The organism is Bradyrhizobium roseum, from assembly GCF_030413175.1.
Classification (GTDB): domain Bacteria; phylum Pseudomonadota; class Alphaproteobacteria; order Rhizobiales; family Xanthobacteraceae; genus Bradyrhizobium; species Bradyrhizobium roseum.
In genome coordinates, this window is record NZ_CP129212.1 from 6,878,611 (window position 1) to 6,993,431 (window position 114,821).

Genomic DNA, 114,821 nt, shown 5'->3' on the forward strand with positions numbered 1-114,821 from the left:
GGCAGCCAGCGCGGTATCGGACAGATCGGGCCAGCTGTCGCCTTCCGCCTTGCGCAGGAACATCACGCGGTCGCGCCATTGCTTCAGGGCTTTCGACCACGGCAGCCTGTCGAGCCCGGCGGCGACCAGTCCCGCCGCAAAAATCCGCGCGGTCTCCGCCGAGGGCGACAGTGAGACCGGCGCCTCCGACAGCGTGATGGCGTGCAGCGTCCGCTTGCGGCGCCCGCGCAACGCCATCGCGCCGCGATCGAACGAGATTTCTTCCCTGTCCTCGATCTGGTCGGCGAAGCGCGTTTCGATGTCCTCCTGCGCGATCGGCGCGGCCAGCAGGATGCGCCCCTGCGCCGCGGTGCCGGTCAGTTCGGCGACCGCGATATAGGGCGCGCGCGCCAGCGACGAGGTCTGCTCGACGGCCGCGCCGCGGCCATTGGCGAGCACGAAGCTGCCATTGCCGCGGTTGCGCGCAACGCGGTCGGGGAAGGCCAGCGCCAGCATGATGCCGGTGGTAGGCGAGATATCCGCGGCAGGCGGGCCTTCCGTCGTCGCGACCTGCTGCGCCCAGCGTTGCGCCAGGCTGCGGGCACTGGAAGCGCGTGGCGAGCGGTCGCGGCGGAACCGGTCGAGCCTGACGTCGAGATCGACGCTGTCGCCGCCGAGGCCGCGCTCGGTCAGGACCGCGGCGATGTCGGCGGCCTCTTCGCCGGCCCCGAGCCGGTGTGAATCCACGATCATCCGCGCCAGCCGTGGCGGCAGCGCCAGCGCGCGCAGACTTTTTCCTTCCGCGGTGATCCGGCCGTCGCCATCGAGCGCGCCGAGCTCATCGAGCAGCGCCTTCGCCTCCTTCAGCGCCGGTGCCGGCGGCGGATCCAGAAAAGCCAGTGTAGCGGGATCGCGCACGCCCCATTGCGCGAGATCGAGCACCAGCGAGGAAAGATCGGCGGAGAGAATTTCAGGCTGGGTGTAGGCGGCGAGCGAGGCGGTCTGCGGCTCGTCCCACAGCCGGTAGCACACACCGGGCTCGGTGCGGCCGGCGCGGCCACGGCGCTGATCGACCGCGGCGCGCGAGGCCCGCACGGTCTCCAGCCGGGTCAGGCCGATGTCAGGCTCATAACGCGGCACCCGCGCCAGGCCGGAATCGACGACGATGCGCACCCCCTCGATGGTCAGCGAGGTCTCGGCAATTGAGGTCGCCAGCACGACCTTGCGCTGGCCCTTCGGCGCCGGTGCGATGGCGCGGTCCTGCACGGCGGCGTCGAGTGCGCCGAACAGCGGCACGATCTCGACGCTGGCATCGTGAACGCGCTCGGAAAGAAAATTCTGCGTGCGGCGGATTTCGGCGGCGCCCGGCAGGAATGCTAGCACCGAGCCGGGATCGGCGCGCAACGCGGTGGCGATCGCATCCGCCATCTGCCGCTCGATCGGCGCATCGGCCTTGCGGCCGAGATAGCGCGTCTCCACCGGAAAAGCCCGGCCTTCGCTGGCGACGACAGGCGCGTCGCCCAGCAGTTGACCGACCCGCGCGCCGTCAAGCGTCGCCGACATCACCAGGATGCGGAGATCCTCGCGAAGGCCGGTTTGCGCGTCGCGCGCCAGCGCCAGGCCCAGGTCGGCATCGAGCGAGCGTTCGTGAAACTCGTCGAACAGCACGGCGGCGACGCCGGACAATTCGGGATCGTCAAGAATCTGCCGCGCGAAAATGCCCTCGGTGACGACCTCGATCCGGGTCGCGCGCGAAATCTTCGAGCCGAAGCGGACGCGATAGCCGACCGTATCCCCTGTCCGCTCGCCGAGCGTCCGCGCCATCCGTTCGGCGCTGGCGCGGGCCGCGATCCGCCGCGGCTCCAGCATGATGATCTTCTTGCCGTTCAGCCAGGGCGCGTCGAGCAGCGCCAGCGGCACCCGCGTGGTCTTACCGGCGCCGGGCGGCGCTACCAGGACGGCAGTGTTATTGGTCGCGAGCGTGCGCCCGAGTTCATCGAGCACCGCGTCGATCGGAAGTGGAGTGTCGAAAGTAAGAGGCAATGGCGGCTCGCATGCTTCCCCTCTCCCCTTGTGGGAGAGGGTGGCTTCGCGAAGCGAAGACGGGTGAGGGGTTCTCTCCGCGAATTCCGCTCATTGAGGAACCCCTCATCCGGCGCTTCGCGCCACCTTCTCCCACAAGGGGAGAAGGGAAGGAAGTGTTTACCGCGCCGCCCGTCCTACGCTGTCGTACGTAAAGCCATGCGCGGCCATGTCGTCGGCGCGATAGATGTTGCGCAGATCGACCACGACGGGTTTTGCCATCGCGTCCTTGATCCTGTCGAGGTCGAGCGCGCGGAACTGCACCCATTCGGTGACGATCACCATGGCGTCCGCGCCCTTCACGCACTCGTAGGGGTCATCGCAATATTCGATGTCGGGCAATTCCTTGCGCGCCTGCTCCATGCCGACCGGATCGTGCGCGCGCACTTTTGCGCCGAGGTCGAGCAGACCCGTCACCAGCGGGATCGACGGCGCCTCGCGCATGTCGTCGGTATCCGGCTTGAAGGTGAGGCCGAGCACGGCGACCGTCTTGCCGCGCAGGCTGCCGCCCGCCGCGTTGGAAACCTTTCTCGCCATCGCGCGCTTGCGGTTGTCGTTGACGCCGAGCACCGCCTCGATGATGCGCAACTGCACGTCATGGTCCTGCGCGACCTTGACCAGGGCGCGGATGTCCTTGGGGAAACAGGAGCCGCCAAAGCCCGGGCCGGCGTGCAGGAATTTCGTGCCGATGCGGTTGTCGAGCCCGATGCCGCGCGCGACTTCCTGGACGTCGGCGCCGACTTTTTCCGCGAGATCCGCCATCTCGTTGATGAAGGTGATCTTGGTGGCGAGGAAGGCGTTGGCGGCGTATTTGATCAGCTCGGCGGTGCGCCGCGCTGTGAACATCAGCGGCGCCTGGTTGAGCGACAGCGGCCGGTAGACGTCGCCGAGCACCTTGCGGCCGCGTTCATCATCGGTACCGACCACGATGCGGTCAGGGAATTTGAAGTCGCGGATCGCGGCGCCCTCGCGCAGAAACTCCGGGTTGGAAGCGACCACCACGTCGGCCGACGGATTGGCTTCGCGGATCAGCCGCTCGACCTCGTCGCCGGTGCCGACCGGCACGGTCGATTTGGTGATGACGACCGTGAAGCCCGACAGCGCAGCGGCGATCTCGCGCGCGGCGGCATAGACGTAAGTCAGGTCGGCATGGCCGTCGCCGCGCCGCGATGGGGTGCCGACCGCGATGAACACGGCGTCGGCTTCCGCCACCGGTTTGGTCAGGTCGGTGGTGAAATCCAGCCGCTTGGCCTTGACGTTGGACGCGACCAGCGCATCAAGCCCGGGTTCGAAGATCGGGATTTCACCGCGATGCAGGGCTTCGATCTTGCCCGCGTCCTTGTCCACGCAGGTGACCTGGTGACCGAAATCCGCAAAGCAGGCGCCAGATACCAGCCCCACATAGCCCGTGCCGATCATCGCGATTCGCATAAAAACAGTCCGTATCTGATGGTTAACGCCAGTCCCGATTTTGCCGGCGTCTTAGAGCATTTTTCATCAAAGGGGAAACCGGAAAAGCGGAAGTAACCCGGCATACCGTTTGTATGGATAAAGGTGAAAGCAACGGATCGGGCCGAAGATACGGCCGCACCGCGCCGAAAAGGGACACCGATGACCATAAAAGGCACAGCCGTCGCCGAACGTTCCACCCGCATCGACTGGGTGGATTACGCCAAGGGCATCTGCATCGTCATGGTGGTGATGATGCATTCGGTGCTCGGCGTCGAAAAGGCGGCCGGCGACACCGGCTTCATGCATGCGTTCGTGATTTTCGCGCAGCCGTTCCGGATGCCGGATTTCTTCCTGATTTCGGGCCTTTTTCTCGCTGTCGTGATCGACCGCGACTGGCGCACGTTTCTCGACCGCAAGGTCGTGCATTTCGCCTATTTCTACGTGCTGTGGATGACGATCCAGTTCGGCCTCAAGGCACCTAGCTTCGCCGCCGAGGGCGGCTGGAGCCATGTCGGCGCACTGTACCTGGAATCCTTCATCGAGCCGTTCGGCACGCTGTGGTTCATTTATCTGTTGCCGGTGTTCTTCGTCGTCACAAAACTGTTAAGGTCGACGCCGCCGCTGGCCATCTGGGTCGTCGCCGCAGCGCTGGAAATGGCGCATGTCGCGACCGGCTGGACCGTGATCGACGAATTCTGCGCACGCTTCGTCTATTTCTATTCCGGCTATCTGTTCGCTTCCCATGTGTTCGCGCTGTCGGACCGTTCGCGGGAGAAGCCGGTGCTGGCGATCATTGGGTTGGCGCTGTGGGCGCTCGTCAATGGCGGCCTCGTGATCGCGGATGTGAGCCATTGGCCGCTGGTCTCGCTGGCGCTGGGCTTCGCGGGCGCCGGCGCCATCATCGTGATGGGCACGCTGCTGGCGCGGATGCAATGGCTGAATTTCCTGCGCACCTGCGGCGAACATTCCATCGTCATCTATCTCGCCTTCTTCCTGCCGATGGCGGTGACCCGAACGGTGCTGTTGAAGACCGGCGTGATGACTGACATCGGGATGATCTCGCTGATCGTGACGGTCGCGGGTATTGCCGGCGCGATTGCGATCTGGCGGCTGGCGTTGCTGCTGCGGGCCGACTTCCTGTTCGAGCGCCCCACAGCCTTCTGGATCGCGCCGAAAAAGGCCGCGCCGGTACTGCAGCCGGCGGAATAGGCTGAGATCAGCCCGCGCCGTCGAGCTTCACACCGTCCTCCAACTGCCGGACTCTGGCACGAAAGCCTTCGGCGTCGCCGAAATCGGCAAAACCCTGATAATGCGGGTGCGGTCCCAACACCCGGCGGGCATGCTTGATCGGGCACCAGTAGACTTCCGTGCGCGACGCCACCTCGCGAATGAAAGCGATGGCACCATTGGCATAGGAGCAATAGGCGCAATTGAACTTCTCGATCGCGTTCAGGTAGGCCAGATGATGGCGATCGAACACCAGATAGTCCCGCCGGCGCACTTTCGGAATCCGGTACACCGGGAAACAGATCGCCTGATACGCCATGACGCTCAGATCGAGCAGCGCGATCGGGACGATCAATGAGTAGATGACCGGAGCGGTCAGCACCGTCAGCGGATTGGCCTCGATGATGTAACGCGACAGTCGCGTCTTCAGCGCCTTGTGCAGCCGGGCCACCTCCTGCTCGAACACGATCCTTCGCTTTTCGAAGTGAAAGCGCAGCTCCTCTCTCCGCTTCACCAGTTCGACCTCGATCTCGGCCTCCACGCTCCGCAGTTTTTCCATGAGCGTGTCGAGTTGCGTGGTCATTGCGCTTCCTTTTTTCCGGGCTGGACCGCAAGGGGACATGGAACGCGCGCGGATGCAACTCATTCCAAGATGAGGGGAAAACAGAAAAATCCAGGCCGAAGCCGATCCGGAAGGCTGTCATTCCGCGCAAAAATCCCTAAATTTCGACCATGCCGAAATCAGCCCCCAAGACAGCCGCCAAGCCCGCTCCCGCCAAAACCCCGGCCAAGGCCGACGCGAAGGCGCCCGCCAAACAACCGGGCAAGGGCGACCATGTGTTCCTGGTCGACGGCTCCTCCTACATTTTCCGCGCCTACCACGCGCTGCCGCCGCTGAACCGCAAATCCGACGGGCTGCAGGTCAATGCGGTGCTCGGCTTCTGCAACATGCTGTGGAAACTGCTACGCGACATGCCGGAGGATGACCGGCCGACGCATCTGGCGATCATCTTCGACAAGTCCGAGATCACGTTCCGCAACAAGCTCTATCCCGATTACAAGGCGCACCGGCCGCCGGCCCCGGATGACCTGATCCCGCAATTCGCGCTGATCCGCGAAGCGGTGCGCGCGTTCGACCTGCCCTGCCTCGAGCAGGCCGGCTTCGAGGCCGACGATTTGATCGCGACCTATGCGCGGCTGGCCTGCGAACGAGGCGCGACCACCACCATCGTTTCGTCGGACAAGGATCTGATGCAGCTCGTGACCGACAAGGTCACGATGTACGACACCATGAAGGACCGCCGGATCGGCATTCCCGAAGTGATCGAGAAATTCGGCGTGCCGCCGGAGAAAGTGGTCGAGGTGCAGGCATTGGCTGGTGATTCCACCGACAACGTGCCCGGCGTGCCCGGCATCGGGATCAAGACCGCCGCGCAACTGATCGTGGAATATGGCGACCTCGAACAGCTGTTGTTCCGCGCCGGCGAGATCAAGCAGCCGAAGCGGCGCGAGTCGCTGATCGAGAACGCCGAGAAGGCGCGGATCTCGCGGCAGCTCGTGCTGCTCGACGACAAGGTCGATCTCGACGTGCCGCTCGACGATCTCGCGGTGCACGAGCCGGACGCCCGCAAGCTGATCGCGTTCCTGAAGGCGATGGAGTTCTCCACCCTCACCCGCCGCGTCGCCGAATATTCGCACGTGGACCCGGCCGACGTGGAGGCCGACGCGGGCAACAAAAGCGGCGCCAGCGTTTTCGCATCGCCCCCTTCCGGCGAGAAACCGGAAGGCTATGTCGAGGGCGCGACGCTGTTCGATGCGCCCGCAACCCCCTCGGCCAAGGGCGGGACCGGACCGGGGAAGGACGCCGACAAGCAGGACAAGGCTGCGAGCCCCAAGGGAACGCCGATCTCGCTCGCCGCGGCACGCGAGGCCGCCGCGCGAAAACTCCCGGTCGATCGCAGCAAGTACCAGACCATCCGCAACGACGCCGAACTCAGGACCTGGATTGCGCGCGCCTGGGACGCCGGCAGTTTCGCGATCGACGTCAAGTCGAACTCGAACGATCCGATGCAGGCCGATATCTGCGGCATCGCGCTGGCATTGGCCCCGAACGACGCCTGCTACGTGCCGCTCGCCCATCGGCAGTCCGGCGACGGCGCTGGCCTGTTCGACGCCGGCCTCGCACCCGACCAGATCAAGGCGGGCGACGCGCTGGAAGCGCTGAAGCCGCTGCTGGAATCCGCCGGCATTCTCAAGATCGGGTTCAATATCAAGTTCAACGCGGTGATGCTGGCGCAGCACGGTGTCACGCTGCGCAATGTCGACGACGCGCAGCTGATGTCGTACGCGCTCGACGCCGGGCGCAACTCGCATGCGCTGGAGTCGCTGGCCGAGCGCTGGTTCGGCCATGCCATGATCGCCGAAAGCGAGCTGATCGGCAGCGGCAAGAACAAGCTGACCTTCGACCAGGTCGCGATCGACAAGGCGACCGCCCACTCGGCCGAAAGCGCCGACGTGATATTGCGGCTGCAGCGCGTGCTGAAGCCGAGGCTGCCCGCCGAACACATGATGACGGTCTATGAAACCCTGGAGCGGCCGCTGGTCAGCGTGCTGGCGCGGATGGAACGGCGCGGCATCTCGATCGACCGTCAGGTACTGTCGCGGCTGTCGGGCGATTTCGCGCAGACCGCGGCGCGCGTCGAGGCCGAGCTGCAGGAAATCGCGGGCGAGCCGATCAATGTCGGCAGCCCCAAGCAGATCGGCGACATCATCTTCGGCAAGATGGGCATCACCGGCGGTACCAAGACCAAGACCGGCGCGTGGTCGACCTCGGCGCAGATCCTCGACGAACTCGCCGAGCAGGGCCATGAATTCCCGAAGAAGATCCTGGAATGGCGGCAGGTGTCGAAACTGAAATCGACTTACACCGACGCGCTCCCGAACTATGTCCATCCGCAGACCCACCGCGTCCACACGACGTATGCGCTGGCCGCGACCACGACGGGGCGGCTGTCGTCGAACGAGCCGAACCTGCAGAACATTCCTGTTCGGACCGAGGACGGCCGCAAGATCCGCCGCGCTTTCATCGCCACACCCGGCCACAAGCTGGTGTCGGCGGATTATTCGCAGATCGAGCTGCGGCTGCTCGCCGAGATCGCCGACATTCCCGTGCTGAAGCAGGCATTCCGCGACGGGCTCGACATTCACGCCATGACGGCCTCCGAAATGTTCGGCGTGCCGATCAAGGACATGCCGGGCGAGGTGCGCCGCCGGGCGAAGGCGATCAACTTCGGCATCATCTACGGCATTTCGGCGTTCGGGTTGGCCAACCAGCTCGGCATCGCCCGCGAGGAAGCCTCCGCCTACATCAAGAAATATTTCGAGCGCTTCCCCGGCATCCGCGCCTACATGGACGAGACCCGGGAAGCATGCCGCCGGAACGGCTATGTCACCACGCTGTTCGGCCGCAAGATGTACTATCCTGATATCAAGGCCTCCAACGCCTCGGTGCGCGCCTTCAACGAGCGCGCCTCGATCAACGCGCGCCTGCAAGGCACCGCCGCCGACATCATCCGCCGCGCCATGATCCGGATGGAAGACGCGCTGGCGGCGAAAAAACTCTCGGCGCAGATGCTGCTGCAGGTGCACGACGAACTGATCTTCGAGGTGCCCGACGACGAGGTGGCGGCGACGCTGCCGGTGGTGCAGCATGTGATGCAGGATGCACCGTTCCCGGCCGTGCTGCTCTCGGTGCCGCTGCAGGTGGATGCAAGGGCCGCGAATAACTGGGACGAGGCGCATTGAGCGCTGGCTTTTTTCCTTCTCCCCTTGTGGGAGAAGGTGGCGCGAAGCGCCGGATTAGGGGTTCTTTCGACAAGCGAGACTCGCGGAGACAAACCCCTCATCCGGCTCGCCGTCGCGTCGCGCCGTCGATCCACCTTCTCCCACAAGGGGAGAAGGAAAGATGACGGACGCGGATGCTGATACGACGCGCTCTAACATCGACAGAATGTCCTCAGAGCAATTTGCAGAATGACATCGCGGCTTGACGCGCGTTAGAAACGCGCATTCCTCCCGCGAGTCTCCCATGCCCCACACATCCACGCTGCTTGGTTTCGCCCTGGTTTCGCTCGGCATGGTGCTGACGCCGGGGCCGAACATGATCTACCTGATTTCGCGCTCGCTGACGCAGGGGCCGGCGGCCGGGATCGTGTCGCTCGGCGGCGTCGCGTTGGGTTTTGTGTTCTACATGCTGTGCGCGGCGTTCGGCATCACGGCGCTGTTGTTCGCGGTGCCTTATGCCTATGACGCGCTGCGGTTCGCCGGCGCCGCCTATCTGTTGTGGCTGGCATGGCAGGCGCTGAAGCCGAACGGGCGTTCGCCGTTTCAGGTGAGGAAGCTGCAGGTCGATGGCCCGCGCAAATTATTTGCGATGGGGTTCGTCACCAATCTGCTCAATCCCAAAATCGCGATGCTGTATCTGGCGCTGCTGCCGCAGTTCATCGATCCCGATGCCGGCAGCGTACTGACGCAATCGCTGGTGCTGGGTACGATCCAGACGGTGATCAGTGTCAGCGTCAACGCGATGATCGCGCTGACGGCCGGCTCGATCGCGCGCTTTCTCGGCACGCGGCCGACATGGCTATTGCTGCAGCGCTGGCTGATGGGGACCGTGCTGGCCGGGCTTGCGGTGAGAATGGCGTTCGAGGCGAAGCGGGGGTGAGGCCGAGGTCGTCATGCCCCGCGAAAGCGGGGCATCCAGTACGCCGCGGCCTTTCGGTTTGATTACGAATTCCCGGAGTACTGGATCACCCGCTTTCGCGGGTGATGACAGCAACTCTCTCAATCCAGCTTGGCTTCCATGCCGCGCTTGGTTGCGGGGCGGGCCATCAGGGCGTTGTACCAGCGCTCGACGTTCGGAAAATCCTTCAGCTCGACCTTGTGGCGCGGGTGGCGCCAGGCCCAGCCGAGGATGGCGAAGTCGGCGACCGACAACGCGCCGGCGACGAATTCATGGTCGGCCAGCCGCGTGTCCAGCACGCCGTAGAGCCGCCGCGTTTCGGCCATGTAGCGCTTCAGGCCATAGGCGCGGTCGGCTTCGTTTTCCAGCGCGATGAAATGGTGCACCTGGCCCGGCATCGGCCCAAAGCCGCCCATCTGCCACATCAGCCATTCATAGACCGGGATACGCTCGGCCAGCGATTTCGGCAGGAACTTGCCGGTCTTCTCGCCGAGATAGAGCAGGATCGCGCCCGATTCGAAAATGCTGACCGGCTTGCCGCCGGGGCCGTCGGGATCGACGATCGCAGGGATCTTGTTGTTCGGGCTGATCTTGAGGAAGGCGGGCGCCATCTGTTCCCCCTTGCTGATGTTCACCGGGATCACCTTGTAAGGCAGCCCCATTTCCTCCAGCGCGACCGAGATCTTGCGGCCGTTCGGCGTGTTCCAGGTGTGCAGTTCGATGGTCATTTGGACGGTTTCCCCCACGACGGCTTGGTGTCTCGTACCCCGGAACCTCCCGGCCTTACAACCCGCGCTTTCGACGGGACGCCCCTGCGAAAGCTGGACGCATGCGCTGCTATTGACGGCATGCGATCAACGCTGGCATGTGCCTGCCGGCGCCGATAGATTGCGCCCGACTGAAACCCCTTGGGAAACGCACCTTGTCCAAATCCGCCGCCCGCGCCCGCCTCGCCGAGATCATCCGCAAGCGTTCGTTCGGCCGCGGTGAGATCACGCTGGCCTCGGGCCGCAAGAGCGACTTCTACTTCAACCTCAAGCCGACCATGCTCGACCCCGAGGGCGCGGCGCTGCTGGCGGAACTGACCTACGAGGCGCTGAGGGACGACAAGCTCGATTACGTCGGCGGGCTGGAGATGGGCGCGGTCCCACTGGCGGGCGCGATCGCGCAGCTGTCCTGGCTCAAGGGCCATCCGATCGCCGCGTTCTTCGTGCGCAAGAAGCCGAAGGAACATGGCGCCCGCCTCGCGGTGGAGGGCCTCGCCAAGGGCGAGAGCCTGCAGGGCAAGCGCATCGTCATCGTCGAGGACGTGACCACGACCGGCGGCTCGGCGCTGAAGGCGGCCGAAGCGGTGCGCGAGGCCGGCGGCGAGATCGTACTGGTGCTGACCATGGTCGACCGCGAGGAAGGGGCGACCGAAGCATTTGCAGCGGCCGGGCTGGAGTTTCGTTCCCTCTACAAGGCGGGTGAATTCCTGAAGGCGTGATGCCGTTGGATCGCCGCATTTCCTTCCGCCCTGCCCCGCCTGAACACCACTCATTTACCATCCGCCATTAAGGTTACCCTGACCTGAAGCCATCTCGCTTCAGCGCTTCGTGGGGTGGAGTGGGTGCGTACCAGGCTGGCTTTTTCTCGCATGCGGCGACGGGCTGCCTTGGTGGCCGCCGCGGCCCTTGCAGGCGCGCTGGTGCTCGCGCCCGGCAGCGTTTCGGCCGAAGGCCTGTTCGACTTCCTGTTCGGCGGTATCCAGAACCAGAAGCCGGCACGGCCGACGCAGGCGAACTCCTTCTCCGATCAGGTCGGCGTCAATCAGCCGGCCTATTCCGCGCCGGCGCCGCGCGTCGCGGGCTCCGGACCCGCCTTCTGCGTGCGAAGCTGCGACGGTAAATATTTTCCGCTGACCATGCGCGGCAACGCTTCGCCGGCTCAGACCTGCCAGGCGTTCTGCCCGGCGAGCGTCACCAAGGTGTTTTACGGCAGCAACATCGACGGCGCGACCGCGGGCAATGGCGAGCGCTATGCCGACAGCGAAAACGCCTACGCCTACCGCAAGGCGCTGCGCGCCGACTGCACCTGCAACGGCCGAAGCCCCTCCGGGCTGGCGCCGGTCGACCTCACGCTCGATACTTCGCTGCGCTCCGGCGACGTCGTCGCCACCACCGATGGACTGGTGGCCTATACCGGCGTGCGCTTAGGGACCGAGCAGACCGCGGAGTTCACCCCCGTCGCTTCCTATCCTGGCCTCACCGCCGATGTCCGCGCCCGGCTCGGCGAAATGAAGGTGGCCCCGGTCAGCGCCGAGATGATCGCGACCAATGCACAATCTCCCGAGACGAAGCGCGACGGCGAACTGACGACCGGCTCGATTTCGAAAAGCGGCGCGGCGAAGCCGTTGAAGCGGGTGGAAGTGAACTAGCGACGCAAAACATCGAAAACAACCCCATGCAAAGTAGGATGGGAGCCGGGTCGCGCGAATGCTGCCCCTATGCTTTCACCGTCCGACGATGACGCCGATGACGTTGGGCGCCGTCAGGTATTTTTCCTCGATCGCGGCGCGCGCGGCGGCGCGGTTGTCCGGGGTCAGCAGGCCGCGCTTCTCGGCCAAAATCATCCAGCAATAGCCCCACCAGTCGGTCAGCATGCCCTGGTCGTCGACGAGGTCGTAGCCCTGCTCGGCAGCGAAGATCCGCGCCTGCGCTTCATCCAGCGCGTCGAGAAAGGCGTGGTCCTCCCCCGAAAACAGATCGTCGCTGAAATCGTCCGTGGTGTAGCCCCACACCGACATGCAGACCGCGTTGAATTCGCGGTCGATGGCGTCGTCGTCGACGAACTGGCGGCGCGAGGCCTGGTGCAGGCGTGACAGCGACCGCGCGAAGTCGGCGATGCGGGTGAGAGCGAACTGATCGAAGGCGATGGTGGACATGTAGTCCTCGCAAACTCGGATAGACCATAAATGTTGTGTCGGCGCAGCCGCCGAATCACAATGATATATCAAACACTTGCTAAATTGTTCTTAATTTGTTCCGTGCTTCGCACAAGAGAAGCTCGAGACTCTCCCCATCTGGTAGAGGCCAATTTTGGGAGTACTGAGGAATGAGACAACGAGACATGATCCGAATAGCGCTAGAGCTTGGCCGTCCGACGGGCATCATCACCTTCGATCGGCTTAACGAGCTGTTGCCATCGGCTACAACTGAGCCCGAAGACATCGATGCAATTATGCAAGCGCTCAGCGACGAAGGAATAAATCTGGTCGAGCGCGAACAATCGAAGCCCCAATGAAACCGGAGCGCCCGTCCCACCTGCTCACAGGCTTTCACGCCTTGATTAGATCACCAAAACCCCCTCATGAGCGCCGCGAAATCGGCCCGGTCCTTGCATAAATTCGAGTCAGCGCAGTGCACAAACTAGTCAGGCATTTGGATTGCACGGCAAGGCGCGTATCTTCGCCGTGAGTCTCAACCGCAGGAATCGACGTTTTGCAGGAACAATTTTCGGGAAATCATCCGGCAAACTATCCGGCCCCGGGCCAGCCGATCGACGAGCTGGCGCTGACCGAGATCAAGGGCGCGATCCTCGCCAAGCTTCGCCTTGCGATCGGCAAGGACGCCGGCATGGCAACGCGGCGGGACTGGTACAAGGCGGCGGCGCTGGCGCTGCGCGACCGCATCGTGCACCGCTGGCTTACGGCCGAAAAGGAGAGCTACGACGCCGGCAGCAAGCGGGTCTATTATCTTTCGCTCGAATTCCTGATCGGCCGACTGTTCACCGACGGGCTGAACAATATGGGCCTGCTGCCCCTGTTCGAGGCGGCGCTCGGCGATCTCGGCGTCGGCCTTTCCGACCTGCGCAAGTGCGAACCGGATGCGGCGCTCGGCAATGGCGGCCTCGGGCGGCTTGCCGCGTGCTTCATGGAGAGCATGGCGACGCTCACCATTCCCGCCATCGGCTATGGCATCCGCTACGATTTCGGCCTGTTCCGACAGATCATTTCGCAGGGCTGGCAGCACGAATATCCCGACGAATGGCTGAGTTTCGGCAACCCCTGGGAATTCCAGCGCGCCGAGGTGGTCTATCAAATTCACTTCGGCGGCCATGTCGAGCATGTCGACGACCGCGGCCGCGACCGTGCGACGTGGCGGCCGGGGGAGACCGTGCAGGCGGTGGCCTACGACACGCCGATCGTCGGCTGGCGCGGCCAACACGTCAACGCGCTGCGGCTGTGGTCGGCGCGCTCGCCCGATCCGTTGCGGCTCGACGTCTTCAACACCGGCGACTATCTCGGCGCGGTCGCCGAGGAAGCGCGTGCAGAATCGATCTGCAAATTCCTTTATCCGAACGACGAGAGCCCGGCCGGGCGCGAGCTGCGGCTGCGGCAGGAATATTTCTTCGTTTCGGCTTCGCTGCAGGACCTGATCAAGCGGCATCTTGCTTCCGACGGGCAGTTGCGCAACCTCCCCTCCAAGGTCGCGGTGCAGCTCAACGACACCCATCCGAGCCTCGCCGTCACCGAGCTGATGCGCATCCTGGTCGACCTGCACAATTTCCGCTGGGACGAGGCATGGAAGCTGACGGTGGAGACGCTGTCCTACACCAATCACACGCTGCTGCCGGAAGCGCTGGAAACCTGGCCGGTCGAACTGTTCGAGCGGCTGCTGCCGCGCCATCTCGAAATCATCTACCGCATCAATGCGGCGCATCTGACGCTGGCGGACCTGCGCTGCCCGGGCGATGTGGATTTCCGCGCCTCGGTGTCGCTGATCGACGAAAAGAGCGGCCGGCGGGTGCGGATGGGGCAACTCGCCTTCGTCGGCTCGCACCGCATCAACGGCGTCTCGGCGATGCACTCCGACCTGATGAAGGAGACCGTGTTCCACGATCTCAACCATCTCTATCCTGGCCGTATCACCAACAAGACCAACGGCATCACCTTCCGCCGCTGGCTGATGCTCGCCAACCCGAAACTGACCGCGCTGATGCGCGAGGTCTGCGGCGAGGCCGTGCTCGACGATTTCTCGCTGTTCGAGCGGCTCGAGGCCCGCGCCAGCGACAATGCGTTCCAGCAGCGCTTTCGCGAGGTCAAGCTTCACAACAAGCTGGCGCTGGCGCGGCTGATCGGCGAGCGGCTGAGCATCAAGATCGACCCGTCGGCGCTGTTCGACGTGCAGATCAAGCGCATCCACGAGTACAAGCGGCAATTGCTCAACATTATTGAGACCATCGCGCTGTACCACGCCATCAAGGACGAGCCGCAGCGCGACTGGGTGCCGCGGGTAAAAATCTTCGCCGGCAAGGCGGCGGCGAGTTATCGCTACGCCAAGCTGATCATCAAGCTGATCAACGACGTCGCCGAAGTCGTCAACAACGACCCCGACGTCGCCGGAAGGCTGAAGGTCGTCTTCCTCGCCGACTACAATGTCAGCCTTGCGGAAGTGATCATTCCGGCCGCCGATCTCTCCGAGCAGATCTCGACCGCGGGCATGGAAGCCTCCGGCACCGGCAACATGAAGCTGGCGCTCAACGGCGCGCTGACCATCGGCACGCTCGACGGCGCCAATATCGAGATCCGTGACCATGTCGGCGCGGAGAACATCGCGATCTTCGGCCTGGAGGCCGGCGACGTCATGATCCGCCGCAAACAGGGACTGGATGCGACCGACATCATCAATCGCTCGCCGCGGCTGGCGCGCGCCATCGTCGCGGTCGAAAGCGGCGCGTTCTCGCCCGACGATCCCGCCCGCTTCGCCTCGATCGGCCACGCGCTGCGCAATCTCGACCACTACATGGTCGCGGCCGACTTCGACTCTTATTACGAGGCGCAGCGCGGCATCGACGCGCGCTGGCAGGTGATGCCGGCATGGACCCGCGCCTCGATTCTCAACGTGGCGCGAATGCCGTGGTTCTCCTCCGACCGCACCATCCGCGAATATGCCGAGGAGATCTGGAACGTGCCGGTGCGCGTGGCCGCGCCGGAGGCCGGTGCCCAGCGCGGGGCGAAGGGGTAATTTTCAGGACGCGGGAAACCATTACCTCCGGCGTTATTGAATTCGGCAGGATAGTCGCGATACTGCCTCCGCGTCATTGCGAGCGCCGCGAAGCAATCCATCGTGCTGCAAGCCGAGAAGTGGATTGCTTTGCGCCGCTCGCAATGATGGCATTTGCGGCAACGACGTCGCCCCATTCGAGACTGAACATACTTATGCTCACCAAAGCCCCTCACCTCTTCGACGACGCAACAAAAGTCACCGCCGGCGATAGCTGCTGGCAGGGCAAGACCAGCCCGGATTACTGGGCCTTTGTCGGCCCGTTCGGCGGCTTCACGGCCGCCACCATGCTGCGGGCGCTGATCGAGCATCCGCAGCGGGCGGGCGATCCGCTGTCGATGACGGTGAACTTCTGCGCGCCGGTGGCGGAAGGGCCTTTCGATCTCGACGTGCGGCTGGTCAAGGCCAACCGCTCGAGCCAGCACTGGTGCGTGGAGATGAAGCAAGGCAATGGCGACGTCGCGACGCTGGCGACCGCCGTGTTCGCCGAGCGCCGGCCGTCCTGGTCGCACCAGCAGACGGCGTTCCCGCAGGCGGTACCGTTCGAACAGGCGCGGCGATTTCCGAACACGAAGATGACCTGGACGCACCAGTATGATTTCCGCTTCGTCGAGGGCGAGCCGAGCTTCTATGGCTCGCCCGCCGCCTCGCCGCTCACAGCGTTCTCGAAGCAGTGGATCGGCGACCACATGCCGCGACAGGTCGACATGCTGTCTTTGATGTCGATGTCGGACGCGTTCTTCGGCCGGGTGTTTCTGGCGCGGCGGGAACTGATCCCGTTCGGCACGGTGTCGATCACGACGTATTTCCATGCGGCGGCGGAGGAACTCGCGGCCGAGGACATCACGCACGTGCTGGCGGTGGCCGACGCGCGGATTTTCCACAGGAGTTACGGCGACCAGCACGGCGAATTGTGGTCACCGTCGGGACGGTTGCTGGCGACGACGACGCAGATTGCTTATTTCAAGGCGTAGCGAAAACATCGCGGAGGCGACGGTCTTGTAGGGTGGGCAAAGCGTAGCGTGCCCACCACCGCGCACACGGCAAGAAATGGTGGGCACGCTTCGCTCTACCCACCCTACGAAATCGAGAGGCCGCGCTCATGCCTGACGCCAACGTACCGCGCATCGCCCTGCTCGGCGTGCCCATCGAGATCGGCGCTTCGCAGCTTGGCACCCTGATGGGGCCGGATGCGCTGCGCACCGCCGGCATCGGCCGCATTCTCGATCAGCTCGGCTTTGCCGTCGAGGACCACGGCAACATGGCCAAACCTGTTGCCAGCGCGGACGAAGGTCCGCCGCCGGCCAACGCCAAATATTACGACACCATCAAGGGCTGGATCCGCGCGCTGAGCGAGCGTTCGTACGCGCTGGCAAGCTCCGGCGCCCTGCCGATCTTCATGGGCGGCGACCATTCGCTGTCGATGGGATCGGTGAACGGCGTGGCGCGCTACTGGCAGGAGCAGGGCCGGCCGCTGTTCGTGCTCTGGGTCGACGCCCATGCCGACTACAACACGCCGCTGACCACCGAGACCGGCAACATGCACGGCATGTCGGCGGCCTTCCTGTGCGGCGAAGGCGGCCTCGATAATCTGCTCGGCGGCGCGCCACGGGCCTCGATCGGCCCCGACCAGCTCGATCTGTTCGGCATCCGCTCGATCGATCCGGAGGAGAAGAGACTGGTGTTCGAGCGCCGCGTCGCGATCGCGGACATGCGCGCGATCGACGAGTTCGGCGTCGGCGTGCTGATCCGCAAGGTGATCGAGCGCGTACGGGCGAAGAACGGCGTGCTGCATGTTGCCTTCGACGTCGATTTCCTCGATCCGAGCGTGGCGCCCGGCGTCGGAACGACCGTGCCGGGCGGCGCAACCTATCGCGAGGCGCACTTGATCATGGAGCTGCTGCACGATTCGGATCTGGTGCGGTCGGTCGACATCGTCGAGCTCAACCCGTTCCTCGACGAACGCGGCCGTACCGCGCGCGTCGCCGTCGAACTGATCGGCAGCCTGTTCGGCCTGCAGATTACCGACCGCCGCACGCCGAGCAACGCGGTGCTCCCCGGCAATGGAAGCTAGTGCTGATCGAGGCTCATGACGACGTGGACGAGGCAGCCGTTCACCGTGCGGCCCGGCGGATGCGAGGATGACAGCGTCGCGGCATGGAAGTCGCCGGCTTTCAGGTCGAGCCCGCCGAACGACAGGTCGCCTTCGATCACCAGCGTCTGCTCGTCGGCATGATGCGCGTGCGGCTGGTAGGTTGCGCCGGCCGCCATCCGGATCAGGAGATGCTGCTGGTTCAGCGTCCGGTCGACATGGAGCAGGCGGCCCGTGATGCCCGGGGCGATCTCGAACCAGGTGGCCTTCCCTGCGCGCGTGGTCAGGGTGCCCGGCAGACCGGCGCCCTCGCCCTCGATCCGGTCAAGAATTTTTTCGAACGTGCCGGAGGGCGGCGCTTCTGCCCCCCCAACGGGCAGATCGGAAAGCATGCCTTCCCAGTATTCGACCTGCGCCCGCAGCGCCTCGTCCGATTTCAGGCGCTGCGCGAAGGCGCGCCTGTCGTCCTCGCCGAGCAGCCCAAGGGCATACTCAACCGCGTCGTTGGCCCCCGGTGTCACTGGCTCAGACATCGCTGCAACTTCTCAACGGCACGGTGAATCCACGTCTTGATCGTCCCAATCGGAACGGCCGAATGCGCGGCAAGTTCCTCGTAGCTCAGTCCGTGATAGTAGGCCAAAAGGATGGATTGCCGGTAGTTCCGTTCCAGCAGACCAAGACATCTGCGCAGGTCCGGCGCAAGACCGGGATCGCCCGGGGCCTGATGCGGCAGAGCCTCGACCAGGGCCGCGACGCTCGCGTCGGTCAGCGACCGCTGCCCGCTCCGGCGCGCCGGCATCCGGTCCAGCGCGATGCGGCGCGCGACCGTCACCATCCAGTTCATCGCACCGCCTTTGGCGGGATCGAACTGATAGGATTTTTGCCAGATTCGCAGCATCGCCTCCTGGAAGGCGTCTTCGGCCGCATCGCGGTCGCGCAGAATCCGGCTGCAAATCCCGAACAGGACCGGCCCCGCCTGTTCGTAAAGCACGCGGAATGCAGTCCGGTCGCCTTCGGCGACAGACCTGAGCACGTGACCCAAATCGTTCTCGGGATTCTGCCGCATTTTGAACGGGATGGGCCAGGTGCACAATCAAGGGCGGTTATTCCTCGCGAACTATAAAGCTCAGGAAGCTACGGTTCAACGGACCGGAGTTTCAAAACCAAGCTGCCCGCCAGAAATCTGCGCCGTGTTGCCCGCCGCCGAAACTTTTCGGATCGCTGCCCCGTATTGGCAACATGCGGCCCCGTTCCAGGACGTCCGGGGCCCGGATGCAACGGAAATCGAGCTGGGGTAACCATGGTGAACGCAACACCGCAGGCCAAGACCGTCGAACAGGATGGCAGAACGGTGCTTCTGCAACTCATTGCAGAAGTCGCCGGCGGCAACAAATCCGCTTTCGCGAGGCTCTACGCGCTGACGCACGCCAAGCTGCTGGGCGTCGCCCTGCGCATCCTGAGAGACCGGGCGCTGGCCGAGGATATCCTGCAGGAAAGCTACGTGAAGGTGTGGCGCCATGCCGCGAGCTACAATCCGGCGATCGCTTCGCCGATGACCTGGATGGCGACCATCGTCCGGCACGGCGCCATCGATGCGCTGCGCAAGCGGCAGCTCGAGGCGGTCGGCAGCGAGGACGAGATGGCGACGGTCGCCTCCGCCGATCCCGATCCGGTTGAGGAGATGCACCTGGCGCGGCTGCGCCCGAAGGCGCTGGCGGCGTTTGCGAAGCTGCCCGAGGACAAGCGGCGCCTGATCATGCTGGCCTATCTCAGGGACCTCAGCCGGCAGGAGCTGTCGGCGCGGTTCGGCGTTCCAGCCAACACCGTCAAGACGCATCTGCGACGGGCGCTGCTGGAACTGCGCGCCACGATGTTTGCGTCCGTCGAAGCGAGGTCGAACGGGATGGCCTGAACGTGCCTAGACGACGATGGCCGCTTCGGCGCCTTTCCGGGCACGAACGGGCAATAGCAGATAATGCACGCCATTGCTTTCCGCCTTGGGGAAGCGGCCGGCGCGGATATTCACCTGAATGGACGGCAGCAGCAGCGTCGGCGCCGCCAATGTCGCGTCGCGGGCCTGCCGCATGGCCACGAACGCATCTTCGGTGACGCCGTCGCGAAGATGGACGTTGTTCTCGCGCTGTTCGCGCACCGTGGTTTCCCAGGCATAGTCGTCGCGGCCCGGCGCCTTGTAGTCGTGGCACATGAACAGGCGCGTTTCGTCGGGAAGCTTCAGCAGCCGCTGAATCGAGCGATAGAGCTGATGCGCGTCGCCGCCGGGAAAGTCAGCGCGCGCGGTGCCATAGTCGGGCATGAACAGCGTGTCTCCGACGAACACGGCATCGCCGATCTTGTACGACAGGTCCGCCGGCGTATGGCCCGGCGTGTGCAGCACCTCAACGACCAGTTCGCCGATGCCGAACGTCTCGCCGTCCGCGAACAGACGGTCAAAATCGCTGCCGTCGGTCCGTAGGTCTTCGGCGTTGAACACCGGCCGGAAGATTCGTTGCACGTCCTTGATGTGCTCGCCGATGCCGATCCGCGCGCCGGTTTTGGATTTGATGTAGGGCGCGCCCGACAGATGATCCGCGTGCGCATGGGTCTCCAGCACCCACTCGACCGTCAGCTTCTCTTCCTTTGCCGCCGCGAGAATGGCTTCCACCGAACGGATATCGACGGCGCCGTCGCGCTGGTCGAAATCGAGCACGGGATCGATGACCACGGCGCAGCGCGTCACGGGGTCGGCCACCAGATAGCTGATGGTGTTGGTCGCGTCGTCGAAGAACGCCCTGATCTGCGGGGCTGGACCCGATGTCGTCATGTCGCATCCCTATCCATCTGCCTGTTGTTGCGTAGGTGGCAGGTCATCCCGGAGCGCGATGTAAATCGCCGGAATGACCAGCACGGTGAGCAAGGTCGATGAGGCGAGCCCGAACAGCAGGGAGATGGCGAGGCCCTGAAAGATCGGGTCGGGCAGGATCGTGGCCGCCCCGATCATCGCGGCGAGCGCCGTCAAAATGATGGGCTTGAAGCGCACTGCGCCCGCCTGCAGCAGCCGTTCGCGCAGGCTGTCGCCGACGGCGGCATGGCGGATGAAGTCCACCAGGAGGATCGAGTTGCGCACGATGATGCCCGCGAGCGCGATGAAACCGATCATGGAGGTCGCGGTGAACGGCGCGGCAAACAACCAGTGGCCGACCAGGATGCCGATCAAGGTCAGGGGAATCGGCGTCAGGATGACCAGCGGCAGCTTGAAGCTGCCGAACTGCGCAACAACCAGGATGTAGATTCCGACGATCGCGATCGCGAATGCCGCCCCCATGTCGCGGAACGTGACATAGGTGATCTCCCATTCGCCGTCCCACAGCAGCGTTGGCCTGGTTTCGTCCGTGGGCTGGCCGTGGAGGCTGACGGCGGGCTTTGGCAGATCGCCCCATGGGTGCGCGTCGATACGACGGGCGACCTCCAGCATGCCGTAGATCGGCGCTTCGTAACTCCCCGCCAGTTCGGCCATGACCATATCGGCGAAACGGCCGTCGCGGCGAAAGATGACCGGAGAACCCGCCTCGGTCGACGCCCGCACCACTTCGCCAAGCTCGACCACGGTCTTGCCGCCCGGCACCGTGTTGGCAGGAACCGGGGTCGATTTGAGCGCTTCCGTCCAGGCAAGGTCGGTCTTCGGCAGCCGGACCGTGATCGCGATCGGATTACGGTCCTCGCCGCGGTGGGAATAACCGACGGTCAAGCCGCCAAACAGCATCTCGATCGTGTCGTAGACGTCCTTCTGCTCGACGCCGAAGAATTCAAGGCGATCCTGGTCGATCGACAGCCGCAACCGCGGCCGCGGCTGTCCGACCGAATCGTCGACATCGACGATAAAGGGCACCGAAGCGAATATCTTCCTGGTTTCGTTCATGACGGCGCGGCGGGTCGCCGAATCAGGGCCGTAGATCTCGGCAAGCAGGGTCGCCATGACGGGCGGACCAGGCGGCACCTCCACCACCTTGATGGAGGTCCCGTCGGGCACGGCGAGCCCCTTCAACTTCTCCCGCAGTTCGAGCGCAATGATGTGGCTGGCGCGCGCCCGGTCGCCACGGGCGGCGAGGTTGACCTGCAGTTCGCCCAGTTCCGGCGCCGCGCGCAGATAATAGTGCCGCACCAGGCCGTTGAAATTGAACGGCGCCGCGGTGCCGGCATAAACCTGCACCGAGGTGACCTCGGGCAATTGCCGGGTGATCTCGCTGGCCGCCAGCAGCACCCGCTCGGTATCCTCCAGCGTGGCGCCTTCCGGCAGATCGGCGACGACCGCGATCTCGGATTTGTTGTCGAACGGCAGCAGCTTCACCGTCACGCTTCTGGTGTAGAACAGGCCCATCACCAGCAGCGTCGCGACGCCGACGGATATCAGGAATGTCCAGGACGAGCGGCGGGTACGAATGACGGGTACGGCGACCTTGCGGTAGAGCCGGCCGAGCCAGCCTTCGTCATGCGCCGCGCCATGCGGCTGCGAAGCGACGTCGCCGCGGTGCAGCTTCAGCATCAGCCACGGGGCGATCACCATCGCGACAAAGAACGAGAACAGCATGGCAGCGGAGGCGTTGGCCGGGATCGGCGCCATGTAGGGGCCCATCAGGCCCGACACGAACAGCATCGGCAGCAGCGCCGCAATCACGGTCAGCGTCGCCAGGATCGTCGGATTGCCAACCTCCGCGACAGCCTCGATGGCGGCCTGCAACCGCGAACGGCCGTCCCGCATCGCCCAATGCCGCGCGATGTTCTCCACCACCACGATCGCATCGTCGACCAGGATGCCGATCGAGAAAATCAGCGCGAACAAGCTGACGCGGTTGATGGTGTAGCCCATCAGGTTCGCTGCGAACAGCGTCAGCAGGATCGTCGTGGGTATCACCACGAGCGTCACCACGGCCTCACGCCAGCCGATCGCGATCGCGATCAGGACCACGATAGAGACGGTGGCGAGGCCCAGATGAAACAGCAGTTCGTTGGCCTTCTCGTTGGCGGTCTCGCCATAGTCGCGCGTGATGATCGCGGCGACATCCGCCGGAATCAGCCGGCCTTCGAGCGCTGCGATCCGCGCGCGCAGATCTTCCGCCACGACGACTGCGTTGGCGCCGGCACGTTTGGCGAACGCCACGCTGATCGCGGGTGCCGTTTTCCAGGAGCCTTTGTCGTGCTCGGATACGTTCCAGACACGGTGCTCGATCGGCGAAGGGCCGAGCACGACCCTGGCGAGGTCGCGCACATAGACCGGTCGATTGTCGCGTGTCGTCACCAGCAGCAGCCCGATGTCGGGTATGCCTGACAGTGTCTGCCCCGCGGCGACCGTGCGCGCCTGGCCCGCGTCGCGGATCCGGCCCGCCTGGAACGAGCGGTTGGCGTCGCGTACCTTGGCCAGCAATTGCTGCAGCGTGACCCCGTAGAGCGCGAGCTTTTCCGGATCGGGCTCGACGCGGATCTGCTGCGCATCGCCGCCGACGACGTAGGTCAGGCCGACATTATCGACCTTGCTCAGCTCGGAACGAAGTTTTTCGGCGAGGTCGAACAGATCCTTGTCGGAATAGCGCTGGGCAGCCGCCGGCTTCGGCGACAGCGTCACCACCATGATCGCGACATCGTTGATTCCGCGGCCGACGATCATGGGCTCCGGGATGCCGACGGGAATACGGTCGATGTTGGCACGGATTTTCTCATGAACCCGCAGGATGGCTTCGTCGGCCTTGGTGCCGACGAGAAAGCGCGCGGTGACCATGACGCGGTCATCCACGGTCTGGCTGTAGGTGTGCTCGACGCCGTCGATCGCCCTGACGATCGTCTCGAGCGGCTTGGTCACCAGTTCGACGGCATCGGGGGCCTTCAGGCCGTCTGCGCGCACCGTGATATCGACCATCGGCACGCTGATCTGCGGCTCCTCCTCGCGCGGGATGGTGATCAGCGCGACGAGGCCCGCCGCGAGCGCCGCCATCAGGAACAGCGGCGTCAGCGGCGACTGGATGGTCGCCTTGGTCAACCAGCCGGATAATCCGAGCTTCACGACCGCACCAGTCGGTCCGAGTTCTGCAGGCCGGACAGGATTTCGATCCCGTCAGGCATGTCCGGCCGCGGCGCGGGCCGGCCGCGCTGCACCGGAACATCGACATCGGCGTTGCCGGCCGTGCGGATGCGGACATAGTCAAGGCCGAACCGGGTGGTGATAAACCGCGCCGGTATCACGTAGGCTGGACGCGAGCCGGCTGCAATCCACACCCGCACGCGCTCGTTGACGAAATAATCGTCGAGCCCCTCGACGACGGCATCGGCGACGACGCGCCCATCCTCAATCTGTGGATAGACCAGGCTGATCTTGCCAAAGCGTGGCGCGCCCGTCCCGAGATCGTCTGCGTCGATGCGGATCGGATCGCCCGCCCTCATTGACCTGGCGTGCCGCTCCGGCACCCTGAGCCGGACCACGAAATTCTGCTCGGCGATCAAGGCCACGGGATCACCAGGCATCACGACGGTCCCGGCGGTGAGCGGGACCTTGAGCACGCGCCCGGCTGCCGGCGCCAAGACATTACCCTCAGTGAGCTGCTGCTGGATCACAGAGCGCTCGGCGGTGCGCGCCCGCATCGCATTGGTGGCGACGTTGAACGCCGTTCGCGCCTCGTCCAACCGCGTCTTCGGCGCGATGGCCTTCTGGAACAGATCTTCCGCGCGCGTCAGATCGGCCTGCGCCTGCGCAACCTGGGCTTCGAGCCCGGCGATCTGCGCATCGAGCGACTTCATCTGCAGCGCGAGCTTGTCGTCGCCAACGGTAGCGATGACCTGGCCGAGTTCGACGTGATCGCCTTCCTTGACCGCGATCACGGCGACGGTGCCGCCGATCCGGCTGCGGCCCGGGACCACGCGGCGGCTTTCGATGGTCGCAAACACCGCCTTCTGATCGGGCACCGCGGACGAGGTCACGACGAAGATCTCTTCGGCGGCGCGCGACGGTGCCGCACCGAAAAGGCTGACGGCGCACAGAAGTGCGCCGAATGCCGGCAACGATGTCATGTGACGCTGGAAGGACATGGAACTGCTGCTCCGACTATCTTCTATGATTAGGGCCGTAAGGGTCCGCCGCTGTTGATTTCGCTCAATCCCTGCGGCGGCGGACTGCGGCAGACTTCTTCGGCCGGCAGACGACGCTCGGCGCGCAGAACGAGCGATAGAGCACTTCGACCAGATCGCGTGCCGGCGCACTGCTGATCGAATACCAGATGGTTTGGCCGTCGCGGCGCGAATCGACCAGATCGTCGCGGCGAAGGATTGCGAGATGCTGCGACACGGTGGAATCCCGAATTCCGAGGAACGCGGCGAGTTCGCCGACGGAACGCTCGCCATCGATCAGCTGGCACAGGATCAGCAGCCGGTGCCGGTTGGCCAGCGCCTTGAGCAGATCGCTGGCGGCGTCGGCGGCAGACTGCATTTGCTCGCTATTTATTTTCATACTTGCGTATATACGCAATATCGAATATATAGTCAACCACGAAGCGGCCCGCCGGCCGCCGGATCCACAACAACAGGGCGCTGATCGCAGTCACAACAAGCAATCCAACGGAGGAAGTGTCATGGCGGAGCTCGTCGTACTCGGTGCAGGCCTCAGCGGAACGTTGATGGCGTATGAACTCGTGCCGAAGCTGAGGAAGGGCCAGGACCGCATCACCGTGATCGGCCAGGGATCGCGATATCACTTCGTGCCGTCCAATCCGTGGGTGGCGATCGGCTGGCGCGAAAAGCAGGACATCGAAGTCGATCTTGAAGACGTGATGCGGCGCAAGGGCATCCGGTACTTCGCTGAAGGCGCGCGCCGCGTCTACCCGAACGAGAACCGGGTCGAACTCGAAGACGGCAGCTCGGTCGCCTACGACTATCTCGTCGTCGCGACCGGACCTGACCTCGCCTTCGATGAAATCGAAGGCCTTGGCCCGGACGGACAAACCCAGTCGATCTGCCATGTCGATCACGCGATCAAGGCAAGGCAGGCCTTCGAACAATTTGCACAGTCGCCCGGGCCGATCGTGGTCGGCGCGGTCCAGGGCGCTTCATGCTTCGGCCCGGCCTACGAATTCGCCTTTATCCTGGATACCGAACTGCGAAAGCGCGGGCTGCGCGACCGCGTGCCGATGACCTTCGTCACCTCCGAACCCTATGTCGGTCATCTCGGCCTCGACGGCGTCGGCGATACCAAGGGTCTGCTCGAGAGCGAAATGCGTGACCGCCACATCAAGTGGATCACCAACGCGCGCGTCACCTCGGTCGCCCCCGGCAAGATGTCGGTCGAGGAAGTCCCGGAGGGCGGCGGTGCGGCCAAGAGCCACGAACTTGCCTTCGGCTATTCGATGATGCTGCCGGCGTTCCGCGGCGTGGCCGCCGTGCGCGGCATCGAGGGCCTGACCAACCCGCGCGGTTTCATCATCATCGACAAGCAGCAGCGCAATCCGGCATTCCCGAACATCTTCGGCGTCGGCGTCGGCGTGGCGATCGCGCCGGTTGCGGCCACGCCGGTCCCGACCGGCGTGCCAAAGACCGGATTCATGATCGAGTCGATGGTGACGGCGACCGCGATCAACATCGCCGACCTGCTGCAGGGCGCCGAGCCGAAGGCCGAGGCAACCTGGAACGCGGTCTGCCTCGCCGACTTCGGCGATGGCGGCGTCGCCTTCATTGCGCAGCCGGAAATGCCGCCGCGAAACGTCAACTGGTCCTCGAAGGGCCGCTGGGTCCACTACGCGAAGGTGGCGTTCGAGAAGTTTTTCCTGCGCAAGATCAGGCTCGGGAACAGCGAGCCATTCTACGAGCGGTTCGTGCTCGAACAGCTCGGAATCCGGAAGATCAAGGCGGGCTAGAGCCGGCAAGGACAAGATGTCATGGGTTCAACACGCAACATCGTCTGTCCGCACTGCAGTGCGGTCAATCGCGTTCCGGTGAACAAGCCGGCGACCGAAGCCCGCTGCGGCGGCTGTCACAAGGCGCTGTTCGAAGGCCATCCGGTGGCCGTCGACGGATCACGCTTGGACAAGCATCGCCGCGCCAATGACATTGCGGTCCTGGTCGACGTCTGGGCGCCATGGTGCGGTCCCTGCCGCGCCATGGCGCCGATGTTCGAGCGCGCCGCAGCCGAACTCGAGCCCGAGGTGCGGCTGCTCAAGCTCAACGCCGACGAGGAACAGCGCACCAGCGCAGAACTGGGCGTGTCGGGCATTCCGGCGCTGCTGCTGTTTCGTGGCGGCAGACTGGTGGCGAAGACGGCCGGCGCGATGGATACCGGGAAGATCGTCGCATGGACCCGCGGCCAGCTCGCCAGCGCGCACTGAGGTTACCACCGAACCAAGCCAGCCAACCCTAATACAATGGAGAAGTGACATGAATGTCGATCGTGCCGTGATGGCTTTCGCCGGAATCATGATCATGGTGAGCGTGCTGCTCGCCATTTACGTCAGCCCGTACTGGCTGGCGCTGACAGGCTTCGTCGGCCTGAACCTGTTGCAGGCATCGATCACCGGATTTTGCCCGGCGGCGATGATCTTCAACAAGCTCGGATTGAAATCCGGCAGCGCGTTTTCCTGATGGCGGCGGTCCCCCGTTTCGCCGGGGCGCCCGAACAACCAACCCCAGCACAAAGGGCGGCTCGTTGAGCCGCCCTTTCGATGGTCCAATCCCGATTTTTTCTATTCCGCCGCGAGCTTCAGGTCCGGCGCGGCCGCGAGAACGTCGGCATCGACCTGGGCTTCGAACTTGGCAAAGTTCTTCTGGAACATGCCGACCAGGCTGCGCGCGGTCTTGTCGAACTCGGCCTTGTCCTTCCAGGTGTTGACGGGATCGAGGATCTCGCTCGGCACGCCCGGCAGCGCGGTCGGCACCGCGAAGCCGAAATACTTGTCGGTGCGGAATTCGACATTGCGCAAGGACCCGTCGAGCGCGGCGGTGAGCAGTGCGCGCGTCACCTTGATCGGCATCCGGCTGCCGGTGCCGTATTTGCCGCCGGTCCAGCCGGTGTTGACCAGCCAGCAATCGACATTGTGCCTGGCGATCAGCTCGCGCAGCATGTTGCCGTAGACGGACGGATCGAGCGGCAGGAACGGCGAGCCGAAGCAGGTGGAGAATTCCGGCTGCGGCTCGTTGCCGAGACCGCGCTCGGTACCGGCCACCTTGGCGGTGTAGCCGGACAAAAAGTGATACATCGCCTGCGCTGGCGACAGCTTTGCGATCGGCGGCAAAACACCGAAGGCGTCGGCGGCCAGCATCACGACGTTCTTCGGCTGGCCGGCGCGGCCGGTGCGCGAAGCGTTCGGGATGAAGTCGAGCGGATAGGCCGAGCGGGTGTTCTCGGTCTTCGAGCCGTCGTCGAAATCGGGAACGCGGGTGTCCTCGTCGAGCACGACGTTTTCCAGCACGGCGCCGAAACGGTTACTGGCGGCAAAGATCTGCGGCTCGGCTTCCTTCGACAGCTTGATGCACTTGGCGTAGCAGCCGCCTTCGAAGTTGAAGACGCCGTCGTCGCCCCAGCCATGCTCATCGTCGCCGATCAACGTGCGGTTCGGATCGGCCGACAGCGTGGTCTTGCCGGTGCCGGACAGTCCGAAGAAGATCGCGGTGTCGCCCTTCGGCCCGACATTCGCCGAGCAGTGCATCGGCATGACGCCCTTGGCGGGCAGATAGTAGTTCAGCGTGGTGAACACCGACTTCTTCATCTCGCCTGCATAATAAGACCCGCCGATCAGGACGATCTTGCGGGCGAAATCGATCGCGACGACGTTCTCGGACTTGCAGCCGTGACGTTTCGGATCGGCGCGGAAGCTCGGCAGGTCGATGATGGTGAGTTCCGGCACGAAGTCGCGCAATGCCGACGCCACGGGGCGGATCAAGAGCGTGCGGATGAACAGCGAGTGCCAGGCGAGCTCGGTGAAGACGCGGGTCTTGATCTGGAAGCTCGGATCGGCGCCGCCGTACAGATCCTGCGCGTACAGCGTCATGCCTTCGGCATGCTTGAGGAAATCGGCATAAAGCGCGGAGAACTGATCCGACGTGATCGACTGGTTGCCGGCCCACCACATCTTTTCGGTAGAGGCGTCGCGAACCGTGAACTTGTCCTTCGGGCTGCGGCCGGTGAACTCGCCGGTGTCCGCGCACAGCGCGCCATCGGCCGACAACACCGCCTCGCCCGCGGAGAGCGAGTATTGATACAGCTGGGGCGCGCCGAGGTTCCAGTGCACCGTCTTGAGATTTTTTAAGCCGAACTTGTCGGCACCGAAGGCACCGTTGCGTAGACCCGTCTCTTGCACGAAGAAATCCTCCTCGAACCCGCGTTACTCGATACGCGCGCATGTCGCTTCACGCGCTCTGTCGCGGTAGCCCCTGAAAACAGCCTTCCGGCTTCGGTGCGGCGACCTAATACTGGTGAACGCGCTGCTTGCCAAGCCGATCCCCGCGATTTGGTTTATGCGTGCGCGGACGGTTGATCTGCATCAACCGGATGCTGCGGTGCTTTTTGTCGGTTTGCCCTCGTGGTTGCGCGATCATCCGCTGACGCCGGGATGCAAGAGAAAATGCTGCGCCGCACAATTGGAAAATTTCAACGCGCGGCGCGGGATCGGTTTCCAGCCAGCGCGCTCACGCGCAATGGCGATGACGCAGCTTTCGAATTCGGTGACCGTTAACAGCACCATCGCCTCGTCGGCCAATAGCGCGGCTGAATCTCCGTCAGCGGCAGCGGATTCGGCAGTGCGGCATCATCGGGAAATTCGAGGGTGCCGGGATTTCATGCGGGCTTTCGGCAGGTCACCTTCGCGCATCGGCCGATAGGTCGCGCCAAGTTCCGCGCCCGCTCAAATCCGTCCCGTTACCCTCAGCCTTTGGCTCGCGCCTCGCCCGCCAGCCGCACCAGCATCTTGCGCAAGCCCACGGCGCTCGTCACTCGCTCGGGGAAATCGAGCCGCAGCGTGGCGCCGGCGGCTTGCATATCCATTCCGTCGGGGTCGCAGCCGGTGCAGCGCCAATCGGCGGATTCGGCGCCCAGCAGCCTTGTCGCAATGAGATTCATCGCGTCGCGATGATCCTCGTTCATGTGCTCGACCGCGCCCTGCTCGGCTTCGAGCAATTCGGCGGCGTCGCCGATTTCGGTCAGAAACTGCGCCGGCTCGAGGTCGATGATGCGGCCAAAGCCGGCCACCAGGTGCAGGCCCGACGGCGCGATGCGAAAGAACGAAAAGTCCTTGAAATCGACAAAGGCCTCCGCGGACGGATGCGCGTTGAGGTAGCGCCGGCGCAGGGTTTTTGCGACCTCGCCGACAGCCTCTTCGGCGCGCCCCGCCAGCATGATTCGCGCGCCTTCCAGCGGATCGCCGGCGACGCGTTCGTCCAGCATCAGCGACACGCGGCCGTCGCCGAGAATATTTTTCGTATGCAGCGCGAGCCGCGAAATCAGCAGGACCGGGGACGCGTCGGGATGGCTGGCGACGTTGACCAGCGAGCAATAGGGGGCACCGCTTTCGGGCAGAAGGGTGGCAAGCGCGCCCTGCCGGCTGCGGCGGAGCAGCGAGCGCGCGAGTTTGGAAGCATCAAAATCAGGGATCGGCTGCATGGTTAGTTTCCGGGCCAACTTATTGCAAAAAAGGCCTTTTCTCGGCCAGAGGGGGTGCTATACGGGGTACGGCGTATCGCCGCAGGAGCGTTTTGCGGAACTCGGTCACACTTCAGCCTAGCTTGCATTGCTCGTTGACCGCGTACGAAGCCAATTTATGCGGCGTCTGGCTGGACTGACCGCCGTTTAAGCCACTCTCTTATTCGAAAGCAGGCTCATGCCCACAATCGCCCTGGTCGATGATGACCGCAACATTCTGACTTCCGTGTCGATCGCGCTCGAAGCCGAAGGCTATCGAATCATGACCTACACGGACGGAGCGTCGGCGCTCGACGGCTTCCGCACTTCGCCGCCGGATCTCGCGATCCTCGATATCAAGATGCCGCGGATGGACGGCATGGAAACCCTGCGCCGGCTGCGCCAGAAATCCGATCTGCCGGTGATCTTCCTGACCTCCAAGGATGAAGAGATCGACGAATTGTTCGGCCTCAAGATGGGCGCCGACGATTTCATCCGCAAGCCGTTCTCGCAACGTCTTCTGGTCGAGCGCGTCAAGGCCGTGCTTCGCCGCGGCCAGCCGAAAGACCCGACCGCCGTGCCGAAGGAGCCGGATGCGCGCGCGCTCGACCGCGGCCTGCTGCGGATGGATCCGGAGCGGCACACCTGCACCTGGAAGAACGAGCCGGTGACGCTGACGGTGACGGAATTTTTGATCCTGCAGGCGCTGGCGACCCGGCCCGGCGTGGTGAAGAGCCGCAACGCGCTGATGGATGCGGCCTATGACGACCAGGTCTATGTCGATGACCGCACTATCGACAGCCACATCAAGCGGCTGCGCAAGAAGTTCAAGGTGGTCGACGACGACTTCGAAATGATCGAGACGCTGTACGGCGTCGGCTATCGTTTCAAGGAAGCCTGATCTGCGTCTTGTGGGCGGAAGTGCCGGCTGACACATCCGCCCGTTCGGCGTAGAAAGCGTAGAGTTACACAGCGGCGTATCACAACCGGTAGCTCGACCATTGCTAGATCGAACGCAGCCCGATTCAACGCTGAACCACGAGGATGCTTCGGAGCTCCGCGATCGGGATCGCGCAGCCGAGGATAATGCGGGTGAACGGGGCTGGCGACGACCGCTCGGCTGGTTCCGCCGGGCCGGGCAGTTCTTCTTCGCGCTTTCGTTCTCCAGCCTCACGCGCCGCATCGTCTCACTCAACCTCGCAGGCCTCGTCGCGTTGGTGGCGAGCATTCTCTACCTGTCGCAGTTCCGCGCCGGCCTGATCGACGCCCGCGCGCAGAGCCTGCTGGTGCAGGCGGAAATCATCGCCGGCGCGATCGCCGCCTCCGCCACCGTCGAAACCAACACGATCACCATCGATCCGGACCGCCTGCTCGATCTCAAGCCCGGCGAGAGCTACGGCGCGCCGGATGAATCCTCGGGCCTCGATTTCCCGATCAACCCGGAGCGCGTGGCGCCGGTGCTGCGGCGGCTGATCTCGCCGACCAAGACGCGGGCCCGCATCTATGGCGGCGACGGCGGCATGATCCTCGACAGCCGCAGTCTCTATGGTCGCGGCGATGTGCTGCGGTTCGAACTGCCGCCGCCTTCGACCGAGAAGCCGGGCTTCGTCGAACGCGCCACGATCTCGATCCGCACCTGGCTCAATCGCGGCGACCTGCCGCTCTATCGCGAGCTTGGCCCGGAGAACGGCAAAGGCTACCAGGAAATCGTGCAGGCGCTCGATGGCGTCAAGAGCAGCATGGTGCGCGTCAACGACCGCGGCGAGGTGATCGTCTCGGTCGCGGTGCCGGTGCAGCGCTTCCGTGCCGTGCATGGCGGGCTGATGCTCTCGACCCAGGGCGACGATATCGATCAGATGGTGACCGCCGAACGGCTCGCGATCCTGAAAGTCGGCGGCGTCGCCTCCGCCGTCATGATCGTATTGTCGCTGCTGCTGGCGAGCACGATCGCAGGTCCGGTGCGACGGCTCGCCGACGGCGCCGAGCGCGTCCGCCGCCGCATTCAGACCCGCGTCGAGATTCCGGACTTCACCCGCCGCCGCGACGAGATCGGCCATCTCTCCGGCGCGCTGCGCGACATGACCAACGCGCTGTACAGCCGCATCGAGGCGATCGAGATGTTCGCCGCGGACGTCGCCCATGAACTGAAGAACCCGCTGACCTCGCTGCGGTCGGCGGTGGAGACGCTGCCGCTGGCGCGCAACGACACCAGCCGCGCCCGCCTGCTCGAGGTGATTGAACACGACGTCAAGCGGCTCGACCGCCTGATCTCGGACATCTCCGACGCCAGCCGCCTCGATGCCGAACTGCAGCGCCAGGACATGGCGCCGGTCGATCTGCGGCGGCTGCTGACGACGCTGACCTCGGTCGCCAACGAGACCAGGCTGGGCCACGATGTCGCGGTCGAGGCGCGTTTCGAGGGCCGCGGCGCCACCGACACGTTCTCGGTGCCGGGCCATGATTCCCGGCTCGGGCAGGTGATCTCCAACCTGCTGTCCAACGCGCAATCGTTCTCCGCGCCGGGCGGCAAGGTACGCGTCGCCTGCCGCCGCGTGCGCTCGGAAATCGAGATCGTCGTCGACGATGACGGGCCTGGGATCGGCGAGGACGCGCTGGAACGCATCTTCGAGCGCTTCTACACCGACCGGCCGCACCAGGGCTTTGGCCAGAACTCGGGACTCGGGCTGTCGATCTCCAAGCAGATCATCGAGGCGCATAACGGGCGGATCTGGGCGGAGAACCGCCACGGCCCGGCCGATGCCGACGGCAAGCCGACCGTGGTCGGCGCGCGCTTTGTGGTACGGCTTCCCGCGCCATGATGACGCAGGGCGCGAGCGTCCACGCTTCCGCCGTGCGGGTGGGAGACCGCGCCGTGCTGATCCGCGGCCCCTCAGGCGCCGGCAAATCGCGGCTGGCCCTCGACCTGATTCTCGCCGGACGCGCCGGACAGCTTCCGCAGGCCGTTTTGGTCGGCGATGACCGTGTCCATCTCGACACAGTCGCCGGACAATTGCGCGTCCGCCCGGCGCCAAAACTGGCCGGTCTGATCGAGGTCCGAGGCCTCGGCGTTAGGCATTGCGACTTTGTTGAGGAGGCCGTCGTCGGACTGGTCGCCGATCTTGGGGCCCCCGATGCGGAGCGGCTGCCGCCGCCGGAAGCGCTCTTTATTCGCTTAAACGGTGTCTTGATACCGAGAATCCCTATAGGGAATGGTTATGCGCCCCTCCCCCTGATTGCAGCGGCATTGATAACAACTGCGAGTTCGGACGCCGTCAGACCTTCGGATGATTGTCCGAAGGGATTTGGTAACCATATAAGCCCCAATATCGCCACTGATTAAACCGGCACAGGCCTCACTGTTTACCGCCAAGTACTGGAACAATAGCCGAGATGCCCTCTTGCGCGGGGCCTCTGGATGGTCAAAGTGGCGCGTTCGTGCGGTGCACCAAAAAGCACCCGCGAGGAGTTTCCGATGATTGGTCTAGTGCTTGTGACCCATGGGCGCCTTGCTGACGAGTTCAAGGCAGCGCTCGAACACGTAATGGGTCCGCAAAAACAAATCGAAGCCATCACGATTGGAGCCGAAGACGACTCCGATCTCTGTCGCAGCGATATCATCGAAGCGGTGAATCGCGTTGACAGCGGCGATGGTGTCGCCATTCTCACCGACATGTTCGGCGGCACACCCTCAAACCTGGCGATTTCCTGCATGAGCCGTCCCAAAGTGGAAGTGCTCGCAGGCATCAATCTTCCGATGCTGGTCAAACTTGCCAAGGTGCGCGAGGAGCGTTCGCTTCCCGACGCCATCGCGATGGCGCAGGAAGCCGGTCGCAAATATGTGACCATCGCCAGTCGCGTCCTCGCCGGCAAATGAGCGACGACGCCGAGCCCGAAAAGGAAGTCGGGCCGAGCGTGCCGGCAGGCGCCGTTTCACGGGACCTTCTGATCATCAACAAGCGCGGCCTGCATGCGCGGGCCTCGGCGAAATTCGTCCAGCTGGTCGAGAAGTTCAGCGCCGAGGTCTGGGTGACGCGCGGCGGCGAGACCGTCGGCGGCGCTTCCATCATGGGCCTGATGATGCTGGCGGCCGGACCGGGAACCACGGTGACGGTTTCGGCGATCGGCCCGGAGGCACAGCAGGTGGTCGACGCCATCGCCGCGCTGATCGCCGACAAATTTAACGAAGAAGGCGTGTGAGGCGCGACGGCTTGTTCTTACCTCGTCCCCGCTTGCGGGGAGAGGTCGGATCGCTATTGCGATCCGGGTGAGGGGGCACCGGACTATCCACTCGCACCAGAGTTCGCGGTGAGACCCCTCACCCCGACCCTCTAAGAGCAAGCTTCGCTTGTCTCGACCCGCAAGAGCGAGGCGACGGAGAAAAAATCAAAACGGGTTGGTGACGATGCCGCCGTCGACGCGGAGCGCGGCGCCGTTGGTGGCGCTGGAGGCCTTTGAGCAGACGTAGCAGATCAGATTGGCGACCTCTTCCGGCTGGGCGTAGCGCTGCAGCAGCGAGGCCGGGCGGCGTTCGGTGAAGGTACGCTGGACGAGATCATCGACGGTGGTGCCGGCCGCCTCGGCGCGCGCAGCCAACCGCACCGGCGCCATCTCGACCCAGGTCGGACCAGGCATTACCGAATTCACCGTCACGTTGGTGCCTTTGGTCGTCTCCGCCGCGCCGCGCGCGATGACGAGCTGCGCCGACTTCGAAAAGCCGTAATGCACCATCTCCTTCGGGATGAAGACGCCGGACTCGCTGGAGACGAACACGACGCGGCCCCAATCCTTGCTGTCCAGCATCCGCTTCAGGTAATGCCGCGTCAGCCGCACCCCGCTCATCACGTTGACCTCGAACATTTTGGTCCAGTCGGCGTCCTCGATGTCGAAAAAGCCCTTCGGCTCGTAGATGCCGAGATTGTTGACGAGGATGTCGGCATCGGGAAACTGCTCGACCAGTGCGGCACAGCCGGCGGCATTGCCGAGATCGACCACCGCGCCATGCACCTTGGCCAACGGCGCCGCCTTCTGGACTTTTGTCACGGCTTCGCCGACCGCCGCCTTGTCGCGCCCGTTGACGATCACCTCCGCGCCCATTTGCGCCAACCCGATCGCGGTCGCCAGCCCGATGCCGCGCGTCGAGCCGGTGACGAGCGCCGTCTTGCCTGTCAGGTCCATATCCATCTGCTTCCCCCTTCGATTTTCCGGTTGGCTGCTCTTACTTGGCCGGCGGCACGATGAAGATGTTCCAGGCCGTCGCGGGGCCTGACATCCCGAGAAAGTACCGCCGTGTGGTCATCACCATGTGCTCGGCATTGGCCGCATGGGCCTTCATCCACGCCTCGCACTGTTGCATCTTCCAGTGGCCGACTTCGCAGATGCCGATGAAGCCCGATCGCCTGGCGTCGTCCAGCGAGGTCAGGCCGGACGACCACGGCTCGTTCGGGGTCAGCGGCGCCGGATGATCGGGGCTGTAGAAGGTGACGGCCGGGCCGGTATCGGTATAGGCGGCAACCACCGGCCAATGCGAATTGAACCGTATGCGCCAGATTTCCGTCAGTTGGCGGGCGAGTTCGGATCGCGCGCGGTAGGTGGCGCCGGCCGTGCGCTTTTCGCTGAGTTCATAGGCGACGATCCTGGGCGACACAGCGAGCACGACCAGCGAAGTCGCCAGCCACGTCGCGGTCAGGCCCGACAGCGCGAATTTCCGGACCCGCACGGAGGGTATCGCGATCAGCGCAAGCGGCATCAGGAAAAACAGCGGGATGCCCCAGTCGGTCTTGATGTAGACGTGGAACAGCACGGCGCCGAGCGGCGGCCCGATCGCCACCACCGCCTGGATGATCCAGACGTTGAGCGCCTGAGACGAATTCACGCCGGTATTGGCGCCGCGCGACAAGAACGAAAACGGCGGCCATCGGAACGGCCGCGAGGCCAGCGCGATAGCGCCGAGTATCACCGGCAACGCCAGCAGCGCGAGATTATGTTTGACATAGCCGAGCGCGAGATCGTCGATCATGGTTTGATCGGTGAGCGAATAGGTGTCGCCGGCATAGGTGAGCGGGACGAAGTCCACCTGCTTCAACCACATCAGATGCGGCAGCATCGCCACCACCAGCACGGCAATTGCCACCCACGGCGCCGGCGAGCGGAGAAATTGCAGGCGCGCAGGATGGATCAGTGCGGCCAGACCGACGGCGCCGATCATGGTCAGCGCCCAGTATTTGGTCATCAGCGCGAGCGTCCCGGCCAGCCCCAGCCAGATGCCGGACCGGACGCTGCGCTTCTCGAACGCATCGAGATAGGCCAGCACGACCAGCGGCAGCGTAACGAGCTGCAGCAGGTCCGGATTGTACTTGAATCCCTTGAAGTTGAAGATCGGATAGAGCGCCAGCATCACCACGACGAAGAACGCGCGGCGGCGATCGACCACGCGTAGCGCTACCAGCCAGCAGGCCACGAGCGCGCAACCGAGCGTCGCCATCGCCAGCGCATAGGTCGCCCAGTCGGTGACCGGAAACAGCCTGAACCAGACGCCGGCGACCCAGCCGGACAATGGCGGGTGCTTGCCGTAGCCGAGCAGGAACTTCTGGCCCCAGGCATACGCTTCGGCGACGTCCATGTGGACGTCCTGCCCGGTCTTCAGGTTGATCAGAATGAGCGTCCACAAGACGGCGTGAACGACTGCAAAGCCCGTAACCAGCCGCAGGCTGGCTGTGGGATCGCTGGCGAGTGCGGCCAGCCACGCCGCCAGCCGCCGGACGGAGGGGATGGTGCGTCTCGGGCGTGCGGCTGCGGGTGAAACGGAAATACGCGACATGGCCCCGTGCGTAGCGCGTTTCGGACCGCAGTGGAATCGGTTTGGCGGGAAGAATCCCCCTTAGAATCCAGCAATATGGTTGCCGCACGGGGGTGCCAATGCTATCCCGCGCCCCATGACCACAGTCCCCATTTCCAACATCCGAAACTTCTCCATCGTCGCCCATATCGACCATGGCAAATCGACGCTGGCCGACCGCCTCATCCAGATGACGGGGGGCCTGACGGACCGTGAAATGGCGGGCAAGGAGCAGGTGCTCGATTCGATGGATATCGAGCGCGAGCGCGGCATCACCATCAAGGCGCAGACGGTGCGGCTGAACTACCGCGCCAAGGACGGCAAGGACTACATCTTCAACCTGATGGACACGCCCGGCCATGTCGACTTCGCCTACGAAGTCTCGCGGTCGCTGGCAGCCTGCGAGGGATCACTGCTGGTGGTCGACGCCAGCCAGGGCGTCGAGGCGCAGACGCTCGCCAACGTCTACCAGGCGCTCGACAACAACCATGAGATCGTGCCGGTCCTCAATAAGGTCGACCTGCCCGCGGCCGAGCCCGACAAGGTCAAGCAGCAGATCGAGGACGTGATCGGCATCGATGCCTCGGACGCCGTGATGATCTCGGCCAAGACCGGCCTCGGCGTGCCCGACGTGCTGGAAGCGATCGTCACCCGCCTGCCGCCGCCGAAGGGCGACCGCGATGCGACGCTGAAGGCGCTGCTGGTGGACAGCTGGTACGACGTCTATCTCGGCGTCGTCGTGCTGATTCGCGTGGTCGACGGCATCATGAAGAAGGGCAGCCGCATCCGCATGATGGGCACCAACGCTTCCTATGATGTCGAACGCGTCGGCTTCTTCACGCCGAAGATGGAGCAGGTCGACGAGCTTGGCCCCGGCGAGATCGGCTTCATCACCGCGGCGATCAAGGAAGTGGCCGACACGCGCGTCGGCGACACCATCACCGACGATCGCAAGCCGATCAGCGAGATGCTGCCGGGCTTCAAGCCGGCGATCCCGGTGGTTTTCTGCGGCCTGTTCCCGGCCGACGCCAATGATTTCGAGACGCTGCGCGGGGCGATGGGCAAGCTGCGCCTCAACGACGCGAGCTTTTCCTACGAGATGGAAACCTCGGCCGCGCTCGGCTTCGGCTTCCGCTGCGGCTTCCTCGGGCTGTTGCACCTGGAAATCATCCAGGAGCGGCTGTCGCGCGAGTTCGACCTCAATCTGATCGCGACCGCACCGAGCGTGATCTACAAGATGCACCTGACCGACGGCCAGGAGATCTCGATCCACAATCCGGTTGACATGCCCGACGTGGTGAAGATCGCCGACATCGAGGAGCCGTGGATCGAAGCCACGATCCTCACCCCCGATGAATATCTCGGCAGCGTCTTGAAGCTGTGCCAGGACCGCCGCGGCGCGCAGAAGGAGCTCACTTACGTCGGCTCGCGCGCGATGGTGAAATACGACCTGCCGCTCAACGAGGTCGTGTTCGATTTCTACGACCGCCTGAAATCGGTCTCGAAGGGCTACGCCTCGTTCGATTATCACCTGACCGATTACAAGGTGGCCGATCTCGTCAAGATGCAGATCCTCGTCAACAACGAGCCGGTGGACGCGCTGTCGATGCTGGTGCATCGGACCCGCGCCGAGGGCCGCGGCCGCGCCATGGTCGAGAAGATGAAGGAACTGATCCCGCCGCACATGTTCCAGATCCCCATTCAAGCCGCGATCGGCGGCAAGGTGATCGCCCGCGAAACCGTCCGCGCGCTGCGCAAGGACGTCACCGCAAAGTGCTACGGCGGCGATATCACGCGCAAACGCAAACTTCTGGAGAAGCAGAAGGAAGGCAAGAAGAAGATGCGGCAGTTCGGCAAGGTCGACATCCCGCAGGAAGCGTTCATCGCGGCGTTGAAGGTGGATAGCTGATTCAACACCGTCATTCCGGGACACGCCAAAGGCGTGGACCCAGAATCCATGGCGCTGCGTGAATGCTGGGAGAGATGGATTCCGGGTTCGCGCTTCGCGCGCCCCGGAATGACGACGGAGAGGTCCGGCCAGCCTCATGAGGGGGATCGATTCAAGGCGCTCGATCGTCTTGCCCTCGCTGGATGAATAAGCCACCATCCCCCTGCTCGATCATAAACACAAAAACAGCGAGGAAATGCATGCGGGAGTCCTCCGGACCATCCTACGGCTGGGTCGTCGTCGCCGTCGGCGCACTGATGACCTGCGTGGTGTTCGGCTCGATGCTGTCGCTCGCCGTGTTCCTGCAGCCGATCTCGGAAGACATGGGCTGGTCGCGCAGCGGCGTGTCGGCGGCGGCGACGATCGACTTTCTCGCGATGGGGCTCGCGGCATTTTTCTGGGGCACGCTGTCCGACCGCTACGGCACCCGCATCGTGGTGTTGTCAGGCACGCTGCTGCTCGGCGCCGGCTTGATCGGCGCAAGCCAGGCCACCAGCCTGTGGCAGTTCCAGTTTTTCTTCGGCGTCCTGATCGGCGTTGCCGCCGGCAGCTTCTATGCGCCGATGGTGGCGGCGGCGAGCGCCTGGATCGAGCACCGCCGCAGCCTCGCGGTCGCGCTGGTCTCGGCCGGCATGGGCGTTTCGCCGCTCACGGTGGCCCCGTTCGCGAGCTGGCTGATCACGAACTATGACTGGCGCACGGCGATGCTGACGATCGGCATCGTCGCGCTGGCGCTGCTGATCCCGGCCTCGCTGCTGGTGCGGCCCGCGCCGGCGCCCTCGAACCCGGCGGCCGCCAATGGAACCGGCGCGCCCGAGCGGGAATGGACCGTCGCGCAGGCGCTCAAGACGCCGCAGTTCATCACGCTGGCGCTGGCGCATTTCGCCTGCTGCGCGGCGCATTCCGGGCCGATCTTCCACATGGTGAGCTACGCCATGATCTGCGGCATCGCCCCCCTCACCGCCGTCACCGTCTACAGCCTGGCGGGATTCTCCGGCCTCGGCGGCCGGCTGCTGCTCGGCGTGCTGGCCGATCGCTTCGGCGCCAGGCACGTGCTGGTCGGCGGACTGTTCGTCCAGGCCCTGTCGATTGCCACCTACCTCGCGGTCGGCCATCTCGGCGAATTCTACGCGCTGTCGGTCGTGTTCGGCCTCGCCTATGGCGGCGTGATGCCGCTGTACGCCGTGCTGGTCCGCGAATATTTCGGCGTGCGTATCATGGGCAGCATGTTCGGCGCGGTCTCCGCCTTCGCCAGTCTCGGCATGGCGCTGGGCCCGCTCGCCGGCGGATGGGTGTTCGACACCTTCCACGCCTACAACTGGCTCTATGTCGGCTCGTTCGCCATCGGCATCACCGCTGTCGCCGTGGCGCTGAGTTTTCCGTCAGGCAAACGGCCGTCGCAACCGTCGCTCGACCTGGGGCGGGCGACGGCGTGAGTTGACCGCCGCCTTGATCGAGGGCGGCGGATGGGTCACCATCGCGTCCAAGAAGACCCAAGAACACGAGAATGCGAGGAAGCGCATGACCAAGCATCCCGGCCTCGACCTCGTCGAACGTGCCCGCGCGCTGGCGCCCCTGATCGCGCGCGAGGCCGACGCGATCGAGCGGACGCGGCGGCTGACGCCTGACGTGACGCAGGCGCTGATCGAGAACGGGCTGTATCGTTCGCTGCTGCCGAAGAGTTTTGGCGGCACCGAGGCGCCGCTGGAAGTCTTCATGCAGATGCAGGAGGAGGTCGCCAAGGCCGACGCCTCGACCGCGTGGTGCCTCGGCCAGTGCAGCGTCTGCGCGATGACCGCGGCCTATCTCGATCCTGACGCGGCCAACGAGATCTTCAACACGGCACCGGGCATTCTGGCCTGGGGCGCGATCAATCATGAAGTGCAGGCGGTGCCCGGCGGCTACAAGGCCAGCGCGCGCTGGGATTTCGCCTCCGGCTCGCGGCAGGCAAGCTGGCTCGGCGCGCATGTCCGCGTCGTCGAGGCCGACGGCACACCGCGCCGCAAGGCGGATGGGTCGCCGGAGATCCGCACCATCCTGTTTCCGGTGACCAGCGCCACCATGTACGACGTCTGGGACGTGATCGGGCTGCGCGGCACCGGCACCGATTCCTATTCGGTGGAAAACCTCTTCATCCCGGAAAAATTCGCAGCGCTGCGCGACGAGGCGGAAGCCCGCCGCGAGAACGGGCCACTGTACAAGCTCTCCACCAACATGGTGTTCAGCATGGGTTTTGCGGCGACATCGGTCGGCGTCGCGCGGGCCACGCTCGATGCCGCGATCGATCTCGCGCGCGGCAAGACCCCGCAGGCGCAAAAGGCGATGCGGGAGAACAACGCCGTGCAGGGCGTCGTCGGCCGCATGGAGGCGCAGTGGCGCGCCACCCGCGCCTATCTCTATTCCACCGCAGCGGAAGTCTGGCGCGATCTCGTGCGCGACGGAACGCTCACCGAAGCGCACCGCATCGCGCTGCGCATCGCCGCGACCTGGAGCATCCACCAATCGGCTGCCGTGGTCGACGCGGCCTATCACATGGCCGGCGCTACTGCCGTGTTCAACGCCAACCGCTTCGAACGCCGCTTTCGCGACATGCATGCGATTGCGCAGCAGATCCAGGGCCGCGACTCGCATTACGAGGACGTCGGCAAGGTGATCCTGTCAGGCCATCTGGAGGGAACTCCGACCGCGCGGTGAGGCTCCGTAGTACTACGGACCGATTTTTCCCCGTGTTGTTAAACAATACGTGAAATCTATAGGGAGCTTGGCCCTTGGAGCTCCCGTACGCATCATGTTCAAGATTCGCTCGATCGCCGTTCGCCTGATCCTCGCCATTTCGGTGACGGTGGCTGTCGCCTGCGGCATCCTCGGCACGTTCTCGATCGCCCAGCAGCGTTCGCTGACGCAGTTGGCGCTCGATCAGCAGCTCAAGCTGCAATATGAAAGCGTGATCGCCGCCATCGATTATGAAGGGCGCGCCGCGCTTGCGGTCTCTTCCCTGATCGCAGGCCTGCCGCCGGTCGCCGAGGCTGTTGCAAAGAACGATCGCGACGGATTGGGTAAGCTGCTCGGCGAAGGCCTGGAGTCGCTGAAGGCGCAGGGCATTCCGCTGATCTCGTTCTGGCGGGCGCCGGCGACGGCAATCTACCGCGTGCATGCGCCAAAAGTGTTCGACGACGATGCTTCGGCGCGACGCACCACCGTGGTGGAAGCCATCAAGACCGGCAAGACCATCGTCGGCGTCGAGCCCGGCCGCGAGGCGCTCTCGATCTTCGGCATGACGCCGATCGTGCGCGACGGCAAGACGCTGGCCAATGTCGACGTCGGCGCGGCCTTCGGCAAGGAATTCGTCGATCGCGCCAAGAAGCGTTTCGGCATCGACCTCGCGGTCTATTCCTATGATGGCAAGGATTTCAAGCGGCTCTCCTCGACCTTTGGCGACGGCGTGGTCACCACCGCCGACGAACTCAAGGGCGTATACAGCGGCCAGCCCCTGCGCCGCGACGCGACGCTCGCAGGCCGCCCCGCTGCGCTCTATATCGGGCAGATCAAGAACTATGCCGGACAGCCGGTCGGCATTTTGGAGATCATCAAGGATACGACCGAGTACGAGGCAGCCGCGGCGAGTTCGCAACGCAGCCTGATCCTCGGCACGGTCGTCATCCTGATCGGCGCGATCCTGCTGGCATTGCTGCTCGGTCGCGGACTGTCGCGGCCGCTGGCTGCCATCACCGCGGTGATGAACCGCCTCTCCGGCGGCGAGATCGACGTCACGATCCCCGGCAGCGAGCGCCGCGACGAACTCGGCACCATGGCGAGCGCGGTCGAAACGTTCCGCCGCAGCATGATCGAAGCGCGCGGCATGCGCGAGGCGCAGGAAGCATCGAAGCAGCAGAGCGAACTCGAGAAGAAAGCCCTGCAGCGCCAGATGGCCGACCGCTTCGAGGCCGACGTCAAGAGCGTCGTCGCCGCGGTTGCAGAGGCAACGAGTGACATGCAGCGCGTCGCCGGCGAAATCGCCACCAGCGTGAACGGCACCTCGCAGCGCGCCGCCGCCGCAGCTGCCGCCTCGGACGAGGCCTCCGGCAGCGTCAACGCGGTGGCGGCTGCGACCGAACAGCTGGCGTCCTCGGTGGCCGAGATCGGCCGTCAGGTCACCCATTCCAGCCGGGTCGCCGACGACGCCGTGGTCAAGGCCGGACAGACCACCGAAATGGTGAGCAGCCTGGCCTCGGCGGCCGAGAAGATCGGCGACGTGCTTCGCCTGATCGGGGCGATCGCCAGCCAGACCAACCTGCTGGCGCTGAACGCGACGATCGAGGCCGCGCGCGCCGGCGAGGCCGGCCGTGGCTTTGCCGTCGTCGCCTCCGAGGTCAAGGAACTCGCCAACCAGACCGCGAAAGCCACGGAGGAGATCGCGGGCCAGGTCGCCGCGATCCAGGCCGCGACCGGCGATTGCGTGACGGCGATCGGCGGCATCAGCAACACCATCCGCGAGATCAGCGGCATCGCCACCACGATCGCCGCAGCCGTCGAAGAGCAGGATTCGGCGACGCGGGAAATCGCTCGCAGCGTGCAGCAGGCGGCCACCGGCACCACCGAAGTCTCGGTCAACGTCACCGGCGCCAGCCAGTCCGCCGACCAGTCGCGCGCGCTGGCCGACAATGTCGCGACCGCTTCCAGCCAGCTCGGCCAGCAGGCCGATGCGCTGTACAAGCGCGTCGATACGTTTTTGGCGGGCCTGCGCGACGCGGCGTAGTCGTGCTCGGCGATCAGTCCGTGCTATAGCCATGCGTATCGTTTGGTATGCGCGGACGGGCGGATGAAGAAGGCGACAGCGAAGAATGTGACAAGGCGCGTCACAAAGAAATCAGAAAGTAGCCAGAGTGCCGCGATCGACGCCGTCTTCGCGGCCTATCCGCCACCGGTGAAAGCCAGATTGCTGGCGCTGCGCCGGCTGATCTTCGACACGGCGAAGACGACCAACGGCGTAGGCGCGCTGGAGGAGGCCCTTAAATGGGGGCAGCCGAGTTATCTCACCTCCGAGAGCAGGAGCGGCAGCACCGTCCGGATCGATCAGCTCAAGAATGAAGCCGGCGGTTACGCGGTGTATTTCCATTGCCAGACGGATCTGGTCGAGACGTTTCGCGAGCTCTATCCAGAACTCCGCTATGGCGGCAACCGCAGCATCCTGCTCGACGCCGGCGAGAAGCTGCCGGAGGCGGCGCTGCGCCACTGCATCGCGCTCGCGCTGACCTATCATGCGAGGAAGCGAAAGGCTGGATGAGCGTCATTGCGGTCTTGCAGGATGGGTTGAGCTCTTTGCGAACCCCATCAATTCATTGCGCAGGGAGGTGACGGGTTTCGCAAAGAGCTCGACCGATCCTGCGCGTTCATCCCATTCACGCCACCAGCGCGGCGCCGGCCGGCGAACTCCAGTTGCCTTGCGTCTTCAACAGACCCAGGATCTCCGCATTCGGACGGGCGCGGCTGAACAGAAAACCCTGCCCCTCGTGGCAACCCTCGTTGCGCAGGCAGTTGAGTTCGGCTTCGGTTTCGACGCCTTCCGCCGTGATGGTGACGCCCAGACCCTTGCCGAGGCTGATGATCGAACGCACGATCGCCTGCGCATCTGGGTTGGCGGCGAGGTCGCGCACGAAGGACTGGTCGATCTTGATCTTGTCGAACGGAAAGCTACGCAGATAGCTCAGGCTGGAATAACCGGTGCCGAAATCATCCATCGAGATGCGAACGCCGAGCGCGCGCAGCGCATGCAGCGTCGCCAGCACCTCGCTGCTCTTTTCCAAAAGCAGCGTCTCGGTGATCTCGAGTTCCAGGCGACGCGCCGGCAGGCCGGTCTGCTTCAGCGTATCCATCACCAGCTGCAGCAGATTGCCGACGCGAAACTGCAGCGGCGACAGGTTGACGGCGACATGAACGTCGTCGGGCCATTGCGCCGCATCCGCGCAGGCCCGGCGCAGCATCAGGCCGCCGACGGCGTTGATGAGGCCGGTTTCTTCCGCAACAGGGATGAATTCGGCCGGCGAGATCATGCCGCGCTCGGGATGCGGCCAGCGCACCAGCGCCTCGAAGCCGGTGATTCGCCCGCTCGCAAGGTCGACCAGCGGCTGGTAGTAGGGCCGCAGCGCATCGCCCTGTACGGCCGCGCGCAGCTCGGTTTCGATCTTGCGCCGCGCCTGGGCGCGCGCATCCATGCCGGCCTCGAAGAACGAGAAGGTGCCGCGGGAATCGTTCTTGGCGCGCGACAGAGCGAGGTCGGCGTTCTTCAGGAGTTTTTCGGATTCGTCGCCGTCGCCGGGCGACATCGCGATGCCGATGCTGGCGCCGATCACGATGGAATGGCCGTCCAGCAGATAGGGATCGCCGATGGCGTCCAGCAGGCGCCGCGCAAGGAACGCCGCATCCTCGGGCCGCGTCACCCCGCCCTGGACGATCGCAAACTCGTCGGAATTGAGCCGCGCCAGCGTATCGTCGTCGCGCAGCACCGATCGCAGCCGCTTGCCGACGCCACGCAACAGCTTGTCGCCGATGCCGTGGCCCAGCGTATCGTTGACGGCCTTGAAATGGTCGATGCCGAGCACCAGCACCGCGACCTTCTCCCCGTTACGGCGGGTGCGCAGCAGGACATCGTCCATCTGCTGGCGCAGCAGATTGCGGTTCGGCAGCCCCGTCAGGCCGTCATGCTGGGCCATGAACGTCAGACGCGCCTCGGCGCGCTTGCGTTCGGTGGTGTCCATCAGCGCCAGAAGGGCCGCAGGCTGATCGCCATAGACGAGCTGGCGCGAATAAATCGCGAGATCGATCAGGCCGCCGTCGGCGCGAACATGCTTCCAGGTGCGCGCGGCGCGATCGTCGCCGGTCCACGGCAGTTCGGCGTCGAAGGCTTGCAGGCTGCGGATCGTCAGATTCTCGAATTCGCCGCGGCTGTAGCCATAGTGCTGAACCGCGGCATCGTTGACCGCGAGGATGCGTTCGTCGCCGAGCGCACAGACGATCATCGGAACGGGGTTGCTGTCGAACAGCAGCCGGAACGAAGCCTCGCGCTGCTTCAACTTGGTGATGTCGATGCGCAGGCCAATGATGCCACCGTCCCCGGTGAGACGTTCATCGATCAGGATGACGCGGCCGTCGGCCAGCCTCTGCTCGTGCCGCTCGCCCGGCTGATACAGTTTCTTGAGCCGGGCTGCGATCCACTCTTCCTCGCGCCCGACGGCTTCCGGATAGTCGCCCCGTGCGACGCCGATGCGGATCGTATCCTCCAGCCGCGCGCCTTGCTTGAACAGGTCCGAAGTACGGCTGTACATCTCGGCGTATTTCTTGTTCCAGAGAATGTAGCGGCCTTCGGCGTCGAGAAACACGACGCCCTGCGGCAGGATGTCGATCGCCTCCCGCAGGCGCTCATGCGATTTGCGCGCCTCCGCAAGCGCCGCATCGACCTCGTTGCGCCTGCGCACGATCTTGCCGGCGGCAACGGGCGGTCGCCGACGGCGCTTGGCGGCGGGCTTCGGCGCGGACTTCACCGGCCGGCCCGGAAAGCGCCTGATCGCCGCAGCCGGCCTGGACTTGCCCGCTGGTTTTCGCTTTTTTGTCGACATCGCTACGCTTACCCCGCGCACTAACGCGGGCGATGTTGTGGGATAAGTATCTGAAAAAATAGTATCTCTTGGCACTGAAAGGACGCATGCGCGTTCTCACTTACGGTCTGCTGCGAGAATCCACACACGCACCGCGTGTATCGCTTTTGACGCAAATCGCAACTTTGCGGGTTAAAATCGCCACACCGGTGTTGCCGGACGGCGACGCCCGCCCCGGGTGCACAAGGAATGCGCGAAACCCCAGACATGCGCCCGAGCCACGGCCAACGATCGAAAGGGTTATCGTGCGGTTAACGCAGTAGCGGCGTCACGGCCATTCAACCCAAGGCAGCCGCGACGGCTTGCGCTTCCGGCACCACGTCTTGGTCGTAAAGCCGTCGGCGGAACGCGGCAGGCGCGGTAATCTCGGCATCACGGACGCCGAGATCGGCGCAGGACGAGTCGTAGCGCATGCCATTCACGCGCGCGCCGCTCTGAACGGCGGCTACGCGCCAGCGCCGCAATTGCTCATAGGCCAGGAAGGCCACCGGCCCGCGGTCGTACAGCGCCGCCAGCGCCTGCTCGTCGACAAAAACGTCGAAGCCGTGGGCGATCAGCGCATTGGCAGCGAACAGCCCGCCGATTCCGCCTTCCATGATCACGGCTGTGCGTTGCGGCTGCGCCATCGTCTCGCGCAAAAACTGCTTCGGAAGCCCGCGCGCTCAAGCTATCCTCCCCGCAAACACCAAGCGTCGACAGTCCGGACCGGGCGGCGCAGATGTGGCCAGCGGGAAGAGATTCAATGCCCGGCTCTACGCCAGATATTCCCGTTCGCCGCCAACTGGCGCTCCTCGCGCTGCTTCTCGCTCTTCTTGCACCTGGTCATCCCCCCGCCCGCGCCAATGAATTCCCTGACCGTCCGGTAAAAATCGTCGTTCCATTTCCGGCTGGAGGAACCGCCGACGCGATCCCGCGGATCGTCGCCGACTGGCTGTCGCGCAAATGGAATCAGCCTGTTGTCATCGAGAACCGCACGGGCGCTGGGGGCAATATCGGCGCTGAACAGGTCTACCATTCGGCGCCCGACGGCTACACGCTGCTCTCGTCACCGCCGCCGTCACTCGTGATCAATCACAATCTGTATCCGAAACTGGCCTACGACCCGACCAGGTTCGAGCCTGTCATCGTGATGGCGCAGGTGCCGAACGCGGTGATGGTCAATCCGAACAACATCAAGGCGTCGAGCGTGCCCGAGCTGATCGCATTCCTGAAGGGCAATTCGGACAGGACGATCTGCGCCACGCAAGGCAATGGCACGACCTCACACCTGACCTCGGAGCTGTTTCAAGCGATGGCGAAGGTGAAGCTGCGGCACATTCCGTATCGCGGCTCGGCGCCTGCGCTACAAGGGCTCGTCGCCGGCGAAGTCGACATCATGTTCGACAATCTCGGGGTTTCGCTGGCGCTGGCTCAGGCCGGCAAGCTGAAACTGCTCGCGGTGGCGTCCTCCACCCGCCTGCCGTCGATGCCGAATGTCCCGACGATTGCCGAAACGCTGCCCGGCTTTGAATCGGTCGCCTGGTACGGCATCGTGGCACCGCCGAAAACGCCGAAAGACATTGTCGCAAAGATCAACGCCGACGTCAACGAGGCGCTGCGCCGGCCCGAGGTTCAGGACCACTTCAAGAAGCTGTCGGCCGTCGCTTTTGGCGGCACGGTCGAGAGGACATCGAAATACATGCGGGAGGAAGTCGACCGGTGGGCCACGGTGATCCGGTCGGCAAATATCAAGTTGCAGTAGTCGTGTCCGCGACAACCGGTCTTGCCTCACGCAGATTTCATCATTGCGCGCCGCCACAAGCGGCAATATCAGCGTTACCGCGCCAACGCCCCGCGGCCCGGTTTCATGCCCCGTTTTTCGCGGCTAGAGTGATCCGATGAACCCTCGCCTGATTCTGATCATCGCCGCCATGACCGCCGCCACCGTGGCCGTCGCATGCGCACAGGACAAGGGCACGGTCAATCCAAGGCCGCTGCCGCCGCTGGCCAATCCCGACGACCCCTCGGTGGCAGCAAAGGAACTGTTCGGCCGCAAGGTGCGGCCGGCGGCGATGCCAACGCGTGTGCACGGCTTCTATGCGCATGGTTGCATCGCGGGCGCGGAGGGTTTGTCGATCAACGGCGACAATTGGCAGGTGATGCGGCTGTCGCGCAACCGCAACTGGGGACACCCCGACCTCGTCGCGCTGGTCAAGCGGCTCGCTGCCAAGGCGCACAAGGATGCGGGCTGGCACGGGATACTGGTCGGCGACATGTCGCAGCCGCGCGGCGGACCGATGCTTACCGGGCACGCCAGCCATCAGGTCGGGCTCGACGCCGATATCTGGCTGACGCCGATGCCGGGCCGGCAATTGTCGCGCAACGAGCGCGAGGAAATGTCGGCTGTCATGATGGTGCGCAGCGACCGGCTCGACATCGACCCGCACGCCTGGACGCCGAAGCATCTGGCTGTCATCCGCGCCGCTGCGATGGAATCCAGCGTGCAGCGCATCTTCGTCAACGCGGCGATCAAGAAGGCGCTGTGCCGCGAGGCCAAGGGCGATCGCGGCTGGCTGCAGAAAGTGCGGCCGATGTACGGCCACGACTATCACTTCCACATCCGCATGAAGTGCCCGCCCGGTGCCGGCGAATGCGAAAGCCAGCCCGAGCCGACCGAAGGCGAGGGCTGCAGCACCGGCGATCTCGCCTACTGGTTCAGCGACGCCGTGCTGCATCCCAAGCCGCCAACGGTGCCGCCGAAACCCAAGCCGCCGATGACCATGGCGGCGCTGCCGCCGGCCTGCAAAGCCGTGTTGCATGCGCCGGATGCGAAGCCCTGACGTCCAGAATCAAATCCGCAGGAGAATAACGATGAAGATCTGGCCCCTGATTGCATCCATTGCTCTTGTCACCAGCGTGCACGCGCAAACTCCCTACGCCGGAATGCAGACCCGCCCGATCAAGGCGCTTTCCGAACAACAGATCGCCGACCTCGGCGCCGGCCGCGGCATGGGTTTCGCGCTCGCAGCCGAACTGAACGGCTATCCCGGCCCGTTGCACGTTCTCGAACTGGCCGACAAGCTCGAACTCTCTGCCGGGCAGCGGGCCAGCGTGCAGCGCCTGTTCGACTCGATGAAAGCCGAGGCGATGCCGCTGGGCGCCAGGCTGATCGAGCAGGAAGCCGAACTGGACAAGCAGTTTGCAACCCGCACGGTGACGCCGGAAAGCCTGAAGGCATCCACCACGGCGGTCGCGGCGACGCAGGGCGTGCTGCGCGAAACCCATCTGAAATACCATCTGTCGACAGGGGGCATCCTGACCCCGTCGCAGATGACCAAATATGCCGAATTGCGCGGGTATGGCGGCGGCGGGCACAAGCGACACCACCACTGACGCCCCTGCGGCGGCTTGCACGGCGGTGCAGCCGTCTTTACCTCCTGCTTCAACCTGACTATTGTCCGGGCTGGCGACATTCCTGATCGACCGCAAGTCCTCCAGGGAATACCGGAACGGCGCTTCCGAGGGTCGCCTCGATCCAAATCAACGCCTGTCTTGCGCGCGGCAACCGCAGCACGCAATCACGCATGGAGCGCCCCCGATGAAGCGTGTCGCCGGTCTTTTCCTGGCCTTCGCCATATCGTTACCAGCCCTCTATTCGCCGGCCGCCGCGCAGGAGAAGGCATTGACCGTCTTTGCTGCCGCCTCGATGAAAAATGCGCTCGATGAAATCGACGCCGCCTACACCGCCAGATCAGGCGTCAGGATCACGGTGAGCTATGCCGCCAGCTCGGCGCTGGCAAAGCAGATCGAACAGGGCGCGCCGGCCGACGTGTTCATCTCGGCGGACACCGACTGGATGGATTACGCGATCGGGAAAAAGAGCATCAACGAGCCGACCCGGGTCAACCTGCTCGGCAACAGCATCGTGATGATCGCGCCGAAGGATTCCAAAATCGACAATGTGAACATCGGTGCGGGTTTCAATCTCGCCAAGCTCGCCGGCGACGGCAAGATCGCGACCGGCGACGTCAAGTCCGTGCCGGTCGGCAAATACGCCAAGGCCGCGCTGGAGAAGCTCGGTTCGTGGCAGGCCGCCGAGCCGAAATTCGCGATGGCCGAAAGCGTGCGCGCCGCGCTGACGCTGGTCGCGCGTGGCGAAGCGGCACTCGGCATCGTCTATTCCACCGACGCCATTATCGAGCCCGGCGTGAAGGTGGTCGGCGCCTTCCCGGCGGATTCGCATCCCGCCATCATCTATCCCGTCGCGGCGACGACGACCGCCAAGCCGGAGACGGCAGACTATCTTGCGTTCCTGCGCTCGACCGCGGCGAAGACCATTCTTGAAAAATACGGCTTCAAGTTCCTGCTCAGCCCCACCACCTGATGTTCGATATCTCGCCCGCCGAATGGACGGCCATCCTGCTGTCGCTGCGGGTGGCAGTCATTGCAACGCTGGTGGCGACCCCGTTCGGCATCGCGCTGGCATGGCTGCTGGCGCGATATGATTTCTGGGGCAAGTCAATCCTCGACGCCGCGGTGCATCTGCCGCTGGTGCTGCCGCCGGTGGTTACCGGCTATCTGCTGCTGCTGACCTTCGGCCGCCGTGGCACGGTCGGCGCGTGGCTGGCCGACCATCTCGGCATCGTGTTCGCGTTTCGATGGACCGGCGCGGCGCTGGCCTGCGGCATCATGTCGTTTCCGCTGCTGGTGCGGCCGATCCGACTGTCGATCGAGGCAATCGACCGCCGGCTAGAGCAGGCGTCCAGCACGCTCGGCGCCGCGCCGTGGCAGGTGTTCGCCACCGTGACGCTGCCGCTGGCGCTGCCCGGCATACTGGCCGGCATGGTGCTCGGCTTTGCCAAGGCGATCGGCGAGTTCGGCGCGACGATTACCTTCGTCTCCAACATTCCCGGCGAGACGCAAACGATTTCGTCCGCGATCTATTCGTTGATCCAGACGCCGGACGGCGACGCCGCCGCCAGCCGGCTGGTGCTGATCTCGATCGCGATCGCGATGGGCGCACTGATTGCCTCCGAATGGTTCGCGCGGCGCGCCACCAAACGCCTGCACGGGAACTGACCATGCTGCGCGTCGACGTCACAAAGCAGCTTGGCGAATTCTCGCTGGAGGCCAAATTCGAGAGCCAGGGCCGCGTCACCGGCCTGTTCGGCGCGTCCGGCGCCGGCAAGACCTCGCTGATCAACATGATCGCAGGACTGTTGCGGCCGGATCGCGGCGTCATTGCGCTTGATGACGAGGTGCTGGACGATACGTCGAAGGGAATTCACGTGCCGCCCCACCGGCGGCGGATCGGCTATGTGTTTCAGGACGCGCGACTGTTTCCGCATCTCGACGTCCGGCAAAATCTCGACTACGGCCGGCGCATGAACCGCCTCGCGGCCGATCCTGTCCAGCACAAGCGCGTCACCGACCTGCTCGACATCGGCCAACTGCTCGACCGCCGCCCCGGCCAGCTCTCCGGGGGCGAGCGCCAGCGCGTCGCGCTCGGCCGCGCGCTGCTGTCGAAACCACGATTGCTGCTGATGGACGAGCCGCTCGGCTCGCTCGACGAGGGCCGCAAGGAGGAGATCCTGCCCTATCTCGCCCGGCTGCGCGACGAGGGCATTCCGATGGTCTACGTCAGCCACGACGCCGCCGAACTGCGTCAACTGGCGACGCAGATCGTGATGCTGAAACGAGGACGCGTCACCGCGCTCGGCGGGGTGAAGGTGCTGGCGTAGCGCGCAATCGCAGCCTCGTGGGACCTGTGCGACCGTGCGCCTTCAATCGATTTTCAAGCCGAGCCGGGTCACCAGCGGCTCCCAGAACTTGACCGCATCGGCCAGCACCTTGCGAAACCTTTCCGGATTGGAATCCGGCGTCGCTTCAAATCCCGTCTCGATCATGAGCCGCTGGTATTCAGGCGTCGACAGCAGCGCGCGCGAGGCGCTGGCGATCCTGTCGATGATGGGCTTCGGCGTTCCGGCGGGCGCAAGCAGGCCATAGCTGCTTTCGTTGGCGATGCCTGGAAATCCGGCCTGCACCACCGTGGGCAGGTCCGGCGCTGCGAGCAGCGGCGTCGCGCTCGTGATCGCCAGAATGCGCAATCCGCCGGACTTGTGAAGTCCCAGGCTTTGCGCCGTGCACCCAACGACTCCCATCGGTATCTGACCGCCGACCAGGTCCGTCATGACCGGCCCGGCGCCCCGATAGGGAATCTGGGCGAGTTCCGGAATGCCCGCGACCGACTTGAACAACTCGCCAACCAGATGATTGGTCGAACCGACGCCGACGTGACCATAGGATATCTTGCCTGGATTGGCTTTGACATGCGCGACGAGTTCGTCAAGCGACTTGACGGGCACCGATGGGTGCACCGCGACGCAAAGAGAGCCGACCGCGAGCTGCATGATCGGATCGAGGTCCTTGATCGGATCGTAGAGCGGCCTTGCCTTCAGCAGCGCTTCGTTGACGTGCGGCAGCGTGCCGCCGAGCAGGATGGTGTAGCCGTCGGGGCGTGCCTTGGCGACCGTGGAAGCGCCGAGCGAGGCACCGGCGCCGCCGATGTTCTCCACGACGATCGATCCGAGCAGCGGCTTGATCCTCTCGGCCCATGGTCGCCCCAGCGAATCGTAGGCGCCTCCAGGCGGGAACGGCACGACCAGGCGGATCGGCCGATCGGGATAGGACTGCGCCTCAGCAACGTCCGGCAGGGCCAGAGGCGCCGCAGCACCCCCGAGGAGTTTTAGAACATCCCGCCGCGACTTCTGCATGAGGCCCCCAAAGGCTCAAAAGGCTCGCTTGTGCGTCGGTGGATACTTCACCTCGGAAGGCAGCTTGGCAAGATCGGACGCATGGCGCGTGAGGTCGCAGGTCGGCCGCGCCTGCTCGCCATTTTCTTTCCTTTTCTCCGCCCTGCTTCGAGCGTGTTTGAAATCCACGATTGCCGCAAATGAGAACCCGGTTTTCCCTGATGCTTGCAAGGGAGGTCGTTGCGTCCGGTGGATCAGGTATTGCGAAGCAGATTGTCTTTTCAGCGCATGTTGCGCCGCATCGTGGCTGTTGCCGCCATTATTATCCCTGTGGCGCTGGCGCCGGAACTGAGCTCGGCCGAAAACCTGCTCGATTTCCTTTTCGGCGGCGGCCAAAAGCACCAGTCCCAGCCTTCACTGTTCGGCAAAATTTTCAACAATGACCCGCAACCCGGGCCGCCGGGGCAGGTCGCCGCTAGCTCCGGGCCGGCCTTCTGCGTGCGCAGTTGCGACGGCAAATATTTTCCGCTGATGCGCGGCGCGGCCTCGCCGACGCAAATGTGCCAGGCGTTCTGTCCGGCCAGCCCAACCAGAATTTTCTTCGGCGCCAACATCGACAACGCCTATGCCTCAACCGGCGAACGCTACACCGACAGCGCGAACGCCTTTGCCTATCGCAAGGCGCTGCGCGCCGATTGCACCTGCAACGGCCGCAGCCCGGTCGGCCTGGCGCCCGTCGATCTCGCGATGGACGGATCGTTGCGCTCCGGCGACGTGATCGCCACCGGTGACAGGCCCGTCGTCCAGTCCAGTCTGCCAGCCCGCAACGAGCAGAACCGGATTTCACGCCGGTAGCGTCTCTCTCGGCCGCCACGCCGGAGGTGCCCGGTACGCTGAACTCGACATTAACCTCAGTCGGCCGAGAATGGTCTTGATCTGGCATATGTCCAGAATCCACCTGTGGTGTCGAGAGAACCGATGGTTCCAAAACTCCTCTGCTTCTGGATGGTGCGCGTGGTCACAGCCGTTGCCGTCGGGATGGCCGCGACGGATGCGGGGCGGACGCAGGCGGTCGCCCCGCCCGTATGGACGGTGCCGGAAGTCGGCGCCCTGCCCGATGACAATCACGGCCGGCTGGTACGGCGCGGGCGCGACCTGATCACCGCGACCTACGCCCATATCGGGCCTGAGGTACCGGATTCATCAAAACGTTTTGCCGGCAACAATCTCGCCTGCAGCAACTGTCATCTCGAAGCCGGCACGAAGAAGTTCGGCCTGCCGCTGTTCGGGCTGGTCGAGCTGTTTCCGCAATACAGCGCCCGGCTCGGCGCCGAAATCACGATCGAAGACCGCGTGAACTCGTGCATGTCGCGCAGCATGAACGGCCGCATGCTGCCGCTCGACAGTCCGGAAATGCAGGCCATGGTGGCTTACATCCGGTTTCTGTCCTCGGGGGTCCCTGCCGGCAAAGTGCTGTCGGGCCTGGGCACCGGGGCGATGCCTGAACTTAATCGGGCCGCCGATCCGGTTCGCGGCAAGACGATCTACGCGAAGGCCTGTCTCGCCTGCCACAACACCGACGGCTCCGGAATCCGCCGCAGCCTGCCGACCAGCGATCTCGGCTACATGGTGCCGCCGCTATGGGGCCCGGACAGTTTCAACAACGGCGCCGGCATGGCCCGGCTGATTACCGCGGCGAACTTCGTGCACTTCAATATGCCGCACGGGACCGACTACCTGAATCCGCAGCTCACCGTCGAGCAGGCCTGGGACGTCGCGGCCTACATGATCTCTCAACCGCGTCCGACGAAAGCGGGCCTCGACAAGGATTTTCCCGACCTTCTCACCAAGCCCGTCGATGCGCCCTACGGCCCGTACGCCGACGGGTTCGATCAGAAGCAACACATGTACGGACCATTCGGCCCGATCCGAGCGGCGCACGAAAAGCAGCGAAGCAATGTGCCCAGGTAAAGCGCCTACTCCGGAACGACGCGCACCGCGCCGCGGGCGGCGCTCGTCGTGAGCGCGGCATAAGCTTTCAGCGCCATCGTCACCTTGCGGGCGCGCTTCTTGGCCGGCTTCCAGGCCTCCGCGCCGCGGGCCAGCATGGCTTCGCGGCGTCTGGCCAACGTGGCGTCATCAACCGCGAGGCTGATCGAGCGCGCGGGGATGTCGATCTTGATGAGGTCGCCCTCTTCCACCAGGCCGATTAGTCCGCCCTCAGCGGCTTCCGGCGACAGATGTCCGATCGACAGGCCGGACGAACCACCGGAGAAGCGGCCATCGGTGACCAGCGCACAGACTTTGCCGAGGCCCTTTGATTTGAGGTAGCTGGTCGGATACAGCATCTCCTGCATGCCAGGACCGCCGCGCGGGCCTTCATAGCGGACCACGACGACATCGCCGGCCTTGATCTTGTTGCCCAGAATGCCTTCGACAGCGGCGTCCTGGCTTTCGAACACCCGTGCCGGTCCCTCGAACTTGAGGATGCTTTCATCGACGCCGGCGGTCTTCACGATGCAGCCCTCGAGCGCGATGTTGCCCGACAGCACGGCAAGTCCGCCGTCCTTCGAATAGGCATGCTCGGCGTCGCGAATGCAGCCGGCGGAACGGTCGGTATCGAGTTCCTCGAACCGCTTCTCCTGGCTGAAGGCAACCTGGGTCGGCACGTTGCCCGGCGCGGCCATGTAGAACTTGCGGACGCTCTCACTTTTGCTCTGCATGATATCCCAGCGACCGAGCGCGTCCTCCAGCGTCTTGCTGTGAACCATCGGCAGGCCGCGATTGAGCAATCCGGCCCGGTTGAGTTCTCCGAGGATGGCCATGATGCCGCCGGCGCGATGCACGTCTTCCATGTGCACGTCGGCGACCGACGGCGCGACCTTGCACAGCACGGGCACCCGGCGCGACAGGCGGTCGATGTCCTGCATGGTGAACGGCACCTGCCCTTCATAGGCGGCGGCCAGGAGATGCAGCACGGTGTTGGTCGATCCGCCCATCGCGATATCGAGCGTCATCGCATTCTCGAACGCCTTGAAGCTGGCGATCGATCGCGGCAACGCGGTTTCGTCGTCCTGCTCGTAATAGCGACGCGCGAGATCGACGATCAGGTGGCCGGCTTCGACGAACAGGCCCTTGCGGTCGGCGTGCGTCGCCAGCACCGAGCCGTTACCCGGCAGCGCCAGCCCCAGTGCCTCGGTGAGGCAATTCATCGAATTGGCCGTGAACATGCCCGAGCACGAGCCGCAGGTCGGGCACGCCGAGCGCTCGATCACTTCGACTTCTTCATCGCTGACATTGCTGTCGGCGGCGGCGACCATGGCGTCGATCAGGTCGACCGCGCGCTTCTTGCCCTTGAGATTGATCTTGCCGGATTCCATCGGTCCGCCGGAGACGAACACGGTCGGGATGTTGAGCCGCAGCGTCGCCATCAGCATGCCGGGCGTGATCTTGTCGCAGTTGGAGATGCAGACCATGGCGTCGGCGCAATGCGCGTTGACCATGTACTCGACGCTGTCGGCGATGATTTCGCGCGACGGCAGGCTGTACAACATGCCGTCATGGCCCATCGCAATGCCGTCATCGACCGCGATGGTATTGAACTCCTTGGCGACGCCGCCGGCCTTCTCGATTTCGCGCGCGACGAGCTGGCCGAGATCCTTCAGGTGGACGTGGCCCGGCACGAATTGGGTGAAGGAATTGACCACGGCAATGATCGGCTTGCCAAAGTCCTCGTTCTTCATGCCGGTGGCGCGCCAGAGGCCGCGGGCGCCCGCCATGTTGCGGCCGTGGGTCGTGGTTCGGGAGCGGTAGGCGGGCATGATCTGTCCTTCTCGGGTCGGGAAAGGTGGTCTTTTAGACGGTGCGCCGGATCGATAAAAGCAACTTGATGAGGGGGGCGCCATGCGCGAGCCGCCCAAAACGGGACAGGGCAAGGATCCCCGCCCTGGCTACCGCTACACGACCTCGCGCGTCCGCAGTTCCGCGATCGCCTTTGCATCATAGCCGAGCGAGACCAGCACCTCCTCGGTGTGGGCGCTGAGCGCGGGCGCCATGCGATCGAGCCGGCCGCCGCCATGGGAGAGCTGGAACCCGCTGCCGGCAAAGCGCAGGCGTCCATAGGGCGTATCGAGCTCCTGAATGGCACCGCGCGCCGCGATCTGCGGGTGGTCGATCACCTCCTCGACCTTCCAGATGCTGGCGCAGGGGGCGCCCGCGGCCTCCAAGACCTTTTCCCACTCGCGGGGCTCTTTCTTCGCCAGCGCCTCCTCGATGATGGCGCGCAGGGCCGGTTCGTTCTCCTGGCGGGCGAACCAGTCGGCGAAGCGCGGGTCACCCAGCGCATCGGCGCGGCCGAGCGCGGTCATCAGCGCGATGTATTGCTTCTCGCTGTTGACGGCGAGCAGCAGATAGCCGTCGCCGGCCTTGAACAGGTTTGCGGTCGGCCGGCGGCTCACCGCCTGATTGCCGGAAAGCTGCTGGCGGTGGCCGGCGACCGAATAATCCGCCACCTGCCCGGACAGGAACGCCAGCGTCGCCTCCAGCATTGAGACGTCGACCAGTTGGCCCTTGCCGGTATGGGTGCGCTGGAACAATGCGCTCGACACACCGAAAGCCGCCGTGGCGCCGGACAGCACGTCGCAGACCGCAAAGCCGGCGCGGGTGGGCCCGGTCTCGGGATGGCCGGTGATCGACATGATCCCCGACAGTGCCTGTATCTTGCCGTCATAGCCGGCGCCCAGGCGTTCCGGCCCGGTCTGGCCGAAGCCTGAAATGGCGCAATAGATCAGCCGGGGATTGATCGCCGACAGGGCCGCATAGCCGATGCCGAGCTTGTCCATCACCCCGGGGCGAAAGTTCTCCATCACCACGTCGGCCTGCGCGGCGAGCTGCCTGACGATGGTGATCGCCTCCGGCTTGGAGAGATCGAGCGTGAGGCTGCGCTTGTTGCCGTTGATGGCCTGCCAGCCCGGGGCGAGCCCGCGCTCGGCCCATTCGCGGCTCAGCGGCGTGCGCCGCATGTCCTCGCCCTCGCGGCGCTCCACCTTAATGACGTCGGCGCCGAGCAGCGCGAGCTGATAGCTGGCATAGGGGCCGGCCAGCACCTGCGTGAAGTCGAGAACCTTCACGCCTTCGAACGGTCGGGTCAAATGGGGTTCCTCCTGCTTTTTTTCTTCCCTCTCCCCTTGTGGGAGAGGGTGGACGCGATGCAAAGCATCGCGGACGGGTGAGGGGTTTGTCTCCGCAAACGCCGAGTTCGCGGAGAGATACCCCTCATCCGGCAGCCTTCGGCTGCCACCTGCTCCCACAAGGGGAGAAGGAAGTAACCCGTCACGCCGCGCGGTTGCCGCGCGCGATTTCTTTCTGCTTGTCAAACTCGGCGCGGCGTCGCGCCAGTTCTTCCGGGCTCATCTGCGCGACGTTGTTGTAGTCGAGCTTCCAGGAAGCATCCTCGCTCCAGCGCAGCGGCGACTGCATCGTGGTGCGCGCGCCTGCCGCGGACTCCAACAGTCGCAGCGCCAGTTCGAGCGTCTGCGCCTGGGACGCCACATCCTGCGGTTTGCCGGCGGAATTGCCGAGCGGGAAATCCGAGAACAAAAAGCGCGGCGCGGCGGCGTGTTCGACGATGTCCTTGGCGCAGCCCATTACGACGGTGGGAATCCCATTGGCTTCGAGATGGCGCGCCACCAGCGCCGAAGTCTGGTGACAGACCGGGCAGTTCGGGACGATCACGGCGACGTCGACCTTGTCAGCCTGGCAGCGCGCGAGAATCTCGGGCGCATCGACATCGATGGTGACGCGATGGCTGCGGTTGGTCGGCGCGCCGAAGAAGCGCGGCGCGACCTCGCCGATCCGCCCCGCGGCCGCCGCCTTCAGCAGCTGCGGCAGCGGAAACCAGGTGCCGCTGTCGGTCGCCGTGGTGTGCTTGCGGTCGTAGCCGATATGCGAGATGCGCAGGTCGTGCGGCTTCGACGTGTCGCCGTCATAGACCTGGTAGAACTTGGCGCCGCCGTTATAGGCCGCGCCGGGACCCTGATCGCCTTTGGTGGGATCATATTGCGCGGCTGTGGTGACGATGGTGACGCGCGATTGCGCCAGCGGCTTGTTCAGGGGCTGAAACGGTGCGTCGACATAGTGCGCCCAGCGGTAAGGCGTCGTGTAGCCGATCGCGGCGTAATAATCGCGGGTCCGCTGCATGTAAGGGACCGGGGAATCGTAGTCCGGCGCGAAGCCGAGCTGATCGTCAGAGGGGGCGGACATTATTGTGTCTCCTGCGTTTCCACCGCGAGCGTAAGGTCGATTTTCAGTCAGACTAGAGATAGTCGGCCACTTCCTCAACCGTCGAAAGTGCAACTCAACCCCGCTTGGCCGGAGACCGGTGCGGCCGCCGCCCTGCAATGCCTCGCGCGCGGCCGCCTCGCGTCCACCGCTCCCCGCGTATCGTGACGACGCGTGCGCCCCTCTTCAATGAGGCGGTATGCGCGTAAATGGAGCTGATTTGCGGGCCCGCGCGCATGTCGACATTTGCGATTACGGTTGGAGCGGCTGTCACGATCGTTGCGGCCGGTCATGTTTGACGACATTCAGACCGGCTTAAAGACCATCAAATAGAAGATTCCAATCATGGCTGCCGTCGAAGGCAGGCCGAGCAACGTCCAGTTTCTAAACAGCTGATGATATTCGGCGGGCAATTCCGAGTTTGTCTCCATCGCCTTCCTGGAAAGATCAATCATGCGATGCTGCAGCCAGACACCAAGTATCCAGCAAAGTCCGGCCACACAAAACAGCATCAAGGCCCACCCGAGCCATCCAGTCAGAGCCGGAAATCCCGCCAGCGACGCCATCCACCATCCCGTGATGATCTGTACGAGCGCGGACAATATGGTCAGGTACAACTCGACCTTGACAATCTGAGACCCGACCTCCGCAATGTCCTTCAATTTTCGAGAGCCAAATACGATTGTGCCCAGCAAGGCAGCAAACATGCCCCCGCCGAATAGAATTGTAGAGCTGATGATATGGAGCAATTTCAGGGTCGGGTAAATCACTGCAAGGTTCTCAAGAAAGTCTGGCGGTTGCAGGATAGCACAGGAGACACGGGACTGGGCCGGACGACGGCGGATTACGCCTTCGGCTCCAATCCGCCCTGCATGGCCTCTAAACCCCCGCCACCTGCGACCAGACATCCGCCAGCTTGCGCCTGGCCTTCTGCCCACGGGTCAGCGGCACCGCCTCTTCCTCGTCCTCCGGCAGCCGCAGGCCGACCACGCTGACGCGGCCGCCGCTGATGCTGCGCGCGACGAGCACGATCGGATCCAGCACCAGTTCGGCGCCTTCCTTGGGCGCATGGTCGAGATGGATATCGAAATAATCCGCCAGCGTCAGTTTGGCCTGCTCCTCATCGGCCGATACGCCGTAGATCGCGGCGAGTTCGCCGAGGGTGTGTTCGCCCGACACCACGAAGTCACCGAGCAGATGCGGATCGGGGGCCGAGCTCGGCGGCATGTCGACGAAGAAACGATCCAGCGCCTCGGCCTTTTCCGGCGGCGCCAGCAGATAGACGTAGTCGCCGGGTACGACGGGGTCAGCCTCGGCCGGTGACAGGATGCGTTGGTCGCGGATCACCAGCGTCGGCCTCGACCAGGAAGGCAGCAGGCCGCGCCGGAAATACAAGCTCTTCGAACGGACGGGATAACCGACCAGTTGCTGTTCGAGCTGGCCAGGCAGATCGAGCTCGACGCGCCGCGGGCCGCGGTCGGCGCGCGGCAGCGCGACGTGCAGCCAGCGCGCTGCCGGGCCCAGCGTCCAGCCCTGCAGCAGCAGCGAAATGACGACCACGACCAGGGCGACATCGAAATAGAGATAGGCCTTTGACAGCCCGACCAGCATCGGAATCGAGGCGAGGAAGATCGCAACCGCGCCGCGCAGGCCGGTCCAGGCGATGAAGATCTTTTCCCGCCAGTTGAAGCGGAACGGCGCCAGACACAGCAGCACCGCGAGCGGCCGCGCCACCAGCATCAGCACCAGCGCCACGATCACGGCGGGACCGATGCTGCTCAACAACCGCTGCGGCGACGCCAGCAGGCCAAGCAGGACGAACATCACGATCTGCGCCAGCCAGGTCGCGGCGTCGAGGAACGTCACCACCGAATTATGCGCGCGCGTCGGCCGGTTGCCGACGATGATGCCGGCGATATAGACCGCGAGGAACCCCGACGCGTGCGAGATCTGCGCGACGCCGAAGATCACCAGCGCCGCTGTCGTGACAAACGGCGCGTGCAGCCCCTGCGGCAACGCCATGCGATTGAGCGCCACCACCACCAGACGGCCGCCGACCACGCCGACGATCGTGCCGAGCAGGCCTTCCTGCAAGAGCTCCCTCACGACATGCCCCGGCGAGCTTTCGCCTGATGAGATGAACTCGACCAGCATCAGGGTGAGAAAGATCGCGAACGGGTCGTTGGTGCCGGATTCGGCCTCCAGGGTGGCGCCGACGCGGGGACGCAGGCGCAGGCCCTGGGTGTGAACGAGCAGAAACACCGCCGCGGCATCGGTCGACGCCACCACCGCGCCGACCAGCAGCGCCTCGGTCCAGTTCAGGTCGAGCGCATATTTGGCGGCGGGGGCAGCGACCAGCGCCGTGACCAGTACGCCAACGGTCGCCAGCACCATCGACGGCGCCAGTACGATGCGGATGCTCTGGAACTTGGTCCGCAGCCCGCCGTCGAACAGGATCAGCGCCAGCGCCACCGATCCCACCAGATAGGTGGTGCGGACGTCATTGAAGCTGAGCTGGCCCGGCCCGGCATCGCCCGCCAGCATGCCGATCAGGAGGAACACCAGCAGCAGCGGCGCCCCGAAGCGCAGCGCCAGCAGGCTCGACAGGATGCCCGCCATCACCAGGATGGCGCCGAGAAAGATGGCGATGCTGACCGAGTCGAGAGAAGCCATGAACCTCCGCGATAACCGCAACAATCCCGGCAAATACCTGCAATTGCATCCTTATCGTCGCCACAGTTGAACGCCAACCCCTTCAGCTCCGATATGCCGGGTTTTTAGGGGCTTATTCGACTTCACTGGCCCGTGTATCGATGGCCCGCCCGTTTTGTTTGTGGAAATCTGCCCAGCGCTCGAATCATTGCCTGCGCTGCACCCGACGAGAATTGCCGATGGACATGGCCCCGAAAGAGATCATCGAGTTCGTGCAATCAACCGCGCGATCGGTCGGCGCGGAGATTGCCTCACCATGGTTCTATCTGCAGTTCGGGCTGATCCTGACCGCCGCCGGCATCGCCTACGTGGCGGATACCGCGATCCGGGGCCGGATCGACACAGCCTCGCTGGCGATGCGCTGGCCGCTGCCGCTCCGGCATTTCGCGCGCGTGCTGGTCGCCAGCGCCTCGACCGCGATCTTCGCCATTCTCGTGATCGCCGCGCGCATCACGATGTACCATATCACCTGGCCGAGCCGCAGCTACCTCTTGATGGTTGCCGCCAAGCTGGCGCTGGCCTGGCTCGTGATCCGGCTCATCACCTCGGTGATCCGCAACGCCTTCATCGTCAAGCTGGTGTCGATCACGGCCTGGTTCATCGCGGCACTGAGCATCCTCGGCCAGCTCGAACCGGCCGCGGAAACGCTCGACTCGTTTGCGATCGATATCGGTGGCCTGCGGCTGACGCCGCTGCTGCTGATCAAGGCCGGCGCGCTGCTGGTCGCGGCGCTGTGGCTGACCAACATCGCCAGCAACTTCATCGAAAGCCGGATCACCCGCGCCAGCGACCTGACGCCGTCGATCCAGGTGCTGCTGGTCAAGATCATCCGCATCGGGTTGATGGTGATTGCGATTGCCATCGCGCTCGGCGCCGTCGGCATCAACCTGTCGGCGCTCGCGGTGTTCACCGGCGCGGCCGGCGTCGGTATCGGTCTCGGCCTGCAGAAGATCGTCGCCAACTTCATCTCGGGCATCATCCTGCTGGCGGACAAGTCGGTGAAGCCCGGCGACCTCGTCACCATCGGCGACAGTTCGGGCCGGATCAGCGCGATGAAGACGCGCTACATCTCGGTTGCCGCCGGCGACGGCCGCGAGTTTCTGATCCCGAACGAGGATCTGGTGACGCAAAAGGTCGTCAACTGGACCTATACCGACAAGAACACGCTGGTGAAGGTGCTGTTCAGCACCAACTACGATGCCGATCCCCGCCTCGTCTGCAAGCTGGCGATCGAGATCGCCGCCGCTGCCCCCCGCGCCATCAAGAACAAGCCGCCGAACTGCATCATCACCGAATTCGCCGAGGCCGGCATGAAGTTCTCGCTGACCTTCTGGATCGCCGATCCCGACGGCATGGACAACGTCAAGAGCGACGTCATGCTGGCGCTGTGGGAGGCCTTCAAGCGCGAGGGAATCCGGGTTCCCTATCCGGTCCGCGAAATCCGCATCCGCGGCGGCGCGCTGCCGGTCGAGCAGGTGGTGGAAGTTTCCAATTAAATACAGCCCCTTTTGATATTTGGTTACCGAAAACCCCCGGCTTGCCGTCCTCCCCTTCGACCACTAAATTAGGCCGTTCGATAACCATTCCGTTCCCGCCAAAGCATGTCCCGCCCATGAGCTATATTGAAGCGTCAGATACTTCCCTGCGAAAGACCGGCCAGATCAAGCTGCACGGCCCGAGCGGGTTCGCCGGCATGCGCAAGGCCGGCGCGCTGGTCGCAAAATGCCTCGACGAGCTCACCGACATCGTCAAGGTGGGCGTCCCGACCGCACAGATCGACGAATTCGTCCGCGACTTCGCCTTCAGCCACGGCGCCTATCCGGCGACGCTGATGTATCGCGGCTACCGCTACTCGACCTGCACCTCGATCAACCACGTGGTCTGCCATGGCATGCCCGGCGACCGCGCGCTGAAGGAAGGCGACATCGTCAATATCGACGTCACCTTCATCGTCGACGGCTGGTACGGCGATTCCAGCCGGATGTATGTGATCGGCCCGATCGCGCGCAAGGCCGAGCGGCTGATCGAGGTCACCTATGAAGCCATGATGCGCGGCATCGCCGCGGTGAAGCCGGGCGCCACCACCGGCGACATCGGCCACGCCATCCAGAGCTTTGTCGAGCCGCAGGGCATGAGCGTGGTGCGCGATTTCTGCGGCCATGGGCTGGGGCGCATGTTCCACGACGAGCCGAACATCATTCATATCGGCCGGCCCGGCGAAGGCGTGATGCTGAAGCCCGGCATGTTCTTCACCATCGAACCGATGATCAATCTCGGCAAGCCGCATGTGAAAATCCTGGCCGACGGCTGGACCGCGGTCACGCGCGACCGTTCGCTGTCGGCGCAGTTCGAGCATTCGGTCGGCGTGACCGCGACCGGCGTCGAAATCTTCACGCTGTCGCAACGCAACGGCGAGAAGCCGCTGACGGCGGCGTAAGCGCGGCGACTGCTCTTCCCGCGCCGGGAGCGTGCGATGACAATGGCCGGACGGGACTTGCAAGCGCGGCTGATCGCGTCCTTTCTCATCGCGCTGGCGACCTGCTTCGCAGGGCCGGGCGGCGCGGCCGAGGAAACCTTGTTCGTCAGCAAGCGGATCACGCCGCCGGGCGAGTATACGGCTGGCATCGAAGGCCCCGCGGTCGACGCGGCAGGCCATCTCTACGTCGTCAATTTTCAACAGAGCGGCACCATCGGCAAGCTGGCGGCCGGCGCGGCGCAGTCCCAGCTCTTCACGTCGCTGCCTTCAGGCAGCATCGGCAACGGCATTCGTTTCGACCGGCAGGGCCGGATGTACATCGCCGATTTCAGGAAGCACAATGTTTGGGTCATCGAACCCGGCGAGACCACGCCAAAAGTCTATTTTCATTCCGACCGGTTCAACCAGCCGAACGATTTGGCGATCGCGGCCGACGGCACGCTCTATGCCAGCGACCCGCACTTTGCCGCGCCTGCGGGCGGCCAGATCTGGCGCATCACCCGCGGCGCGGACGGCAAGAGCCAGGGCGAAGTCATGGCCAGCCCGCGGCGACTCGGCGTCACCAACGGGCTCGACCTCAGCCCGGACGGCGCCACGCTTTACGTCAGCGAATCGAATTCGCGTCAGGTGTGGGCCTATCGCCTCGACGGCAGCAAGCTGCTCGAACCGCGGCTGGTGCGGACATTTGCGGATTTCGAAGTCGACGGCCTGCGCACCGACGTGGACGGCCGGATCTATCTCGCGCGGTTGTCGGCCGGCAAGATCGCCGTGATCGGCGCCGATGGATCGCTGCAGCGCGAGGTGCCGGTGAGCGGCAAGCAGCCGACCAACCTCACCTTCGGCGGCCCGGACGGCAAAACCGTCTTCGTGACTCAGAAGGAAGGCCGCTTCATCGAAGCGTTTCGCGTCGACCGTCCCGGCCGCGAGCCATGCCTGCACGCATCAGGCATGTGCTGAGGGACTCGATCGCCGCCAGCGAGTTGCAAATCGTTCTCAACACGGCCCGCCCTGCGGCAACGTGACAGCCGCCATTTCATACAAGGCAGCGGAATAGCACATCGCTCGCGGGGTAGAACACGGCGCGGGCGTTCTCGGGCGGCGAGGGCATCTGGCGGACAGAGATCAAACAGAGGGAGCAAGGGCATGTTCGAGATTTCACGTCGCGATCTGGTCCTCGGGAGCACCGGGGCGGCGCTGGTTTTCGGGCTGAATGGACCGGTTTCGTTCATCGGCGCGGCGCAGGCGCAGAAGGCGGCCGACAGCCTCAAGTACAAGGTCGGCGATATCGAAGCCTTCAGCCTGCATGAAGGCAGCATCGAGCGTCAGGTCACCGAAGGCATGGTGAAGAATGTCGGCCTCGACGACGTCAAGAAGGCGCTGACGGCGAGCGGCATCGGCCCCGACAAGATCCAGAATCCCTTCACCGTCACGGCGGTCCGGACCGGCGGCAAGGTCATCCTGTTCGACACAGGGTTTGGCGGCAACGGCCCGGCGTCGGTCGGAAAGCTCGCCGAGAACATGAAGGCGGCGGGTCTCGATCCGGCAACGGTTTCCGCCGTCGTGATCTCGCACTTCCATCCCGATCACGTCTCGGGCCTGTGGGTCAAGGAAACCAACGAACAGGTATTCCCGAACGCGGAAATCATGATGCCCGAGGTGGAGTTCAAGTTCGCGACCGATCCGGCGCTGGTGGAGAAAGTGCCGGAAGCCAATCGGCCCTTCATCAAGCGGATCCAGTCGACCTTCCCGACCTGGAAGAACATCAAGCAGTACAGCGACGGCGCCGACATCGCGCCGGGCGTAAAGGCGATCGCCACGCCAGGCCATACGGTCGGACATATGTCGTTCCTCGTCGCCTCGGGCGGACAGCAATTGTTCATTCAGGGCGACGTCACCGGCATCTACCAGCTGTTCGTCAGGAATCCCGGCTGGTTCTCCGGCTTCGATGCCGACGGGCCGAAGGCGGAGGCTACGCGCCGCGCCTTCTTCGATCGCGTCATCGCCGAGAAGGGCATGATTGCGGGCTATCATTTCGGCTTCCCGAATGTCGGTACGCTCTCGAAGGACGGCAACGGCTATGCATTCGCGGCCGTGAAGGCCTGATCGCGCGCTGATTTCGAAACAGCGCGAAGGCGTCGCGCTCAGCGCGGCGCCTTTTCGCTGGATGCGCCCTCACTTTAGAGTTGCAAAAGCTCGGCGGCTCGGCATGTTTGACGCCGATGCCGCCCAAAACAGCCCCTCCCCCGGATCAGCCCGCCGAAACGCCGCATTATCACGGCCATCGCGAGCGGCTGCGCGAACGCTTCTATTCGGCCGGGCCGGAAACGCTGAGCGATTACGAACTGCTGGAGATGGCGCTATTCCCGGCGCTGCCCCGGCGCGACACCAAACCGCTGGCGAAAGCGCTGTTGAGGGAATTCGGCTCGTTCGCCGAAGTGGTTCACGCCCCGGTCGCGCGGCTGCGCGAGGTCGACGGCATCGGCGAGGCCTCGATCAACCAGATCAAATTGCTCGCCGCTGCCGCCAGCCGGGTGGCGAAGGGCGAGATCAGGCGCAAGATCGCGCTGTCGTCCTGGAACGATGTCATCGACTATTGCCGGTCCGGCATGGCCTTCGCCGAAAAGGAGCAGCTTCGCCTGCTGTTCCTCGACAAGCGCAACCAGCTGATCGCGGATGAAATCCAGCAGACCGGCACCATCGACCATACGCCGGTTTATCCACGCGAAGTGATCAAGCGCGCGCTCGAGCTATCGGCGACCGCGCTGGTCCTGGTGCACAACCATCCAAGCGGCGATCCGACGCCGTCGCAGGCCGATATCCAGATGACGAAAGCGATCGTCCAGATCGCCACCCCGCTCGGCATTGCCGTGCACGACCACATCATCGTCGGCAAGAACGGGCATGCGAGTTTGAAGGGGCTGAAGCTGATTTAGGAGCGCCACGCGCCAATCCGTGCAACAGCGCGCCATGTTCTGCTGCACAACCACCGGCTGGTAATTCGACGCCGTTCAAGGCCGATATGATGAAGGAGAACCCGACTTGAGCGCCGAAATAGCCATCCGGCCGTTCCGGGAGGAAGACGCGCCTCATGTCCGCGAACTATTCATCCTCGTCAACCGACTGCTATCGCCGCCGCATATGCGCGATGCCTTCGAAGATTACATCGCCCGGTCATTGACCGAGGAAATGGATCGCGTCGCGGCCTACTATGGACAGCGAGGCGGCAGTTTTTGGGTCGCCCGCAGGGAAGAGAAGGTCGTCGGCATGTTCGGCCTTGAACCCGCAGCGCCTGACGCCATGGAGTTGCGTCGCATGTATGTCGACCCGTCCGCCCGACGCAGCGGGATCGGCCAGTTGATGCTGCGATTTGCTGAAGCTGAGTGCCGTCGGCTTGACATGCGAAGGCTTGAATTGAGCACGTCTGAACTACAGCCGGCCGCGCTCGAACTGTGCAGGCACGCGGGATATCGGTTGCTGAGCGAGGCCGTCGCCGAGCAGGCGAGCAACAAGACGCTGGGAGGCGGCATTCGTCGATACTACTTCGAAAAGACCCTATAGGAAGCCGGCATCGTCAAACGGGTTCCGGCTTCGATGTTGATATCATGGTTCGATTGATGTCGAAGCATATTCGTCAGGAAATCGGCCATTGTGGTCTGGCCTCGCCGGCTCGGAGATCGAGCTGGATGTTTCACAGGAGAACACCATGGCCGCCACGGACAACACAAACCCGAACCTGGTCGTCACTGCCTTCTGGGAGGTCAACTCCGGGGAGGAAGGCGCGGTCGCGGAGCTTCTGAAGGACTTTCTTCCAAAGGCGCAAGGCGAGCCCGGCGTGAAGGAATTCCAGATTCACCAGAACATATCCAAGCCGCAGGAATTCTTCTTCTACGAGGTATTCGCGGGCGAAGCGGCCTTTGCCGATCACCAGCAGACCGACCACTTCAAGAACATCATCGTCGGTCAGGCAATCCCGAAACTCGCCAAACGCGAGCGGCAGCAGTTCCGCTTCATCTGAAAGACCGAACTGCGGCGTGCAACCACCGGCCGCGTTGGCGCGCCGCTCCAGCCATTCGCGTCCGCGCCTGCTGGTCGCACGCGCCGTGCACCGGCCTCAATAGGCAATCGTCGTCCGCACGCCGAATATCGCACCGCTCTTGATCGGCCGCTCCGGCCTGTCGGGATCGGATATGTGGCCGCCGGGACGGGTCACATATTCGAAGGTCGGTTGCAGGGTCCAGCCGGGTTTGATCTGCGCCTGGTAGCTCAGCTCGATGGTCAACTCATTGCTGCGAACCGGCTGCGCGATCCCGGAATGGGCAATCACGTCGCGATCGAACGCCCGTACGTTGTTCGCAATGTTGGCACGGATGAAGCTGGCGCCGAACCTGTCGTTGGGGCGGCCCGGGATCATGCCGGAGAAGACAATGCCGCCGTCGAAGAAGAAATTGATGTGGCTGCTGTCGGAGGGGCTGGCTGAAATGCGGCTGAAAATGCCGATACCGCTGTCGGGGCCGCCATTCGCTGGACGATAGATCTGCTGATCGATGACACCGTAGATGCCGCTGTTGCCGCGGATCCGGCGCGCGATGCCGTTGCTGAGGGGGTCGGCAAGCGCGAGGCCATCCGTGCCGAACCTGTGATCGTGGAATTCTCCAAAATGATGCCATGCGCCCAGCCGGTAGATTCCGGCCAGCCCGCTGTCATCCTTTCCCTGATTGTGCCGGAACTGAAGCTCTCCCATCAGCAACGGCGGATCGTTGATCCTGAAATTGGTGCCTGTCGTGTTGACCGTTCCCTGCTCCCCGGGATCGCCGTTGAACACGGCGACGAGCGCCGACCAGTGCTTGTCGGGATCGAACCGCCAGCGGACGCCCGGCGTCGCGAGCGGATAGGCCGGGCCGCCGCTGGGCAGATTCGCGCCGGTAATCGTCGGCCAGTCGCTGCTCAGGAACATCCGGCTGTAGTCGCTGATGAAGAACTCCGCATCGGCGGCAAGCTGGCCGAAGCGAAAGCCGAACCGGTCGTCGAACAGCTTCTGCTCGAGCCACAGTTCGGAAAGGCGCGTCGAAGGCACGGCCTCGATGTTGCTGATCGTGATCAGGCTGTTGAAATGCTCGGCGCGCATCCCGGAGGTGCGATGAATCTGGAAGGCATTGCCGAAGAAGCTCAGGCCCTGCCATCCGGCGAGCTTCCCGAAATCGATGGCGGTGAACGCTTCGAGCTTGCCTTGGTACAGGCTGCCGCGACGGATACCGCCCGACGCGTTGCGGAGCGCTTCGCCGGTGTAGACCAGCCCGTAGGTGATGCCGTGCTGCGCGAGCCATTTCCGAGCGCCGGCCGGGTCGCCGTTGTCGGGCATGCTGGTCGCAATCGACACCGGCGGAATGCCATCGACAACCTCCGTTTCCGCCATCGCCGGCCCGGTCATCGCGATCGCCGCAAGGGCGTAAACACTCAGCCTCAACTTCCCCACCCCAGGGCAATCCTTACTGCTATTGCCACTCAATCGCATCTACAGCGCAATTTTCTCTTGCGAATAGTTCTTATTTGCAAACTGTCAGAAGGTTCCTTATACGTCAAGCCAGTTGCGAATTAATTGCAATTAGAGAAGCTTCGCAGGGCCGCGGCGGGCAGCCGTGGCGGCGCGGACGACACAGGAGAGCAAGGCAATGTTTGATCGGGGCAGGCGCGCCGTCCTCACAACGGCTGCGGGGGCTGCGCTGCTCGGGCTGATGACGCAGGCAGCGTTCGCCCAGGCCAAGTTCAAGGCCGTCACGACCTTCACGGTGATCGCCGACATGGCGCGGAATGTTGCCGGCGACGCGGCAACCGTGGAGTCGATTACCAAGCCCGATGCTGAAATTCATAATTATCAGCCGACGCCCGGTGACATCCTGAAAGCGCAGGAGGCCAATCTCGTGCTCTGGAACGGGCTCAATCTCGAGCTCTGGTTCGAAAGGTTCTTCCAGCGGCTCAAAGGTGTCCCGGGCGTCGTGGTCTCGCAGGGCGTCAAGCCGATGGGAATCGTGGAGGGGCCCTACAGGGGCAAGCCCAACCCGCATGCCTGGATGTCGCCGAGCGCGGCGCTGATCTACGTCGACAACATCCGTGACGCTTTCGCAAAGTACGATTCTAGCAACGCCGCGACCTACAAGGCGAATGCCGAGGCGTACAAGCAGAAGATTTCGGCGGCGATTGCGCCGATCCAGGCGAAGCTCTCGGCGATTCCGCCGGAGCGCCGGTGGCTGGTGTCGAGCGAGGGCGCCTTCAGCTACCTCGCCCGCGACTTCGGCCTGAAGGAGCTTTATCTCTGGCCGATCAATGCGGACCAGCAGGGAACGCCGCAGCAGGTCCGCAAGGTGATCGATGCGGTACGCGCCAACAAGATCAGCGTCGTGTTTTCCGAAAGCACTATCTCGCCGGACCCGGCCAGGCAGGTTGCCCGCGAGACCGGGGCCAAATATGGTGGTGTTCTCTATGTGGACTCGCTCAGCGCCGCCGATGGCAAGGTTCCGACCTACATCGATCTCCTGCGCGTGACGTCCGAGACGATCGCAAACGGCCTCGCACAGTGAGCGCAATGATCGATCCGTTCCTCAATCCCGCGTCCTCGGATGCGGGATCCGGGCTCAGCGTGAGAAATGCGACCGTCACCTATCGCAACGGTCACACCGCCTTGCGCGATGCGACTTTCAAAATCCCGGCAGGCACCATCACCGCGCTGGTCGGGGTCAACGGCAGCGGCAAATCCACCCTGTTCAAGGCGATCATGGGATTCGTCGGTCTCGCCGCAGGCGAGATCACGATACTCGGCCAACCGGTCAATGCCGCACTGAAAAAGAACGTGGTCGCCTACGTGCCGCAGAGCGAGGACATCGACTGGAATTTCCCGGTTCTGGTCGAGGACGTGGTGATGATGGGCCGCTATGGCCACATGAACATGATGCGCATCGCCAGGGCCGCGGATCATGAAGCGGTCGACGCAGCGCTTGCCCGCGTCGGCATGAGCGATTTCCGAAAGCGCCAGATCGGCGAACTCTCCGGCGGCCAGAAGAAGCGGGTATTCCTCGCCCGCGCGCTGGCCCAGGACGGGCGGGTGATCCTGCTCGACGAACCCTTCACCGGGGTCGACGTCAATACCGAAGACGCCATCGTCAAGCTGCTGCGTTCGCTGCGCGATGAAGGGCGGGTGATGCTGGTCTCCACGCACAATCTCGGCAGCGTGCCGGAATTCTGCGATCGCACCGTGCTGCTCAACCGCACCGTGCTCGCCTATGGACCCACGGTGGAGATTTTCACCCAGGCCAACCTTGAAAAGACCTTTGGCGGCGTCTTGCGGCATTTCGTGCTGAACGAAAGCGACGGCGGCCAGCCGCGTGCGCTCGATGTGATCACGGATGACGAGCGCGCGGTGATCTTCCAGGACGGCCAGGCGACCCGGCGCAGATCGTCCTCGAACGACGAGGATCGCGGCTGATGTCCCCGTTGCTAGAACCCTTCAGCTACGGATACATGGTCAATGCCATGTGGGTCTCCGCGCTGGTCGGCGGGGTCTGCGCATTCCTCTCCTGTTATCTGATGCTGAAGGGCTGGTCGCTGATCGGCGACGCGCTTTCGCATGCCATCGTGCCCGGTGTCGCCGGCGCCTACATGCTCGGCCTGCCGTTTTCCATCGGCGCCTTCTTCTCGGGCGGCCTTGCGGCGGCCGCCATGCTTTTCCTCAACCAGCGCACCAAGCTGAAGGAAGACGCCATCATCGGCCTGATTTTTTCTTCGTTTTTCGGCCTCGGGCTTTTCATGGTGTCGCTTTCGCCGACCTCGGTCAACATCCAGACCATCGTGCTCGGCAACATCCTGGCGATCACCCCGGAAGACACGCTGCAGCTCGCCATCATCGGCTTCGTCTCGTTCGCCGTCCTGATCGTCAAGTGGAAGGATCTGATGGTTACCTTCTTCGACGAGACCCACGCCCGCTCGATCGGGCTCAAGACGACCGCGCTCAAGATCATGTTTTTCACGCTGCTGTCCGCCTCGACGGTCGCGGCGCTGCAGACGGTCGGAGCCTTCCTCGTCATCGCCATGGTGGTGACGCCCGGTGCCACCGCCTATCTGCTGACCGACCGCTTTCCGCGCCTGCTCGTGATCAGCGTAGCCGTCGGATCCACGACGAGCTTCGTCGGCGCCTATGCCAGCTACTTCCTCGACGGCGCGACCGGCGGAATCATCGTGGTGCTGCAGACGCTGACCTTCCTCGCGGTCTTCCTGCTCGCCCCCAAGCACGGGATGCTGGCGTCGCGCCGCCGCGCGATCCAGGCCCTGGATGCAGGCCCATGACGCTGCTCGATACATTGCTGCAGCCCTTCACGCTCGAGTTCATGCGCTATGCGCTGATCATCTCGGTGCTGGTCGCGATCCCGACCGCGCTCCTCTCCTGCTTCCTCGTCCTCAAGGGCTGGTCGCTGATGGGTGACGCGATCTCGCATGCCGTGTTTCCCGGAGTCGTGATCGCCTACATCGTCGGAATTCCCTATGCCATCGGCGCCTTCGCGGCCGGCATGATCTGCGCGCTGGCGACCGGCTTCCTCAAGGAGAACAGCCGTATCAAGCAGGATACCGTGATGGGGGTCGTATTCTCCGGCATGTTCGGGCTGGGGCTCGTGCTCTACGTCAAGATCCAGAGCGACGTGCATCTCGATCACATCCTGTTCGGCGACATGCTGGGGGTGGGTCTCGGCGACATCGCCGAAACCGGAATCATCGCGGCCATTGCGACCGGCATCATCGTCATCAAATGGCGGGACCTGCTGCTGCACGCGTTCGACCCGGCGCAAGCGAGAGCGATCGGACTGCCGGTCCGGCTGCTGCACTACGGATTGCTCGCGATCCTTTCCCTGACCATCGTCGGCGCCTTGAAGGCCGTCGGCATCATCCTCGCCATCGCCATGCTGATTTCCCCGGGAGCCATCGCCTTCCTGATGACGCGCAAATTCAGCGCCATGCTGGCGATCTCCGTCATGGTCGCGGTGTTCGCGTCATTCCTCGGGGTCTATCTTTCCTTCTTCATCGACAGCGCGCCGGCGCCGACCATCGTCCTGCTGATGACCATCGCCTTCATTGCCGCCTTCGTCTTCGTGGCGAGCAGGGCCGCAAGGCTGCAACGGCATGAGGCCGCGCTGGCGGCAGAGCCGAACGACCCCTGAAGCGGTCAGTTCCGCGCGCGAAGCGGCCCTCGATCCGGCGCGTTCGCCTCGGCGGCGCGACGTCTCAATAATTCCTGTTCACGTTTATTTCCCGCGAGCGCGGCAGCGGTCTCGAACGCGGCGCGCGCTTCGGCGGGGCGGCCGAGCTTGCACAGCAGATCGCCGCGCACGCTTTCGAGCAGATGATAGTTCTTCAGGGCGCGCTCGCCCGCCAATCCGTCGACGATTGCAAGCGCGACCGCCGGTCCCTCGGCCATGCCGATCGCCACTGCGCGGTTGAGCTCGATGACCGGCGAGCGCACCAGGCTCGCGAGCCGGCCATAGAGGTCGGCGATGCGCGGCCATTGCGTTTCATCGGGTGTGGCAGCTGTGGCGTGACAGGCGACGATCGCCGCCTGCAGGGCGTAGAATCCTGGCCCGCCAGAGAGTGCGTGCGCGCGATCCAGCGCCGATAGCCCACGCCGGATCTGCAGCCGGTCCCACAGCGCCCGGTTCTGGTCCATCAGCAGTATGGGATCGCCGGCAGCATCGGTACGCGCGGCGACGCGCGAAGCGTTCAGTTCCATCAGCGCGAGCAGGCCGTGGGCTTCAGGCTCCTGCGGCGCGAGCTGCGTCAGCACGCGACCCATGCGCAGCGCGTCGTTGCAGAGCTGCGGCCGCAGCCATTCATCGCCGCTTGCGGCCGTGTAGCCCTCGTTGAAGATGAGGTAGACAACTTCCAGCACAGAGGCGAGCCGTTCCGAAAGTTCTTTGCCACGCGGCGTTTCGTAGGCGAGCCCGGAGTCCGATAATGTCCGCTTGGCGCGCACGATGCGCTGGGCGACGGTCGCCTCCGGCTGAAGGAAGGCGCGCGCGATTTCTTCCGTGGTCAAGCCGCAGATCATCCGCAGCGCCAATGCGGCGCGTGCCTCGCGCGACAGTTTTGGGTGGCAGGCTGTGAAGATCAGCCGCAGCAGTTCGTCGCCGATGTCGTCGTCGAGCGCCGCGTCGAAATCGGGCATCGCCTGCTGCTCCTGCTCGAGGTCGCGGACCAGCATGGCGTGCTTGCGCGCGAGCATGTTGCGGCGGCGCAGATCATCCAGCGCGCGTCGTTTGGCTGATGCCATCAGCCATGCGCCCGGCTTTTCCGGGACGCCGGTGACGGGCCAGTGCTCCAGTGCCGCCACCAGCGCTTCCTGGGTCAGATCTTCCGCAAGCGTCACATCGCGCAGCATCCGGGACAGGCCCGTGATCAGGCGCGGTTGCTCGATGCGCCAGACCGCCAGGATGGCGCGATGGATGTCGGCGGCTGTCATTGCCGCCGACCGCTGTTACGAAGAGCCCGCATCAGGCATGCGCACGCACGTCGACCTCGCAGGCGCCATCGACGCCCGGCGTCGCGAAGGCGCGGACCTCGCAGGTGCCGTCCCAGCCCGGCATGTGATCGAGGTGCAGCTGCATGAACTCCCGCGCCGCCGCGACCGCCTCTTCCTTGTCGCGAAGCTCGAAGATTGCGTAGCCGCCGATCATCTCCTTGGTCTCGACGAACGGGCCGTCGACCACGCTGAGCTTGCCGTCGGCGATGCGGACCTGCGCTCCCGCCGAGACCGGCATCAAACCACCGCTGTCGATCATGCGGCCGGCCTTGATTTCCCGGTCGGCCAGCTTGCCCATCGCCTCCATCAGCGCCGGCGTCGGGCCGCGCGTGGGCTGGGACGAGGTAACGATATACATGAAGCGCATGACAAAACTCCCGTAGAGGCGAGTTGCGGCGGCGATCGCCGGCAAAACTGGCTCGCTACGGGACACGACGAACGGGAGGACGCCGGATCGACAGGCGCCCCTGGAATATTTTCGATTGCCGCGATGGCTCCACCGCGGATCTAAGGCCGCCTGACCGGCCCTCCAGCTCAGAGCGGATATTGTTCCGGCTTGACGCCGCAGCTCTCCAGGAATTTTCGCACCTGCATCACTTCCTCTTTCGGCAGGTCATGATGCGCATGCGTCAACGCGACGGAATTTCCGTTCAGCTTGACGCCGATCCGGTTGCCGGACTTATTGTCGATTTCGGCGCCGAGCTCCTCCAGCACGTGAATGACCTGCTTGAAATCGGTATTGGCGCTGATCGGATGGGCGAACAGCGCATGCAGGACCTTGCGGTGGTGATGGTTCATGTCTCGTCCTTGGGAAAAATCGACGTGGTGTAGGCAAACATCTTCCGCCAATACACCCCAAGTGACGTTGACCTGGATCAACACCTGCGCCCGTCGGCCGTCTCGGGCATACTGGATCAGGCGGCCTCCCGCTCGATTTTTGTGCAGTCCTCAATAATGCTCAGCAGAAACTGCGATGGCCGCCCCTCCATGGCAATAGGCAGGCGACGGACTGCAATCCTGCGACTTTGGTTTGTTGGTGTTTCGATGGTATGAACCGTTTGGGTATCCCCGCTAGTGCCGTCCAGCATTTCGCGATCGAAACGTTCCAGCAATTCTCCGGTTGTCTCCGGAAACAATTCGCGAGGCGTCTTCCCGATGATCTGGCCCCGGCCTATGCCGAAAAGCTTTTCGGTGGCGCGGTTGACGAAAACGTATTGCAGAGTTTTGGCGTCCTTCGCCACCACCGCTTCCGGAACGTTTTCCAGCAAAGCCATCAAGAAGCGCTCGGTGCGTTCGAGCGTGCGTTCTGCACGGTGCTGAGCCGTATAGTCCTCGTGCGTGGCAACCCAGCCGCCACCGTCCATTGGGCGTTCCGAGACCCGGATGACGCGACCGTCGGCGAGTTCAACGTCTGCGACCGTAGGCTTGCGGGCGCTTATCCGCTTCATGACGGAGGCGAGATACTCTTCGAGATCACCTGAGAACGCGCCGGAAGCAACTCGATGATCGAGGATTTCCCGCAGCGTGGATCCGGGCTTCGCAATGCGCGCCGGGACGCCATAGAGCTGGCGGTACTGCTCGTTGACCACCAGGACCTTGGCCGTCCGGTCGAGCATGATCACCCCCTGCGGCATATTCCTGACCGCCGCATCCAGCTGCCATTTTCCTGTAGTGACCTGCTCTTCGAGCAGAGACCGTTCGCGCGCCATCGCCTCGTTTGCCTGCTCCATTTCCTGCTCATGGCGCTCGAGTTCGATCACGCGAAACGCGCTATCCTGAAACGCCTCGACAGCGCGTGCCAGCCCGCCGATTTCGTCGCTGCGTTTGGCATGAGGAACGACAAGCTTGATCTTTCCCTTCGCAATACGGTTGGTCGTGTTCGCGATATCCAATATCGGATCCAGGATGGCTCGCCGAAACAGCACGATCAGTGCGCCGGCGAGGCCGACGAAAAAAACTCCCAAACCTATCATTAAATAGGAAGCCTGCAGATTGGTCGCTGCGATCCGCCTTATTTCGAGGGTACGCAGCGCGTAAATGGCGGATAGCGATTCAAGATCCTGGTTAAGCGCCGTACGGACGGCGCGATTCTCTTCATTGTCGCCCCACGCCCGGCCCGCTGCCGGCCCCATCGTCGAGCCTCGACGCACCAGTTCCTTTCGAAACTCGATAAACTGCTCAATTCGCAACTTGAAAGATGCGAACTGCCGCGCGTCGTCGCCCCTTACAACGAGCCTCCATTCGTTGACGACGTCCGCAAGATCGTCCAGCCGTTGCAGAAGTGCCTGTCCGTATCGTCTTGCTGAATCCCGGTCCGGCGACATGTAGACGCCGCGGGACTCCATGACGGCGGCGTAGATAAGGCCGTTGGCGCGCTCGATGTTGCGGCTTGCCGTCAGCGAGGCGTTCAGCAACTCCTGAAATGCGCGCTGCTTGCGCTCTGAATGGATCGCCACCAAAACCATCAGACCGATCAGGAACACAAAGCTCGCGGCCAGAACGTAGAGCTTGGTCCTGACCGTCATGGCGTCTATTCGCTGTCGAATGCCGTTCCAGCTTAATTTCATGGCGAGCTCCTCATGCTCGGGAGCCTGCATCTGACCTGAAATGTGTAAAAGGACTTTGCCGCCTGGCCTCGGCTGGCAAGAGATGCAATTAACCGGGATTCAATAGATGAAGGCGGCTCGGCGGCAATGACAGGGGTCTGGCTTGCCGGATCAAACATCGGAGATTCCGGCTGGGTGCGCGATGCATCGCAGGATCATGAAGCCAGACAGAATAATGTTCAGGGATTGCCGGCCGGCAAGTGGGCGGAAGCGTACCACGTGCCGCCGAGCATGGCGCCCGCAGGTCGCAGGCGTCGTCGGACCCTGAAGGATTACTGCCCGCGCATCATGATGAGGGGATCGGCGGTATCGGGCACCCGCCGCCACTGCGCATTGTCGTCGGCCTCGAACTGCCAGGTGTCGCCCTTGGCCGACAGCAGCAGCATACGGCCGTGATCGAGCCGCCACTGGTTCGGCGCAAAGGCCGCGACCGCGGGATCGCATTTCGGTTTCAAGAACACCTGGAAATTATCGCCGGTGGCTTCGGTGTTGGTCAGCGTCAGGCCGCAGATGGTCTGGCCGTTGCCGCGGACCATCGACCAGTCGCCGATCATCTGGTCCATCGATTTGGCGAGCGAGCGGGCGGCGGCGAGGTTTTGCAGGATGTAGACACCCTCCCCGGTGCGCAACCCTTCAAAAATGCCGCTTTCGACTTCGGTAAAATCAATCACCGGCTGGCCGGCCGCATCCTGCAGCCGCACGATGTCCAGCCCCCTGACATTCCAGGCGGTGATTTCCTTGGTGAAGGGCAGCGCCGCGGCACAGCCGGGCTCGAGCTCGAGCTTGAGCCCTTGCGGCGTCGCATCGCCCTTCAGCGTGACGACGCAGGTCTTGCTGCGCTCGGTGGTGGCGAGCTCCCACTGCCCGATCATATCCTTCTTCAGCGTCGAGGCGTCCTGCGCCGCGACCGGCGGTGCGAGCGCGAGCAGCGCCGTCAGCGCTGCCGCCACCGCGATGCCCGAACGCGCAAGCGACATTGGCGTCAGCGTCCCTTTACCGGGGTTTCCGGCACAGGCGTCAGCGGCGCCTTGCCGGCAAACCAGTTTTTCAGATTGTCGACGACGAGCTGGTCCATGGCGTTGCGCGTTACTACCGAAGCTGAGCCAATATGTGGCAGCAGCACAACATTTTGCATGGTCTTCAATTCGTCCGGCACGTTCGGCTCGTTGGCGAACACGTCCAGCCCGGCCGCGAGGATGGTGCCGGATTTCAGTGCCGCCACCAGCGCCGGCTCGTCGACCACGGAGCCACGGGCAACGTTGATCAGGACGCCGCGCGGACCCAACGCCTTCAGCACGTCGGCATTGATCATCTTGGCGGTGGCGGCACCGCCGGGCACGATCACGATCAGCGTGTCGACATCCTTCGCCATTTCCATCAGGTCGGGATAGTGCTTGTAGGAGACGGCCGACGACTTGTTGCGCGAGTGGTACGACACCGGCACGAGCGAGGCTTCGAGGCGGCGGCCGATTGCCTGGCCGATGCGGCCCATGCCGACGATGCCGACCTTGCGGTCGCGCAGCGAGCCGGCGCTCAACGGATAGTTCTGGGTCTGCCACAGGCCGGAGCGCAAATAGCGATCGGCCTTGACGAACTCGCGCAGGGTCGAAATCAGCAAGCCCATGGCGACGTCGGCGACTTCCTCGGTCAGCACGTCGGGCGTGTTGGTGACGACGATGTCGTGCTCACGCGCATAGGCGGAATCGACATGGTCGTAGCCGACGCCGAAGCTCGCGACGATCTCGAGCTTGGGGAAATGCGACAGCGATTTCTTGTCGGCCGGCACCGTGTGATAGGTGACCGCCATGCCGCGGGTCTTCGCCAGCACATCGGGCGTCAGCCGCTCGAGGTCGGCGCGGCTCTCCGCCTTGTGCAGGACGAACTGGTCCGAGAAGCCGTTTTCGAGGATCGGCCGGATCGGTCCGTAGACCAGCAGATCGATCTTTTCGGACGAAGTGTTCGCGGCAGCCATCAATTTTCCTTTCCAAGAGCGCTCTCGTGCCAGCGCCGTAATACCAGGTGCGAAACTAGCGCCAGCAGCCCATAGATGACAATCCCGGCCACCGACAGCAACAGCAGCGCTGCGAACATTCGGGGAATGTTGAGGCGATAGCCGGACTCGGCGATCCTGAAGGCAAGCCCGGAGCCGGCGCCCGCCGCCCCCGCGGCGATTTCGGCGACCACCGCACCGATCAGCGACAGGCCGCCCGCGATCCGCAGGCCACCGAGCACATAGGGCAGCGCCGCCGGTAATTTCAGGTATCGCAGCGTCTGCAGCCTTGAAGCGCCATAGAGCTGAAACAGACCGGCGAGATTGCGATCCACCGAGTTCAGCCCGAGCGTGGTGTTGGACAGGACGGGAAAGAAACCCACGATCCAGGCGCAGACGATGACCGCCGTCTGCTGCGGCAGATAGATCAGCAACAGCGGCGCAACGGCGATGACGGGCGTCACCTGCAGCACCACCGCATAAGGAAACAGCGAATATTCCAACCATTTCGACTGGTTGAACAGGAGCGCCAGCGCAACGCCGCCGACGGCCGCGGCGATAAAACCTTGCAGCGTGGTGAGCAGGGTGACGCCGAGCGATTGCGACAGCACCGGCCAGTCGCCGACCAGTGTCCGAAACACGAGAGAGGGACTCGGCAGCACGTAGGGCTGAATGTCGTTGACGCGCACGACGAGTTCCCACAAACCCAGGCCTGCGGCGAGCACGGCCACGGGCATCAGCAGGCGGCCGATATTCCGGAAGGAAGTCATGCGCTGCGCTGCCCGGCATAGGAAGGCGCGAGCGCTGCGGAAACCTCGCGGCAGTAACCCGCATACTCGGCCGAGGTGCGAAAAGCCTCCCCGCGCGGCTCCGCGGCAGCGATGCGGAACTCGCTTGCCAGGCGGCCCGGCCGCGCCGTCATGACCAGAACGCGCTGCGACAGATAGACCGATTCGAACACCGAATGCGTGACGAAGATGATGGTCTTGCGCAGCTTGCGCCAGAGATCGAGCAGGTCGTTGTTGAGCCGGAAGCGCGTGATCTCGTCCAGCGCCGCGAACGGCTCGTCCAGCAACAGAATGTCGGGATCGGTGACCAGCGCGCGCGCCAGCGAGACCCGCATCTTCATGCCGCCGGAGAGTTCGCGCGGATAGGCGTCGGCGAATTCGGACAGGCCGACCTGGGCCAGTGCCCCCTCGATACGGCGGTCGGCTTCAACCGCCGCGGCGTGGGCGAGCTTCAGCGGCAGACGCACGTTGTCGCGGACGCTCGCCCATGGCAACAGCGTCGGCTCCTGAAACACAAAGCCGATAGGATGGCGCCCATCCGTCCGCGCCGCGCGATGGGAAACGTTCACCGTGCCCGAACTCGGCGCGCTGAGCCCCGCGATCAGCCGCAGCGCGGTTGATTTTCCGCAGCCGGACGGCCCGAGCAGCGAGACGAATTCGCCTTTGGCCACATCGAGATCGAGCGGCCCGAGCGCGGCCACGCCGTTGTCATAGGCCTTGGTGACCGCGCGCAGGCGAACCGCAAGGCCCGCCGCATCGATCTCCATTTCAGACAACGCTCGCCCAACCATCTCGCGTCAGTTCTTCGGCCGCAGGTCGACACCGACGCCCTTGTTGACGAACCGCAGCGTATAGGCCTGGCGGTAATCGATATCGCGTCGAACCACACCGGCCCGCACCATCTTGTCGAAGAAGCTCGCCGCGCGCGCGTCGTTCATGGCACCGATGCCGTCGCGCAGGGCGTCGCCGGAATCGACGATGCCATATTCCTTCATCTTGACTACGGAATAGGCGAGCAGGTCATCGGTCATTTCCGGGTTCATCTTTTTGATCATCGCATTGCCGGCGGAATTGTCGCCGTAGAGATACGTGTACCAGCCGATCGCGGAGGCATCGACGAAGCGCTGCACCAGGTCCGGCTTCTTGTCGACGATCTCGCGCCGGGTCTCGATGAGGGTCGAATAGGCGTTGAAGCCGTGGTCGGCGAGCAGGATGACGCCGGGCTTGAAGCCGGCCGCCTTCTCCACGGCGTAGGGCTCGGAGGTGACGTAGCCCTGCATCGCGCTCTGCTTGTTCACGATGAAGGGCTGCGGATTGAAGGTGTAGGGTTTCACCTTGCTCTCGCTAAACCCGTATTCGGACTTCAGCCACTGGAAGTAGCTGGCGACGCCTTCCTTGGAGACCAGCAGCGTCAGCGGCTTGAGATCCTCGAGCTTTGCATTCTTGGCTTCGGGATGGGTCAGGAAAACCTGCGGATCCTTCTGGAAGATCGCGGCCACCGCGATCAGCGGCACGTTGTTGGCGACCGCGTCCAAGGATTGCAGCGTGTTGGCGCTCATGAAGAAATCGAGCTTGCCGGCGGTCAGCAGGATACGGTTGTTGGTGTTGGGGCCGCCGGGCACGATGGTGACGTCGAGGCCGTATTTCTTGTAGGTGCCGTCGGCGACCGCCTGGAAGAAGCCGCCATGTTCGCCCTCGGCGACCCAGTTGGTTCCAAACGACACCTTGTCGAGGGTTTCCGCGCGCACAGGCGCCAGCGCCGCCGCCAACAACACCAAAAGACCTGCGGTTAAGACTCGCGGGAAAAAGGCCGGGTTCATGATTGGACTCCGTCGATCTTTCTGGCCCATGATGGGAGGCAGTGAACGTGGGTCGCGTCCCCCGGCGGATCTACCCATGGCGCGGATAGCGGTCCTGTAATATCTAACAAACTAGCCTGCAAATTTGTCCAAAGAAACGCTTCACTCGATGCCTTCAACCGTACCGCCTCGCGACTGGACCGAGATCCACTGGCCCGAGATTACCCAAGCCGACGCCGCGCGCTGGATCGCGGTGCTGCCGCTGGCTGCGACCGAACAGCACGGCCCGCATCTGCCGCTGGAAACCGACATCCTGATCGGCGAGGCCCATCTGGCGCGCGTGCGCGAACTGTTGCCTGCCGCGCTCCCCGTCACCTTCCTGCCGGTGCAGCCGGTCGGCATCTCCACCGAGCATATCGATTATCCGGGCACGAAGACACTGCCGAACGATGTGGCCTTGAAGGAATGGACGGCGATCGGCGCGGGCATCGCGCAGCGTGGAATCCGCAAGCTGGTGATGGTCACCAGCCACGGCGGCAACAGCGCGGCGATGTCGCTGGTGGCGCAGGATCTTCGCGCGCATCATCAGATGCTCGCCGTCACGACGAGCTGGTTTCGCTTCGGCATGCCGGACGGATTGTTTTCCGAGGAAGAGACGCGCCATGGCATCCATGGCGGTGCGACCGAGACGTCGATCATGCTGGCGCGCTATCCGCAGCGCGTGCGGAAGGAAGCGATCGCCGATTTTCGCCCCACCAGTATCGACATGGAGAAAAAATTCCACTGGCTTTCGGCGCATCGGCCGGTCCCCTTCGCGTGGCAAACGCAGGATCTGCACTTAAGTGGCGCGGTCGGCGACGCCACCAAGGCCACCGCGGAAAAGGGCGAGCGACTGCTCGACCACGCTGCACGTGCGTTCTGCGACTTGCTCGACGACGTCGACAAATTCGACCCCGAATTGTTTCTTCGTAAACCATGAAGCTCGGGCTATTTACCCGCAACATATTGAAATAACGAAGAAATAATCGACGAAACCATATTTCCGGGCACGATTTCGAACCGCTTTCCAACACGCTCCGTCCAACTGGGCATGCGGACCACGATGGCCGCTTAACCCAAGGATGGAGACTTCCATGTCGATCAAGACCAAGTTCGCCGCTCTCGCCCTCGCTACCCTTGCCGTCACCGGCACGATCGCTTCCACCAGCCAGGCGCAGGCCAAGCCGTTGCACTGGGGCGTCGGCGCCGGCCTCGTCGGCGCTGCGATTGTCGGCACCGCGATCGCCGCTTCAGGCCCCGGCTATTACGACTACGGCTATCGCCGCTGCGGCTGGGTTCGCCAGTTCGACGCCTTCGGCAATTACGTCGGCCGCGTCCGGACCTGCGGTTACTGATTTCTGCGGCTGACTTGGTTCTGTTTGAGAAGCGTTAGCTTCACACAGCCCAGTTCGGACCCTGACAACGCTTCTCGTGGATTTGCGTCCAGCACGGGCGCCTCATCCACCCCGTGCTGAACCCGACCCGCCCGGTTGTCCCCCCGGGCGGGTCAACTTTTTTGGAGAGGGAAAAGCCAGCCCGCGGGCGCCGCCTCGATCTCTTCGAACAATCGCCGTGGCGGGCGGCGCAGACCCTTGTTGCAGCCATGTCACGCAACGATGCCATCAAGCAACTGTCGCTCGACTACCTCTTTCTATTGCGAATTACTCGCAATAGAGATTGGGTTGGACGGGGCGACGGGCCAATGACTTCATTTGTTGGGTGGCGGCAGTCAGTCGAATCTGCCGTGATGGCTGGCAGTGAGAGCACGGGCTGCGCCTGGAATGTCGAGACGGTGAACGGCTATCGCCGACTTCTGAAACTGGCCTTGGCGGGCGCTGCGCTGGGCGTCCTGGCGTTCGGCTGCCCGGCGATGGCGGCCGATATTCCGCTCAAGGCGCCTCACATGCGCCCGGCATTCGACTGGAGCGGCTTCTATATCGGTGGTCACACCGGCTATCACCGGGGCTCGTCGTTCGCGACGCTGGCCGATCCAGCCTTCGCCACGACCAGCAGCGTGGTCAGCGGCGCAATCGGCGGCGTGCAGGCCGGGTATAATTATCGACTCTCCTCGGGCCTGTTGTTCGGCGTCGAGGCCGATCTGACCTTTCCGAACTATCTTCCGTCCAACCACGTTGTCGCCAAGTTCGCGACGGCGCGCTCTGACCTCGAAGAACGCTGGGATTATCTTGGTACCGTGCGCGGCCGCGTCGGCTATGCCAGCGGACCTTGGCTGGCCTACGCCACCGGCGGATTCGCCTGGACCGGCGAACGCTTTCTCAATACGCCGACCGGCGTGGGCGTCGAAGAGAAGCATATCAACGTCCGACCGGGCTGGGCAGCGGGCGCTGGACTGGAATACGCATTCGCGCCGCACTGGAGCATCCGGCTTGAATATCTCTACGCCCAGTTCGGCAAAGCCGATGTGCGCTTCCCGTCAGGCGCGCAGTACAATTCGACGCTCGACGTCCAGCAGGTTCGCATCGGCCTCAATCGCAAGGTCGACTGGCCGGGATCGAAAAGCTGGACGCCGAAGACCGACCTGACCGATCCGGAATCCGACCGCTGGGAAATCCACGGCCAGAGCACCTATCTCGGTCAGGGCTATCCAGCCTTCCGCGCGCCCTACACGGGCACCAACAGCCTGACGCCGGCCCGGCAGGCGCAGGCCACCTGGAGCAACAGCCTTTACCTGAACGCCAGGCTCTGGGAAGGCGGCGAGGTCTATTACAATCCCGAACTGTTGCAGGGTTTTGGGCTGAGCGACACCGTCGGCCTCGCGGGATTTTCCAGCGGCGAGGCGCAGAAGTCGAACTTCCCCTACCCGCACTACAACACCTCGCGGCTGTATGTGCGCCAGACCTTTGGGCTCGGCGGCGAGCAGGAAGAACTCGCCAGCGGGCAGCAACAGCTGGCGGGCAAGGTCGACGTCAACCGGCTGACGCTGCAAGCCGGCAAATTCTCGGTCGGCGACGCCTTCGACGGCAATGCCTACGCCAAGGATACCCGCCGCGACTTCATGAACTGGTCGATCTGGGCGCCCGGCGCGTTCGACTACGCGGCCGACAAGCTCGGGCTGACCTACGGCGTGACCGCTGAACTCAACCAGAAGAACTGGGCATTGCGCGGCGGCTACTTCTTGATCGGCGCGGTATCCAACTCCAACAATTTCGACACCCAGGTGTTTCGCCGCGGCCAGTATGTCGCCGAACTGGAGATGCGCTACACGCTGTTTTCACGGCCAGGCAAGCTGCGCACCATCGGCTGGGTGAGCAGCGCCAATTCCGGCAGCTACCGCGAGACGCTGGATAATCCCGCGCTCAATCTCGACATTTCGCTGACGCGCACGGGCCGCCCCAAATACGGCTACGTCTTCAACGTCGAACAGTCGGTCACCGACGATATCGGCCTGTTCGGCCGCTGGAGCTGGAACAACGGCAAGACCGAGATCATGTCGTTCACCGACATCGACGCCTCCCTGTCGCTCGGCACTTCGATCAAGGGCGCCAAATGGGGACGGCCGGACGACACGATCGGATTGGCCGGTGCGATCAATTCGATCTCTCGCGATCACCGCGACTTCCTCGCCGCCGGCGGACTCGGCCCGCTGATTGGCGACGGACAGCTCAATTACCGCAAGGAGCGCATTCTCGAGACCTACTATGCGTATGCGCTCACCAGGCAGATCACGCTGACGGCGGACTACCAGTTCGTCACCAACCCCGCCTACAACGCCGATCGCGGCCCGGTGCATGTGTTATCCGGGCGTCTGCACGGTGAGTTCTAGTCAATTCACGCCAGTCTGGCTGGCTAATACCTTGTCGATGCGCCGGCCATCGAGATCGAGCACCTCAAAGCGCCAGCCCTCTATCTCGATCCGATCGCCGACTTCGGGGATCCGGCCAAAATGGCTGAGCAGAAAGCCGGCAACAGTCTGGTAGTGGCGCGACGGCGGCAACGTGTAGTGGAGCAGCGAAGCAAACTCGACGGCGGGCATCCAGCCCGAGAGCAGATACGAGCCATCGTCGCGCTTGACGGCGGCCGCTTCCGGAGGCCCCTCCTCGGTGTGAAATCCGCCGACGATCGATTCCAGGATGTCCGCACTGGTCACCACGCCCTGGAACGCGCCGTATTCGTCATGAACCAGCCCCATATGCACGGCGGAATCGCGCAGGATGGCGACGACGTCCCGCGCATCGAGAAATTCCGGAATAACCGGCGCGGGGCGGACCAGTTTTGCGATATCAGGCACCTGCTCCGACAGGTAGCAGTCGAGCATGTCCTTGGCGTTAACGATTCCGACCGCGGCATCGGCCGCCTGATCGAACACCACAAAGCGGGAATGACTGCTGGCCATCAGGGCGGCGCTGATGGCCGGCAGGTCGTCGGTCAGATTGATCATGCTGACCTCGCGGCGCGGCGTCATGACGGCGCCGACGGGGAGATCGCCGAGGCGCATGACGCCCGCGATCATTTCCTTTTCACCGGGTTCGAGCACGCCGGCATTCTCGGCTTCGACGACGAGGGTGCGGATCTCATCCTCACTGACCTTCTCGCCGGCCTCGCCGCGCTGGCCCAGCAGCCATAACAGCCCCCTGCCGGAGCGATCGAGCAGCCAGACGGCGGGCAGCGAGACCGTCGCCAGCATCGTCATGTACGGCGCCACGCGCACCGCGACGGATTCAGGGTCGCGCAGAGCGATCTGCTTGGGCACCAGCTCACCGATGATGAGCGACGCGTAGGTGATCACGGTGACCACGACGCCGACGCCGACCGCATCGGCAACCCCTTGCGACCATCCGGCCGCGACCAACAGGCTGCTCAGCCGCTGGCCGAGCGTGGCTCCGGAAAACGCACCCGACAGCACGCCGATCAGCGTGATGCCGATTTGCACGGTGGAGAGAAATTTACCGGGATCGGAAGCCAGCGCCAGCGCGCGGCGGGAGCCGATGACGTTCTTCTCGACCAGCGCCGCAAGCCGCGCCGGCCGCGACGATACGACGGCCAGCTCCGACATCGCGAGCAAGCCGTTGGTCACAATCAGGACCGCCACGATCCCGAGTTCGACATATACCATTATTGTTGTGGGTTCCATCCCGCGGAAGACGGGAACTTACCAGATAGTCATTCGCTTCTAAACTCAAAAGAGCGCGCAAATGTCGCAAATACTATCCCGCTGGCTGGAACGAATCTGCACGCGCCATCGCCCAGGCGTCGCGGAAGCGCGGATCCTCGGTGCCTTCGATCAATTCGCCCGGCCGCAGCGGCGGATAGAGCTTTGCAAACGACATCACCTCGGTGCTCGAGGCCCGCTTGGAGAAGTGGATCGGCTGCAGCTGCTGCGGGTGGTCGAGCCCGGCGGCGGCGAGCAATTCTGACAACGCGTGCAGCGTGGCGTGGTGGTACATGTAGACCCGCTCGGCCTTCAACGGCACCACCAGCGCGCGGGCGCGGGTCGGATCCTGTGTCGTGACGCCGGTCGGACAGCGATCGGTGTGACAGCTCAGGGACTGGATGCAGCCCAGCGCGAACATGAATCCCCGCGCGGAATTGCACCAGTCGGCGCCGATCGCCATGGCGCGCGCCATGTCGAAGGCGGTCGCGATCTTGCCTCCGGCGCCGATCTTGATGCGGTCGCGCGCATTGATGCCGATCAGCGCGTTATGGACGAAACTGACGCCCTCGCGCATCGGCATGCCCAGATGATCCATGAACTCCAGCGGCGCCGCGCCGGTGCCGCCTTCATTGCCGTCGATGACGATGAAGTCCGGATAGATGCCGCTCTCCAGCATCGCCTTGCAGATCGCCAAAAATTCCCAGGGATGCCCGATACACATCTTGAACCCGGCCGGCTTGCCGCCCGACAGCCGACGCATCTCGCCGACGAAGGCCATCATCTGCAGCGGGGTCGAAAACGCGCGGTGGCTGGCCGGCGAAATGCAATCCTCACCCATCGCAACGCCGCGAATCCTGGAGATCTCCTCCGACACCTTGGCGGCCGGAAGTACGCCGCCATGTCCGGGCTTGGCGCCCTGGCTGATCTTGAGTTCGACCATCTTGATCTGCTCGTCGGCGGCGACGCGGGCGAACTCCTCCGGGTTGAACGAACCATCGCGGTTGCGGCAGCCGAAATAGCCGGAGCCAATCTCCCAGATGATGTCGCCGCCGTTCTCGCGGTGATAGGGGCTGACGCCGCCCTCGCCGGTGTCATGCGCGAAGCGGCCCTTTTTAGCGCCGCTGTTCAGCGCCCGCACCGCTTGCGGACTGAGCGCACCGAAGCTCATCGCCGAGATATTGAAGACCGATGCCGAATACGGCTTGGTGCATTCCGGGCCGCCGATGGTCACGCGGAACTCGGCGCTGTTGAGCGCCTTCGGCGCCACCGAATGATGCATCCACTCGTAGCCTTCGCGATAGACGTCCTCCTGGGTGCCGAACGGCCGCTTGTCGAGCTGCATCTTGGCGCGCTGATAGACCAGCGCGCGGGTGTCGCGGGAAAACGGCATGCCGTCCTTCTCGCTCTCGAAGAAGTACTGCCGCATCTCCGGGCGGATTTCCTCGAGCAGAAAGCGGATGTGCGCCGAGATCGGATAGTTGCGCAGAACCGCGTGATTTTTCTGTAGCAGATCGCGAATACCGAGCACCGTGAGCGCCCCGAAAATCACGATCGGGACCAGCAGGATTTCCCACACCTTGATGTTGTGGTCGAATATCCCTATCCCGACCAGCAGGGCGGTGATGACAGCGCAGATCGTCAACACGATGTAACGTGGCGAGAACGGCAGCAGTATCGTTTCCATGAAATTCCTCAGCCAAAATCTTTCTTGCCGGACGGCAGCCTAGTCCAACCAATCCAGCAAGCCCATACAGTATACGGGTCGGCGCCCACGGATGTGACAACGGGCGGCAAAAATATCTGCAGGCGTTGTCCGGGTGCTTTTGCGGCGCAGCGTAACGCTTACCGGAGTGCCGGCAGTGCGCCGACGCCTGGAGCCGACCACCGCATTGGGTGGTTATCGCAGTGAGGGGATGGAGAGAGTTATGGGGTTGAGAACGACGATCTCGCCCACGTCGTCCCGGCCTTGAGCTCAGATGCGCAATTGCGCATCGGGGGATCCATACTCCGTGCTCTCCGATGTGAGCACGAATGGCAGACGTCTCGTCACGCAATTAACGCCGCCGAGTATGTGTCCCGGCTCAAGGCCGGGGCGACATCTACGCAAGCTGCGTCGTCTCAGCGCTCGACGAACGCCTTCTCGATCACGAAGTGGCCGGGCTTGTTGCCGCTGCCTTCGATGAAGCCGCCGGACTCGAACATCTGCTTCAGCTCTTCCAGCATCCCCGGGCTGCCGCACATCATGACCCGATCGGTCTCGATGTTCAGCGGCCCCTGATGGATGTCGTTGAACAGTTGCTCGGACGAGATCAGGTCGGTAATTCGACCGCGGTTGCGGAACGGCTCGCGGGTCACGGTCGGATAATACAGCAGTTTCTCCGAAAGCAGCGGTCCGAACAATTCATCGTCGCGCAGCATGGCGACGAGTTCTTCGCCATAGGCGAGTTCGGAAACCTGGCGGCAGCCGTGCACCAGAACGATGGTCTCGAAACGCTCGTAGACGTCGGGGTCCTTGATCAGGCTCGCGAACGGCGCCAAACCCGTGCCGGTCGACAACAGCAGCAGGCGCTGGCCTGGAATCAGGTTGTCGGTGATCAGCGTGCCGGTCGCCTTGCGGCCGACCAGGATCTCATCACCCTCGCGGATCTTCTGCAGCTTCGAGGTCAGCGGCCCGTCCGCGACCTTGATAGAGAAGAATTCGAGTTCTTCCTCGTGGTTGGCGCTGGCCATGCTGTAGGCACGCAACAGCGGCCGGCCTTCGACCTCAAGGCCGATCATCGCAAACTGACCGTTCTGGAAGCGGAAACCGGAATCGCGGGTGGCCCGGAAGCTGAAAAGCGTATCGGTCCAGTGGCGGACAGCAAGAACTTTCTCTCGATAGAATGCGGCCATGGGTTTTCGTTTTTCCTGACGACTCGATATAGAACGTTTCGGTTTTTCGGCCTCGAAGCGCCTGATGTCTGGCGAAATTACCGGCGATTTGCGCCATCTGCGCACGGCAGACAAATAGTCAATATGACCTACAGCACAATCGATAACTCGGAATAGCTGTCGTTCCATTTTGCAAAATGGTTCGATTCACTTCGTTAACGCCAGGTAGCGCAATTAACTTGCTGAATTCAGCGCCGATCTGGCAATAAATTACTTCCAGCAGTTAAGAACCTTTCAAAAGAGATCGCATGCGAAGGCCCGAAGAGTTTCGAATCGGTAAACCGGGCTTCTATCCGGACCAGTCGATCTATGCGGAGTTCGCCTGTGCCGAATTCGGCCTGCAATTTCGCGACCTCGACGGTGGGGCGGGACTGCTGTTTAGCGTGGCCTCGCACGACAGGCTGCTGCATTTCGGCGCCGGCCGATGCTCGTGGTATCCGCAGAACAACGCGACCGCTTCGACGCTGGCATCGGATAAGCATTTTGCAGGCCGGATTTTGCAGGAGTCGGGCGTGTCCGCGCTTGGCGGTGAGTATTTTTTCCTGCACGACCGCCACCGCGCGCATCGCCCGCCGGGGCATGAACGCAACGACGCGCTCGCCCATTTCAAGACGTTGGGAAAATCGGCCTTCGTCAAACCGCTCGCGGGATCGCGCGGCGACTTTGCGCAAGCCATTCACGGCGCGGCCGCGCTCGATCGCTATCTCAGCGATGTCGCGAAGTATTACGACGCCATCCTGATGCAGCCGATCGTCGAAGGGACCGAGTATCGCGTCTTTCTGCTCGACGATGACGTGCTGTACTGCGCGCGGAAATATCCGCCTTCGGTCACGGGTGATGGCGTGCATAAGCTGCGTGACTTGCTCACCGCTCATAACGACGCCCTGCGCGCCCGCGGGCTTTCGCCCGCGTCACTCCCGGACAACGATCCATCGCTCGAAGATGTGCCTGCCAGGGGAGAGCATCACGAAATTACGGGCCGGATGAATCTCAGCGCAGGCGGCAGGATGGTGCTGGCGGATAAGCCATCCGAGAGAGCCATCGAGATGGCGCGGCAGGCGGCGCGTGCGATCGGGCTTCGCGTCGCCGCCATCGACATCTTCGTCGACATCGACGGCAAGCCTGACGCCAACGAGGTCATCGAGGTCAACGCCAACCCGTCGATCCGGCTGCTGGAAGACTCCGGTCGCGGCGACCTCATCCTGAAGATCTGGCGCCACACCTTCACCGCCATGGGGCTGCTGTAGTGTTCAACCTGCCGAAATACGGCGACGGCGTCTGCCTCGCACGGATGGCCGGATTGCTCGAAGCGCTCGGCATAGACCGTGCGCGGCTGCAGCGCGTCTCGGTGGTGGTCACGGGATCGAACGGCAAGGGCAGTACGGCGGCGATGTGCGCCCGGATCGGCCGCGCCTATGGTCTGCGCACCGGGCTGTTCACTTCGCCACATCTGGTTCGTTTCAACGAGCGGATACAGGTCGACGGCGTCGAGATCGACGACGAGGCATTCGTCCACCTGCAGCGGCGAATCGAAGCCGCCATCGCCGAGGTCTCGAAACGGCTCGGCCAGCAATTCGGCGCGTTCGAAGCGCTGTTTGCAGTCGCCTGCCTCCACTTCCAGGAAAGCGACTGCGAGTTCGCCGTGTTCGAGGCCGGCATCGGCGGACGTTACGATCCGGTCCGCATGGTCGGCGCGCGCGAGACCTGCGTCACCTCGGTCGATTACGAGCACGTTGAACTGCTCGGCCACACGCTGGAACTGATCGTATCCGACAAGAGCGACGCCTGCGCCGCCGGCGGCACGATCGTCTATGGCGAGAATTGTAGGGACTTGCAGCCGCATCTCGTCGAATACAATCGCGGGCGCGGATGCACGCTGATGTTTGTCCGCGACGACATCAGCATCGACAACGACGTGACGGCGGCCTTGGGACAGCGTTTCGATCTGCAATTCGGGGATCACAATTTTCGCGGCCTCGAACTGAACCTGCCCGGCGCGTTCCAGATCAACAACGCGTCCATTGCCGCCGCGCTTTTCCTGTTGTGGCTGCAGCGCGAACAGCCGCAAACGCCTGCGGACCAGATCGAAACCGCGATACGTGCCGGCCTGCGAGAGGCGCGCTGGCCCGGCCGGCTGGAAGTCATCAGCCAGAATCCGCTGACAGTCATCGACGTCGGTCACACGCCCGACGGCATCCGCCAATCGCTGGCGAGCCTCATGGCGATTCACGGCGCCGATGACTGGATCCTCGTTACCGGTGCTTCGCGCGACAAGAAGGCGGACGAGATCGTCGGCGCGCTGGCGCCGGCGTTCGATACGATCATCGCCACGGCGGCGCACCACAAGGGAGCCGACGCGAACAGCATCGCGGCGGCCGCGCGACGTGCCAATCCCGGAGCCGATATTCAGGTCGCCGCGACGATGCCAGAAGCGGTGCGGCTCTCCCGGGAGCGAGCGGCCGCGCACAAGCGACGGGTATATGTGGCAGGCGGATTATTCCTGGCGATCGAATATGCGACCGTCGCGCGGGGTGGCCGCGTCGAGGATTTGGACTTTTTCTGAACGTGGCGCACAATCCGCGCAGGTCGACGGCCTGCCGCCGTCCGCACTGCGCAAAGCAAAATACGGCAACGCCCGAGGGAGAAAACATCATGAGCGACACCGTCAATCGTCAGATCCTGCTGGTCGAGAAGCCGACCGGCAAACTGGGGCCTGAGCATTTCAAGATGGTCAGCGGAAACGTACCCGAGCCGAAAGATGGCGAGGTGCTGGTGCGAACGCGCTATATCTCGCTCGACGCCGCCAACCGCGCGTGGATGCACGGCGCCACTTATCGCGCCGCCGTCGAGGCCAACACCGTGATGGCCGGCGGCAGCATCGCGGAAGTCGTGTCTTCGAAGGCGCCGGGATTTTCACCTGGCGACATCGTGTTCGGCGATACCGGTTGGCAGGATTACGCCGCCGTGCCGGCCAAACATCTGAACAAGATGCCGAAGCTGGAGCCGATGACACATCTGCTCAGCGTCTACGGCATCGCCGGCCTCACCGCCTATTTCGGGTTGCTGCATGTCGGCAAGCCCAAAGAGGGCGAGACCGTCGTGGTGTCGGCCGCCGCCGGGTCGGTCGGGTCGATCGTCGGACAGATCGCGAAAATAAAGGGCTGCCACGTGATCGGCATCGCCGGCGGCGAGGACAAGTGCCAGTGGCTGACGTCCGAACTCGGCTTCGACGCCGCGGTCGACTACAAGGACGGCGCGACGTTCAAGGCGTTGCGGGCAGCGGCGCCGAAGGGCATCGACGTCTATTTCGACAATGTCGGCGGCGACATTCTGGAGGCCTGTCTCGCGCTGATGAACAACCGCGGCCGCATCGCCTGCTGCGGCGCCATCTCCCAGTATGACGGCGTGCCGTCGGCGCACGGCCCGCGCGGCGTGCCCGGCCTGATCGTGGTGAAGCGCCTTATCATGCAGGGCTTCATCGTGATGGATTACATGGACCAGAGCGCCGCCGCGCTGGCCGATCTGCAGTCCTGGGTCGCCTCGGGAAAACTGAAGGTGCAGGAAGACGTGATCGACGGCATCGAGAACACGCCGAAAGCCCTGATCGGGCTCCTGGCCGGCGAGAACCGCGGCAAGCGGATGGTGCGGGTTTAGCTCGAACCCCACGTCGTCCCCGCGAACGCGGGGACCGCCGCGGCGGTTGTTGCTTGCAGGAGGTATCTAACGCCGGTACCAAATCGAGAAGCCGCGGCGTATGGGTCCCGGCTCAGGGCCGGGACGACGTTGCTAATGCACCGTGGGCGCCTGCGTCACCGGCGCTCCCACTTTCTTCGTCTTCCGCGCCTTCAGCCAGTTCTCGAACCGCTGCACCACGACAAAGAACGTCGGCACGAACAGCACGGCGAGGCACGTCGAGGCCAGCATCCCCGAGAACACCGTGATGCCGATCGATTTTCGCGCGTTGGCGCCGGCGCCGGTGGCGAGCACCAGCGGCACGACGCCGAGGATGAAGGCGAACGACGTCATCAGGATCGGCCGGAACCGGGCGCGCGCCGCCTCGACGGCGGATTCCAGCAGCGGCTTGCGGTCGCGCACATGCAGCTCGAGCGCCACCTCGACGATCAGGATGGCGTTCTTGGCCGACAGCGCGATCAGGAGAATAATGCCGATCTGAGTGTAGAGGTTGTTCTCGATCCGCAATCCCGTCAGCACCGCCATCGGCCCGAGCAGCGACAGCGGCACCGCGAGGATGACCGAGATCGGTGCGTACCAGCTTTCATACTGCCCGGCGAGCACGAGGTAGACCAGCAGCAATGCAAGGCCGAACGCCCAGTAGATCTGGCCGCCGACGACCTTCTCCTGGTACGACATAGCGGTCCACTCGAACCCCGTGCCCGGCGGCAGCGTCCTGGCGGCAATCTCCTCCATCAGGTTCATCGACTGGCCTGAACTGTAGCCCGTGGCCGGCAGTCCGATGATGGTGGCGGATGGATATAGATTATACAGGCTGATCAGCGACGGGCCAACGGCGGCCGTGATCTTCGCCACCGAGCCGAGCGGGATCATGTCGCCCTGGCTGTTGCGCACCGTCAACCGTTCGATGTCGCGCGGCGTCAGGCGGAACGGCGCGTCGCCCTGCGCATAGACCTGGAAGGTGCGGCCGAACTTGTTGAACTGGTTGACGTAGCTCGACCCCATGTAGGACGACAATGTCGAGAAGATCTGGTCGGTGGTGACGTGCATGGTCTGGGCCTTGACCCGGTCGACCTCGACGTCGAATTGCGGCACCATCGAACGGAATGGCGAGCTGACGCGCTGCAGCGCGCTCTGCGTCGACGCGTTGGCTACCATCGCCCCGGCGATCGCCTGCAGCTTGCCGAAATCGGAATTGCCGTCGCGGAGCTGCACCTGCATGGCGAAGCCGGCGGCATTGCCGATACCCTGGATCGGCGGTGGCGGCACCACCAGGATCCGCGCTTCCTCGATCACGGACAGTTTTTCGTTCAGGCCGACGAACAGCGAGCGGAGGTCCTCGCCCTTTCCTCGCGCGCTCCACTCCTTCAAAATCAGATAGGCGACGCCGGCATTGGCGAGGCTGGATGAATTGTCGAGCGCGGAAATGCCGGCGATCGTGATCACCTGCTCGACGCCCGCCGCCTTGCCGGTGATTTCGCCGACGCGCGTCAGCACCTGCTGGGTCCGATCCAGCGCCGCGCCGTCGGGCAGTTGCACGGCCACCAGCAGATAGCCCTGGTCCTCGATCGGAATGAAGCCGGTCGGCACACGCGACAGGCCCCAACCTGCTACCAATATCAGGATCAGCGCCACGACGACGGAAACATTGCTGTGCGCGACCAATCGAGAGATCACCCTGCCATACCAGGCTTCGAGTCGGCCATAGGCCGCGTTGAAGCCGCGGTAGAAGAAGTTGCGCTGCTCCGGCGGCGCAGGCCGGCGCAGCCACAGCGCGCACTGCGTCGGCTTCAGCGTCGCCGCGTTGACAGCGCTGAGCAGCGCGGTCGCGGCGATCACCAGCGCGAATTGCGCATACATCCGCCCGGTCAGCCCCGGCAGAAAGGCTGCCGGCAGGAACACCGAGATCAACACCAGCGTGATGCCGATGATCGGCGCGAACAGCGCATCCATGGCGCTGATCGCGGCGTCATGGCCGGACATGCCCTTCTCGATATTATGCGCCGCGCCCTCCACCACCACGATGGCGTCGTCCACCACGATGCCGATCGCCAGCACGATCGCAAACAGCGTCGAGATGTTGACGGTGAAGCCAAGCGCGGCCATCGCCGCGAAGGCGCCGATGATGGTGACCGGCACGGTGGTCGCCGGCACCAGCATCGCGCGCCAGTCCTGCAGGAAGATCAGGATAACGACGAGGACGAGGAGACCGGCCTCGACCAGCGTCTTGTAGACCTCGTTGATCGATTCCGAGACGAATTTGGTGGTGTCAAACGGCGTGTCGTAAACCACGTCCTGCGGGAACGCCTTCGCCAGCACCGCCATCTTCTTCTTGACGGCCTGCTCGACCTCCAGCGCGTTGGCGCCGGGCGACTGGAATACGCCGATGCCGGTGGCCGGCTTGTTGTTCAGCGAGAACATCTGGCTGTAGGTCTGGGCGCCGAGTTCGACCCGGCCGACGTCGCGCACGCGCGTGACATCACCGTTATTGCCGGTCTTGACGATGACGTTCTCGAACTCACTGACGTCGTCGAGCCGCCCGGCGACGTTCAACGTATATTGAAACGCCTGGCCTGCCGGAGCCGGCGGCGCGCCGACCTGGCCTGCGGTGACCTGCTGGCTCTGCTGCTGGATCGCCGAGATGACGTCCTGCGGCATCAGGTTGCGCGCATACAGCTTGTTCGGATCGAGCCAGACCCGCATCGAATACTGCCCGGCGCCGAACACCGTGACGTTGCCGACACCGGGCAGGCGCGACAGCTCGTCGCGAATATTGATCGTGGCGTAATTGCTCAGGAACAGGCTGTCATAGGTCGCTTTCGGCGAGGTCAGCGTCACGAACAGCAGGATCGCCGTCGACCTCTTCTGCACGGTGACGCCCTGGTTCTGCACCGATTGCGGCAGCTGCGACAGCGCGCTCGACACCCGGTTCTGTACCAGCACCTGCGCGAAGTTGAGGTCGGTGCCGATCTTGAAGGTGACCGTCAGCGAATAGGATCCATCGGCGCCGCTGTAGGACTGCATGTAGAGCATGTCCTCGACGCCGTTGACCTGCTGCTCGATCGGCAGCGCCACCGTGTCGATCACGGTTTTGGCGCTGGCGCCGGGATAACGCGTGGTGACCTGCACCGTGGGCGGCACCACGTCGGGATATTGCGCGACGGCGAGCCGGAACAGGCAGACGCCGCCGATCAAGACCATCAGGATGGCGATGACGTTGGAAAGAACCGGCCGCTCGATGAAGAATTTTGAAATCATGCCCGGCTCCTACTTGGCCGATGCCGGCGGCGCTTCGATCGTCTTCAGCTGCGGATCGACCTTCTGGCCGGGAATCGCGCGTAGCAGCCCGGCGGTGATGATGCGATCCTCCGCCTTCAGGCCCTCCTCGATGACGCGCAGACCGCCGTCCAGCGGCCCGACCCGCACCTTGCGCTGCTCGACGACATTTTCGCCGTTCACGACCAGCACGTAACGGCCGGCCTGATCGCTGCCGAGCGCAACATCGGGCACGAGCAACGCGTTCTGCACCTGATCCACCGGCACGCGGACGCGAACGAAGAAGCCCGGCAGCAGGGCACGGTCCGAATTGGGCAGCACACCGCGCACCGGCAAGGTGCCCGTCGACTGGTTCAGCGTCGCCGCCGCATAGTCGAGCCGGCCCTTGTGCGGGAAGCCGGTTTCGGTCTGTAGCCCGACCTCGACCGGCATCTGCCGCAGATCGTCCGCGGTCATGCCGCGCCGGCGTGCCTCCTCGCGGATCCGCAGCACGTCCTGCTCATTGACGTTGAAATTCACGTAGATCGGATCGAGCGACACGATGGTGGCCAGCTGCGTCGGCGACGAGGCGCCGACCAGCTCGCCGACGGAGACCAGATGCGCACTGACGACGCCGTCGAACGGTGCGGTCACGTTGGTGTAGCCGTAATTGACCGCCGCGATCTTGGTATTGACCTGGGCCTGCAGCAGGTTCGCCTGCGCGTTGTCGCGGGCGGAGGTGGAATTATCCAGCGTGGCCTGCGAAACGGCTTGCCGCTGCACCAGCTCCTGCTGGCGCTTGAAATCCGCGTCCGTCTGCCGCACCGAGGCCTGTGCACCGCTTTCCGCCGCCTGCGCCTGTTCGAGCTTCAGCTTGTAGGTATCGGGCTCGATCGTGAACAGCGAGGTGCCCTCCTTTACGAAGGCGCCGTCCTTGTAATTGATCGATTGCAAAAATCCCTGCACGCGCGCGACCAGGTCGACATTCTTGACCGCAGCCGTATTGCCGGTCGCCTCCAGATAGCGCGTGAACGGCCGCTGTAGCGGCACCGCCACATCGACCTTCGCCGGCGGCGGCGGAACAAAAGTATTTTGTTCGCAGGCACTTAAGATGCCCATGGCGGCGATGGCAAACGCCGCTCGCAGGACCGGAGCGCCGTCCTGCCCGATGGTGTGGCGCGGACAAGGGCGTGCTGGCGAACGCATGGGCTTCATCATTCCTGCCTCAATTGGTTTGTTCAAAAATTCTGTAGTCAGAAAAAAACGTGCCGCGCCACCCCATGAAAATAGCAACAATCCGCTTGCAGTGGAACCCGAAAGCGAAAATGATGCGCCGTTGGATTTTTTTTACTGCGAAATTTTTACTGCGGCCGAAGCGGCGGATTCCTGTGACGAAAAGGATTGTCCGATGAACAACACGTTGAAGCGTGCGATGAAGCTTGTGCCACTGCTTTCAGTCGCCGCGAGTCTCACAACCGCCCCCGTGCTGGCGCAGGCACCGAGCCAAGCGCAACGCGACGCCATCAAATCCGATTGCCGCTCCGACTATATGGCGCATTGCTCCAGCGTGCCGCCGGGCGGCGAAGCCTCGCTGCAATGCCTGCAGAAGAACATGTCGAGCCTGTCGTCAGGCTGTCAGAGCGCGGTGCGCGCGGTGGAAGCGCCGGCGGCGGCCACGGCGAAGCCCGTTGATACCGCGGCCCCGAAAGCCGCAGCGCCGCCGGCAGCCGCGACCGCCGCCCCGAAAACGGCTGAACCAAAAGCTGCCGCAGCGCCCGCCGCCGGACAGCCGACCAGCGCGCAAGTTTCCGCCATCCGCAGCGCGTGTCGCTCCGACTACCCAAAAGTCTGCGCAGGCGTACCGACCGGCGGCGCACCGGCCCTGCAGTGCCTGGAAAAGAACAAGGCCAAACTCTCCGCCGGTTGCGAGAAGGCCGTTTCCGCCGCTGGCAGCGGCGGTGCAGCGACAACCGCAACGGCAGCGGCAGGTGCGGCACCGGCCACCGCCGGAGCGGCCACCGCTTCGGCGCCTGCAGCGGCACCCGCCGTCATCGTGCTGCGGCCGATGCGTCCGCGCGAAGAACTGTTCGTGCTGCGCTCGGCATGCGGCGCCGACGTCCGCACGATCTGCGGCGGGGTGGCGCCCGGTGGCGGCCGGATCGTGCAGTGTCTGGCGACCAATGCCGGCCAGCTTTCGCCGGCCTGCAAGGATGTGCTGTCGCAGTTCGCGGCGCGGTAATCGCGCGCCGTCGGTGATCCCCGCATTACCGGGATCGCCGTTCACTCGCCGCCACGGAAAGCGAGGATGAGCTGGATGAGCCGCACCGAGAGGGCGACATAGAGCACCGTCATCACGATCTGATACGCGACGTGCCAGTTGAGCTTGGCCAATTTGTACAGGCCGTCGAGAAAGTTGAGCAGCAGGAGAATGATGCCGAACAACATGACACCTCTGCCGACCAGGCCATGCCTGAGGTAGCCGAACAGAACGATCGCCGGCTCATTGCTCGAGACATGGGCGCCGGCCGATACGATCAACGTCCCGATGATCAATTTCTCGATGTGAGAGAATATTTCCTTGGAGACCGGCTCGACATGTTCGGCATAGAACGCCAGCCATCTGGCTCTGACCTGCGCCATGAGTGTTCCTCGGGATTTCTTGCCACGATGAATTGGAGGCTCACTACACCGGGTCCGCAACCAAGAAGCAAGCAGGCCGGTCGTCCTGATCTGCGGACATTGACCTCAGGGATCGGCCGCAACAACGAAGGGAGAAGCCGAATGCTACGAACCACCCTGGCCGCCGCCGCCGTGCTATGCCTGTCGCACGCCGCCTCAGCGCAGGAACTGACCGCGGCATAGCGAGACGCCTGCATGGGCGACTACGAGAAATATTGCAGACGCGTCACGCCGGGCAGCGGACGGATCATCGCCTGCCTCGCCAGGGAGAGCGACAAGATCACGCCGGCCTGCAAGAACGTTCTGACGGCGGCGGAAAAGAAATAGCGAAGCTTTCGAGAATTGAGTTTCAAGACCTGAGCATCAACCAAAACTCCGGGAGCCCAAACATGCGATCCTTTCTGATCATTGCATCCGCCGTGCTTGCCTTCGGCGCCACCATGACCCTCGAATCGCGCACCGCCAGCGCCGTGGTCTGCGCCGACGGTGTCGTGCGCGCGGGCTGCGCCGGGCCACGCGGCGCGGTCGTCGTGCGCAAGCCGGTCAAGGTTTGCAAGACCACCATCGTCAACGGCGTCAAGGTTCGCCGCTGCACCTGACCTTGAGCGGGGTCTGGATACCCGCGAATTCCGATCGCTGCGCGCCGTGCTCTTCGCGCAGCGATAGGTGCGTGTAATGAATCCGGAAGCATGAAGAATTTCTCCGCTCCGCTGCCGCTCGGGGCTGGCGCCACCGTGCTGGCGAGCCTTGTCGCCGTAGCGCTCGGTGCGGGCGTCGCCGTGTACCGGTACTACTCGAAACCGGAACTGTTCCCGCTGATTTTTCAGTAGCGCAAATTTTCATCCCGGATTAGTCTCCGATCCAAATTAAACAGTATACTGTCGATTTGGAGGAAAACGTGCGCATCGCCGTCATCGGCGGAGGCCCCGGCGGGCTCTATTTCGCCTATCTCTGGAAACGGCGTCATCCCGACGCACAGATCGACCTGTTCGAACAGAACCCCGAAGGCACGACCTGGGGGTTCGGCGTGGTGTTCTCCGAGCAGGCGCTGGAGTTTTTGCGAACCGACGATCCGGAAACCGTCGATGCCATCGCGCCGCGGATGGAGAGCTGGAGGAACATCACGCTCAATCTGCGCGGCGAGAGCGTCGAGATCGACGGCATCGGCTTCTCCTCGATCGGCCGGCTCGAACTCCTGACCATTTTTCAGCAGAGCGTGCGCGCCGCGGGCGTCAACGCGCGATACGGCACAACGATCGGATCGGTAGGCGAACTCGCGGGGTACGACCTGATCGTTGCGGCCGACGGGCTGAACTCGCTGGTGCGTCGCGGCTTTGAGCGGGAATTTGGCGCCTCGGTCTCGCATTCGACAAACAAGTTCGCCTGGTATGGCACCAGCAAGGTGTTCGCCACGCTGTCGCAGACCTTCGTCAAGACCGCCCTCGGCGCGTTCAACGCCCATCACTATCGCTATTCGCCCAGCATGAGCACTTTCCTGGTCGAATGCGACGCGGCCACATGGGAGGCCTACGGCTTCGAGCACAAGACCATCGAGCAATCGCAAGCGATCTGTGAGGAGATTTTTGCCGGCACCCTCGACGGCCATCCGCTGGTCTCGAACAAATCGGTATGGCGCAATTTTCCCTGGATCTGGAACGAGAACTGGTCGCACGGCAACATGGTGCTGATCGGCGACGCCCTGCATACCGCGCATTTCTCGATCGGCTCGGGCACACGGCTGGCGATCGAAGACGCCATCGCGCTGACCAAGGCGCTGGAGGCCGAGACGGAACTGGCCGCCGGCCTCGCCCGCTATCAGGCGGAGCGCAAGCCGATCGTGCAAAAGCTGGTGACGGCAGCGCGCACCAGCGCCGACTGGTACGAACGATTTGGCGAACACATGAAGCTCGACCTGATGGACTTTGCCTACAGCTACATCACCCGCTCGGGGCGGATCGCGGATACGCGGCTGCGCGCGATGTCGCCGGAATTCATGGCGCACTATGAGGCCGAGAAACAAATCGGAGGTCGGGCATGAATTCAACGATTTCCGACGCAGTGCCGCGCGACAATCCAGGCGCGCGCGAGATCGGTTTCACGATTCCCGAATCCTATAACGCCAGCCGAATCCTGTTCGACAACCTCGCGGCCGGCCGCGGCGAAAAGCTGGCGCTGACCGGCCCCGGCGGCACGCGCACCTACGCAGAACTCTGCGCTGAGGCATCGCAATGGGGCCACGGCTTCCAGTCGCTCGGCCTGACGCGCGGCGACCGCATCCTGATGTTTCTAGACGATACGCCGGCCTATCCTGCGGCGTTCTTCGGCGCGGTTCGGTCAGGCTTTGTGCCGCTATTGATCAACACGCTGACGCCGCCGGACCTGCTGCAATTCTATCTCTCCGACGCCGGCGCGGCGGTAGCGGTCGCGGAGGCCGAATTTGCCTCGCGGTTCAACGCGGAGGCCTGCAGGGACACGCCGCTGCACACCCTGATCGTGGTCAACGGCGCGGCGGGCGATCACGCCGTGCTGAAGACGTTTGTGGCACAGCAATGGCTGCAGGGCTTGCCCACCGATCTGCCGGAAGCCGACACCCGGCGCGACGACATGGCATTCTGGATGTATTCATCCGGCTCGACCGGCCGCCCCAAGGGCATCGTGCATCTGCAGCACGACATGGCCTACACCGAGCAGTCCTTTGCGCGCAGTGTGCTCAAGCTGACGCCCGATGATATCTGCTTCTCGGTGCCGAAGATCTTCTTTGCCTACGGCTTCGGCAACGCGATCACCTTCCCGTTCGCGGTCGGCGCGGCGACGCTCTTGCTGCCGGGCCAGCCGAAGCCGGCAACGATCTTCAAGGCGATCGAGACATACCGGCCGTCGGTATTCTACGGTTTGCCGACGCTCTACACTTCGCTGACCAAGGCCGAGGGCGCAGCCGGCACGGACTTCTCGTCGTTGCGGATGGCGCTGTCGGCCGCCGAGGTGCTATCGGCAGAAGTATTCAACGGCTGGAAGGCGCTGACGGGGCTGGAGATCATCGAGGGGCTCGGCTCCACCGAGGTGCTGCACATCTATCTCTCCAACCGCCCCGAGAGGAAAAAACTGGGTGCGGCGGGCCTGCGCGTGCCGGGCTATGAAATCCTGCTCAGGAACAGCGATGGCCGCGACGTCGGCGACGACGAGGAAGGCATCTTGTGGGTGCGCGGCGATTCCAATACGCCGCTGTACTGGAACCGGCCCGACAAGTCGACAGAGACGATTCGCGATGGCGGCTGGATCTACACCGGCGACCGTTTTCTTCGTGACGCCGACGGCTTCCACTTCTTCCGCGGCCGCGCCGACGACCTGATCAAGATCTCCGGCCAGTGGGTCTACCCGCTGGAAGTCGAACTGTGTCTCGCCGAACATCCCGACGTCAGGGAATGCGCGGTGTTCGCCGCCGAGTTGCCGGATCGGCGCATGACGCTGAAGGCGGTGGTGGTGATGAACCAGCGTGAGTTCGACGAGGGCGACGCCACGAAGACGCTGCAGGACTACGTCAAGGCAAAGCTGCTGCCTTACAAATATCCGCGCGAAATCCGCTTCATCGCGGAGCTACCGAAGACCGGCACCGGCAAGATCGACCGGCAGGCCTTGATGCAGATGTAGCCGCCCCAAACTCGATGTCGTCCCGGGCTTGACCCGGGACCCATACGCCGTGGCCGCCGTTGCTGGAAAAGATGGATACTGACCAGCGAGCAAGTCAATTTCCGACGGTGGTTATAGATCCCGGGTCAAGCCCGGGACACGGCGGAGGGTTTGGCGTCGAGCGTCTCGCCCAACTCCACTCACCCCGCCTTCCCCAGATGCTCCAGCGCATCCTCGGCGCGGAGCGGCACGCGCGAGGCCTCGTTGTTGAGATCGACAAGCTGCGTCAAGAGCCTCATCAGCGTTTTGCGGTCGGCGGGCTTCAGCGGTTGCAGCATCCGCACCTGCGCGCGCTCCACCAGCGGCATGATGTCGCTCAACACGGCTGCGCCCGACTTGGTCAGATGCAAGAGCTTGACGCGCTTGTCGTCGGGCGACGGCTTTCGCTCGATCAGCGCCTTGCTCTCCAGCCGCTCGATCACGTTGCCGAGCGTCGAGCGGTCGAAGGCGATCACCGCCGACAGCCGCGTGGCGTCGATGCCGGGATGGGTGTGGATCGTCACCAGCGCCGCGTATTGCACCGGCGTCAGGTCGAATGCCTTGCATTCCTCAACGAAGATCGAGACCGCGATCTGCTGCATCCGGCGGAACAGATAGCCCGGCGCGGTGTAGACCGCATCCATCGTGACGGGTGCGGGCTTACTCGGCATCGGCCTGCCTGTCGGGTGCGGCGTCGGCGAACGCCTTCATTCCCAGCGCCGCAGTCTCGGCCTTCAGCAGGCGCGGAAAGACGGAAACATCCACGCCGAAGCGTCGCGCATTGCCCAATTGAGGCACAAGACAGAGGTCAGCCAGCGACGGCACGTCGCCGAAGCAGAACGGACCGGACTCGTGTGCGATCAACGCCTCGCAGGCGGACAGTCCCTCGCGGTTGGTCCAGGCCGCCCACTCCGTCACTCTCTCCTCGGCCAGGCCGAGTTGGCGCAGCCGGTTCAGAACCTTGAGATTCTGCACCGGATGCGTGTCGCAGGCGAGCGCCATGGCGAAGGCGCGTACCTTGGCGCGGCGCAGCGGGGCCTTTGGCAGCAACGGTGGATCGGGATAGGTCTCGTCCAGCCATTCGATGATCGCCAGCGACTGCGTCAGCACTTCGCCTTTGTCGCCCTCCAACGCCGGAACCAGCCCTTGCGGGTTGAGCGCGAGAAAGGCGGGCGCGCATTGTTCGCCCTTGCGAAGATGGTGCGGCAGATGATCCGCAGGCAATCCCTTGAGGTTCAGCGCGATCCTGACGCGGTACGCTGCCGCGCTGCGGAAATAGCCGTGCAGCTTCATCGGAACCTCCCTGGAATGCTATCGTTCTACCCGATAGGGGCCACGATTGACGATAGCTATATTGTAAGTATACTGTCAATTTAGAGGACAAAGATCACGGGAGGCGGACGATGGAAGCCGTACAGAAGACGCCGGAGCGTGAGGCGTTCTACAAGAAGATCGACGGCGAAAACCTCTCCGCGCTGTGGAACGTGATGAACGATCTCATCACGCCTGAACCGCGCAGCGCCTGCCGGCCGCATCTCTGGAAGTTCGACTCGATCCGCGACTACATGACCGAGGCCGGCAAGTTGATCACTGCCAAGGAAGCCGAGCGGCGCGTGCTGGTGCTGGAAAATCCCGGCCTGCGCGGCCAGTCCAAGATCACGACGTCGCTGTTCGCCGGCGTGCAGATGGTGGTTCCCGGCGATATCGCGCCGGCGCACCGCCACAGCCAGTCGGCGCTGCGCTTCGTGCTCGAAGGCAGAGGCGCGGCCACCGCGGTCGACGGGGAACGCACGCTGATGGAGCCCGGCGATTTCGTCATCACGCCGTCGATGACCTGGCACGACCATTCCAACGAAACGAATGAGCCGGTGTTCTGGCTCGACGGGCTCGATATTCCAATGGTGCAGTTCTTCGATGCGTCCTTTGCGGAGGGCTCCAACGAGGACCAGCAGAAGATCTCAAAACCTGCCGGCGACAGCTTTGCGCGCTACGGCCGCAACCTGCTGCCGGTCGACGAGAAGCGAAAGTCCAAAACCTCGCCGATCTTCAACTATCCCTACAGCTATACGCGCGAGGCGCTGGAACAGGCGCGGACGCGCGAGGAATGGGACGCCTGTCACGGGCTCAAGCTGAAATTCTCCAACCCCGAAACCGGCGATTTCGCGATGCCGACCATCGGCACCTTCATCCAGCTATTGCCGAAGGGGTTCAAGACCGCGCGCTATCGCTCGACCGACGCCACCGTGTTCGCCGCGATCGAAGGCAAGGGCCGCACCCGCATCGGCGACGAAGTGTTCGAATGGGGCCCGCGCGATCTGTTCGTGGTGCCGAGCTGGCACTGGGTCACGCACGAGGCCGACACCGATGCGGTGCTGTTCTCGTTCTCCGACCGCCCGGTACAGCAGAATCTGGATTTATTCCGCGAGGACCGCGGCAACGCGTGAGGCGAAAAACAATCCCGTAGCGTGGGCAGAGCGAAGCGTGCCCACCGTTTCGCCGCGTGCTCGCTGATGGATGGTGGGCACGTCGCTCACGCTCCTTTGCCCACCCTACGGCCCCGGTGTCCGCATCACCGCCAATGCAGCAACCTTGCTTCCAGCACGTTGATCGCCTTCCCGACAGCCAACCCGAACAGCGACAGGATCACGACGCCGGCCAACAGCTGATCGGTCTGCATCAGATTGCCGGCCTGCAGCACGAAGGCGCCGATGCCGAACTGGGCGCCGATCATTTCGGCGCTGACGACCAGCAGCAGCGCCACCGACGCGGTGATGCGAAAGCCGGCGAGGATCGACGGCAACGCGCCCGGCCAGATCACGCGGCGGACGATGGCGTGAAACGGCACGTTGAAACTCTGCGCCATGCGGATCAGGTTGCGCGGCACGGCATCGACGCCGCTATAGACCGAGATCGCGGTGGAGAAGAAGACGCCGAGCGCGATGGTCGCGATCTTCGGCTCCTCGCCGATTCCGAGCCAGAGGATCAACAGCGGCAGCAGCGCGATCTTCGGAATCGGAAACAGCGCGGAGATGAAGGTGATGCCGACGCCGCGCGCCAGCGTCGACAGCCCAATCGCAAAGCCGACAATGACGCCGGCCACCGTGCCGAGTACCCAGCCGGTTCCTATCCGGATCACCGACGCCGATACGTGTTGCCAGAGCGCGCCTGAGATCGCCAGCTTGTAGATCGCGGCGACGATCGCCGAAGGCGCCGGCAGGAACAGCGCGTTGACCCAGCCGGCGCTGCCGGCGAGCTGCCACAGCGCGATGACCAGCGCCAGCGCGATCCAGCCCGACGCGCGCCCGCCGCCCGGCATAAAGCCCGCGCCGCGAAAGGCGACCGGCCGCACCTCGGCCGCGGCATCGTCCTGCGGCGCGCGGTCAAGCATGCTGCACCTCGCGCTCGGCGTCGATCGCCTCTTCGCGGATCAGCGACCACAGATCGTTCTGCAGCGCGAGCAATTTGCCGCGCGCATCGATCGCGCCGCGTTCGGCGCGCGTCATCGGGATGTCGACGATTTTTCGGACCCGGCCGGGGCGGCGCGACAGCACCACGATGCGGTCGGCCAGCCGTACCGCCTCTTCCAGGTTATGCGTGACATAGACCGCACCCATCGCGCCGTCGGCCAGAAGACGGATGAAATCCTCCATCAGCAATTCGCGGGTCTGAGAATCCAGCGCCGACAGCGGCTCGTCCATCAGGAGGATCGCCGGCCGCACCGCGAGCGCCCGGGCAATGCCGACGCGCTGGCGCATGCCGCCGGACAATTGCTTTGGATAGGCGGCGCGAAAATCCGACAACCCCGTGCGGCGCAGCGCATCGTCGACGACGGCGCGGCGCGCGGCGGCGTCGAGCGCGGTATGCTCGAGCGGAAACGCAACATTGGCTTCCACCGTGCACCACGGCAGCAGCGCAAAATCCTGGAACACGAAGGTCAGCGGATTGAGGCTACCGGCGGGCGGCGCGCCGCGCAGCTCGGCGGCGCCGCCACCCGGCTGCAACAGCCCGCCGAGGATCGACAGCAGCGTGCTCTTGCCGCAACCGGAGGGACCGACGATCGCAACCACCTCGCCAGAGGCAACCGTGAATGACACGCCCTCGAGCACGTCGAGGGCGCCGAAGCGGTGGCTGATCCGGTCGGCGATCAGGTCCATGAGTTGTCCGTGCTCCAAAGCCGCAGCATCATGCCGGCCACATGGTTCGAGACGCGCGGCCAGCCGCGCTCCTCACCATGAGGGGATAGATATCACCCGTCGCCAACTTTCTCTCCTCATCCTGAGGAACCGCGAAGCGGCGTCTCGAAGGATGAGGGTCGCACGCCATCAATCCGCCTTCACATATTCCTTCGCGATGATCGCGTCTGCCGTAAATCCCTTGTCGACAAAGCCCTGCTCCTGCAGCCATTCGATCTGGTTGCCGACGTTCTTCACGTCGAGTTTCCCTTCGGGATCGATATAGGCGCAGTTGCCGACCACCTGCTCCACCGGCAGGTTTGTATATTTCGCGATGATCTCCAGCAGCGGCTTCGTCTTGTCGTTGATGTCGGCCTTGCCGTCCTTCACGGAGGCGAGAAGCACGTCGTGATATTCGCGGTCGGCGCGCGCGAGCGCGGTCAACAACTTCGTCACCAGCGGCTTGTTCGCCAGCGTCTTCGGCGAAGCGAACACCGCGCCGAGCTGCCAGGGCGTCTCGTCGCCGACCCAGCCGAGCAATTTGGCACCGCCGGAATCGACCAGCGCCCGCGCCGTCGAGATCGGCAGCAGGGCGGCGTCGACGGTCTCGCCCTTCAGCGCCGCCGCCGCGTTCGACAGCGACTGCAGCGGCAGCACTTTCACGTCGGCGAGCTTGAAGCCGTATTTGTCGGCGAGCAGGCCGAGCGAATAATGAAAGCTCGAGCCGACTTGCGTGACCGCGATGCGCTTGCCCGCGAGGTCCTTCGGCGTCTTCAGCCCGGCCGCATAGGCGTTGTTGCTGGCAAAATAGCCGATCAGCGGATAGCCCGCCTTCTCGCGGCTCATGCCGCCGATCACCTTCAGCGTGCCCTTGCCGGCAAGATTGTAGAGCCCGGCAGTGAACGCGGTGATGCCGAAATCGACGTCACCCGACGTGGTCGCCACCGCGATCGGCTGCGCCGCGTCGAAGAACTTCAGCTCGACGTCGAGCCCGGCCTCACGGAAATAGCCCTTGTCCTGCGCGATGAACACCGGCGCGGATGACGACAGCCGCAGCACGCCGATCCTGGCCTTGTCCTCGGCCCGTGCGATCCCGCAAGCCGCGATCGCCAGCAGGCTCACCAGCGCAAGCCGTGCAAACATCTTCATTCCATTCCCTCCGTCTCTTTTGTTCTGTCATATCCCCTCCACGTAGGTCGTCCCGGCGAACGCCGGGACGAACGACCACTTTTTTTCCCTTCGCGTCTCCATACGCCATTATACTCCCTCGGGCACCTTCTGATCCCGCCCGATGAACGCGCCCTGTTGTTTCAGGCCTTGTTGCAACGTTTCGACCGCGATGTCGCGCGGAATCGTGTTGCCCGACAGCGCCAGCGCTGCCGCTGCGCCGGCCGCCTCCCCCATCGCAAAACAGGCGCCGGAGACCCGCGCCGCCGACTGGCCCTCATGGGTCATCGAGGCGCAGCGCCCGGCCATCAAGAGATTGTCGATGCCCTCGGGCACCAGCATGCGATACGGCAATTCGTTGAAGCCGCGCGATTCCGGGATCGGCGGGAACGTGAAGGTCACGTCGCCAGCGACATGCTGCTCCATCGGCCAGCCATTGACGCCGATGGAATCCTCGAACGAGGCGCAGCCGAGCACGTCCTCGCCCGACAGCATGTAACCGCCGAGGACGCGCCGCGTCTCGCGGATACCGAGTTGGGGTGGCAGGTCGACGATGTAGGATTTTTCAAACCCCGGCACCGTGCGCAGGAATTCGAACGCCTGCACCGCCTGCCGCCGTCCATCGATCTCGCCGCGCGTCATCTGGTCCGGATCGATCCCGCTGATCGCCAGGCCGTCCTCGCGCGCCAGCTGGGTGAAATTCACCCGCCATTCGATCGCTGAGCGCTGCGGCCGCACGATCGCGGTCTTGCGCGGAAAGCGATGCGTCCCCGCAGCCTCGGCCTTGGCCATCAGTTCGGGAATCGTGCGCCAGGCGTCGCCCGCTTTTGCGGGATCGATGCCGTTGAGGCGGAACATCATCGACGGATACATCATGCCGCCGGCATTGTCGCCGACCTCGAATGGCGCGCCCGCCCAGGCCGCGAGGTCGCCGTCCCCCGAACAGTCGATGAAGATGCCAGCGCGCACCGCCTGGCGGCCGGCCTTGGTCTCGACCATCAGCGCGTCGATGTGCCGCGCGTCCTCCATCACCACACCGGCGCCGAGCGCGTGAAAGAGGATATCGACCTTGTGAGCCGCAAGCAGATCGTCTGCCGCGATCTTGTAGGCCGCGGTGTCGTAGGCCTGCGCAAAGATCTTGCCGAGGATCAGATGCGGCGCGTTCAAGCCATCGAGCCGGTCGATCCGCGCCAGCAGATCGGAGGCGATGCCCTGCACCACCCGATGCATTTCGCCATGGACGTTGGCATGCAGCCCGCAAAAGTTCGTTACGCCCGCGGCCGTTCCCATACCGCCGAGGAAGCCGTAACGTTCGATCAAGAGTGTGCGGCGGCCGGCCCGCGCCGCGGCCACCGCAGCGGCAATGCCGGCGGGGCCGCCGCCGAGCACGGCAACTTCGTACTCGCCATAGAGCGGTATCTGGCGTGCGGGCTCGGTGACGGTTTTGGGGGGCAAGGTGACATTCCCGGATGGCGTGCGGCCGATCATGCCCCGGACGGGCAGCTTTGGCTATTGCAGCGAAAGGCTCAGGTTCCGACCTGCAGCGGCGACGTCAGCTTGCGCAATGCGGCAATGACCGAGAGCGCGGTGATGCGGCCGGTCTTCGGGTTCTCCGACGGAATATTCTCGATGGCCATCGTGAACGAAGCCGAATCGGAATCGACCTTGATCTGGTGACAGTTCCGCGTCACGGCGGGATCGGCCCAGATCTCGATCGTGGTGCGATCGGGACCTATGCCAGCAAGCGACAGCGCCGCCACCACATTGACATTGGCCGGAAACGCCGCCGCCGCGTCGCGCGCCGAGCCCTTGAAGACACGCAAGGCCGTTGTCACCCCCTCCATCGAGATGCCGTTTTCGACGAGATACGGCGCACCGGCGAGACCACCGGGCGGCTTGCGCGTAACCATCTGCACCGAATGGATGGTGCCTTCGGCGGCGGCCGAGACCGCATCGAAGCCGATCAGGGCGCCGGTCGGCACGATGATCTGGCCGCCATGCGCGCGGGCCAGATCGATCAGTTGGGGACGGGGCAGCAGCGCGCTGGAGCTCAGCACCATGACCTGCTTGCCGGCGGTCAGCATCGGCCGGCAGATCTGGTCGAGGATCGCGGCCGGTGCGCATTCGACGATGAGGTCGGCGTGATCAGGCACTTCATTGAGCGAGACCAGGGGACACGAAATGCCTTCGCGGTCGAGCCAGGCTTGCGCCTTCGCCCGATCCCTGGTCGCGATGGCCGCGAGCGTAAGCCCGGGCAGCCCCTGCACCAGCTTTCGCGCCACGGTCTTGCCGATCTCTCCCAGCCCGGCGATGGCGATATTCTTCGATGGCAAATCCAACACTCCTTCGGAATACATTAACGCGTGCAGCAGGACTCAAGGGCTATGCGTTGCCCCAATTCGCCGCCCGCTTCCCCGCAAACGACGCCAGTCCCTCCGATGCCTCGCTGGTCTGGCGCCTTGCCGAATGCATCCTTACCAGCCGCGCATAGGCCTCGTCATCCACACCCATGCCACCGAACGAACTTTCCAGCGCCAGCGCCTTGGTTTCGGCCATCGCCTGCGGACCGTTGGCGAGCAGTTGCTCCACCACCTTGGCGCCCGCGGCCTCCAGTTCGGCCAGCGGCACCACCTCGTGCACCAACCCGATCCGCCGCGCCTCGTCGGCGCCAAACCGCTCGCCGGTCAGCGCAAAGCGGCGGACCTGGCGGACGCCGATGGCATCGCAGAGTTGCGGGATGATGATGGCCGCCGTCAGACCCCAGCGCACTTCAGTGATCGAGAACAGCGCGTTGTCGGCGGCGACCACGACGTCGCAGGCCGAGATCACCCCGGTGCCGCCGCCGAAACAGCCGCCCTGCACCAGCGCCACCGTCGGGATCGGCAGCGTGTTCAACCGCTGCACGGCTTCGAATGTCGCGCGCGACACCTGTTCGTTTTCCTCGACCGATTTCGGCCGCACGCCGTTGATCCATTTCAAGTCGGCGCCGGCCTGGAAATGCTTGCCGTTACCCTTGAGCACCACAACGCGGAGGTTGGGCTTGCTGCCCAAATCATCCATCGCCGCGAGCACGCCGTTGATGAGTCCGGCGTCATAGGCATTATTCACCTCGGGACGATTCAGCGTCACCGTGGCGACGCCGCGCGCGTCGAGATTCCACAAAACCGGATCGGCATTCATTCGGCGGCCCCTTGTTGCCTGTTACATCGGGCACTATGCCGGGCTCACGGAGTTTGATCTATCGTTTTTCGCCATGCCAGCGATGCAAACGACTTCACCAGTTGCGCAACGGCGCAAGCTTGTGGAAACTGACCACTCATCATCCCTCTCAGGACAACCACCTCATGCGGATTTGCGTTTTCGGTGCGGGCGCCGTCGGCAGCCATTTTGCGGTGCGGCTCGCACGGGCGGGACATGACGTTTCCTGCGTAATGCGAGGCGCGCATCTGGAGGCCGTGAAAGCCGGGGGGCTGACGCTGCGGGTCGGAAATGACGCGTTCGAGGCAAGGATGAACGCATCGAGTGATCCGGACGACCTCGGCCCGCAGGACGCCGTCATCTGCACACTGAAGGCCACGGGCCTTCCCAGCTTCGCGGAAGGGCTGCAACCGCTGTTGGCTGAGGACACCGCCGTGGTGTTCGCGCAGAACGGCGTTCCCTGGTGGTACGATATCGGACTCTCGCCAAAACACCCGCCGGTGCCGGATCTCGCCTTCCTCGATCCCGGCGGACGCTTGCGTGCCGCGATTCCGAGGCAGCTCATCGTCGGCGGGGTGGTGTTTTCGTCCAACGAAGTGATAGCACCCGGTGTGGTCGCCAACCTGTCGCCCGAGCGCAACCGGCTGCTGATCGGTGAATGCGACGACCGCCCCAGCGAGCGCGTCGCACGGCTGCGCGCCGCGCTCTGCGAAGCTGCGATCGAGTCCCCCGATGTCGCGCAGATCCGCGAGTCGATCTGGTCAAAACTCCTGACCAACATGTCGATGTCAGTGCTGTGCGTGTTGACCGGACTGACCGCGCGCGCCGTGCGTGATGATCCTGATCTGGCCGGCATCGTGCCCCGCCTGCTCGACGAGGCCAACAGCATTGCGCAAAGCTGCTTTCCCGAGGTCAAACGCGTCACGCGCACCGGACCCGCACCGGACCACAAGCCGTCGATCCTGCAGGATTACGAACTCGGCCGCGCCATGGAGATCGACGTGCTGGTCCGTGCCCCCGCCGCCTTCGCGCGCGCCGCCGGCCTGTCGACGCCGACGCTCGACATGATGGCGGCCCTCGCCACCCGACAGGCGCGCAGCAAGGGGCTCTACAAGGGCTGAGGCTCGCTCAGATCGCCTGCAGCCCCAGCAGATCGAACAGCCTGCTGTCGGTCTCGTTCTCATGCCGCCTCGTGCGTCCGCGCGCGCCTTGGCAGGCGCCGCCGTTACAGTCGTTTCATTCCTCACTTCGAGCCTCCCGTCATTCTCCCGATCCTGATCGCGCCGCGTCATGACATGCCCGCCGATACCCGCGCGTGATGCTGGTAAAAAATCGATCTCCAGCGCAAACCGGCATTGACCGCGCCGCGCACGTCGGTTCACTCTCAACGGCATCCAAGAACAAGAAACAAGCGGGGAACCAGAATGCACGTCAAGGGCAAGGTCTGCGTCGTCACGGGCGCGGCGAGCGGCATCGGCGAAGCGGTGGCGCGCGCCTATGCGGAAGCCGGCGCGCGCGGCGTCGTCGTCGCCGACCTCAAGACTTCGCGCGACAGACTGGCGAAGGTCGCCGGCGACATCGACGGATTGGCCATCACGGCCGATGTCGGGCTGGAAGAGGACATCAAGGCGCTGATCGCCGCGGCCGAAGATAAATACGGCCCGGTCGACGTGTTCTTCTCCAACGCCGGCCTTTCGCGCAAAGGGCAGGAAACCGCCTCCGACGCCGATTGGGACGTGAGCTGGCGCGTCCATGTCATGAGCCATGTGTTCGCGGCGCGGGCGCTGGTGCCCGGCATGCTCGCGCGCGGCTCCGGCTATCTGCTCAACACGGCTTCCGCCGCGGGTCTGCTGGCGTCGTTGAATTCGATGCCCTATGGCGTGACGAAGAACGCCGCGGTCGCGCTTGCCGAGCATCTCGCCATTCAATATGGCGACCGCGGCATCCGCGTATCGGTGCTGTGCCCGCAGTCGGTGCAGACCGGCATGACCATGCCCGGCCCCAGCGCCGCGCGAGTCGACGGCGTGCTGCAGTCGCCGGAAGTGGCGCGCATGGTGATCGAGGCGATGGCGGAAGAGCGCTTCCTCATCCTGTCGCATCCGCAGGTCGCCGAATACATGCTGCGCAAGGCCTCCAGCCGCGACCGTTGGCTGGGCGGCATGCGCCGGCTGCGCGACAAGATCTATGGCGCGCCGCAGTCAGCCTGAGGTCTTTGGCGCAAACGGCTGCAGTATTCCGGTATAAGCCTTCACGCCCGGCGACGCGTAAGAACCGCGCCGG

Annotated in this window: 107 protein-coding genes (2 of these 107 only partly in view); 58 read left to right on the forward strand and 49 right to left on the reverse strand. The window is 64.1% G+C overall.

What is annotated here, in order from left to right; genetic code table 11:
• Together hrpB and QUH67_RS32580 are read right to left on the reverse strand one after the other, a co-directional pair.
• Positions 1–2,022 carry the 5' portion of an ATP-dependent helicase HrpB gene (hrpB, locus tag QUH67_RS32575; RefSeq protein WP_300943920.1) on the reverse strand. Its footprint begins 456 nt before the window's first position, so only the first 2,022 of its 2,478 coding nucleotides appear in the window; the start codon lies at positions 2,020–2,022; the stop codon falls past the left edge of the window.
• Between the two features lie 159 nt (positions 2,023–2,181).
• Positions 2,182–3,492, reverse strand: a complete 1,311-nt coding sequence (locus QUH67_RS32580; protein WP_300943921.1) for a UDP-glucose dehydrogenase family protein — start codon at positions 3,490–3,492, stop codon at positions 2,182–2,184.
• A 180-nt stretch (positions 3,493–3,672) separates the two neighbouring features.
• Between QUH67_RS32580 and QUH67_RS32585 the strand changes: the two genes are divergently transcribed.
• Positions 3,673–4,722 carry an acyltransferase family protein gene (locus QUH67_RS32585; protein WP_300943923.1) on the forward strand — a complete coding sequence of 350 codons (1,050 nt, stop codon included), beginning with the start codon at positions 3,673–3,675 and terminating at the stop codon, positions 4,720–4,722.
• A 7-nt stretch (positions 4,723–4,729) separates the two neighbouring features.
• On the opposite strand, the gene QUH67_RS32590 is transcribed toward QUH67_RS32585, so the two are convergent.
• Positions 4,730–5,323: a hypothetical protein gene (locus QUH67_RS32590; protein ID WP_300943924.1), complete on the reverse strand. Its 594-nt coding sequence runs from the start codon at positions 5,321–5,323 to the stop codon at positions 4,730–4,732.
• Between the two features lie 149 nt (positions 5,324–5,472).
• Here QUH67_RS32590 and polA point away from each other — a divergent pair, with 149 nt between their 5' ends.
• Together polA and QUH67_RS32600 are read left to right on the forward strand one after the other, a co-directional pair.
• Positions 5,473–8,544, forward strand: a complete 3,072-nt coding sequence (gene polA / locus QUH67_RS32595; protein WP_300943926.1) for a DNA polymerase I — start codon at positions 5,473–5,475, stop codon at positions 8,542–8,544.
• A 283-nt stretch (positions 8,545–8,827) separates the two neighbouring features.
• Positions 8,828–9,463 carry a LysE family translocator gene (locus QUH67_RS32600; protein ID WP_300943928.1) on the forward strand — a complete coding sequence of 212 codons (636 nt, stop codon included), beginning with the start codon at positions 8,828–8,830 and terminating at the stop codon, positions 9,461–9,463.
• 119 nt (positions 9,464–9,582) lie between these two features.
• Here the strand turns inward: QUH67_RS32600 and QUH67_RS32605 are convergent, their stop codons facing one another.
• Positions 9,583–10,209: a glutathione S-transferase family protein gene (locus QUH67_RS32605; RefSeq protein WP_300943930.1), complete on the reverse strand. Its 627-nt coding sequence runs from the start codon at positions 10,207–10,209 to the stop codon at positions 9,583–9,585.
• Between the two features lie 194 nt (positions 10,210–10,403).
• On the opposite strand from QUH67_RS32605, the gene pyrE reads away from it, so the two are divergent.
• A complete protein-coding gene (pyrE, locus tag QUH67_RS32610; protein ID WP_300943932.1) occupies positions 10,404–10,967 on the forward strand; it encodes an orotate phosphoribosyltransferase in 564 nt (187 codons plus the stop codon).
• A gap of 150 nt (positions 10,968–11,117) precedes the next feature.
• On the forward strand, positions 11,118–11,897 hold the full coding sequence (locus QUH67_RS32615) for a DUF2865 domain-containing protein (RefSeq protein ID WP_300943934.1): 780 nt from the start codon (positions 11,118–11,120) through the stop codon (positions 11,895–11,897).
• Between the two features lie 75 nt (positions 11,898–11,972).
• On the opposite strand, the gene QUH67_RS32620 is transcribed toward QUH67_RS32615, so the two are convergent.
• Positions 11,973–12,404: a hypothetical protein gene (locus QUH67_RS32620; protein WP_300943936.1), complete on the reverse strand. Its 432-nt coding sequence runs from the start codon at positions 12,402–12,404 to the stop codon at positions 11,973–11,975.
• A 185-nt stretch (positions 12,405–12,589) separates the two neighbouring features.
• Here QUH67_RS32620 and QUH67_RS32625 point away from each other — a divergent pair, with 185 nt between their 5' ends.
• The 4 genes from QUH67_RS32625 (at position 12,590) to rocF (ending at position 17,599) form a co-directional block, all read left to right on the forward strand.
• Positions 12,590–12,763, forward strand: coding sequence for an RNA polymerase sigma factor region1.1 domain-containing protein (locus QUH67_RS32625; protein WP_300943938.1), 174 nt, complete (start codon positions 12,590–12,592; stop codon positions 12,761–12,763).
• Positions 12,764–12,951: 188 nt separating this feature from the next.
• Positions 12,952–15,486 (forward strand): glycogen/starch/alpha-glucan phosphorylase, encoded by a 2,535-nt coding sequence (locus tag QUH67_RS32630; protein WP_407080495.1) that lies wholly within the window; start codon positions 12,952–12,954, stop codon positions 15,484–15,486.
• Between the two features lie 194 nt (positions 15,487–15,680).
• On the forward strand, positions 15,681–16,499 hold the full coding sequence (locus tag QUH67_RS32635) for an acyl-CoA thioesterase (protein WP_300943942.1): 819 nt from the start codon (positions 15,681–15,683) through the stop codon (positions 16,497–16,499).
• A 128-nt stretch (positions 16,500–16,627) separates the two neighbouring features.
• Complete coding sequence (gene rocF, locus QUH67_RS32640) at positions 16,628–17,599, forward strand: arginase (RefSeq protein ID WP_300943944.1); 972 nt, start codon at positions 16,628–16,630, stop codon at positions 17,597–17,599.
• Here the strand turns inward: rocF and QUH67_RS32645 are convergent.
• Both QUH67_RS32645 and QUH67_RS32650 read right to left on the reverse strand, forming a co-directional pair.
• A complete protein-coding gene (locus QUH67_RS32645) occupies positions 17,596–18,150 on the reverse strand; it encodes a cupin domain-containing protein (RefSeq protein ID WP_300943946.1) in 555 nt (184 codons plus the stop codon). The genes rocF and QUH67_RS32645 overlap by 4 nt on opposite strands.
• Positions 18,135–18,650, reverse strand: coding sequence for a sigma-70 family RNA polymerase sigma factor (locus tag QUH67_RS32650; RefSeq protein ID WP_300943950.1), 516 nt, complete (start codon positions 18,648–18,650; stop codon positions 18,135–18,137). Before QUH67_RS32650 ends, QUH67_RS32645 begins: the two co-directional genes overlap by 16 nt.
• Positions 18,651–18,917: 267 nt before the next feature.
• Here QUH67_RS32650 and QUH67_RS32655 point away from each other — a divergent pair, with 267 nt between their 5' ends.
• Positions 18,918–19,529, forward strand: a complete 612-nt coding sequence (locus tag QUH67_RS32655) for an RNA polymerase sigma factor (protein WP_300943952.1) — start codon at positions 18,918–18,920, stop codon at positions 19,527–19,529.
• Between the two features lie 6 nt (positions 19,530–19,535).
• Here the strand turns inward: QUH67_RS32655 and QUH67_RS32660 are convergent, their stop codons facing one another.
• The 4 genes from QUH67_RS32660 to QUH67_RS32675 form a co-directional block, all read right to left on the reverse strand.
• A complete protein-coding gene (locus QUH67_RS32660; RefSeq protein WP_300943954.1) occupies positions 19,536–20,438 on the reverse strand; it encodes an MBL fold metallo-hydrolase in 903 nt (300 codons plus the stop codon).
• Between the two features lie 9 nt (positions 20,439–20,447).
• Positions 20,448–23,669, reverse strand: a complete 3,222-nt coding sequence (locus QUH67_RS32665) for an efflux RND transporter permease subunit (RefSeq protein WP_300943957.1) — start codon at positions 23,667–23,669, stop codon at positions 20,448–20,450.
• Positions 23,666–24,688, reverse strand: coding sequence for an efflux RND transporter periplasmic adaptor subunit (locus tag QUH67_RS32670; RefSeq protein WP_300943959.1), 1,023 nt, complete (start codon positions 24,686–24,688; stop codon positions 23,666–23,668). The genes QUH67_RS32665 and QUH67_RS32670 overlap by 4 nt, the downstream gene beginning before the upstream one ends.
• A 64-nt stretch (positions 24,689–24,752) precedes the next feature.
• The gene (locus tag QUH67_RS32675) at positions 24,753–25,085 is read right to left on the reverse strand and encodes an ArsR/SmtB family transcription factor (protein ID WP_300943961.1); all 333 of its coding nucleotides are present in this window, start codon (positions 25,083–25,085) and stop codon (positions 24,753–24,755) included.
• 142 nt (positions 25,086–25,227) lie between these two features.
• Between QUH67_RS32675 and QUH67_RS32680 the strand changes: the two genes are divergently transcribed.
• Genes QUH67_RS32680 through QUH67_RS32690 form a run of 3 tightly spaced genes read left to right on the forward strand, consistent with a single transcriptional unit; the run spans position 25,228 to position 27,226 of the window.
• A complete protein-coding gene (locus QUH67_RS32680; protein WP_300943963.1) occupies positions 25,228–26,505 on the forward strand; it encodes an NAD(P)/FAD-dependent oxidoreductase in 1,278 nt (425 codons plus the stop codon).
• Positions 26,506–26,526: 21 nt separating this feature from the next.
• The gene (gene trxC / locus QUH67_RS32685; protein WP_300943965.1) at positions 26,527–26,973 is read left to right on the forward strand and encodes a thioredoxin TrxC; all 447 of its coding nucleotides are present in this window, start codon (positions 26,527–26,529) and stop codon (positions 26,971–26,973) included.
• Between the two features lie 49 nt (positions 26,974–27,022).
• Positions 27,023–27,226: a YgaP family membrane protein gene (locus tag QUH67_RS32690; protein ID WP_300943967.1), complete on the forward strand. Its 204-nt coding sequence runs from the start codon at positions 27,023–27,025 to the stop codon at positions 27,224–27,226.
• Between the two features lie 101 nt (positions 27,227–27,327).
• Here the strand turns inward: QUH67_RS32690 and QUH67_RS32695 are convergent, their stop codons facing one another.
• Entirely contained in the window at positions 27,328–28,941 is a 1,614-nt protein-coding gene (locus QUH67_RS32695; RefSeq protein ID WP_300943969.1) for a phosphoenolpyruvate carboxykinase, read from the reverse strand.
• A 115-nt stretch (positions 28,942–29,056) separates the two neighbouring features.
• On the opposite strand from QUH67_RS32695, the gene QUH67_RS32700 reads away from it, so the two are divergent.
• Entirely contained in the window at positions 29,057–29,461 is a 405-nt protein-coding gene (locus QUH67_RS32700; protein ID WP_300943971.1) for a hypothetical protein, read from the forward strand.
• Positions 29,462–29,504: 43 nt separating this feature from the next.
• On the opposite strand, the gene QUH67_RS32705 is transcribed toward QUH67_RS32700, so the two are convergent.
• On the reverse strand, positions 29,505–30,239 hold the full coding sequence (locus QUH67_RS32705; RefSeq protein ID WP_300943973.1) for a HugZ family pyridoxamine 5'-phosphate oxidase: 735 nt from the start codon (positions 30,237–30,239) through the stop codon (positions 29,505–29,507).
• Positions 30,240–30,456: 217 nt separating this feature from the next.
• Here QUH67_RS32705 and QUH67_RS32710 point away from each other — a divergent pair, with 217 nt between their 5' ends.
• The 5 genes from QUH67_RS32710 to QUH67_RS32730 all read left to right on the forward strand — a co-directional run bounded on the left by QUH67_RS32710 (position 30,457) and on the right by QUH67_RS32730 (position 34,454).
• Positions 30,457–31,158 carry a response regulator transcription factor gene (locus QUH67_RS32710; RefSeq protein WP_027541437.1) on the forward strand — a complete coding sequence of 234 codons (702 nt, stop codon included), beginning with the start codon at positions 30,457–30,459 and terminating at the stop codon, positions 31,156–31,158.
• A 100-nt stretch (positions 31,159–31,258) separates the two neighbouring features.
• Positions 31,259–33,076 (forward strand): sensor histidine kinase, encoded by a 1,818-nt coding sequence (locus QUH67_RS32715; protein ID WP_300943981.1) that lies wholly within the window; start codon positions 31,259–31,261, stop codon positions 33,074–33,076.
• Positions 33,073–33,597: an HPr kinase/phosphorylase gene (locus tag QUH67_RS32720; protein WP_300943984.1), complete on the forward strand. Its 525-nt coding sequence runs from the start codon at positions 33,073–33,075 to the stop codon at positions 33,595–33,597. Before QUH67_RS32715 ends, QUH67_RS32720 begins: the two co-directional genes overlap by 4 nt.
• 132 nt (positions 33,598–33,729) lie before the next feature.
• A complete protein-coding gene (locus QUH67_RS32725; protein WP_024339151.1) occupies positions 33,730–34,131 on the forward strand; it encodes a PTS sugar transporter subunit IIA in 402 nt (133 codons plus the stop codon).
• Positions 34,128–34,454 (forward strand): HPr family phosphocarrier protein, encoded by a 327-nt coding sequence (locus QUH67_RS32730; RefSeq protein WP_300943986.1) that lies wholly within the window; start codon positions 34,128–34,130, stop codon positions 34,452–34,454. Before QUH67_RS32725 ends, QUH67_RS32730 begins: the two co-directional genes overlap by 4 nt.
• 186 nt (positions 34,455–34,640) lie before the next feature.
• On the opposite strand, the gene QUH67_RS32735 is transcribed toward QUH67_RS32730, so the two are convergent.
• Together QUH67_RS32735 and QUH67_RS32740 are read right to left on the reverse strand one after the other, a co-directional pair.
• A complete protein-coding gene (locus QUH67_RS32735; protein ID WP_300943988.1) occupies positions 34,641–35,438 on the reverse strand; it encodes an SDR family NAD(P)-dependent oxidoreductase in 798 nt (265 codons plus the stop codon).
• A 34-nt stretch (positions 35,439–35,472) separates the two neighbouring features.
• On the reverse strand, positions 35,473–37,074 hold the full coding sequence (locus QUH67_RS32740; protein ID WP_300943989.1) for a glycosyltransferase family 39 protein: 1,602 nt from the start codon (positions 37,072–37,074) through the stop codon (positions 35,473–35,475).
• 115 nt (positions 37,075–37,189) lie between these two features.
• Here QUH67_RS32740 and lepA point away from each other — a divergent pair, with 115 nt between their 5' ends.
• The 5 genes from lepA to QUH67_RS32765 all read left to right on the forward strand — a co-directional run bounded on the left by lepA (position 37,190) and on the right by QUH67_RS32765 (position 44,324).
• A complete protein-coding gene (lepA, locus tag QUH67_RS32745) occupies positions 37,190–39,001 on the forward strand; it encodes a translation elongation factor 4 (protein ID WP_300943991.1) in 1,812 nt (603 codons plus the stop codon).
• A 239-nt stretch (positions 39,002–39,240) separates the two neighbouring features.
• Positions 39,241–40,476 (forward strand): MFS transporter, encoded by a 1,236-nt coding sequence (locus QUH67_RS32750; RefSeq protein ID WP_300943993.1) that lies wholly within the window; start codon positions 39,241–39,243, stop codon positions 40,474–40,476.
• Between the two features lie 85 nt (positions 40,477–40,561).
• Positions 40,562–41,734 (forward strand): acyl-CoA dehydrogenase family protein, encoded by a 1,173-nt coding sequence (locus QUH67_RS32755; protein ID WP_300943994.1) that lies wholly within the window; start codon positions 40,562–40,564, stop codon positions 41,732–41,734.
• A 94-nt stretch (positions 41,735–41,828) separates the two neighbouring features.
• Entirely contained in the window at positions 41,829–43,796 is a 1,968-nt protein-coding gene (locus QUH67_RS32760) for a methyl-accepting chemotaxis protein (protein ID WP_300943995.1), read from the forward strand.
• A gap of 63 nt (positions 43,797–43,859) precedes the next feature.
• Positions 43,860–44,324 carry a DUF1801 domain-containing protein gene (locus tag QUH67_RS32765; RefSeq protein ID WP_300943996.1) on the forward strand — a complete coding sequence of 155 codons (465 nt, stop codon included), beginning with the start codon at positions 43,860–43,862 and terminating at the stop codon, positions 44,322–44,324.
• A 115-nt stretch (positions 44,325–44,439) separates the two neighbouring features.
• Here QUH67_RS32765 and QUH67_RS32770 read toward each other — a convergent pair whose 3' ends face one another.
• Together QUH67_RS32770 and QUH67_RS32775 are read right to left on the reverse strand one after the other, a co-directional pair.
• Positions 44,440–46,653, reverse strand: a complete 2,214-nt coding sequence (locus QUH67_RS32770) for a putative bifunctional diguanylate cyclase/phosphodiesterase (RefSeq protein WP_300943997.1) — start codon at positions 46,651–46,653, stop codon at positions 44,440–44,442.
• Positions 46,654–46,970: 317 nt separating this feature from the next.
• Positions 46,971–47,330 carry a hypothetical protein gene (locus QUH67_RS32775; RefSeq protein ID WP_300943998.1) on the reverse strand — a complete coding sequence of 120 codons (360 nt, stop codon included), beginning with the start codon at positions 47,328–47,330 and terminating at the stop codon, positions 46,971–46,973.
• Positions 47,331–47,434: 104 nt separating this feature from the next.
• Between QUH67_RS32775 and QUH67_RS32780 the strand changes: the two genes are divergently transcribed.
• The 6 genes from QUH67_RS32780 (at position 47,435) to modC (ending at position 52,412) form a co-directional block, all read left to right on the forward strand.
• Positions 47,435–48,433, forward strand: coding sequence for a Bug family tripartite tricarboxylate transporter substrate binding protein (locus QUH67_RS32780; protein WP_300943999.1), 999 nt, complete (start codon positions 47,435–47,437; stop codon positions 48,431–48,433).
• Positions 48,434–48,569: 136 nt separating this feature from the next.
• Positions 48,570–49,511, forward strand: a complete 942-nt coding sequence (gene mepA, locus QUH67_RS32785) for a penicillin-insensitive murein endopeptidase (RefSeq protein WP_300944000.1) — start codon at positions 48,570–48,572, stop codon at positions 49,509–49,511.
• Between the two features lie 31 nt (positions 49,512–49,542).
• Complete coding sequence (locus QUH67_RS32790; RefSeq protein ID WP_300944001.1) at positions 49,543–50,064, forward strand: hypothetical protein; 522 nt, start codon at positions 49,543–49,545, stop codon at positions 50,062–50,064.
• 205 nt (positions 50,065–50,269) lie between these two features.
• A complete protein-coding gene (gene modA, locus QUH67_RS32795) occupies positions 50,270–51,055 on the forward strand; it encodes a molybdate ABC transporter substrate-binding protein (RefSeq protein WP_300944002.1) in 786 nt (261 codons plus the stop codon).
• Positions 51,055–51,750, forward strand: coding sequence for a molybdate ABC transporter permease subunit (modB, locus tag QUH67_RS32800; protein ID WP_300944003.1), 696 nt, complete (start codon positions 51,055–51,057; stop codon positions 51,748–51,750). The genes modA and modB overlap by 1 nt, the downstream gene beginning before the upstream one ends.
• 2 nt (positions 51,751–51,752) lie before the next feature.
• The gene (gene modC, locus QUH67_RS32805; protein WP_300944004.1) at positions 51,753–52,412 is read left to right on the forward strand and encodes a molybdenum ABC transporter ATP-binding protein; all 660 of its coding nucleotides are present in this window, start codon (positions 51,753–51,755) and stop codon (positions 52,410–52,412) included.
• A 42-nt stretch (positions 52,413–52,454) separates the two neighbouring features.
• Here the strand turns inward: modC and QUH67_RS32810 are convergent, their stop codons facing one another.
• Complete coding sequence (locus QUH67_RS32810) at positions 52,455–53,444, reverse strand: Bug family tripartite tricarboxylate transporter substrate binding protein (RefSeq protein ID WP_300944005.1); 990 nt, start codon at positions 53,442–53,444, stop codon at positions 52,455–52,457.
• A gap of 15 nt (positions 53,445–53,459) precedes the next feature.
• On the reverse strand, positions 53,460–53,819 hold the full coding sequence (locus tag QUH67_RS32815; protein WP_300948319.1) for a hypothetical protein: 360 nt from the start codon (positions 53,817–53,819) through the stop codon (positions 53,460–53,462).
• A gap of 102 nt (positions 53,820–53,921) precedes the next feature.
• Here QUH67_RS32815 and QUH67_RS34890 point away from each other — a divergent pair, with 102 nt between their 5' ends.
• Together QUH67_RS34890 and QUH67_RS32825 are read left to right on the forward strand one after the other, a co-directional pair.
• On the forward strand, positions 53,922–54,278 hold the full coding sequence (locus QUH67_RS34890) for a DUF2865 domain-containing protein (protein WP_320416113.1): 357 nt from the start codon (positions 53,922–53,924) through the stop codon (positions 54,276–54,278).
• A 123-nt stretch (positions 54,279–54,401) separates the two neighbouring features.
• Positions 54,402–55,394 carry a c-type cytochrome gene (locus QUH67_RS32825; protein WP_407080377.1) on the forward strand — a complete coding sequence of 331 codons (993 nt, stop codon included), beginning with the start codon at positions 54,402–54,404 and terminating at the stop codon, positions 55,392–55,394.
• A 5-nt stretch (positions 55,395–55,399) separates the two neighbouring features.
• Here the strand turns inward: QUH67_RS32825 and ilvD are convergent, their stop codons facing one another.
• From ilvD to QUH67_RS32850, 5 genes are all read right to left on the reverse strand, one after another.
• Positions 55,400–57,244, reverse strand: coding sequence for a dihydroxy-acid dehydratase (ilvD, locus tag QUH67_RS32830; protein ID WP_300944006.1), 1,845 nt, complete (start codon positions 57,242–57,244; stop codon positions 55,400–55,402).
• Between the two features lie 135 nt (positions 57,245–57,379).
• Positions 57,380–58,573, reverse strand: coding sequence for a CaiB/BaiF CoA transferase family protein (locus QUH67_RS32835; protein WP_300944008.1), 1,194 nt, complete (start codon positions 58,571–58,573; stop codon positions 57,380–57,382).
• A gap of 181 nt (positions 58,574–58,754) precedes the next feature.
• Complete coding sequence (locus QUH67_RS32840; protein ID WP_300944010.1) at positions 58,755–59,684, reverse strand: glycine reductase; 930 nt, start codon at positions 59,682–59,684, stop codon at positions 58,755–58,757.
• 323 nt (positions 59,685–60,007) lie between these two features.
• Positions 60,008–60,472 carry a DUF2269 family protein gene (locus QUH67_RS32845; RefSeq protein ID WP_300944012.1) on the reverse strand — a complete coding sequence of 155 codons (465 nt, stop codon included), beginning with the start codon at positions 60,470–60,472 and terminating at the stop codon, positions 60,008–60,010.
• A 109-nt stretch (positions 60,473–60,581) separates the two neighbouring features.
• Positions 60,582–62,375 (reverse strand): potassium/proton antiporter, encoded by a 1,794-nt coding sequence (locus QUH67_RS32850; protein ID WP_300944014.1) that lies wholly within the window; start codon positions 62,373–62,375, stop codon positions 60,582–60,584.
• A gap of 218 nt (positions 62,376–62,593) precedes the next feature.
• On the opposite strand from QUH67_RS32850, the gene QUH67_RS32855 reads away from it, so the two are divergent.
• The 7 genes from QUH67_RS32855 to QUH67_RS32885 all read left to right on the forward strand — a co-directional run bounded on the left by QUH67_RS32855 (position 62,594) and on the right by QUH67_RS32885 (position 68,905).
• Positions 62,594–63,910 (forward strand): mechanosensitive ion channel family protein, encoded by a 1,317-nt coding sequence (locus QUH67_RS32855; RefSeq protein ID WP_300944016.1) that lies wholly within the window; start codon positions 62,594–62,596, stop codon positions 63,908–63,910.
• Between the two features lie 116 nt (positions 63,911–64,026).
• Positions 64,027–64,851 carry a type I methionyl aminopeptidase gene (gene map / locus QUH67_RS32860; RefSeq protein WP_300944018.1) on the forward strand — a complete coding sequence of 275 codons (825 nt, stop codon included), beginning with the start codon at positions 64,027–64,029 and terminating at the stop codon, positions 64,849–64,851.
• A gap of 36 nt (positions 64,852–64,887) precedes the next feature.
• Positions 64,888–65,847, forward strand: a complete 960-nt coding sequence (locus tag QUH67_RS32865) for an SMP-30/gluconolactonase/LRE family protein (RefSeq protein ID WP_300944020.1) — start codon at positions 64,888–64,890, stop codon at positions 65,845–65,847.
• 186 nt (positions 65,848–66,033) lie between these two features.
• Positions 66,034–66,993 (forward strand): MBL fold metallo-hydrolase, encoded by a 960-nt coding sequence (locus tag QUH67_RS32870; protein WP_300944022.1) that lies wholly within the window; start codon positions 66,034–66,036, stop codon positions 66,991–66,993.
• Between the two features lie 116 nt (positions 66,994–67,109).
• Positions 67,110–67,823, forward strand: a complete 714-nt coding sequence (gene radC / locus QUH67_RS32875; RefSeq protein WP_300944025.1) for a RadC family protein — start codon at positions 67,110–67,112, stop codon at positions 67,821–67,823.
• Between the two features lie 106 nt (positions 67,824–67,929).
• Entirely contained in the window at positions 67,930–68,448 is a 519-nt protein-coding gene (locus QUH67_RS32880; RefSeq protein ID WP_300944027.1) for a GNAT family N-acetyltransferase, read from the forward strand.
• Between the two features lie 145 nt (positions 68,449–68,593).
• Entirely contained in the window at positions 68,594–68,905 is a 312-nt protein-coding gene (locus tag QUH67_RS32885; protein WP_300944029.1) for a putative quinol monooxygenase, read from the forward strand.
• Positions 68,906–69,001: 96 nt separating this feature from the next.
• On the opposite strand, the gene QUH67_RS32890 is transcribed toward QUH67_RS32885, so the two are convergent.
• Positions 69,002–70,363, reverse strand: coding sequence for a carbohydrate porin (locus tag QUH67_RS32890; protein WP_300944031.1), 1,362 nt, complete (start codon positions 70,361–70,363; stop codon positions 69,002–69,004).
• A gap of 196 nt (positions 70,364–70,559) precedes the next feature.
• On the opposite strand from QUH67_RS32890, the gene QUH67_RS32895 reads away from it, so the two are divergent.
• Genes QUH67_RS32895 through QUH67_RS32910 form a run of 4 tightly spaced genes read left to right on the forward strand, consistent with a single transcriptional unit; the run spans position 70,560 to position 74,090 of the window.
• Positions 70,560–71,465 (forward strand): metal ABC transporter substrate-binding protein, encoded by a 906-nt coding sequence (locus tag QUH67_RS32895; RefSeq protein WP_300944033.1) that lies wholly within the window; start codon positions 70,560–70,562, stop codon positions 71,463–71,465.
• Positions 71,466–71,470: 5 nt separating this feature from the next.
• Entirely contained in the window at positions 71,471–72,367 is an 897-nt protein-coding gene (locus QUH67_RS32900; protein ID WP_300944035.1) for a manganese/iron ABC transporter ATP-binding protein, read from the forward strand.
• The gene (locus QUH67_RS32905; RefSeq protein WP_407080378.1) at positions 72,367–73,224 is read left to right on the forward strand and encodes a metal ABC transporter permease; all 858 of its coding nucleotides are present in this window, start codon (positions 72,367–72,369) and stop codon (positions 73,222–73,224) included. Before QUH67_RS32900 ends, QUH67_RS32905 begins: the two co-directional genes overlap by 1 nt.
• Positions 73,221–74,090 (forward strand): metal ABC transporter permease, encoded by an 870-nt coding sequence (locus QUH67_RS32910; protein ID WP_300944037.1) that lies wholly within the window; start codon positions 73,221–73,223, stop codon positions 74,088–74,090. Before QUH67_RS32905 ends, QUH67_RS32910 begins: the two co-directional genes overlap by 4 nt.
• A 5-nt stretch (positions 74,091–74,095) precedes the next feature.
• On the opposite strand, the gene QUH67_RS32915 is transcribed toward QUH67_RS32910, so the two are convergent.
• The 9 genes from QUH67_RS32915 to QUH67_RS32955 all read right to left on the reverse strand — a co-directional run bounded on the left by QUH67_RS32915 (position 74,096) and on the right by QUH67_RS32955 (position 82,649).
• Positions 74,096–75,385, reverse strand: coding sequence for an RNA polymerase sigma factor (locus QUH67_RS32915; RefSeq protein ID WP_300944039.1), 1,290 nt, complete (start codon positions 75,383–75,385; stop codon positions 74,096–74,098).
• 31 nt (positions 75,386–75,416) lie between these two features.
• Positions 75,417–75,812, reverse strand: coding sequence for a YciI family protein (locus tag QUH67_RS32920; protein WP_300944041.1), 396 nt, complete (start codon positions 75,810–75,812; stop codon positions 75,417–75,419).
• Positions 75,813–75,979: 167 nt separating this feature from the next.
• A complete protein-coding gene (locus QUH67_RS32925) occupies positions 75,980–76,243 on the reverse strand; it encodes a type II toxin-antitoxin system HicA family toxin (protein WP_300944043.1) in 264 nt (87 codons plus the stop codon).
• A gap of 116 nt (positions 76,244–76,359) precedes the next feature.
• Complete coding sequence (locus tag QUH67_RS32930) at positions 76,360–78,012, reverse strand: PAS-domain containing protein (RefSeq protein WP_300944045.1); 1,653 nt, start codon at positions 78,010–78,012, stop codon at positions 76,360–76,362.
• A 311-nt stretch (positions 78,013–78,323) separates the two neighbouring features.
• Positions 78,324–79,028, reverse strand: a complete 705-nt coding sequence (locus QUH67_RS32935) for an AprI/Inh family metalloprotease inhibitor (protein WP_300944047.1) — start codon at positions 79,026–79,028, stop codon at positions 78,324–78,326.
• A 5-nt stretch (positions 79,029–79,033) separates the two neighbouring features.
• Positions 79,034–80,023 carry a 2-hydroxyacid dehydrogenase gene (locus tag QUH67_RS32940; protein ID WP_300944049.1) on the reverse strand — a complete coding sequence of 330 codons (990 nt, stop codon included), beginning with the start codon at positions 80,021–80,023 and terminating at the stop codon, positions 79,034–79,036.
• Positions 80,023–80,778 (reverse strand): ABC transporter permease, encoded by a 756-nt coding sequence (locus tag QUH67_RS32945; RefSeq protein ID WP_300948254.1) that lies wholly within the window; start codon positions 80,776–80,778, stop codon positions 80,023–80,025. The genes QUH67_RS32940 and QUH67_RS32945 overlap by 1 nt, the downstream gene beginning before the upstream one ends.
• A gap of 29 nt (positions 80,779–80,807) precedes the next feature.
• Positions 80,808–81,596, reverse strand: a complete 789-nt coding sequence (locus QUH67_RS32950) for an ABC transporter ATP-binding protein (RefSeq protein WP_300944051.1) — start codon at positions 81,594–81,596, stop codon at positions 80,808–80,810.
• Positions 81,597–81,626: 30 nt separating this feature from the next.
• A complete protein-coding gene (locus QUH67_RS32955; RefSeq protein WP_300944053.1) occupies positions 81,627–82,649 on the reverse strand; it encodes an ABC transporter substrate-binding protein in 1,023 nt (340 codons plus the stop codon).
• A gap of 148 nt (positions 82,650–82,797) precedes the next feature.
• Here QUH67_RS32955 and QUH67_RS32960 point away from each other — a divergent pair, with 148 nt between their 5' ends.
• The 3 genes from QUH67_RS32960 to QUH67_RS32970 all read left to right on the forward strand — a co-directional run bounded on the left by QUH67_RS32960 (position 82,798) and on the right by QUH67_RS32970 (position 86,451).
• A complete protein-coding gene (locus QUH67_RS32960; RefSeq protein ID WP_300944055.1) occupies positions 82,798–83,607 on the forward strand; it encodes a creatininase family protein in 810 nt (269 codons plus the stop codon).
• A 154-nt stretch (positions 83,608–83,761) separates the two neighbouring features.
• Positions 83,762–84,022, forward strand: coding sequence for a hypothetical protein (locus QUH67_RS32965; protein ID WP_300944057.1), 261 nt, complete (start codon positions 83,762–83,764; stop codon positions 84,020–84,022).
• 392 nt (positions 84,023–84,414) lie between these two features.
• Positions 84,415–86,451, forward strand: a complete 2,037-nt coding sequence (locus QUH67_RS32970; RefSeq protein WP_300944059.1) for a carbohydrate porin — start codon at positions 84,415–84,417, stop codon at positions 86,449–86,451.
• Here QUH67_RS32970 and QUH67_RS32975 read toward each other — a convergent pair whose 3' ends face one another.
• The 3 genes from QUH67_RS32975 to QUH67_RS32985 form a co-directional block, all read right to left on the reverse strand.
• Entirely contained in the window at positions 86,452–87,741 is a 1,290-nt protein-coding gene (locus QUH67_RS32975) for a hemolysin family protein (protein ID WP_300944061.1), read from the reverse strand.
• Between the two features lie 91 nt (positions 87,742–87,832).
• Positions 87,833–89,464: an FMN-binding glutamate synthase family protein gene (locus QUH67_RS32980; protein WP_300944063.1), complete on the reverse strand. Its 1,632-nt coding sequence runs from the start codon at positions 89,462–89,464 to the stop codon at positions 87,833–87,835.
• A gap of 434 nt (positions 89,465–89,898) precedes the next feature.
• Positions 89,899–90,672: a ferredoxin--NADP reductase gene (locus tag QUH67_RS32985; RefSeq protein WP_300944065.1), complete on the reverse strand. Its 774-nt coding sequence runs from the start codon at positions 90,670–90,672 to the stop codon at positions 89,899–89,901.
• Between the two features lie 287 nt (positions 90,673–90,959).
• On the opposite strand from QUH67_RS32985, the gene QUH67_RS32990 reads away from it, so the two are divergent.
• From QUH67_RS32990 to QUH67_RS33000, 3 genes are all read left to right on the forward strand, one after another.
• A complete protein-coding gene (locus tag QUH67_RS32990) occupies positions 90,960–91,958 on the forward strand; it encodes an ATP-grasp domain-containing protein (protein WP_300944067.1) in 999 nt (332 codons plus the stop codon).
• The gene (locus tag QUH67_RS32995) at positions 91,958–93,274 is read left to right on the forward strand and encodes a bifunctional folylpolyglutamate synthase/dihydrofolate synthase (RefSeq protein ID WP_300944068.1); all 1,317 of its coding nucleotides are present in this window, start codon (positions 91,958–91,960) and stop codon (positions 93,272–93,274) included. Before QUH67_RS32990 ends, QUH67_RS32995 begins: the two co-directional genes overlap by 1 nt.
• A gap of 89 nt (positions 93,275–93,363) precedes the next feature.
• The gene (locus tag QUH67_RS33000) at positions 93,364–94,365 is read left to right on the forward strand and encodes an NADP-dependent oxidoreductase (RefSeq protein WP_300944070.1); all 1,002 of its coding nucleotides are present in this window, start codon (positions 93,364–93,366) and stop codon (positions 94,363–94,365) included.
• A gap of 132 nt (positions 94,366–94,497) precedes the next feature.
• Here the strand turns inward: QUH67_RS33000 and QUH67_RS33005 are convergent, their stop codons facing one another.
• Both QUH67_RS33005 and QUH67_RS33010 read right to left on the reverse strand, forming a co-directional pair.
• Positions 94,498–97,662 carry an efflux RND transporter permease subunit gene (locus tag QUH67_RS33005; RefSeq protein ID WP_300944072.1) on the reverse strand — a complete coding sequence of 1,055 codons (3,165 nt, stop codon included), beginning with the start codon at positions 97,660–97,662 and terminating at the stop codon, positions 94,498–94,500.
• Positions 97,663–97,671: 9 nt separating this feature from the next.
• Positions 97,672–98,865: an efflux RND transporter periplasmic adaptor subunit gene (locus QUH67_RS33010; RefSeq protein ID WP_407080379.1), complete on the reverse strand. Its 1,194-nt coding sequence runs from the start codon at positions 98,863–98,865 to the stop codon at positions 97,672–97,674.
• A gap of 202 nt (positions 98,866–99,067) precedes the next feature.
• On the opposite strand from QUH67_RS33010, the gene QUH67_RS33015 reads away from it, so the two are divergent.
• Positions 99,068–99,898: a hypothetical protein gene (locus QUH67_RS33015; RefSeq protein WP_407080496.1), complete on the forward strand. Its 831-nt coding sequence runs from the start codon at positions 99,068–99,070 to the stop codon at positions 99,896–99,898.
• Positions 99,899–99,939: 41 nt separating this feature from the next.
• On the opposite strand, the gene QUH67_RS33020 is transcribed toward QUH67_RS33015, so the two are convergent.
• Positions 99,940–100,299, reverse strand: coding sequence for a hypothetical protein (locus tag QUH67_RS33020; protein ID WP_300944073.1), 360 nt, complete (start codon positions 100,297–100,299; stop codon positions 99,940–99,942).
• A 234-nt stretch (positions 100,300–100,533) separates the two neighbouring features.
• On the opposite strand from QUH67_RS33020, the gene QUH67_RS33025 reads away from it, so the two are divergent.
• The 5 genes from QUH67_RS33025 (at position 100,534) to QUH67_RS33045 (ending at position 103,986) form a co-directional block, all read left to right on the forward strand.
• Positions 100,534–100,665, forward strand: coding sequence for a hypothetical protein (locus QUH67_RS33025; protein ID WP_300944075.1), 132 nt, complete (start codon positions 100,534–100,536; stop codon positions 100,663–100,665).
• Positions 100,666–100,727: 62 nt separating this feature from the next.
• Positions 100,728–100,937 (forward strand): hypothetical protein, encoded by a 210-nt coding sequence (locus QUH67_RS33030; protein WP_300944077.1) that lies wholly within the window; start codon positions 100,728–100,730, stop codon positions 100,935–100,937.
• Between the two features lie 90 nt (positions 100,938–101,027).
• On the forward strand, positions 101,028–101,168 hold the full coding sequence (locus QUH67_RS33035) for a hypothetical protein (RefSeq protein WP_300944079.1): 141 nt from the start codon (positions 101,028–101,030) through the stop codon (positions 101,166–101,168).
• Positions 101,169–101,236: 68 nt separating this feature from the next.
• A complete protein-coding gene (locus QUH67_RS33040) occupies positions 101,237–102,376 on the forward strand; it encodes an FAD-dependent monooxygenase (RefSeq protein WP_300944081.1) in 1,140 nt (379 codons plus the stop codon).
• Positions 102,373–103,986, forward strand: a complete 1,614-nt coding sequence (locus QUH67_RS33045; protein ID WP_300944083.1) for a benzoate-CoA ligase family protein — start codon at positions 102,373–102,375, stop codon at positions 103,984–103,986. Before QUH67_RS33040 ends, QUH67_RS33045 begins: the two co-directional genes overlap by 4 nt.
• A gap of 179 nt (positions 103,987–104,165) precedes the next feature.
• On the opposite strand, the gene QUH67_RS33050 is transcribed toward QUH67_RS33045, so the two are convergent.
• Both QUH67_RS33050 and maiA read right to left on the reverse strand, forming a co-directional pair.
• A complete protein-coding gene (locus QUH67_RS33050) occupies positions 104,166–104,675 on the reverse strand; it encodes a MarR family winged helix-turn-helix transcriptional regulator (RefSeq protein ID WP_300944085.1) in 510 nt (169 codons plus the stop codon).
• Positions 104,665–105,297 (reverse strand): maleylacetoacetate isomerase, encoded by a 633-nt coding sequence (gene maiA, locus QUH67_RS33055; protein WP_300944087.1) that lies wholly within the window; start codon positions 105,295–105,297, stop codon positions 104,665–104,667. Before maiA ends, QUH67_RS33050 begins: the two co-directional genes overlap by 11 nt.
• A 110-nt stretch (positions 105,298–105,407) precedes the next feature.
• Here maiA and gtdA point away from each other — a divergent pair, with 110 nt between their 5' ends.
• A complete protein-coding gene (gene gtdA / locus QUH67_RS33060) occupies positions 105,408–106,448 on the forward strand; it encodes a gentisate 1,2-dioxygenase (protein ID WP_300944089.1) in 1,041 nt (346 codons plus the stop codon).
• A 125-nt stretch (positions 106,449–106,573) separates the two neighbouring features.
• Here gtdA and QUH67_RS33065 read toward each other — a convergent pair whose 3' ends face one another.
• The 6 genes from QUH67_RS33065 to QUH67_RS33090 form a co-directional block, all read right to left on the reverse strand.
• A complete protein-coding gene (locus tag QUH67_RS33065) occupies positions 106,574–107,392 on the reverse strand; it encodes an ABC transporter permease (protein WP_300944091.1) in 819 nt (272 codons plus the stop codon).
• A complete protein-coding gene (locus tag QUH67_RS33070) occupies positions 107,385–108,158 on the reverse strand; it encodes an ABC transporter ATP-binding protein (protein ID WP_300944092.1) in 774 nt (257 codons plus the stop codon). The genes QUH67_RS33065 and QUH67_RS33070 overlap by 8 nt, the downstream gene beginning before the upstream one ends.
• 168 nt (positions 108,159–108,326) lie before the next feature.
• Positions 108,327–109,325: an ABC transporter substrate-binding protein gene (locus QUH67_RS33075; protein WP_300944094.1), complete on the reverse strand. Its 999-nt coding sequence runs from the start codon at positions 109,323–109,325 to the stop codon at positions 108,327–108,329.
• Between the two features lie 108 nt (positions 109,326–109,433).
• Entirely contained in the window at positions 109,434–110,798 is a 1,365-nt protein-coding gene (locus QUH67_RS33080) for an FAD-dependent oxidoreductase (RefSeq protein ID WP_300944096.1), read from the reverse strand.
• Between the two features lie 71 nt (positions 110,799–110,869).
• Positions 110,870–111,700, reverse strand: coding sequence for an aspartate dehydrogenase (locus QUH67_RS33085; RefSeq protein ID WP_300944098.1), 831 nt, complete (start codon positions 111,698–111,700; stop codon positions 110,870–110,872).
• Between the two features lie 25 nt (positions 111,701–111,725).
• On the reverse strand, positions 111,726–112,523 hold the full coding sequence (locus tag QUH67_RS33090) for an enoyl-CoA hydratase-related protein (RefSeq protein ID WP_300944100.1): 798 nt from the start codon (positions 112,521–112,523) through the stop codon (positions 111,726–111,728).
• 164 nt (positions 112,524–112,687) lie between these two features.
• Between QUH67_RS33090 and QUH67_RS33095 the strand changes: the two genes are divergently transcribed.
• Positions 112,688–113,662 carry a 2-dehydropantoate 2-reductase gene (locus tag QUH67_RS33095; RefSeq protein ID WP_300944102.1) on the forward strand — a complete coding sequence of 325 codons (975 nt, stop codon included), beginning with the start codon at positions 112,688–112,690 and terminating at the stop codon, positions 113,660–113,662.
• A 303-nt stretch (positions 113,663–113,965) separates the two neighbouring features.
• Positions 113,966–114,748, forward strand: a complete 783-nt coding sequence (locus QUH67_RS33100; protein WP_300944104.1) for an SDR family oxidoreductase — start codon at positions 113,966–113,968, stop codon at positions 114,746–114,748.
• Here QUH67_RS33100 and QUH67_RS33105 read toward each other — a convergent pair.
• Positions 114,740–114,821 carry the 3' portion of an aspartate/glutamate racemase family protein gene (locus QUH67_RS33105; RefSeq protein WP_300944106.1) on the reverse strand. Its footprint extends 653 nt past the window's final position, so the window shows 82 of its 735 coding nt (coding positions 654–735); its start codon lies beyond the right edge, outside the window — the gene reads right to left on this strand; the stop codon is at positions 114,740–114,742. The two genes, QUH67_RS33100 and QUH67_RS33105, sit on opposite strands and share 9 nt — an antisense overlap.

Coding starts and splice junctions, on each gene's coding strand:
- QUH67_RS32580 (WP_300943921.1), bottom strand. CDS start 3,492: ATGCGAATCGCGATGATCGGCACGGGCTATGTGGGGCTGGTATCTGGC.
- QUH67_RS32585 (WP_300943923.1), top strand. CDS start 3,673: ATGACCATAAAAGGCACAGCCGTCGCCGAACGTTCCACCCGCATCGAC.
- QUH67_RS32590 (WP_300943924.1), bottom strand. CDS start 5,323: ATGACCACGCAACTCGACACGCTCATGGAAAAACTGCGGAGCGTGGAG.
- polA (WP_300943926.1), top strand. CDS start 5,473: ATGCCGAAATCAGCCCCCAAGACAGCCGCCAAGCCCGCTCCCGCCAAA.
- QUH67_RS32600 (WP_300943928.1), top strand. CDS start 8,828: ATGCCCCACACATCCACGCTGCTTGGTTTCGCCCTGGTTTCGCTCGGC.
- QUH67_RS32605 (WP_300943930.1), bottom strand. CDS start 10,209: ATGACCATCGAACTGCACACCTGGAACACGCCGAACGGCCGCAAGATC.
- QUH67_RS32615 (WP_300943934.1), top strand. CDS start 11,118: ATGCGGCGACGGGCTGCCTTGGTGGCCGCCGCGGCCCTTGCAGGCGCG.
- QUH67_RS32620 (WP_300943936.1), bottom strand. CDS start 12,404: ATGTCCACCATCGCCTTCGATCAGTTCGCTCTCACCCGCATCGCCGAC.
- QUH67_RS32625 (WP_300943938.1), top strand. CDS start 12,590: ATGATCCGAATAGCGCTAGAGCTTGGCCGTCCGACGGGCATCATCACC.
- QUH67_RS32635 (WP_300943942.1), top strand. CDS start 15,681: ATGCTCACCAAAGCCCCTCACCTCTTCGACGACGCAACAAAAGTCACC.
- rocF (WP_300943944.1), top strand. CDS start 16,628: ATGCCTGACGCCAACGTACCGCGCATCGCCCTGCTCGGCGTGCCCATC.
- QUH67_RS32645 (WP_300943946.1), bottom strand. CDS start 18,150: ATGTCTGAGCCAGTGACACCGGGGGCCAACGACGCGGTTGAGTATGCC.
- QUH67_RS32655 (WP_300943952.1), top strand. CDS start 18,918: ATGGTGAACGCAACACCGCAGGCCAAGACCGTCGAACAGGATGGCAGA.
- QUH67_RS32660 (WP_300943954.1), bottom strand. CDS start 20,438: ATGACGACATCGGGTCCAGCCCCGCAGATCAGGGCGTTCTTCGACGAC.
- QUH67_RS32670 (WP_300943959.1), bottom strand. CDS start 24,688: ATGTCCTTCCAGCGTCACATGACATCGTTGCCGGCATTCGGCGCACTT.
- QUH67_RS32675 (WP_300943961.1), bottom strand. CDS start 25,085: ATGCAGTCTGCCGCCGACGCCGCCAGCGATCTGCTCAAGGCGCTGGCC.
- QUH67_RS32680 (WP_300943963.1), top strand. CDS start 25,228: ATGGCGGAGCTCGTCGTACTCGGTGCAGGCCTCAGCGGAACGTTGATG.
- trxC (WP_300943965.1), top strand. CDS start 26,527: ATGGGTTCAACACGCAACATCGTCTGTCCGCACTGCAGTGCGGTCAAT.
- QUH67_RS32690 (WP_300943967.1), top strand. CDS start 27,023: ATGAATGTCGATCGTGCCGTGATGGCTTTCGCCGGAATCATGATCATG.
- QUH67_RS32705 (WP_300943973.1), bottom strand. CDS start 30,239: ATGCAGCCGATCCCTGATTTTGATGCTTCCAAACTCGCGCGCTCGCTG.
- QUH67_RS32710 (WP_027541437.1), top strand. CDS start 30,457: ATGCCCACAATCGCCCTGGTCGATGATGACCGCAACATTCTGACTTCC.
- QUH67_RS32720 (WP_300943984.1), top strand. CDS start 33,073: ATGATGACGCAGGGCGCGAGCGTCCACGCTTCCGCCGTGCGGGTGGGA.
- QUH67_RS32725 (WP_024339151.1), top strand. CDS start 33,730: ATGATTGGTCTAGTGCTTGTGACCCATGGGCGCCTTGCTGACGAGTTC.
- QUH67_RS32730 (WP_300943986.1), top strand. CDS start 34,128: ATGAGCGACGACGCCGAGCCCGAAAAGGAAGTCGGGCCGAGCGTGCCG.
- QUH67_RS32735 (WP_300943988.1), bottom strand. CDS start 35,438: ATGGATATGGACCTGACAGGCAAGACGGCGCTCGTCACCGGCTCGACG.
- QUH67_RS32740 (WP_300943989.1), bottom strand. CDS start 37,074: ATGTCGCGTATTTCCGTTTCACCCGCAGCCGCACGCCCGAGACGCACC.
- lepA (WP_300943991.1), top strand. CDS start 37,190: ATGACCACAGTCCCCATTTCCAACATCCGAAACTTCTCCATCGTCGCC.
- QUH67_RS32750 (WP_300943993.1), top strand. CDS start 39,241: ATGCGGGAGTCCTCCGGACCATCCTACGGCTGGGTCGTCGTCGCCGTC.
- QUH67_RS32755 (WP_300943994.1), top strand. CDS start 40,562: ATGACCAAGCATCCCGGCCTCGACCTCGTCGAACGTGCCCGCGCGCTG.
- QUH67_RS32760 (WP_300943995.1), top strand. CDS start 41,829: ATGTTCAAGATTCGCTCGATCGCCGTTCGCCTGATCCTCGCCATTTCG.
- QUH67_RS32765 (WP_300943996.1), top strand. CDS start 43,860: ATGAAGAAGGCGACAGCGAAGAATGTGACAAGGCGCGTCACAAAGAAA.
- QUH67_RS32770 (WP_300943997.1), bottom strand. CDS start 46,653: ATGTCGACAAAAAAGCGAAAACCAGCGGGCAAGTCCAGGCCGGCTGCG.
- QUH67_RS32780 (WP_300943999.1), top strand. CDS start 47,435: ATGCCCGGCTCTACGCCAGATATTCCCGTTCGCCGCCAACTGGCGCTC.
- mepA (WP_300944000.1), top strand. CDS start 48,570: ATGAACCCTCGCCTGATTCTGATCATCGCCGCCATGACCGCCGCCACC.
- QUH67_RS32790 (WP_300944001.1), top strand. CDS start 49,543: ATGAAGATCTGGCCCCTGATTGCATCCATTGCTCTTGTCACCAGCGTG.
- modA (WP_300944002.1), top strand. CDS start 50,270: ATGAAGCGTGTCGCCGGTCTTTTCCTGGCCTTCGCCATATCGTTACCA.
- modB (WP_300944003.1), top strand. CDS start 51,055: ATGTTCGATATCTCGCCCGCCGAATGGACGGCCATCCTGCTGTCGCTG.
- modC (WP_300944004.1), top strand. CDS start 51,753: ATGCTGCGCGTCGACGTCACAAAGCAGCTTGGCGAATTCTCGCTGGAG.
- QUH67_RS32810 (WP_300944005.1), bottom strand. CDS start 53,444: ATGCAGAAGTCGCGGCGGGATGTTCTAAAACTCCTCGGGGGTGCTGCG.
- QUH67_RS32825 (WP_407080377.1), top strand. CDS start 54,402: ATGGTTCCAAAACTCCTCTGCTTCTGGATGGTGCGCGTGGTCACAGCC.
- ilvD (WP_300944006.1), bottom strand. CDS start 57,244: ATGCCCGCCTACCGCTCCCGAACCACGACCCACGGCCGCAACATGGCG.
- QUH67_RS32840 (WP_300944010.1), bottom strand. CDS start 59,684: ATGTCCGCCCCCTCTGACGATCAGCTCGGCTTCGCGCCGGACTACGAT.
- QUH67_RS32850 (WP_300944014.1), bottom strand. CDS start 62,375: ATGGCTTCTCTCGACTCGGTCAGCATCGCCATCTTTCTCGGCGCCATC.
- QUH67_RS32855 (WP_300944016.1), top strand. CDS start 62,594: ATGGACATGGCCCCGAAAGAGATCATCGAGTTCGTGCAATCAACCGCG.
- map (WP_300944018.1), top strand. CDS start 64,027: ATGAGCTATATTGAAGCGTCAGATACTTCCCTGCGAAAGACCGGCCAG.
- QUH67_RS32865 (WP_300944020.1), top strand. CDS start 64,888: ATGACAATGGCCGGACGGGACTTGCAAGCGCGGCTGATCGCGTCCTTT.
- QUH67_RS32870 (WP_300944022.1), top strand. CDS start 66,034: ATGTTCGAGATTTCACGTCGCGATCTGGTCCTCGGGAGCACCGGGGCG.
- radC (WP_300944025.1), top strand. CDS start 67,110: ATGCCGCCCAAAACAGCCCCTCCCCCGGATCAGCCCGCCGAAACGCCG.
- QUH67_RS32885 (WP_300944029.1), top strand. CDS start 68,594: ATGGCCGCCACGGACAACACAAACCCGAACCTGGTCGTCACTGCCTTC.
- QUH67_RS32895 (WP_300944033.1), top strand. CDS start 70,560: ATGTTTGATCGGGGCAGGCGCGCCGTCCTCACAACGGCTGCGGGGGCT.
- QUH67_RS32900 (WP_300944035.1), top strand. CDS start 71,471: ATGATCGATCCGTTCCTCAATCCCGCGTCCTCGGATGCGGGATCCGGG.
- QUH67_RS32905 (WP_407080378.1), top strand. CDS start 72,367: ATGTCCCCGTTGCTAGAACCCTTCAGCTACGGATACATGGTCAATGCC.
- QUH67_RS32910 (WP_300944037.1), top strand. CDS start 73,221: ATGACGCTGCTCGATACATTGCTGCAGCCCTTCACGCTCGAGTTCATG.
- QUH67_RS32915 (WP_300944039.1), bottom strand. CDS start 75,385: ATGACAGCCGCCGACATCCATCGCGCCATCCTGGCGGTCTGGCGCATC.
- QUH67_RS32920 (WP_300944041.1), bottom strand. CDS start 75,812: ATGCGCTTCATGTATATCGTTACCTCGTCCCAGCCCACGCGCGGCCCG.
- QUH67_RS32925 (WP_300944043.1), bottom strand. CDS start 76,243: ATGAACCATCACCACCGCAAGGTCCTGCATGCGCTGTTCGCCCATCCG.
- QUH67_RS32930 (WP_300944045.1), bottom strand. CDS start 78,012: ATGAAATTAAGCTGGAACGGCATTCGACAGCGAATAGACGCCATGACG.
- QUH67_RS32935 (WP_300944047.1), bottom strand. CDS start 79,028: ATGTCGCTTGCGCGTTCGGGCATCGCGGTGGCGGCAGCGCTGACGGCG.
- QUH67_RS32940 (WP_300944049.1), bottom strand. CDS start 80,023: ATGGCTGCCGCGAACACTTCGTCCGAAAAGATCGATCTGCTGGTCTAC.
- QUH67_RS32945 (WP_300948254.1), bottom strand. CDS start 80,778: ATGCCCGTGGCCGTGCTCGCCGCAGGCCTGGGTTTGTGGGAACTCGTC.
- QUH67_RS32950 (WP_300944051.1), bottom strand. CDS start 81,596: ATGGAGATCGATGCGGCGGGCCTTGCGGTTCGCCTGCGCGCGGTCACC.
- QUH67_RS32955 (WP_300944053.1), bottom strand. CDS start 82,649: ATGAACCCGGCCTTTTTCCCGCGAGTCTTAACCGCAGGTCTTTTGGTG.
- QUH67_RS32960 (WP_300944055.1), top strand. CDS start 82,798: ATGCCTTCAACCGTACCGCCTCGCGACTGGACCGAGATCCACTGGCCC.
- QUH67_RS32965 (WP_300944057.1), top strand. CDS start 83,762: ATGTCGATCAAGACCAAGTTCGCCGCTCTCGCCCTCGCTACCCTTGCC.
- QUH67_RS32970 (WP_300944059.1), top strand. CDS start 84,415: ATGGCTGGCAGTGAGAGCACGGGCTGCGCCTGGAATGTCGAGACGGTG.
- QUH67_RS32975 (WP_300944061.1), bottom strand. CDS start 87,741: ATGGTATATGTCGAACTCGGGATCGTGGCGGTCCTGATTGTGACCAAC.
- QUH67_RS32980 (WP_300944063.1), bottom strand. CDS start 89,464: ATGGAAACGATACTGCTGCCGTTCTCGCCACGTTACATCGTGTTGACG.
- QUH67_RS32985 (WP_300944065.1), bottom strand. CDS start 90,672: ATGGCCGCATTCTATCGAGAGAAAGTTCTTGCTGTCCGCCACTGGACC.
- QUH67_RS32990 (WP_300944067.1), top strand. CDS start 90,960: ATGCGAAGGCCCGAAGAGTTTCGAATCGGTAAACCGGGCTTCTATCCG.
- QUH67_RS33000 (WP_300944070.1), top strand. CDS start 93,364: ATGAGCGACACCGTCAATCGTCAGATCCTGCTGGTCGAGAAGCCGACC.
- QUH67_RS33005 (WP_300944072.1), bottom strand. CDS start 97,662: ATGATTTCAAAATTCTTCATCGAGCGGCCGGTTCTTTCCAACGTCATC.
- QUH67_RS33010 (WP_407080379.1), bottom strand. CDS start 98,865: ATGCGTTCGCCAGCACGCCCTTGTCCGCGCCACACCATCGGGCAGGAC.
- QUH67_RS33015 (WP_407080496.1), top strand. CDS start 99,068: ATGAACAACACGTTGAAGCGTGCGATGAAGCTTGTGCCACTGCTTTCA.
- QUH67_RS33020 (WP_300944073.1), bottom strand. CDS start 100,299: ATGGCGCAGGTCAGAGCCAGATGGCTGGCGTTCTATGCCGAACATGTC.
- QUH67_RS33025 (WP_300944075.1), top strand. CDS start 100,534: ATGGGCGACTACGAGAAATATTGCAGACGCGTCACGCCGGGCAGCGGA.
- QUH67_RS33030 (WP_300944077.1), top strand. CDS start 100,728: ATGCGATCCTTTCTGATCATTGCATCCGCCGTGCTTGCCTTCGGCGCC.
- QUH67_RS33035 (WP_300944079.1), top strand. CDS start 101,028: ATGAAGAATTTCTCCGCTCCGCTGCCGCTCGGGGCTGGCGCCACCGTG.
- QUH67_RS33045 (WP_300944083.1), top strand. CDS start 102,373: ATGAATTCAACGATTTCCGACGCAGTGCCGCGCGACAATCCAGGCGCG.
- QUH67_RS33050 (WP_300944085.1), bottom strand. CDS start 104,675: ATGCCGAGTAAGCCCGCACCCGTCACGATGGATGCGGTCTACACCGCG.
- maiA (WP_300944087.1), bottom strand. CDS start 105,297: ATGAAGCTGCACGGCTATTTCCGCAGCGCGGCAGCGTACCGCGTCAGG.
- gtdA (WP_300944089.1), top strand. CDS start 105,408: ATGGAAGCCGTACAGAAGACGCCGGAGCGTGAGGCGTTCTACAAGAAG.
- QUH67_RS33065 (WP_300944091.1), bottom strand. CDS start 107,392: ATGCTTGACCGCGCGCCGCAGGACGATGCCGCGGCCGAGGTGCGGCCG.
- QUH67_RS33070 (WP_300944092.1), bottom strand. CDS start 108,158: ATGGACCTGATCGCCGACCGGATCAGCCACCGCTTCGGCGCCCTCGAC.
- QUH67_RS33075 (WP_300944094.1), bottom strand. CDS start 109,325: ATGAAGATGTTTGCACGGCTTGCGCTGGTGAGCCTGCTGGCGATCGCG.
- QUH67_RS33085 (WP_300944098.1), bottom strand. CDS start 111,700: ATGTATTCCGAAGGAGTGTTGGATTTGCCATCGAAGAATATCGCCATC.
- QUH67_RS33090 (WP_300944100.1), bottom strand. CDS start 112,523: ATGAATGCCGATCCGGTTTTGTGGAATCTCGACGCGCGCGGCGTCGCC.
- QUH67_RS33095 (WP_300944102.1), top strand. CDS start 112,688: ATGCGGATTTGCGTTTTCGGTGCGGGCGCCGTCGGCAGCCATTTTGCG.
- QUH67_RS33100 (WP_300944104.1), top strand. CDS start 113,966: ATGCACGTCAAGGGCAAGGTCTGCGTCGTCACGGGCGCGGCGAGCGGC.